Here is a 115,343-nt window from a genome sequence, read left to right on the forward strand (position 1 = left end):
GGCCGAGCTTGAATTTTTGGCAGGATGCTTGGCTGCGATTAAAAGGAAACAAAGGGGCCATTGTTGGATTAATCTTAATCTTGCTTCTGTCCTTTATGGCGATTTTTGGGCCATCTATGAACAAATACACGTATAAGGAACAAAACATTGCCCACGCGAAGCTGCCGCCGAAAATTCCGGCACTTGCAAATATTGAATGGCTGCCGTTTGATGGCAAAGATAAAGACGGCTTTGATATGTATAAAGCGAAAAATGTAAAAGAAGCTTATTGGTTTGGTACAGATGAGCTTGGGCGTGATTTATGGACAAGAGCATGGTACGGTACGCGTATCTCCATTTATATTGGTCTGTTAGCTGCTATTATCGACTTTTTTATTGGGATTGCCTATGGAGGGATCTCCGGTTTTTACGGTGGTCGTGTCGATAACATTATGCAGCGTGTTATTGAGATTTTGATGGGGATTCCTCACTTAATCGTAGTCATTTTGTTTATTCTCGTCTTTGAACCAGGGATTTTCTCTATCACAATGGCGATGGTTATTACGGGATGGGTCAACATGGCGAGAATTGTCCGTGGACAATTTTTGAAATTAAAAGGCCAGGAATTTGTCCTTGCTTCGCGCACTCTTGGAGCTTCAGGGAATAGGTTGATTTGGAAACATCTAATGCCTAACGTGATGGGACCGATTATCGTTACAACCATGTTTACGATTCCGACTGCTATTTTTACAGAGGCCTTCCTTAGCTTTATCGGCCTTGGGATTCGCCCGCCGGAAGCTTCACTCGGTTCTCTCGTAAATGATGGATTTAAATCACTGCAGGTGTATCCTCATATGCTGATTATTCCATCTGTTATTATTAGCTTGCTCATTTTGAGTTTTAACTTATTAGCTGATGGCTTGCGCGATGCGCTTGATCCAAAAATGCGGAAATAATCACTAGGAGGAGAATATTCGATGGAAAGATTGTTAGATGTTCAAAACTTACATGTCTCCTTCGATACGCATGCGGGAGAAGTAAAAGCTGTCCGTGGGGTAGATTTTCATTTAAGAAAAGGAGAAACACTGGCGATCGTAGGAGAATCTGGCTCCGGAAAATCAGTGACAACAAAGGCGCTCATGCGCTTAATCCCAAATCCGCCTGGACGAATTAAAGAAGGAAAGATGTTATTCGAAGGAAAAGATTTAGTGAAAATCTCAGAAAAAGAAATGGAAAAGCTGCGGGGAAAAGAGATTTCGATGATTTTCCAAGATCCTATGACTTCTCTTAACCCAACGATGACAGTGGGAAAGCAAATAATGGAACCGCTTTTAAAACATCAAAAAATGAAGAAAGAGGCAGCGAGAAAGCGGGCGATCGAACTACTAGCGCTTGTTGGTCTTCCAAATCCGGAAGCACGGATGAAACAGTATCCTCATCAATTTTCGGGTGGACAGCGTCAACGTGTCGTCATTGCCATCGCTCTTGCTTGTAATCCTAAGATTTTAATTGCCGATGAACCAACAACAGCTCTTGATGTAACGATTCAAGCGCAAATCTTAGAACTAATGAAAGAATTACAGAAAAAAATTGAAACCTCCATTATTTTTATTACACACGATCTTGGGGTAGTCGCCAATGTCGCTGACAGGGTAGCTGTTATGTATGGAGGACAAATTGTGGAAACAGGCACAGTCGATGAAATCTTTTACGATCCACGTCATCCGTATACGTGGGGCCTACTGTCTTCTATGCCGAGCCTAGATACAGAGGAAGGAATAGCGTTACAGGCTATTCCGGGGACGCCTCCGGATTTGTTAAATCCTCCAAAAGGAGATGCCTTTGCTCTAAGAAGCAGCTATGCACTGAAGATTGATTTTGAACAGGAGCCGCCTGTGTATCAAGTATCGCCTACTCACTTCGTAAAATCATGGCTGCTTCATCCAAACGCACCAGCCGTTGAGCCGCCGGTGAATGTACGGCAAACTCAGCGGACGATGCCACAAAATTTTGAGAAGCCTGTATTGGTTGAGGGAGGTCGCTGATATGGCTGAAAAGCTACTAGAGATCAAAAATTTAAAGCAATATTTTAACGAAGGCAAACCGAACATGGTAAAGGCGGTAGATGACATTTCCTTTGATATCTACCGTGGCGAAACACTCGGTCTAGTAGGGGAGTCAGGGTGCGGAAAGTCAACAACTGGCCGGACGATCATTCGTTTATATGACGCCACTGGGGGACAGGTGTTATTTAACGGAAGAGATGTCCACGGAAAAAAATCGAAAAAAGATTTAAAAGAGTTTAATCGAAAAATGCAAATGATCTTCCAAGATCCGTATGCGTCTCTGAATCCGCGGATGAAGGTAGTGGACATTATTGCAGAAGGAATTGATATTCACGGCTTGGCAAAAACAAAAAAAGAACGGATGGATAAGGTATATAGTTTACTGGAAACGGTCGGCTTAAATCGTGAGCACGCCAACCGCTACCCGCATGAATTCTCTGGCGGCCAGCGTCAACGACTTGGAATTGCCCGTGCTCTTGCGGTTGAGCCCGACTTTATTATTGCCGATGAACCGATCTCAGCACTTGACGTATCGATTCAAGCACAAGTTGTAAACTTGATGCGGAAGCTGCAAAAGGAGAAAGGCTTGACGTACTTATTTATCGCCCATGACCTGTCCATGGTAAAGTACATTAGCGACCGTATCGGCGTCATGTATTTTGGTAAACTGGTGGAACTGGCACCAAGTAATGTGCTGTACGAAAAGCCGCTTCACCCATATACACAGTCACTGCTTTCAGCTATTCCACTTCCAGATCCGGATTACGAAAGAACCCGTACACGGAAAACATACAATCCGGCCGTTCATAATTATGCGGCTGGTGAAGAAGTAAAAATGAGAGAAGTAGCGCCTGGCCATTGGGTCTACTGCTCCGAAAAAGAATTTACCCAGCATCGAGCGAATTATTGAAAAAAGGGAGCTATCTACACGGTCACAACCTGACTGGCTAGTAGGCAGCTCTCTTTTTTTAGAAAAATAATGACTAGTCAGCGAGTATAGGAATACTTCGGAGCGTTAACAAAATCTTGATAAGTCCCTATAAAGGAATATTTTAAGAAGTGCAGAATTTATAGTTTAAAGTGAAATAAGCAGGATAAATGATAAAGGAGGCTGGGGGAAAAAGGGTAAGGAGGAGAGATGCGTATGCGGAGGTGGAGAACATCTGGAGCAGCAATAATAATAGGCATGATGCTGTTGGCAGGAGGAGCTATTGCAGCGGACGAAAAAGGTACTTTTAAAGAGCGGTCGGTACCAGAGCTTAGCAAAGAAATTCCAAAGAATATGACACGCTTTCAACAAGGATCAGAGCTTCATTTTCCCTACCCGGATGCTGTCCGGGGAATTTATGTGACTGGCCACTCAGCAGGCGGCACACACTTCGATAGGCTGATGAAAATGGTGGAAGACACCGAGTTAAATGCAATGGTCATTGACATAAAAGATGATTTGGGAAACCTTACATATAAGCCGGAACCGGATTCTCCGTATATGAGCGTTAGTCAGCCGCTTATTAAAGATCCAAAAAAACTACTAAAGAAGATGGAGGAAAAGCAGATCTATCCGATTGCCCGTGTTGTTGTATTCAAAGACACCAATTTAGCAAAAGCAAAGCCGGAGTGGTCCTTTACGGAAGGAGGAAAGGTTTGGACGAACGGCAATGGCGATGCTTTCGTTAATCCATTCATGAAAGAAGTATGGGATTATAATGTCGGGGTAGCGATTGAAGCGGCGAAAATGGGCTTTCAGGAAGTGCAGTTTGATTATGTACGTTTTCCAGAAGGGTTTGAGAAGCGTGATAAGCAGCTTGCCTATAGTATGGGAAAATATGAGCATTCGAAAGAGGATTTTGTTCAACGCCGCGTGCAAGCGGTGACCGATTTTGTTGCTTACGCCAGGGAAAAACTAAAGCCTTATGGTGTGAAAGTGTCGGTCGATATCTTTGGCTATTCCGCTACGCTTCCAGAAGCTCCGGGAATCGGACAAAACTTCTCGGAGATTTCAGAGAACGTTGACGTCATTTCCTCGATGATCTATCCTAGCCATTGGACTTCTTATTTTGGCATTGAGAAGCCTGACACTGAACCATATAAACTAGTGACAGAATATGTAAAAGTGGAGAATAAAAAGTTAAAAGCATTAAAGACACCGCCTCTTTCTAGACCATGGCTGCAAGACTTTACGGCTTCTTGGCTTGGAACTGGCAACTATCGGCCTTATGGAAAAGAAGAGGTAGAGGCCCAAATCCGGGCATTAAATGAAAATGGCATAAATGAATTTTTATTGTGGAATGCTAGCAACAACTATACAAAAAATGTGGACTACACACCTTTGACAGGAAAGGAAGATTAAATGCATTGGTATGAAAAGTTGAATCAGTATTTTCCGATTGAAGAAATGAAGTCAAGAGAACATATCGAGCTGCTTTTAGAGGAACAAAGTGATATTTATCATAAAGATGAGGGACCGAATCACGTGCTTATTTACGTGGAGCTCGATGATTTTGTGTTTGTTGATTATTTATTTGTTTCTAAAAATGCACGCGGCCAGGGACTTGGACATAAGCTGATCGAGCAGCTGAAAGAAAAAGGAAAAGCGATCATTTTAGAAGTAGAACCGATAAATTACGAAGACACAGATAGTGAAAAACGTCTGCGTTTCTATGCGCGCGAAGGATTCAAGCATGCTTCAACTATTGGATATTCCCGCCGCTCACTCGCTACCAATGAAGTAAATGATATGGAAATCCTCTATTGGGCGCCGAATGATGAAACGGAAGAGCAAATTTACGATAACATGAAAAAAACCTATCGTCTTATTCATAAATATAAAGATGAAGAGTTATATGGTGAACCATTTGATCCGGTTCATAAAGTTTTATCCAGAGATGAAACGAGAGAAGAAGATATATTAAGCGAATTAACATAACAAGCGGCAAAACTAGATTCAATTCCTAAAAAACTTTGACAGGCTGTTGATGAACGCCGGCTGCTCATTGTCAGAAGCAAGACGAACGTTCTCAATCAGCCTGTTAGTGTATAAAGTAATCTTTATCTCCATTCTCATTTTGGGACTATTTTTTATTTGTTTAGTAAAATATTTAAGTTTAAAGTAGGAGGACAGCGGGTACAAATAAAAAGTATGTCTATCTTTTCAAAACAAATCATGAAATGAAAAAAATTTGTAATTATTATTACAATGTAATGAAAACTATATTCATGAGCCGCTCCATCATGTATAATATATAGTGTAGCCGGACATTGAAGCGATTCAAAACGACTGCTTCATGAATGGAGATTCCTCATGAAAAACAGGTATTATATTTTAATCTTTAAGGAGTGTGTTTGAGGAATGGTTACTTTATATACTTCACCAAGTTGTACTTCCTGCCGCAAAGCGAAAGCATGGTTAGAAGAACATGAAATTCCATACGTTGAAAGAAATATTTTTTCTGAGCCTTTGAGCATCGAAGAAATTAAAGAAATATTAAGAATGACAGAAGATGGCACGGATGAAATCATTTCCACGCGCTCAAAAATCTTCCAAAAATTAAACGTAGATCTTGAGACGTTGCCTCTGCAAAATTTATTCGAACTGATCCAATCTAATCCGGGGCTGCTTCGCCGTCCGATTATTCTGGATGAGAAACGATTACAAGTAGGCTACAACGAAGATGAAATTCGCCGCTTCTTACCAAGAAAAGTGCGTACATTCCAATTAAAGGAAGCACAACGGCTCGTCAACTAAAGAAGAGAGACCTTCATACCAGTAGTATGGGGGTTTTTATTTTATTTTTTCAGGTTGTAATTTTTATAAAATTCAGATAGAATAGCGAGACACTCTTTTTATTTTAAAATCATTATATTTTCATTTGCTGTACGTTTAGCATACAATAGAATCAGGTAGATGTATAGCATCAAGCCATTTAGGGCATTGCCTAATAATAAGGGGAGGCGTCCTCAGGTACCCTTAGACGGAAGGGAGAGGTAGTTATGGAAATCGAACGTATTAACGACAACACAGTGAAGTTTTACATTTCATACTTGGATATAGAGGAAAGAGGCTTTGACCGCGAGGAAATTTGGTATAATCGTGAGCGGAGCGAAGAACTCTTTTGGGATATGATGGAAGAAATACACGATGAAGAAGATTTTACAGTCGATGGTCCGCTGTGGATTCAAGTCCAGGCTTTAGATAAAGGATTGGAAATATTGGTCACACAAGCGAACTTAACGAAAGACGGTCAAAGAATCGAACTGCCGCTGCCCGGAGATAAGTACCGGGATTTCCCAGTAGATGACCGCTTAGAAGAGTTGCTGGATGAGCATTTTCAGGCAAGGGAAGATGATGAAGCAAAAGAGCCAATTCTGGAATTTATGCTTACATTTAATGACTTTGAGGACCTTATACAGTTGAGTAAATATACCTCTCTTGATGAGTTATCGACACAGCTGTATGCTTATAACAATAAGTATTATTTATTTGTGGAATTTCCAGAAGAAATATTGGATGAAGAAAAAGTGGAGAATACATTAAGCTTCCTGCTTGAGTATACGGATGAATCTGGTATTACGATCCATCGCCTTCAAGAGTACGGAACATGCGTGATGGAAAGCAATGTATTTGAAACAGTCCGCAAATATTTTAACTAATAAAGCCAGCGCAGATTTCTTTTGAAATCAGCGCTTTTTTTATGCGCCAATAAAGTATGAGGACAGAGCTTTTCTTTGAAAAAAGAGGGTATAATAGCAGGAGAAGAGCAGCAGGGCGAGAAGGGGCAGGAAAAAGGATGAAAAATACAATAAAAGTAGTTGGTTTTGTGTTAGTGGTGGTTGTGCTCTACATATTGTGGGCCGATCATTATATGAGTGGGCTGTTAAAATATACGAGTGTAGCCTTAACATTATCTGTCATCGTCATTAGCTTTTTAATCTTTTTTGAAAACAGACATCCGACGCAGACAGTTACGTGGCTTGTCGTGTTAGGCGCTTTTCCGCTTTTAGGATTTATTTTTTACTTGTTATTTGGAAGAAGTTATCGGAAAGAGCGGATGTTTAAGAAGAAATATATTTTAGATAAAGAAACATATCAAAAATATAGTTTCACCCACACAAAAGAGGATTTAAAGCAGCATTTTCAAAAGTATGGCGAACATAAAATTTATGCATTAGCTGAACGGCTTGGGAATATGGAGATCTCTTTCCACACAGAGACAGAGTTACTGACAAATGGAGCAGAGACATTTGACTCCATTCTAAAAGAGCTAAAAAAAGCGAGGCATCATATCCATTTAGAATATTACATCGTACGGGCAGATGACATTGGCAATGAAATTAAAGAGGTGCTAATTGCTAAAGCGAGAGAGGGAGTGAAGGTTCGCTTTTTATATGACGCGGTCGGTTCTTGGAAGCTGTCAAAGGCCTATATTCAAGAATTGCGGGAAGCTGGCATTGAAATGGTAGCCTTTGGTCCGGTGAAAATGCCGTTCTTAAACAGTAAGTTTAATTTTCGAAACCATCGAAAGATTATCGTCATTGATGGCAAGGTTGGGTTTGTCGGCGGCTTAAATATCGGGGATGAGTATTTAGGGAAAGACCCTCAATTCGGATTTTGGCGTGACACTCATTTATACGTGCGTGGAGAAGCAGTCCGCTCCCTGCAGTTAATCTTTCTGCAGGATTGGTATTACATGACGAATGACAGCTTTATTACACCCGGTTACTTGACACCTGAACCAGAGAAGAAAGTCCGAAGAACGGGCGGGGTTCAAATGATTGCTGGCGGTCCGGATAATGAGTGGAGTGTCATTAAAAATGTTTTCTTTTCTATGATTACATCGGCGCAAGAATTTGTCTGGATTGCGAGCCCGTATTTTATTCCCGATGAAGACATTTTTTCAGCATTAAAAATTGCGGCACTAAGCGGAGTCGATGTCCGCCTGCTAGTGCCAAAGCGACCTGATAAGCGAATTGTTTTTCATGCATCCCGATCTTACTTTCCGGAACTGCTTGAAGCAGGAGCCCGTATTTTTGAATATAGAGAAGGGTTTATGCACAGTAAGTTTATCATTGTAGACGGTGAAATAGCCTCTATCGGAACTTCTAATATGGACATGAGAAGCTTTCATTTAAATTTTGAGGTCAATGCCTTCTTGTACCATACCCATAGCATTGAATCGCTTGTAAGAGAGTATCTTAACGATCTCAACGCCTCGGATGAGATTGATCTTGATGACTTTAATGGACGCCATCTCGGTTACCGTCTCATCGAGTCAACATCAAGGCTGCTATCACCATTATTATAAAAGTAACACTGCGGCAATAATGGGGAGGAATTCCTATCGATTGCGAACAACACGCCAGAACGATGAACAGCGCCTAAAATAATCTTCATGGGCGGCAGGATATAAGAGAGGAAAGGAGAATAGTGATAGGTAAGAAAGGAGTGACAATAGATGCTTGTTGCAAGGGATCAGGCCGGACAGCTGGTTAGTTTGACAAATCGTCCTGACCAGCAAACGATCCAAAAAATTCGCTCTTCCTCTCAATTTTGTCCATCATGCAGGCAGCCAGTCATTTTAAAGGCAGGGGCCGTGAAAATTCCTCATTTTGCACACAAACAATTAGAGGGATGCCAGCCATTTTCTGAGGGAGAGTCTGAACGCCATTTGAAAGGGAAAGCGGACTTACATAGCTGGATTAGCCGTACCCATCAGGTGGAGATAGAAGCTTATTTGCCGGAGATTTCCCAGCGTCCCGATTTGCTTGTCGATGGGAAAGCAGCAATTGAATATCAATGCTCTTTTCTTTCAGCCGCCTTGTTCACAGCAAGAACGCAAGGGTACCAAGAAAATGAATTTTTCCCTTTCTGGATTTACGGCGGGCCGCCCATTAAAAGACAAGGAAACCTCTATCGATTTTCCACGTTTCACCGTCTCTTTTTTCAATATTCTCCTCTGTTCGGCTTCTGGTTTTTAGCATACTGTCCCAATCGCGAGCAATTCACCCTCTACTCGCAGCTTGTCCCGCTCACTTCCTCGCTTTATTCTGCTTCTCTACAAACGATTCCGCTCACTTCTTTATCCTATCCACCGCATTTTGCACAACCGCCAGCTTCTGTTCTTTTTTCCCTGTCTGACTGGTTCAAACAAAAAGAGAGATGGCTCCAACAAAAACTATATTTTCAACAAGGGTTATACGATCCATTTTTCAGCGCAGTATATAAAACAGGTCACCATCCATCGTTGCTGCCGCTTTGTATTGGAGTACCAGTACGCTTCATGGCACTTATTAAAAATCATCCCATTGAATGGCAATTTTACTTATGGAACGACTTGCTGATCCACGAAGAGAAAGTAGAAGAGCGGGAAGCAGCTGCTGCGATAGAAGGCCGGATTAAAAAAGGAGAGCTGCAGCTAAATGTATTTCCAGTGCTCTCCACACCTACAATTACCGATCTGATGAAGGAGTACTTAGCTTTTTGGGAATTAGCCGGAAAAGCCGAAAAGGAAGCGGGTCAGACAACTTTTGGGCAGATGGAAAGAGAGAAATGTTTTATAAAGGAATTTGAAGAGTTGCTGATGCGTCGGCTTATTTTTTGAGTTTTTCAGCATACAATAATATGATTAAGAGGAAGAGAAAATATGGAAACTGGAGGGATTCAAGATGACGAATGAACAAGCAGTAAAGCAGCTTCCAACAAGAGAACAAGTATCAGAAGAGTTGACGTGGCGGCTTGAAGATATTTTTGAAAATGATGAGCAGTGGGAAGAAGAATTTAAGCAAGTGAAGCAGTTGTCGGAGCAAGCACAAACTTATCGTGGAACGCTTGGAGAAAGTGCAGAAAATCTTTTCCGTTTTTTTACTTACCAAGATGAATTGTTAGAGCGCATGGGTAAGCTCTATACATACTCCCATATGCGCTATGATCAAGATACAACCAACTCTCACTACCAGGGAATGGATGACCGGGCAAAAAACTTATATACGCAAATTGGAAGCGCCCTTTCTTATGCAACTCCTGAAATTTTAGAGATTGATGAAGACAAGCTAAAGGAATTTGTGGAGCAGTATGAGGGGCTGAAAGTATATAGACATGCCATTGAAGAAATTAATTTGCAGCGTCCACACGTATTATCTGCGGCAGAGGAAAACCTGCTGGCTCAGGTTTCGGAAGTGACGTCTGCTTCCAGCAACACGTTTAGCATGTTGAACAATGCAGATTTAGAGTTTCCGGTTATCAAGGATGAAGACGGAGACGACGTGCAAATTACGCATGGCCGCTATATTCAGTTCCTAGAGTCCGGCGATCGCCGTGTACGAGAAGAGGCTTTTAAAGCGGTCTACAAAACGTACGGTGATTTTAGAAATACATTTGCCAGCACGCTTAGCAGCCAGGTGAAGAAAGATAATTTTTATGCACGCGTTCGGCACTATAACAATGCAAGGGAAGCAGCGCTTTCAGGCAATAATATTCCAGAAGCGGTATATGATAATCTTGTTGATACGGTAAACAAAAACTTGCCTTTGCTTCACCGTTACGTAGAATTGCGGAAAAAAGTGCTTGGCGTCGATGAGCTTCATATGTATGACTTGTACACTCCGCTCGTAAAAGATATTAAAATGAAAGTGACTTACGACGAAGCGAAGGAGTACATGACAAAGGGCTTGGCTCCAATGGGAGAAGAATACGGCAAGATCCTAAAGAGCGGCCTGGAAAACCGCTGGGTGGATGTCGTTGAGAACAAAGGCAAACGAAGTGGTGCTTATTCTTCTGGTACATACGGAACAAATCCGTATATTTTGATGAACTGGCAGGATAACGTCAATAATTTATTTACGCTTGTTCATGAATTTGGACACAGCATGCACAGTTATTTTACGAGAGAGTCTCAGCCTTACGTATACGGCAATTATTCCATCTTCGTAGCAGAGGTAGCTTCTACTTGTAATGAGGCGTTGCTGAATGACTATCTACTTAAGAACGTAGACGATGAAAAGAAGCGTCTCTATATTTTAAATCATTATTTAGAAGGCTTCCGTGGCACGGTCTTCCGTCAGACGATGTTTGCTGAATTTGAGCATCTCATCCATATGAAAGCGCAGAACGGAGAGGCACTGACGGCAGAGTTCTTAACAAAGGAATACTATGAGCTGAACAAAAAATATTTTGGCAGCGGTATGGTTATCGATGAAGAGATTGGTCTCGAGTGGGCGCGGATTCCACACTTTTATTACAACTATTATGTGTACCAATATGCAACAGGCTTCAGTGCAGCTACAGCACTTAGCAAACAAATTTTAGAAGAAGGGCAGCCAGCAGTTGATCGCTATATTAATGAATTTTTAAAAGCCGGCAGCTCTGATTATCCGATCGAAGTGTTGAAGAAGGCTGGAGTTGATATGACCACGGCTCAACCGATTGAAGAAGCCTGCAAGGTATTTGAACAAAAACTGAATGAAATGGAACAGCTATTGTCGTAAAAAAGAGAGCGTCCGAGTATTCGGGCGCTCTTGCTATTTACAAATGTACAGTGGCAGCTTCTAAGAAGGCTCCATTTTCTACAAAAACCAATGTAGATTTAGTTTTCATTGAGCTCTTTACCTGGATCTCTTTGACCGGTTCAGCACATAAACAGGAAGAAATAAAACGAAAAATAACACCGGAGCTGTTACATATAATGGGTATAAGTTCAGCAGGCCGAGCACGTGGAAAAAGAATGCACCGGCCATAAGAGAAAGATAAAACAAGAAAATAACCCATTTCATAGAGGGACCTCCCGCAACTTGTACCATTATATGTTAGTTTACGCTTTCTATTCCATTGTTATGACAAATGTGTGAAATCAAGTGCCATCCCTTGTTTTTAATAGCATATACATGATAAGATAAAAATCGTGAAGTTGATCACATACAAACATATACCCCTTTGTTTGACCGTGAAAAATTTCTCCCATCCCCTTTGTTCGTGAGAAAAGGCCTTGTAATGATACAAGGCCTTTTCTTTTTTTATTTAAAATAAAAACAGCCTTCAGTGCGGGCTGTTTGAGAGTATAGACAAAGTCTTTTTTATATCACAGGTTGATTGAAAACGCTTGTCTTTCAAGGAGCGAAGTGACCAAACAGGGTCATGAGCACCGCAGACAGGTGAGCAACGAAGAAAGCGAGCGTTTGTCAACAGTCTGAAACAGCCTTCATTGCAGGCCGTTTACCTAAAAGGGTAAAGCGGATGCCTCGTCCCTTCATTATTTATCAATAAATTCCCAAATAGGACCAAACTTCATTGGGATTTTGCGTACTTTGCGCTGGAGAAGAAGTTTTTTCATTTCTCTTTCGACTTCTCGTTCCGTCCAATTATATACCGTGCTGATTTCCTTTGAAGCCGTAAAACGAAATTGCTTCAGAAATTCCTCTAGAGGAGGGGGCTGCTGCGGCTCTGGGATCTCATTAAGCATTTCCTCAATAATCTGTACATAAATATCATAAGAATAGAGTCCTGTTATTTTAATGCCTTCCTCATCAATATTTTCATTAAAAAAGACGAGTGTCGGCGTTTCTTCTACTTCCATTTCTGCAGCGATCTTTAAGTCGCATTGAAAGGCTTTGGCAGCGCTGGAAGAATGAATGTCGTTCAAGAATTCTGCTTTGTCGAGTCCTGCTTCTTCTGCACAATCCGTTAAGATGGTAAGATCAGAAACATTTTGCTTTTCGATAAAGAGAACTTCCTGAAGCTTTCGCAAAAAGCGGCTTCCTGCCCGGCGTCCTTGCAATTCTGCAGCCTTAATCGCCACAGAGGCAAGAAAGGGGGAAGAGGCAGGATGATCCATCCAGAGTGCGCCATCACATGACAGCCCCATTCTGGCGGCAGCTGCTTCCCACTTTCGAATTTTGGATTCCGGGAGATTAAGCGCCGCGAGATTTCCAGTCAGCACTTGCTTTAAACGGAAATACCGGCCATATTCAATATATAATTTTCGGATAAATGGCTCAAGCGCCCAGCATTCTGGACAAAGCGGATCCACAAATAAGTAAATCTCCAGAGGCTTTTGCTGCGAGGCACACATCCGGTTAAGAAGTAGTGACGGTTTCAACGATCTTCACCCGGACCTTCCGGCTGATTTACCATATGATTAGCCGTTAGTTTAAGCCGTTCGTAGAAGAAATCTCGGAATTCACCGTGAAGCCCTACTTCATCCATCGCTTCCCGCATGCAGGAAAGCCATGCGCGGGCACGTGTCGGAGTAATCGGAAAAGGCATATGGCGTGCTCGAAGCATTGGATGACCATGTTCTTCTGTATATAAAGGAGGACCGCCTAAATACTGAGTAAGAAATTGCTTTTGCTTGCGGGCCGTTTCTGTTAAGTCATCAGGGAAAATTGGAAACAAATCCGGATGCTGACTAACCTTTGAATAGAACGTATCAACTAGCTCTGACAGCTTCTCGTTACCGATGTATTCAAATGGTGCTATTGATTTTTCGCCCATACCAATAACTCCTTTTTTCCTTGTAGTGTAAATTTATTTTATCAAGGGGACTGTTATAACACAAACAAAGTGCTTGTGCCTATTTTTGACAAGCTTCGCACAGGGCTATTGAACCAGTATAAAAGAAAACAGACCACTAAAAGGTCTGTTTAGTTTATGAACATTACGCGTAATAATGGGCTGTTATTTTTTGTACATAATTTTGTGTTTCTTTAAAAGGAGGGATGCCGCCATATTTTTTTACGTTACCTGCTCCCGCGTTGTAGGCAGCGAGTGCCAGCCTAATATTCCCATCAAATTGATCAAGCATCTGACGGAGGTATTTCGTGCCGCCGAACACGTTTTGTTCGGGGTCATAGACGTTAGAGACGCCAAGACCACGTGCAGTTGCCGGCATTAACTGCATAAGGCCGCCCGCACCGACATAGCTTCTTGCATTTGGATTAAAATTAGATTCTTGACGAATGACCGCCTGAATTAACTTTTTGGGTACGTTATATTTTTCAGCTGCTCTCGTAATAATATCATCAAAATCGGTTTTAGTTGTTGTGTTTACCGGCTTTAAAAGGTCTGCCCCTGGTTTTGTCGGAAGCACAGCCGACGGTAAAGCGGTTGAAGCGGCAGGACTTAAATCCGGACTTTCTAGGGACTCAGCAAGAGAGCCGCCGCCGACAAGCTCCAGTCCCTGCATGAGAGCCTGTTGCAAAACAGCACCAAATATTTGGGAGGGAACCGGCGTGTTAGAAGCCGCTGTATTGGGAGACATCGACATATTTTGCATAATACCTGTGGCAAACATGGTTTGGAATGGATTGCTGCTCATCATTCGCTCCTTATTGATCACCAGCTGACTGGCGTAACTTTTCATTATAAAATCTTCTGACTTTATTATCGGCTTGCTTTAAAGGAAGTTGATAGCTTTTTAAGAAATCTTTAAAGATTTCTTCTCCACTTTTTCTCTCCACTGCTTCATACTCAATTTCATAATCTTCCCGTCCTAAGTACAAGCTATGATCGAAAACGAGCAATCCGCCTTTATAGTCAACCTCTGCTCTTTTTGTAGATAGTGTGCCAAAAGGTTTTAATTCAGCTAAATCGGTTATTACATATGGAATGGCTTTTTTTACTGGGCCATCTGGAAAAGCATTGCTTGTTAACAAAGCCTTCGCTTCTGCCTGGGAGATTTCCTGGTTCGTTTCAAGCAGTCCATCTGCAGCTGGCTCTTTTAGCGTTAGCTCAAACGTTCTGTTCTTCTCTCGAATGCGAAGCGCACAGCCTGCTTGTTTCAACAGAAAATTCTCCGTATCGAAATAATGATTGTGCTGGATTTGAAAATCCTCCACTTGCAAGTGAAAAGCATCAACAAGCCGCTTGAAATCTGTCTCACTTACCATATTCTTGAATTCAATTTCTAGTTCTTGACTCATGCTTATTCCTCTTTCTCTAATTTAGTTTCACCTATCTATAGTTCTGTATTTGAAATAGCTGGATGTGTTAAAATATGAAATGGGTTTTTATCAATACTGAATAGATTTAGCTGCTTGTCTGACGGTGGACTGATCCATCATCTTTCACCAGCTGCAGCTGATAGGGTGCCTTTGCTTTAAGGTTAGCACCAAGCTGCTCAAGGCTATAAGCTTGTCTTAGCTGACAATGTGCTCGAAGCCATAAGCGAGTCCGGCAAGAAGGTAGAAGAACACCTTCCTGCCAGCCTGTCTTATGCTTGTCGCAGCTGGCAAGGCGCTTTCGCTTTTAAAGTTTAACATAGTAGGCATGGAGAGGGGAAAAGAGAATGAGAAAAACGATTCATTTTACAAAAGCTTTGTGGAACGAGAATGGGGTTGAGCTGCATGCAGAAATGCCGATCAAGCTGGCAGGTATTCAAGCTGCGGAGCAAATGATCGTCGATTCTGATCAAATGGCTTTTGTTTATTTAGCAGAGGAAAAGGATGAATTTATTTATTTATACATACATGAACCAGTATGGGGAGACCTCGAGAAGGCATTGAAAGAAGAGGCGCGTCTCTTTGTTAAAGGAGAAGACACTCTTCTTGAGCTGACTAGCTGGAAGGACGAGCTTGCTTATTTAATTAGTAATATTGAAGGCAACAGTAACTATGGAGAGGAAATGGTAGAAAAGGTAGAGACCGTCTTTTTGCATCATCAATAATGCAGCTATGTCTGAGAGGGAAGAAAAATGATAAACTGGGATGAATTTTTAATACCTTATAAACAAGCGGTGGATGAGCTAAAAGTAAAGCTAAAAGGAATGCGAAAGCAGTTTGAATACGGGGATGAACATTCACCGATTGAATTTGTTACAGGCCGGGTAAAGCCGATTGCGAGCATTCTTGACAAAGCCAGAGACAAAAACATCCCTTTGGATCGGCTGGAAAGCGAAATGCAAGACATTGCCGGTGTTCGCATGATGTGTCAATTTGTTGATGACATTATCAAAGTTGTCAAGAAGCTGCGTATGCGTAAGGATTTTAAAATAGTAGAGGAAAAGGACTACATTTCACATAAGAAACCGAGCGGCTATCGCTCGTATCATATGGTGATCGAGTACCCTGTACAGACTATTCACGGGGAAAAGAAGATACTTGCAGAAATACAAATCCGCACATTAGCTATGAATTTCTGGGCAACGATTGAGCATTCTTTAAATTATAAGTATGATGGCCAGTTTCCGGAAGAAATTCTGATGAGATTAGAGAGAGCGGCCGAGGCTGCTTTTCGGCTTGATGAAGAAATGTCCCTTATTCGTGAAGAAATAAAAGAAGCGCAAGCGTTTTTCACGAAGAAAAAAGAGCAGGTGAAAGACCACAGAACAGAAGAATAGAAAGAAGGTGATTGAAAATGAAGTTTGCAGTAACTTCTAAGGGAGATGCTAAGTCTAATGCTCTGATGCACAAAATCCGCGCCTACTTGCTTGATTTTAAACTAACTTATGATGAAAATAAGCCGGACATTGTCATTTCTGTCGGTGGGGATGGAACACTTCTTTATGCTTTCCATCGCTATATTGAACGTTTGGATAAAACAGCCTTTGTTGGTGTACATACCGGCCACCTCGGCTTTTATGCAGACTGGGTGCCGGATGAGATTGAAAAGCTCGTCATCGCGATTGCCCGCACCCCTTATCAAATTATTGAATATCCGCTTTTAGAAGCAATTATTCGCTATCAGCATGGCGGCAAAGAAACAAGATATCTTGCGTTAAATGAGTCCACTGTTAAAGCGGTAGACGGCACACTCGTCATGGATGTAGAAATTCGCGGTGATCAATTTGAGCGTTTTCGCGGCGACGGTCTTTGTATCTCTACGCCTTCGGGAAGCACGGCTTACAATAAAGCTCTTGGCGGAGCTATTTTGCATCCATCTATCCGAGCGCTCCAGCTTGCTGAGATGGCCTCCATTAATAATCGGGTGTTTCGAACAGTAGGCTCCCCATTAATTTTGCCCGCTCACCATACATGTATGCTAAAACCGGTTAATCGGTCTGATTTTCTCGTTACCATTGATCACTTAACATTGCTTCATAAAGATGTGAAGTCGATTCAATACCGGGTAGCAAATGAAAAAATTCGTTTTGCCCGTTTCCGGCCGTTCCCGTTCTGGAAAAGAGTCCATGATTCATTCGTGAGCAGCTGATCCATGAGATTTCAATTAAAGTGGATAGCGGCAGCAAAAGACAACGGAAAGCTGTTGAGAGAGTTTTTAGCTGAGCGGCAAATATCGCGGCGGGCACTGACAGACATTAAATTTGATGGCGGGCATATCTCGGTAAATGGACGGGAGGAAAATGTCCGCTTTCCATTAAAGACGGGGGATGAAGTGGCTGTTCTCTTTCCTAGGGAAGTGCCGAGTGAAGGGATCGTCAAAGAACGCTTTCCGCTTTCTGTCGTGTTCGAGGATGATTATTTACTCGTTGTGGAAAAACCAGCAGGCATGAGTACAATTCCATCTCGGGAGCATCTGACAGGCAGTCTTGCGAATGGGCTGCTCGGCTATTATGAGGAAAATAAAATTGAAGCTACTGTACATATCGTCACTAGACTCGACCGTGATACATCGGGTTTGGTACTGGTTGCTAAGCATCGGCACATTCATCATTTATGCTCGGAAATGCAGAAGACCAACAGCATCTCCCGGGCATATGAGGCGTTGGCAGAAGGGGTTTTAACCTCCCGAAGCGGCGTGATTGAAGAGCCGATTGGCCGCAAAGAGACAAGTATTATTGAACGAGAAGTAAGAAGCGATGGGCAATATGCCTGTACTCACTATGAAGTAATCGAGACGTTTTCCGATTTTACCCGGGTAGCACTCCAGCTAAAAACCGGCCGTACCCATCAAATTCGAGTGCATATGGCGCATATCGGCCATCCTTTGCTTGGTGACGAACTGTATGGAGGATCTTCTCGTGTCATAAGTCGGCAAGCTCTTCATTGTGGAAAGCTGTCGCTTCTGCACCCAATCACAAAAGAGCCGTTGCATTTTGAACGGTCCTTGCCGGAGGATATGCAGGGTATCATTGATCGAGCCAGATTATCATGAATAACATAAGCGAGTGATGAGGGAAGAATAGAAGTCATAAACGATCCAGCTAAATGATCGGCAAGAGCTCAGCATTTGGCTGTTAATGGTCCGCCTTTCGCTGCTGGCGGACCATCTTGTTTTATTCAATCGGCCGGAATTTCTCGGCAATGAATGGCATGGAGGATGGAACGGACACTGTTTCTTTTTCGGGATAGCGGAATGCTGTTAAAGCGCCGCCAAAAACGGCACCTGTGTCAATATTAGCTGTATGATTGACAATCCGCACTTCTTTTGTTGGCGTGTGGCCGTAGACGATCCACGGTTTCCCATGATAATGCTTAGCCCAGTCACGCCGGATTGGGAAGCCGTCAACATCGGCAGCTCCAGTAATGTCTCCATATAAAACAAACGTTTTTACTTTAGAATTAAACTTGCCGATATAGTCTTCACGGATTCCTGCATGGGCAATGATTAGGTTTCCGTTATCAAGAATTTGATAAAGCGGAGACTGTTCGTATAAGGTGATAAATTGTTTTTTTACCCGCTTGTAATCACGGTTATTTAACTGATTTAGTTCGGCGACGGTTGTTTCCATTCCGTTGTTGATTTTCACTTTATTGCCGATCAGCATACGATACAGCTTGTTGCAATGATTGCCAGGGGAATAATAAGCAAGTTTTTTCTCCCATAAGCCAAAGACGGTTTCGATAACACGAATTGATTCCGGACCCCGGTCGGTTAAATCACCGACAAAGCCGAGCAAGCGGCCTTGAGGATGCAGAGGGAGACCGCTTTCCCAAGAATAGCCCAGCCTTTTTGTTAGTTCTTCAAGTTCTGCAAAACAGCCGTGAATGTCTCCAATAATATCGATATTCATGTAATAGACACCCCTTTTAGTTATCATCTTTATCATACTGCAAGTTATAATAAAAGAACATTTTAGCCTCTTTTGCTATAGTAATGAAAGGTACAAAATTTCCACAAAAAGGAGGGTCTTTTATGGCAGAACATGCTTCATTGCTTTCATTAGTTATTGTTATTGTTGCCGCTTTTTTAACTCCTATTATTCTGCATCGGTTAAAGTTGAATTTTGTGCCGGTTGTCATCGCAGAAATCATTGTCGGATTGATTATTGGAAAAAGTGGTTTAGATATAGTTTCTCAAGATATGTGGCTAGAAACGTTATCGACGCTCGGCTTTCTCTTCTTAATGTTTTTGAGCGGATTGGAAATTGATTTCTCGGCGTTTTCCAACAAGAAAAAAGAAGCACCTAAAATGAAGCCTGGGAAGGAAGAGCCTCATTCCTTTATGACGGCTTTGATTATCTTTACAGGCATTCTCGTCCTCTCATTCGGGCTATCTTATTTATTTGTCCTGCTTCACTTAATTGATGACGCCTTTTTGATGACGCTTATTATCTCAACGATCTCGCTAGGTGTTGTCGTGCCAACTTTAAAAGAAGCCCATTTAATGAAAACCGTCATTGGGCAAATTATCTTGCTTGTGGCTGTTATTGCCGATCTCGTGACGATGATTTTGCTGACAGTTTTCGTATCGCTAAATGGCAGTGGCGGGGGAAATATGTGGCTTCTGCTCGTTTTATTCGCAGCCGGCGTTCTCCTTTATTTCATTGCCAAACGCTTTAAAAATAAACCGCTGTTCGAAGCCTTGTCGACGAGTACTGTGCAGATTGGCACAAGAGCGGTATTTACACTCATGATCGTTCTCGTCGCTCTGTCAGAGTATCTAGGAGCAGAAAATATTCTTGGTGCTTTCCTTGCTGGAGTACTTGTTTCGCTGCTGGCTCCGAATCATGAGCTTGTCCGCCAGCTGGACTCCTTTGGCTATGGATTTTTAATCCCGATTTTCTTTGTCATGGTCGGAGTCGAGCTTGATCTTTGGTCGTTATTAAGTGATAAAAAGATGCTCATGCTGATCCCATTATTAATGATTGCCTTTTTTATCTCTAAAGTATTCCCGCTCCTTTATTTAAAGAAATGGTATGACACGAAAACAGTGATGGCTTCTGCCTTTTTGCTGACATCGACCTTATCACTCGTCATTGCGGCAGCTAAAATCGCTGAACGGATTGGCGTTATTACCTCCCAAATGAGTGGTTTGCTTGTGTTAGTCGCAGTTGTTACTTGTTTAATTACACCAGTTGTCTTTAAAAAGCTGTTTCCGCCTCATATGAAAGCAGAAAAGCGGATTAAGATTGTTTTTGTCGGCGCTAATCAATATACAATGCCGATTTCAAAAGAGTTGAAATCGGCATTATATGATACGGTCGTTTACCGAAAAAAACCGGAAGTAGAGGAAAACAATTTAAACAATTCTGTTTTTGATGTAGAAGAACTAGAAGATCTTACAGTTGATACGCTCGATCAACACGGCGTGTTTGCAGCGGATATCCTTGTATTTGCGACAGGGAATGTAGAGGGAAATGCTGAACTGGCAATAGCGGCTAAAGAAAGAGGCGTAGAGCGGGTGATCGCTCATGTCGAACAGGAAGAAATGGAACAACAGCTCATCGAGGCAGGGATTGAAACTTTTTCTTATTTTCTTTCAGCCAAGGCGCTTCTCCGTGCTTTAATTGAATCGCCGAGCATCATTGACATTTTGACGAATAAAGAAACATCCTTATATGAGGTTGAGCTATTAAATGATAACTATGAAGGCCTCACTCTTCGGAAGTTTCCGTTTACCGGCGATGTGATCTTTGTCCGGATATTCCGCGGAAATGAATCCATTGTTCCGCATGGAGATACCGAGCTCCGCTTGCATGACCGGCTAATTTTAACCGGATCGAAAGAATATGTAGATGAATTAAAGTTAGAGTTAGAATACGGCGGATAAGGAAAGAGCGTCCTAAAAGTGCAGACTTTAGGACGCTTTTTTTAAAACGTGCTTTTCAATCAAAGACTTTCCTGTTAATATTATTACTAGGTACTAATAACTTGTATTAACGGGAGGAACGGAAATGACATTTTCTTTAACAGGGAAAACATTTGTTGTTATGGGAGTTGCCAATAAAAGAAGTATTGCCTGGGGAATTGCCCGCTCACTACACGAGGCCGGCGCCCGTTTAATTTTTACATACGCAGGCGAACGTCTAGAAAAAAATGTTCGCGAGCTGGCTGAAACACTTGAAGGAAATGAATCTTTAATTTTGCCTTGTGACGTAACAGTTGATGAAGATATCGAAAAGTGCTTTGCACAAATTAAAGAACAAGTCGGCACGATTCATGGACTTGCTCACTGTATCGCTTTTGCTAACAAAGAAGACTTAGAGGGAGATTTTGTTGACACATCTCGTGAAGGCTTCCTCCTTGCTCACAATATTAGCGCGTATTCTTTAACAGCTGTAGCGAAGTATGCGAAGCCGCTAATGACAGAAGGCGGCAGCATCATGACTATGACGTATTTAGGCGGCGAGCGCGTCGTGAAAAACTATAACGTTATGGGCGTAGCAAAAGCATCTCTTGATGCAAGTGTTCGCTATTTGGCTGCCGATCTTGGTCAATACGGCATTCGCGTTAACTCGATTTCTGCTGGTCCAATCCGCACATTGGCTGCTAAAGGAATCAGCGATTTCAACTCTATCTTAAAAGATATTGAAGAAAGTGCCCCGTTGCGCCGCACTACAACACAAGAAGAAGTAGGCGATACAGCTGTATTCCTTTTAAGTGATATGGCTCGCGGCATTACGGGTGAAAATATCCACGTTGATTCTGGTTTCCATATTATTGCTAAGTAAGATAAAACCTGCCTATGGCGGGTTTTTTGTTTTTTTCATGAATTGGCGAAAACAAGCATATAAATGAAAAGAAAGCCTGTCAGGAGGTGTAAGTATGAAGAATAATAAGGAAAAGCGCGAGCCGCTTCTGTATATTCATCAGCCTAAATTTGTTTTCCCGGAACCTGTGATGCAAAGCACCTATCACACGAAAGCTAAGCCGGAAAGAATCACAAAAGAACCAGTAGAAGATAAACAGACAGGTGAAGAGCAAACGAACCCGATTCATGAGGCAGTGAAAAAAGAAAAGCCGATGTTGGAGGAAACTCAAAAGAGAAAGAGAGAGAGTAAAAAAGAGCCCGAAAAGCATGAGCCACCTAAAGAGGAAGTGCCAGAAATGAAGGAGCGGCCGATATGGATGGGCATGCGTCCAGTGAAACGTTTTTATGATATGGAAATGGATGAGAAGCTTCAGCATTTATCATCGCAATTCACAAAGCTTCCATGCTTATTTGACTGTGGAACCGTTGCTCATAGAGGGATACTTCAAGAAGTAACGCCTGATGTCATCAAAGTAGAAACTGTTAAAAATGAAGTCGTCACGATTGAACGGAAGGAGCTTAAACAGATAAAATTGCTCGGTCCATTTTAAAGAGTGGCCAGTAAATAAAAGTTTCTGGTCAGTAAATGTAAAAGTTAGGTCAGTAAAACTAGAATAGTGGTTAGTAAATCATAAGAGTAGTCACTAAACTATGTATGAACTTCTACAAATGGAAAAGCAACGGCTTAAACCGCTGCTTTTTCCTCTTCCTAATTATTCACAAATATCTAAATCGACATCTTTAATACATTGAACAGCACAGAAGCAATTCAAGTCGACAGTAATACAGCTAAATGTTCTCTCGAAATCATCTACTTCGCATACTTTACAAAGGTCAACGCAGCATCCATCGGCGAGATTGACTACTTTGTCACCTTTCATCGGTCTTAATACACGAAGACGTGCACAACAGTTATCAAACACCTCTTCTACACGGAAGAAAATAGAAACACAAGCATCACAGTAGCCATAATCTGAGTCTTCCGGCTTGAAGAATGCGAAAAACGGGGAACCGTCTTTTAGAGTCAGAGTAAAAACGCGGGTATCAGCCGTGTCGCGTACGCCAGCTAAATCCCCAAGAGGTTCTGCTAAACAATCTTTACAGCCTCTGCACTCATTCCGTTCTGCGGCATTTTGAAGATCATTAATAGCGCGCAGTACTTCGCAAACGCAACTGGAATGGTTATCATTGCATTTACAGCTCATGATTAAGCTCCTTTCTTTAAATTATTTTCTTACATTACTAACATATGGTGTTTCTCGTAATTGGGTACGGACAATTGCCGTATTTATCAAGAAAATTTGTGCGTTAAAAGAAAGGATGAACGGCGATTATTACGATGATTGATTTGATTGTTCTTTTCCTTTCATCTTTCAGGCTGACAAGACTGCTCGTTTTTGATGATATTATGGAAAAGGTGAGGGCCCCCTTTTTTATGGAGGTGGAAGAAAAAACGGAGACAGGCGAAGTGGAGCTATTCATTGTGCCGAGAGAGCAGGGTTTAAGAGGATGGGTTGGACGCCTGCTCAGCTGTTATTGGTGTACGGGTGTATGGGCTTCCGCATTTTGTTGCCTGTTATATGTATGTTCACCGCGTATCGGCGGATTCTTCTTGCTTCTTCTTGCCGTAGCCGGGGGTGCAGCATTAATTGAGTCGATCGTACAGCGGTTAATTAGGGAAACGGATTAACTCATTAATATGCCTCATCATATAATAATGTGATAGGGATAAAAGGATGTGATAACCGGATGAATGATTCCCTAAACTCAAAAACCAGCAGTCAAAAGCCGAAAAGAAAGTCATGTGGTTGTTCGAAAAAGAAGAAAAAGTCCAAAAAACCGTCTAAATAAAGGCGGTTTTTTCTTTTGGATAAATAAAAACGCAAAAACAGAAAAAACTAAATGGTAAATGGCAGAAGAATGGAGGAAGAACATGAAAGCGGTCATTTGTTTACTGGCGGCTGTGATCCTCGCAGGATGCAATCTTCAGGAAGAAAGAAAAGACAGTCGGCTGGCCTTAATGAAAACGACTAATCCAGAACCCATACAGATCGAAAAAGACGGAGTACCTGTAGAAAAAATCCGTAGAGAAGTGGAAGAAGTAAAAGAAATTTATGATGCTGCCGTTGTAAAAGGAGATCATAACATTCTGGTCGCTTATAAAGTGCGTCACCTAGATCGTTTTCGGATGAAGAAAATCGAGAAAAACCTGCAAGAGCGTCTTGAAAAGGAATACAGTAAGGAAACCTTCATCGTATCGAGCGACTATAAAATTTTTCTTGAGGCTGTCAGGCTGCGTGAAGACATTGATGCCGGCAAAGTAAACGATAAAGAAGCGGATAAACGGCTTCATCGAATCATTACATTAAAACAAGAATTAACATAAGGAGAGAGCAGATGGCGAACAAAAACGAAAAAAAGACACCTACTCAGCAGCAATATGACAAGCTGAATCAAAAGCATGAGTTAAAACGGCCAGTGCTTAAAAATTGCTTGCGCGCTTTTTTTGTTGGCGGCCTAATTTGTACGATCGGACAGGCCATTACGTATTTCTTTATTTATTTCTTTGACTTTACCGAACAAACAGCTGGCAATCCGACAGTCGCCACGATGGTATTTCTTGCTATGTTATTAACCGGATTTGGTGTGTATGATCATCTCGGACAATATGCTGGCGCTGGAAGTGCTGTGCCGGTTTCAGGATTCGGCAACGCAGTAATCTCTGCTGCTATTGAACACCGGACGGAAGGATTTGTATTAGGGGTAGGCGGCAATATGTTTAAGTTGGCAGGGTCTGTTATCTTGTTCGGTGTGTTTGCTGCTTTTGTGGTGGCCTTAATTAAAACCATTTTGATACAGTGGGGCGGTCTCTAACTTTTTAGAGAGGAAAGGAGAGAAAAATATGCCAGCAATGTTTTTTTGGGCCTTTGTAATTGGCGGGCTTATCTGTGTGATTGGTCAATTGATGATGGATGTCGGCAAATTAACGCCAGGCCATACACTTAGTACGATGGTCGTCGTCGGTGCCATCCTCGCTGGTTTTGGTTTATATGAGCCATTAATTGACTTCGCCGGAGCGGGAGCGACTATTCCGATTACAAGCTTCGGGAACTCGCTAGTGGCAGGCGCTATGCAGGAATCAGAAAAGCATGGTCTTGTCGGTGTTTTAACGGGAATGTTTGAAGTGACGAGTTCAGGCATTTCCGCCGCAATCATTTTTGGATTCATTGGGGCGGCTGTGTTTAAACCAAAAGGATAATTGGCATGTTATTTGCCCAAACGTATCCTCATTTTTCTCATATAGTAGCAGTGTAAGGATGAAAAGTGAGGTGATAAGAATGGGCTTTGGTTACGGCTATGGCGGCGGCGGCTGCTGCGGCGGCTATGGATATGGCGGTTATGGATACGGCTGCCGTGGCACATCAACATTTGTGTTGATCGTTGTGCTTTTCATTTTATTAATTATCGTCGGAGCAAGCTTTTACTGCTAATGAGCGCTCAGGCTAACGTAAACGGACTGTGTACCACTCCTTTACGTTAGCCTTTTCTTTTTTCTCAAAAGAATGGCCCGCCTGTAAGAGAGTTGAGGGGCTTTCTGCTATAAGCCCCATGAACTTTTTTTAAAGGGAGGCATAAGATAAAAAGAGAAAAAGGAGGATGAATCAAGGTGGAAAATGGATTTTTCAAAAACATTGAACAAAAAACAGGTGTACGAATGAAAGATATTATGGAGCTGGCAAATTCTCTGCAAAATGCCAATTTTAAAGATGAGAAAACGGTCAGGAATATTATTAAGCGCGTATCGGCACTTGCCAATAAACCAGTACCGCGGCAGCTAGAAGATCAGATTGTGCAATCCATTGTAAAAGATGGCCAAAAGCTGGATATGCAGACGATTACAGACATGTTGAATAAGAAAAAATAAAAAATTCAAAAAAGTGTTTAACTTGTTTCAAAAGAGGGTAGAGAACAGAAAATACTTTTGTGAAGAAGGGGGGAAGGGAGATGGGCTACATCCTGCCGATTACACCATATCAATATAATCAGTACCAAGAGAGAGTAGTGAACCATGTCGGCGACAGCTATTCATCCATTGATCCTGTAGAAAGAGTGTCCTTCAGCAAAATACTTGATAACAGTTCTGATGCATCGATGGCTTCGGATGACCGTACAGAGGCCCGGCTATCAAAGAAGAAAGAATACGAGGCTTTTCAAGTACATTTGGCAAAGATCAGCGGAAAAGGTGTCAATATTAATGAGTTTGCATGATAAAAAATAGTATCTGATGCAACAGAAAGAAAAAGCTGTTTCGTTTAGAAAAACGAAACAGCTTTTTCTTGTTTAGCTAAGTGTTAAAATACTTTTTTCATGGATTTATGAGGAATGCCCGCGTCCATGAACTCATCTGAGATCACTTCATAGCCAAGACGCTCGTAAAATGGAATCGCATGTACTTGTGCATCGAGCTTTAGAGCAGGAACATTTTGCTTTCTAGCCTCTGCTTCAACTGCTTCCATCATAAGGCGGCCGGCTCCTTTGCCGCGGTAGTCAGACAGGATGCAAATTCGCTCCGCTTTGCCGAAGCCATCTTTGATGCGGAAGCGGCCAGCTCCGCAGGGCTTTTCTTCATCGTACAAAACGAAATGTACCGCTGCATCTTCATGTTCATCGATTTCAATTTCAAGAGGAACACGCTGTTCCTCCACAAATACTTTTTTGCGAATATCATAAGCGGCTTCGCGTTCTTGGTTGTTCTTTACAGTTATTACTTTCACTAGTTATTAACCCTTTCCGAGTAAGAATGTTTCATAAACTGTCCACGAACCGTTTTCCAGCTGGTAAAGCAAATGGAAGCGGTCTACTGTTTCTTCGTGGTCTACGTCCGTCATTTGCAGGGAGTTGTACACATCATCATGCTCTAAATTGGATAATTTTTGCCCAATTGTCAAATGAGGAACAAACCCATATTCCGGCTTGCCGCCGATAATAGAATCTTCATGTAAGTCTTCATTTAAAGCAGTCAAGGTTTCATTTGGATCAACTTTTAAGTAAATAACATTATTGAGCGGGTGGAATGTTTTCACCTTGCTCAAATGAAAAGAAAATGGCTGATGCTTTATAGCGATTTCTTCTAGCTGGCTTGTTAAGCTTTTTAGATCGCTTTCCTCAGCATCAAACGGGCTTTTTAATGTAATGTGTGGCGGAACGAGCGCATAGTGAGGATCATAACGCTTTCTGTAGGAATTAGCGAAATCCTGAAGTTTTTTTGATGGGAAAATAACAATACCTAGTTTCATATTCATGCTCACTCCTTATGAATTAAAAAATAATTATGAATCATCTTTCTATTATAACAAATTTTCTTACAATTCCATAGTAAAGACACTTTTCTAGGAAAATGTTTTTACTCAAACATTGTCAGCAGGGCACGTTTTAAGTCGGCCTGCCAAAATTTCCACGTGTGCCCGCCCTCGAATTCATCATAGAAGCAATCAAAGCCCTTCTCATAAAAAAGGTTGTGCAGAGATCGGTTCGGTGTGAGAAAATCATCAATTTCCCCATTCATCCGTGTTACTTTTGTTTCCTCCAGCCCGATGACATGATAAAGGCTCAACTGTTTATAATCCTGCGCTTCACTCACCGCATTCATGACTTTTTCGTCTACATGCGGCGAATGCATGATCACTTTGCCAAAAGTATGGGGGTAGCGAAGAGCCGCCATTAAAGAAACGGTGGCCGCAAGTGAATCACCGGCTAGCGCACGTCCATAGCCAACATGGTAGCCAGGATATTTCTCGTCCAGAAAAGGAACAAGCTCGTGTGCTAAAAAGCGAATGTATGCTTCCTGCTTCTGGCCATCCGGATGATACTTTTGCCAGCGATCTTCTGCATTTCGGTAAGGAACCCCGACAATGATGAGGTTCTCAATCTGTTCTTCCGCCAGAAGTTCATCAGCGATGCGCGGAATACGTCCCATCTGAAAATAGTCTTTCCCATCTTGGGCAATTAACAGCGAATATTTATATAAGGGAGAAAAATTCGCTGGAAGGTATACGAGAAGCTCAATTTCTTCATCAAGCTCTTTAGAATAAATCTTTTCATCTTCAATGGTTCCACGCTGTAACGTCATAGTGACCCTCCAAACCAATTAATAGTTATTCGTCTTGATTTTAGCATAAATGAGGCGGACAGTAAGCGGTGAAGCCCCATTCAAACAGTTCCCGTGTATGGGTTCATTAATATGTATGGCCTTTCCTTTAGAATTTAGACAGGTTTTTGAAAAATGTCCTCAGCTAGGATTTTTTTACTATAATAAAATAAAAAGCCGTCCTGAAAAATCAGGCCGGCTGGCTGTTCCTGCGTAAAATAGAAGCAGGATAAGCAGCAAGTATATTAGAAAGCAAAAAGCGGCGATTTTGTTTGCGATAGAAGCAGTAGGCATACACAGCAGATGACGAAAGTGACTTTACTACAATATTACGTCTTGTGATTGTTCCGTCCTGTGCCTGATACATAATGACAAGAGGTAAATTTTCTGGCTGACTTCGCAGCAATAAAGCATTCATGTAAGATCAGCTCCTTGTTCTTATTATATACGAACAAACGTTCTTTGTGCAAGTGACATCACAGTATTTAGGGGGAAAACATGGGGAAACTAATCGAAGCGACCGAATCCGGATTATCGGTAAATGGGAAAGAGGTTTTACAGGGAATTACGATAGAAATCGAACAGGGCACGATTGTCGCGGTAACGGGGATCAATGGTTCAGGAAAAAGCTCGCTCATCAAGCTGTTGGCCGGAATCAGCGAACCGCAGACTGGAAACATTCAGCGGTATTTTACCTCGTATGCCTACGTGCCAGAACACTTTCCGGAGCATCTTTCCTTCACAGTGAGGAACTATTTGCAGCTGCTCGCCGGGATGAGCGGCGGACAGAAAGAAGAGGAGATAGATTATTACACAAGCCTGTTTGGACTTGAATCTTTTTTAGATACGCCACTGAAAAAATGCTCCAAAGGCACAAAGCAAAAAGCTGGTTTTATCCAGGCTTTAATGAAAAAAGGAGAGGTGCTGTTTCTCGATGAGCCGTTCACCGGCATGGATGAAGGGACAGTTCAGATAGCGGTAGATTTGCTGATGGAGCGGAAAGAGAGAAAGACAACCATCTTCACCCTACATGAAACTGAGCTTGCTTATCAGCTTGCTACACACATCGCTGTTATGGAGGAAGGCCGCCTTGTTTCGTTTTTGCCTGTGAAGCAAACGAGCCGGGTGATGGAAATTACTTATCGAATGAACGAAAACAGATGGAAGGCCGTTCCATTAGCCGAACATACTTACCGGCTGATGGTCGAAGAGACAGATTCAGATAAAATGATTGGCGATATTCTGCGACACAACGGGCACATTATAGAAATAAAAGGGAGGGGAGAGCGGTGAAATCATTTGTTGCGTATCAGCTGCGCTCTCTGCTGTCCTCACTGAAATGGATGCCACCATCGATTTTGTATGTGTCCTGGATCTTCAGCCAATACTATTATGAAAACTTGCCGATCGCTGACAGCCACTCGATCTCCGCGTTCGTTCTTTATCCGATCATCGTCTGGCTCGCTATGATCGTCTGTAACTTAGAAAAAGGCAGTGAAAAACTCATCTTGCTTTCGTATATGCCGAAAAGAGCCTACTTTCTTTACGGGAAAATGATCGTTATTTTTCTTGTCGGTCTTACGTTGGCAGTTGTCTCCTTTGTACTGCCGCTCCTGATGGGGATTTTCGGGGAGCCGCTAACGTTTGAACGGATTAGTCTCTTTCTATACGGTCACATTGTGTTTATTCTGTTGGGTATTTTTACAGGCAGTCTTTTTAGTGCCACGAATATGGGAGGGAAAAAGTACTCCTGGAGCGGCAGCGCCTTTATCGTCTGTGCCGCTGTGGCCAGCTCGAAAATTGTGGACGTATTTCCAGGAGCGTGGAAGTGGATCATCTTTATCCTGCCGCCCGTATCGGCTGTGGCCAATACGATAAAGGAAGGAGTCCAAGCTCATCTGACAGAGAATGTTTGGGTGTTCATCTACATACTTGCTGGATTCATATTATTGAGAATCCTATTTTTGAAGAGAGAAAAAGTAAATTAATAGGCGATAGAAAACTTCTATAGGGAAAAGTAAAATATCCGTTGACAACTGACCAGAATTTTCATAGAATAGAACTTGTCAGTTGAACGATTCCGTAGCTCAGCTGGGAGAGCGCTACCTTGACAGGGTAGAGGTCGCTGGTTCGAACCCAGTCGGAATCATACGCAAGCGTCAGAATGTTAAAAAATTAACATTTCTGGCGCTTTTTTATTTACGGTGAAGGATCTTATTTAAGTATAATGTGCTTCTCTTAACCAGCTTATAAGATGACTGAAAACTAGGTGCAGCTTTGATAATTGAAGAATATCCCTATTCTTCCTTATAAACGAACAAGCCCGTCTGGAAACTAACCAGCGGGCTTGTTCATTAATTGATTTTCATATGTTTAATGGCATATTCAAGTCTATCATGGATACTCATGTATGTTTTAGCTTCTCTAGATCCTTGTTTGCCTACCTCATAATAAGGATCCTCACTTTGACCTTGATAACAGTAATAGTAGTTGTTTGCTTTTTTAATCAGATAGTAAGGTGCATCTTCGAAGAAGTTTTTCCATAATGAAGCAGGAATGATATGAATTGATCCAGCGAACGGTGTGTAACCAAGATAAGTAGCATTGTTATAATAAAAGTTAACCGAAAAAACTTTATTCTCACTTATACTTAATCCATCATCAAACACTACTTGGGATTTCATGTAGTTTGGTAATTCTAATTTAAAGTGATAATTATCATTAGGAAAAGTAAAGGTTTTAAAATTGTCATTTAAAGCTTTTGCTAGAAATACAGAAAATTGAGCACGTGTAAGTGGTGTGCTTGGTTTAAATGTTCCATCTGGATACCCTAGAGTAATATTGTTCTCGGCTAAAGCAGAGATGTATGGATAAGCCCAATGGCTTGAAGGAACATCTTTGAAACTAATTTTTTTTGTCGATTTTAATTTAAATCCGGACGTAAGCATTCTAGCCATTAATTCACGAGTCATAGGTTCATTTGGTTTTAAATATGCACTTTTGGGAAATATTCCTTCATCCACAATAGCTGCAGCATATTTATAGCTGCTATTCATGGTTGATAAGTCTTTAAAGCCTGGATTGGGACGATTAGATAAATCTAGATTTAGAGCCCTAGCCATCAACGTTATAGCTTGTAATCGGGTAACCGGTGCTTGTGGACGAAATGAATTATCGTAAAAACCGTTAATGACTTTTTTGTCCGTTAAGTATGTAATTTCATCTTTTGCCCAATAATCACGGCTAACATCCTTAAATGCAGCCGAAGCAAAGGTAGTGCTTGTAAAAGTTAAACAACAAACTAACAATAGACTAAATAATCTCTTCATTTAATTTGCTCCTTTTCATTTTTATAATTAGTTAATAAGATAAGTGATTACTTTACATATAAAAATCTTAACTCCTTAACTTGAAATCTAATCTAGTTTGTGGGTAATAATAGGTTTATAATACCATGGAAATAGAACTAGTAAACAAGTGGGGTATAAGAAAAGTTGTAGAGTCAAAGTGCTCGTATAATTGCAAAGAGAGTTCTCCTATAAGATAGGCTTTATCTTTCTGCCATATTTTTTATTGAAGCTAATAAGCTGCTAATTGAGACCTCTATGGTGAAATAAAGAAAAATCAGCAATGAGAAAGGGAAATGAAACGTTAGATGTTAGAATAAAAGACCTGTTTGACTGGGATGAACTTGGGGGATCTTTCAACAATCAAGGATAAGGAAAGTTTACTTGAATTATTTGAAGAAACGTATCCTAATGGTAAGCCAAAAGCGATTGAAAACAAAGCTAACCAAGTGTGGAAATTTAGATCTGAAATTTTATGTTTCCGAATATACATTTGTCAGCAATATTTTATTAAATAAAATGAAAGGCCATATGGGCTTATTTTTTCGGAAATTTACCCATAATAAAAACAAATAATTTGGTAATCTGTTAAGGACAGAATACGCATCCTAAAGGAAAAAAGATTCTTAAATGATCGTTTTGGAATCCTTAATAAGCCACGAAACGTCTTCATACCAGCGTTTCGTGGCTTTCATTTTCAGAACTGTTTGTGCAAATTGCTAATCAACTGACGTTTCATTGGCATCATTTTGTAAAAAGTCCCTAAAATTATCACCCCAGTCACAAATGGAAGTGACAACGGATTCTAGACGAAGACCCATTTCACTTAATTGATACTCCACTTTAGGAGGAACAACAGGGTGTACAAATCTAGTAATGATTTGATCTTCTTCTAATTCCCTTAATTGTCTAATTAACATGCGTTGATTGGCATGGGGGAGTTTTTGTTGTATTTCGCTTAATCTTAGTGGAGACTGCTGGAATAAACACCATATAATAGCTATTTTCCAACGTCCGCCTATAACGGATAAGGCCAAATCTTTGCTATTAAAATAAGCTTTTTCTTTATAATGAATCACCATATATATATATTCACTCTTTTCTATATAATATTGTGTCTATAGTGACAAAAATGTCAGTATTGTATGCTGAATTATAATATGTAATTATGAGAATGTAAATATCAGAAAATAAAGAAAGAAGGGGTTCATTTGAAAAGTAAAGCTGCCGTTGCATTCAAACCAGGAGAACCACTTGAAATTGTAGAAATCGATGTAGAAGAACCAAAAGCAAAAGAGGTATTAGTAAAAATTCTTTATACCTCAGTCTGTCATACAGATGCCTTTACCTTATCAGGTGATGATCCCGAAGGCGTATTTCCTGCTGTATTAGGTCATGAAGGTGCTGGTGTTGTCGTCGCTGTAGGGGATGAAGTGACTTCCGTAAAACCAGGGGACCATGTTATTCCACTATATACAGCTGAATGTGGAGAATGTAAATTCTGTCGTTCCGGTAAAACAAACTTATGCAGTGCCGTACGAGAAACGCAAGGCAAAGGTTTAATGCCTGATGGAACCACACGTTTCTCTTATAATGGGGAGCCTATTTATCATTACATGGGAACAAGTACATTTAGTGAATATACAGTCGTTCCTGAAATCTCCTTAGCAAAAATTGATTCAGAAGCGCCGCTAGATAAAGTTTGTCTATTTGGATGTGGGGTTACTACAGGTATTGGCGCTGTACATAACACAGCAAAAGTGGAAGAAGGAGCTGTGACAGCCGTATTTGGTCTTGGAGCGATTGGGTTAGCTGTTATTCAAGGATTGGTTCAAGCAAAAGCAAGCCGAATTATTGCGATAGACTTAAATGAGGATAAATTTGAATTGGCTAAAAAGATGGGGGCAACTGATTTTATAAATCCTTCTAAATTTGATAGACCAATTCAAGAGGTCATCATTGAAATGACGGATGGAGGAGTAGATTACAGCTTCGAGTGTATCGGAAATGTTGAAGTAATGAAATCTGCTCTTGAATGTTGCCACAAAGGCTGGGGTGAAAGCACGATTATCGGTGTAGCAGGCGCGGGCAAAGAGATTCATACTCGTCCATTCCAATTAGTAACAGGCCGGGTATGGCGCGGATCAGCCTTTGGAGGAGTTAAGGGGAGAACCCAATTGCCAGGAATGGTTGAAGATTATATGAATGGTGAAATTGATTTAGATTCATTTATCACACACCACTTAAATTTTAAAGATATCAATGAGGCGTTTGATTTGCTTCATAAGGGTGAGTCGATCCGTACAATTTTAACATATGGAGAGTGAGAAAATGAGTCTTAAGCTTATTGAAAAACATCGCTCTTTTGGCGGAGAACAATGTAAGTACAGCCATTATTCAGAAGCCTTACAATGTGATATGACATTTAGTATCTACTTGCCGTCCAATAAAGAAATGAAAAAGATCCCTCTTATTTGGTGGTTATCCGGTTTAACTTGTACAGATGATAATTTTAGTCAAAAGAGCGGATTTCAAAGATTGGCTGAAAAATATCAAGTGGCCGTCATGATTCCAGATACTTCACCACGTGGAGATGATGTTGCTGATGATGAAGCGTGGGACCTTGGACAAGGGGCAGGTTTTTATTTAAACGCGACACAAGATCCATGGGCCAAGCATTATAACATGTATACGTATATAGTAGATGAATTAACAGCTATTGCGCCAACTTTGGTACCTAATTTTTCAGGGGAAGAAAGCATTATGGGCCACTCAATGGGAGGGCATGGGGCTTTAGTAATTGGCATGAAAAATGCTGCAAGATTCAAAGCGATTTCTGCTTTTGCTCCTATTTTAAGTCCTAGTCACGTCCCATGGGGAATAAAAGCTTTTTCAGCTTATTTAGGCGAAGACAAAGCTTCTTGGAAAGAATGGGATGCCTCAGAACTGATCAAAGAAACTGGCATGCCACCTATTCTCATTACGCAAGGGGCTCAAGATGCGTTTTATCCAGAACAATTAGAAGAAACTATCTTCTTAGAAAACGCTCGGGAAAATAATCAAGAAGTAAGTTACAAAAAAGAGGAAGGTTATGATCATAGCTATTTCTTTATTGCTACTTTCTTAGATGACCATTTCTCTTTCCATATGAAGTACTTAAGATGATACTCTTTTTACGATAAAATATGGAATGGAAAATATCCACATTGTGACTAAATGTGGATATTTTCTATTACTGTATTTTGTCGTGTTTTAAGTTTACTATTTAAAGATAAGTTAATTAGGAGGCACAGATAATATGGATATAAAAAAAATGTTAGTCAATGACCGTGTTAAACCATACTTATTAAAAGCCCGTTATGGGATTGAAAAAGAAGGCCAACGAGTTGACTTATCAGGAAATTTAGCTAAGACAGATCATCCTAAAAGTATTTCGATAAGAGATGAACATCCTTATATTCAGCGGGATTTTTCAGAAACACAGATGGAATTAATTACACCTGTTACTGAAACGCTAGAGGAACTGTTTAATTACTTAGCAGCTATTCATGATGTTGCTTATCGTTCTATGGGTGATAATGAAATGCTCTGGCCATTGAGCATGCCACCGCAGTTACCAGAAAAGGAAGAAGATATTGTGATTGCGAAATTCAAAAGTTTTGAAAATGTTCTATACCGTGAATCGTTATCCAATTCTTATGGCCGCCGTAAACAGATGATCAGTGGTGTTCATTTCAACTTTGAGTTTAGTGATGAGTTAATCCAATCGTTATTTAACTTACAATCGGAGATAAAAGATTATCAGCATTTTAAAACAGAGATTTATTTAAAAGTCACAAGAAACTATTTACGTTATCGCTGGTTAGTCACTTATTTTTATGGAGCTTCTCCTAGTAGTGAAAAGAATTTTTTTGAAGAAGGTTCTTTGAATGAGCCAGTAAGAAGTATTAGAAGCAGTAAATATGGGTATACTAACTCTGATGATGTTCGAGTGTCATATAGTAGTATACGAAACTATATATCAGATCTCTCTTTAATGGTTAAAAGAGGGCTTCTAGTAGAAGAAAAAGAATTTTATTCAGCTATCCGTTTAAGAGGCGGACATCAAGTTTCCGATTTAGAAGAACACGGTGTTAGTTATGTTGAATTGCGTAATATCGATTTAAATCCTTTTGAAACGTATGGTATTAGCTATGAACAAGCAGAGTTTCTCCATCTTTTCTTAATTTATTTACTATGGAAAGATGAAGATAATCATTGTGATGAGTGGGTAGAAATGGGCGATTTTTACAATGATGCAGTGGCTCTTGAGCATCCATTAGAGCCTACACAATTTGCAGTAGAGGCTCACCATATGGTGGATGAGATGGAACAGTTAGTAAAAACTTTAGATTTAACTATCTCGGATTCGTTATTTGTTAATCTGAGGGAAATGCTGAGGGACCCAAGCAAGACTTTGGCTGGAAGGCTTTGCAAAGAAAGTGAAGAGAGCAGTCAAGCTCACGTGGCTACGTGCATTGCTAAAGAAAACTATAAGAAATCATGGGAAAAGCCATATCAATTATCAGGCTTCACCGACATGGAGCTGTCCACTCAGATTTTAATGTTTGACGCTATCCAGCAAGGAATTAAAGTAGAAGTTTTGGATCGGCAAGATCAATTTTTGAAGCTTCAATTAAAAGACCATATTGAATATGTGAAAAATGGCAATATGACAAGTAAAGATACTTATGTATCCACTTTAATTATGGAAAACAAAACAGTAACAAAGAAAATTCTTCAGCAGCATGGATTCCGTGTGCCGGTGGGTGAGGAATTTCAGACAATAGAACAAGCTTTGCGTTCCTATGATCTGTTTTCTGCCAAGCCATTTGTTGTCAAGCCGAAAACAACAAACTATGGATTAGGAATATCGATCTTCAAAGAAGGGGCAAGTTACGAAGATTATCAAAAAGCACTCGCACTCGCATTTAAAGAAGATTCTTCCGTATTAATAGAAGAGTTTCTTAGCGGAACAGAATATCGATTTTTTGTGTTAAATGATAAAGTCTATGCTGTTTTATTGCGAATTCCTGCGAATGTGAAAGGTGACGGGAAACATACCATCGAAGAGTTAGTCATTCAAAAGAACCGTGATTCGTTAAGAGGAAGAGACCATAGGACACCTTTAGAAAGCATACAATTAGGTGAATTAGAGAACCTTATGCTTAAAGGTCAAGGGTATCGAATGGATTCGGTTCCAAAAGCTAATGAAATCATCTATCTGCGTGAAAACTCTAACATTAGCACGGGTGGAGACTCGATTGATGTGACAGATGAAATTCCTGATGACTATAAAAAAATAGCGGTGGATGCGGTAGCGGCACTTGGAGCTAAAATTAGCGGCATCGATTTGATTATCGCAAATAAAGAAGCTCCTGCAGCTAATAAAGATGCTTATGGAATCATTGAAGCGAACTTTAATCCATCCATGTATATGCATATTTTCCCATACAAAGGAAAATCTCGACGTTTGACTATGCATATAATACATTATTTATTCCCGGAACTATTACAAAATTAGAATTGAAGTTAGTCAAATCAGGGTTACGACTAACAGGGCGTAGGTTTGCACCAGCAGAGACAGGAATAACATAATAGTGTTTAAAATAATGTATAGCATTTTTTCTGATACTTCTAAACTGCTCTGCAACAATCGATTTTTTTAGAAAGAACTTTTATCTTTCCGTTTCAGTCTCTTGGTATTTTGACTGAAATTAATTTTTGTGTTTTACACTAGTATTCGGTAAGGTTCGACATTCAAGCGTGTAAGCATAATTTATTTGATTATTTACACATCGTTGTATAATAATGACATTAGAGAAGGGAGATTGAATGATGGTTACCACTTATGAAGAAAATGTAGCTAGTTTTGATAAAATTAATTCTGCAAAAGCACAGGAATTAGTAAAAGGGGAAGGCGAAGCCGTTATCTATATTGGCAAGGCTGTATGTCCTTATTGTCAAACATTCGTTAAAAAACTTAAAAAAGTTGCTGAGGAAACTGATGCTCACATCTATTATGTCAATAGTGTGGAAGAATCTGATATAGAAGGGATTATGGCCTTCCGTAAGGAATACGACATTCCAACGGTTCCAGGTTTTATCTTTACTAATGGTGACACAGTAAACGTAAAATGCGATTCATCTATGCCAGAAGAAGAAATCAAAGCTTTTATGAACAAATAATTTAATTTCAAAGTAACAGGCGTCTGGCACTTGTCACTTGCCGAGGGCCGTTAATAATTTTATGCAAATAAAGAATGCTTTTTCTTATTAAATTCTCTCTAGTTTCTTGTTTTCGCGCTAGTTCTAAGCGCGCCTGATCGAATCCCCAGTAGCAGCGATTGACGAAACGCTGGTTGTATTGGTCAAACTGGGAGACGAGAAACCGTTCCAGTGATTCTTCGTTCGCCGCCAGGCTTCTGAATGTTCACCGCGATACAGTTTCCGCCTACATCAAAAAATTTAACCGAGGCGGTATGGAAGCGCTGCTTCACCGCTAATCCTCTCCGGACAAGACCCTCTCTGTTGTCACCAGATCAGGAAGTCGAAGTGAAACGGGTGATTGAGCACAGCACACCGGCTGAAGAAGGCTATGGCTATGAATCAAGCTGGGATACCTGCATGTTGAAACATGCCCTGGAAGAGAACTGTTCGATTTCGATGACTCAGGCGGGAATTGGCAAAATGCTGAAACGCTCGGGCTTCAGCTGCACTCGCCCAGCGTATATAGTAAAGCGCGCAGACCGTAAGAAACAGGAAGCCCTCCAAAAAGAGCTGGTTATGATTTTGGACAATGGCTGAATTCATCACACTAAGCTGTTGAAGCCTTTTTGGAAAAAGAAGGGCCACCGGGCTTACGCTGCTTTTCCTGCCGCCGTACTCTCCCCAGCTCAATGCAGTGGAGCATATGGAGGGTTGGCTGAAAGGCAGCGTGGTCGTCAATCTTTTCACGCCACATAAGAAGAGATCTGTGCACCCATCCGTTCATTTATGAAGCATCTAGGCAAGTGTCTAGATGCTCCAGCTAATCGGATCGTTAGCTATGTTGAAAGCTTACATTATACTTATATAGTTAATTTCTCTGATTTTTGAATATGATAGAATGGTCATCTACTGGTTTTGATCGCTCTTTACTTTCCGAGTTGAATTTATTTGATTTGACTTTACAAGATTGAAATGGCAAAGGTCACTAGCCTAAACTCAGTCAGAATCATACCTAACAGCCCTTGACCTCAAGGACTGTTTTTTTATTTTAGCCTTCTATCTTATAACTAAAAAAAGAGGCAGCAACTCATCAATCAACATACATCCTTTCATCCGCCTTCACCCAATCCAGTTTTCCAATATTCGCATACTTTGCCCACTGTATCGGCATGTCCTGATCTGAAATCACGACATCAATGGATGATAAGCGATCCATATGAAAAAAGGCGCTCTGATTAAATTTAGAGGAATCGGCGACAACGACTACTTGCTTTGCCTTCTTAATCATAATCGAAGAGGCCGCTGCTTTGTCCACATCGAAATCACAGATTCCGTTCCGGCTTATTCCACCGCAGGAAATGAACGCTTTATCAAAATAGAATTGTTCTAGCAGCTGATTGGTGATGGAACCGCTAATGGAACGCTGCCGCGGGTTCGATGTTCCTCCAATGACAATAACTTTTCCGCTAAACAGATTCGCTTCTAGTCGATTATTTAACGTCACGGCTGCCGCTAAAGAGTTGGTGACAATGGTAACATGTCGGACGTTCTTAATGGAATTGGCGATCTGTAAGGTAGTAGACCCGACGTCAAGCGCAATCGTTTCACCGTCCTTGATAAAAGAGGCCGCCGCTTCTCCGATTAGTTGTTTTTGATGATGGGCGAGACTAACCTTGTGATTGAAATCAGGCTCGTTGCTTACTCCTATATATTTAACAGCACCGCCGTGAATTCTGCGCAATTTCTTTTCTTTTTCAAGTGCGCTTAAATCTTTTCGAATCGTTTCAGGTGTTACATTTAATTTTAAAGCTAGGTCGATGACGTTAACTCTCGTTTTCATATCCAATTCTCGTAAAATGACTTTATATCTTTCTGACATTACCGACTTATTCATATTCCTCTCCCGCATTTCTACCATTTTCTTGTTGTTCCTTCATTATAAAAATGGATTATAAAGAAAGGGTTTCAATAACGTTAATTTTTCAAAAATATTTAGTAAAACAAAAGAGATATTCACTGATTCGTCTGTCTTTTTGACTATGAAAACGATGATTCCTCCTTCTTAGGGAGGCTGCGGTTCTGAATTTAGGGAAACTTTGTTTTCTTCGATCTTTTTGTTTTCTTTACTTATCTTTTGACTCGAATTCATATTCTGCTAATATTGGCAGTTTATGATCAAAAGCGGGAAGATGGAGAACACATCTTTATTGGATGGCTAGGAAAAATGGGTGGAGGTATTCTAAATGAGTAATCAAGATATGAGTAAAGGGTTAGACAGAAGACGTTTTATCAAAATTGGAGGAATGAGTACACTTGCTTTAACGCTTGCGTCTAGTGGACTGCCTGGAGATTTATTTGGCAGCACGACAGTCCTTGCTAACGATCATCAAACGGCTAAATTAAAATTTAATTCTGACGGAAAATTTAAAATCGTGCAGTTTAATGACCCGCAGGACGATGAACGGATTGACCGCAGGACCCTTCAGTTAATGGAGAAAGTCTTAGACGCTGAAAAACCTGACTTTGTAGTGATCAATGGAGATATGTTGGCAAGCGGGCCTGATACGCCTTTGGAAGTAAAACAAGCAATTAACAATCTTGCTCAGCCGATGGAACAGAGAAAGATTCATTGGGCGGTGACATTTGGAAATCATGATGAAGATTCCACTCCAAAAAACGGGCTTGATGAGGCCGCGATGCTTAAGATTTATATGTCATACCCTCACAATATGAACGAGCCTAGTGAAAAAGGGTTAACAGGAACAGGAAATTCCCATTTATTGATTAATAATTCTAAGGGAACGACACCTGCTTTTAACTTATGGTTACTAGATAGCGGAAGATATGCTCCAGATGAAATTGCCGGACAAAATTTCGAGGGCTATCCGGATTGGGATTGGCTGCGCTTTGATCAAGTGAATTGGTATTATGAAACGTCTAAGAAATTAGAAAAACGATTTAATCGCAAAGTGCCGTCCTTGATGTTCATGCATATTCCTTTATGGGAGCATCGGTATATGTGGTTTGCCAGTAAAGAGGAGATGTCTGAAGCGAAGCATGCGCTTGCGGTGAAAAAGCATAGCATCACCGGGGAAAGAAATGAAGATGAATGTCCAGGACCAATCAATAGCGGCATGTTTTCCGCCATTTTGCACCGTGGTGATGTGAAGGGCGTCTTTTGTGGACACGACCATATCAACACATATGCGGGAAATTATTATGGGGTAATGCTTGGCTATGGAGGCAATTGCGGGTTCGGTGCTTACGGACTTTCGGGAGCAGAAAGAAATAGACTGCGTGGCGCTAGAGTGTTCACTTTAGACGAAAAGAAAGAAGATGTGCTTGTCGATACATACATGGTTTTTGCAAAAGATTACGGCATTGATTTAACAGCAAATGATCAAAGTGTTGATCCATTGCCATTAAAGGATAAGCCAAAAGCTGTCACAAGCAAATGAATAGGGAGCAGTACAAGGGGAAGTGATGATTCACTTCCTCTTTTTCGTTGCTCAATGGTCATTAAAAGTTTTAAGAAAATTATACGAATTTTTCATTTTTTTGGTAGTATTGTACTACAAGGAACTATTAGGGGTGAAAAAATGAAACGAGAATGGGTAAAGCATGAAGATCCAAACAATAAATACGGCGCTACCTTTACATTAGGGAATAAAGACATAGAGGTGCCAAAGGGGGCCATTATATCTGTTACGAGGGGCGAAAACTTTAATATTCCGCGGTTAATGATCAATGGGATATTGAATCAGTTTATTATGAAGGCTCTAGTTAAAAATGAAAATCTCCTCTACGCGGAACTAACAGGACAGATGCAAGGCGGCGTAGGTCAAACGATGACTGTATGGAAAGATCCTAAGTTAATGAACCGCTTTCGAACAAAGGGCTTCCATAATTTTTCGAGACGGTTTTTTAGCTGGGTTTTTTATAGTGGAAATGTAAAGTCATACTTTCATACGTGGAAAGCGGTGGGTAAAATCCCTTCTTCGGCTGAAGCTAAAGAGTATGTAGTAGAAAACGGCAGGTTCTATGATGGCGGCAAATTGGTCAGAAGGGCCAAGCAGCAAAAAGCTTAATCTTTGACCTTACTTATTCATCAATAAAAATACAAGACAGACGTTTATTAGAGCCTTTTTTCGGCAGATGATTGAAAGAATGATAAGAATTGAACAGGAGGCCAACCATAAGATGTTGGCCTCCTCATATAGCAAGAAAATTAACTTATTTCTGATGTGAATGCACTTTCTCCCCCTGAACCCAAACTTCCTGGATATTTTCCGGACGGACCAAATACATTATTTTTTGAAAGACGTCATGCAAGTCTTCATTTGCCTCAAAGATCGGCAGTTTGGCAGCTGCCGTTTTCGTATCAATGATTTGTACGTCCCATGCGAAATTTTCCTGCAGGCGGCCAATTGGCAAGCTTAAGCTTTCGCCGCCGCCAGCTGTTGCCAAATAGAAGGCTTCATTGATAGTGATGCGTGATTGCGGGACACCGCGATCTTCGGCAGGAAGAGCGGGATTGACCCCATCTTCTAACATTCTAGATGAGATCACAGCTTGTCTGGCATTATCGAAGAGACTAGGTGAAAAACCACCGGAAATATCGGACCCTAACCCAATTTCAACGTCTTTAGAATGAAAGTGAGCGATAGGTATCACGCTATTGGCAAAGTAAGCATTGGATATTGGACAGTGAGCAACCGCCGTTCCGGTTTCAGCAAATAGCTCGGCATCGTTGTCATCTAAAAAGTTGCAGTGGGCCATGACCGATTTATCATGCAATAAGCCAAAGTCATGCAATGCAAAAGCATCGTGTTTGCCGAATCGTTCTTTTACATAATTGTGTGCCCAGTCGCTTTCACTGCAGTGTGATTGCACATGGGTATCATACTTGGCCGCCAATTCCCCTAAGCCCTTTAACGTGTCATCGGTACAGCTTGGAATAAAGCGCGGTGTTACGACTGGGTAGACCCCTTGTTTCGTTGATTTCGCTAATTCTTTCACTGCTACAATAAATTCCTCTGTATCGGCCAGCGCCGTTTGCGTATCGGCGTCACGGTAATAGGAAGGAGTTTGTTCCGGGTTATCCATTACAACCTTTCCAACTAATCCGCGCTGTCCTTTCTTGGCACATATTTCAGCCAGCAGCAAACTTGCCTCTTTGTGCACAGTCGCAAAGTAAAGTGCTGTCGTCGTTCCGTGAGCAAGCAAGGTGCTGACTACATCGTTGTAAACCGTTCTGGCAAAGTCAAGATCTGAAAATTTAGCTTCAATGGGGAAGGTATACGTGTTTAACCAATCATAGAGCGGAATGTCTAAGGCTGTTCCCGATTGAGCCCATTGCGGCGCATGAACGTGTAAGTCAACAAAGCCGGGTAAGAGATACTGGCCTTCCGCTAAACGATGAAAGTTCTCCTCTCCTTCGTAAGCTGCTAACAACAGCGAATAGTCCGCGCTTGTTGGTGCTGCGACTTTTTCGATGATCCCTTCATCGTTAATACAGAAAAGATGGTCTTTTAAAATTTGAACTTCTTTAGGAGACTTACTGGAAAAAGCAGTGCCTTGGAAAACTTCCATATATTTTTTCATGATTTTCACCTTAATGTTCGTTTTTTTAGAAATATACTAGTGATTATAAGGGATAAAAAAGCAGGAGTCTAGATAAAAAGCGAAGGAGGTGTTTATTCCTATAGGGATATTATTAAATAACAGTTTATATTTACAATGGAAAGAACAAGCTCGGACAAGGAACGATAGATAAAAAAGGAAACTACAACGTAAAAATTAAGGCACAAAAGAAGGGATCAACGTTGACAATTTACGTTCAAGATCAAGCTGGCAATAAGAGTAAAAGTAAGTTGAGACCTATATAACAGTAAAAAGAGCGTCTATACCAAATAAAAGGTATAGATGCTCTTTTTATATAAAAAATAATAATGCTGTTGAAACAATGAAACTAAAACATGGTTATTAAAATAAAGATGTTCCGAATTTATACATATAATTACATACAAACACAAGTATATTTCTTAGTGAGCTAACGGAGCAGGTTAGTCGAAGAACGCTGTTAAGAAGATATAGTGTATTCATTTATCCTGAATAGGAGTTATTTGATTTGTTGGTGTTTGAAATGAGTGTATACAAAAATGAAAAAACGCCAAATAAATGGCGTTTAATCTTCATTCATTATTGTTTGTTTTGATTGTTTTTTGTGTTGCCTGTTAAATTGTTTGCGGCATTTTTAGTTGCATCAACAGCATTCATTGCAACATTTTCAGTTGTTTCTAAAGCATTATGCATTGTTTCAAATGCAGAGCCTGCTGTGTTCTTAATGCTCTCTGCGACACTTTTGTCATTTTGCTGGCTTTGATTATTTCTTTGATTAGTCATTAAGTTTCACCTCCTAAGCAGGAATAGGATATGTATTATAGGATTAATTATTCAAACTATCTATATGAATAAATTTTCTTCAATTTGAAATCATGTCACACACCCCCTGTTTGCCTGTTCTGCTTAATTTATAAACAACCGCCATAGAGCCTATTTGCTTATGCTGCAGCTAGTATAAATAACCATAAAACTAAACTGGCAGTCTATTAGTATATGTACATTTAACCATTTTTCACCAAAACATTATTTATACATTTACACCATATATTAACAGATATATAATCAAAGTGTTTCGAGTATCAAAATAATAGGTTAATAGGGGGTTAACATGGGGAAGAAGCGGAATTCAAGGTTTATTTCAGGTTTGGCCGCCAGTACGATTGCAGTGTCAGCTATCTTTACAAGTAGTTTTGTAAGCGTTAACATTCATCCTGTGACTGCGAAGGCAGCGGCAATGGAGTCTCCCGCTATTGATTTAACGATCATTAACGAAGAGAGAATCGCCAAGAGCTTGCAAGACCGGGGGCTGTTATCGAAACATGCCTCTTCAGCAGAAATTCAAGAAGCAGTAAAGAACTATATTAAGAAAAAGAAAGGTGAAAAACAGCCTGGGGTTCATCCAAAATATACCGATGAGCAACAGGGAGAGTTTGATAAAAAAACGAAGGACTTTTTAACAAAGCAAAAAGATAAATTGGCGAAGCAGTTGAATAAAGGTCATGAAAATTTTAAAAAAGGGAAACCAAACGGTGCGGTAAAAGTTGATTTTGCTAAACAGGCAAACTATAGCGGGAATGTTCGTCAGGATAAAGTATTGGTTCTGTTAACGGAGTTCAGTGATTTCAAACATAATAATGTCATTCAGGAAGAGGACTATATGTATGCGAACGATTTCAACAAGGAGCATTATGAGAAATTAATGTTTGGCGATCAGGAATTTACTTTATTTAATGGAGATAAGGTAAAGACGTTTAAACAATTTTACGAAGAACAGTCTGGTGGCAGCTATACGGTAGATGGCACGGTGTCTGATTGGTTAACGCTCCCTGGTACAGCAAAGGAATATGGAGACGACAATCCAAACGGCGGTCACGATAATATGAATCCAAAGGGGCCTCGGGACCTCGTGAAAGAGGCCTTAAATGCAGCAGTGGCTTCAGGGATTGACTTATCCGAATACGATCAATTTGATCAATATGATCTCGATGGGGACGGCAACCAAAATGAACCGGATGGACTTGTTGATCATTTAATGATTATTCACGCCGGAACTGGCCAGGAAGCTGGCGGCGGCAAGCTTGGGGATGATGCGATTTGGTCCCATCGCTGGACGTTGGATGGCGTTTATCGTGTTCAGGGCTCACAAGCAAAAGTGGATTATTGGGGCGGCAACATGGCAGCGTTTGACTACACAATCCAGCCTGAAGATGGAGCGGTTGGCGTATTCGCACATGAATTTGGCCATGATTTAGGATTGCCAGATGAATATGATACACAATATACAGGTCATGGCGAACCAATTGCTTCGTGGTCGATTATGAGCGGCGGCAGCTGGAATGGCAAGATTGCTGGCACAGAGCCAACGAGTTTCTCTCCTCAAAACAAAGAGTTTTTCCAAAAAGTAATGGGTGGAAACTGGACCAATATGGTTGAAGTGGATTACAAGGATTTAGACAAGAACGGGATGGCCTTTGTGTTGGATCAAAGCGTAACAAAGTCGAAAAATCCAGGTACGGTAAAAGTGAATGTACCGCAAAAAACGGTTAAGGGCATTGCTCCGCAATTCGGTGAAAAATATTACTATAGCACGAAAGGGGACGACCTCTATACAACTTTACTATCACCAGAATTTGATTTAACAGCTGCCAAAACGGCGATGTTTGATTATAAAGCTTATTATGACATTGAATATGATTATGACTTTTTATATGTGAAGGCCGTTACGAGTGACGGGCAAGAAGTAACCATTGATACAATCGGTGATGAAGATACCGACGGCGATACGCGTGCGGAGTCTTCCAAAGGGCAATGGGTGGACAAGTCTTATGATCTAAGCGCCTTCACCGGCAAAAAAGTAAAGCTTGTGTTTGAGTACGTGACTGATGGCGGGCTGTCTCTTGACGGATTTGCTCTTGATAATGCCAAGCTGACGGTGGATGGAAAGGTGATTTTTGAAGATGATGCTGAAGGTGCGCCTAAATTCACAACGGATGGCTTTGAAGTGTCGAACGGAACATTTAAAAAGGACAACTATTATTATTTAGAGTGGAGAAACTACGCCGGATCTGATAAAGCGCTGATGCATTCCCGGGGAGTAACTTATAATACAGGGCTAGTTGTGTGGTATGGCGATGAAAGCCATATGGATAACTGGACGGGCATTCATCCAGGGGAAGGCTTCTTAGGAATAGTAGATTCTCATCCTGAAGCCATCGTGGGTACGTTAAATGGAAAACCTAGCATTAATCAAAGTACGCGCTACCAAGTGGCAGATGCTGCCTTCAGCTTAGATACAGCGCCGAGCTGGTCCATTGATTCTCCAACACGCGGACTATATGAATACGAAGGATTAAGCGGGGTTACCGCATTTGACGATTCTAAAACGTATATGAATTTGTTGATTCCTGATGCGGGCCGCAGTGTACCAAACCATGGCTTGAAATTCGAGGTCATTGGTGAAGCGAACGACAACTCGGCTGGCGCTATCTGGATTCACAAATAAACTATAGCGGGCTGCAAAGATAGCAGCCCGTTTTTTATCGATGAACTGTTATCTTTCCTCCAGCCCATCAATGGAGACAACCCGGCTTTCGTCATGGGTTCCTCTCGCTTGGATAGTGGCCAAGCATGAATTTTTGTCAATGCCCTCAATCCAGATAGGGACACCTTTGTAATGAACAGGGATGTCCTTTTCTGATTGCAGGATTTCAAGCACACGTTCCATCTTCATTTCTTCACCTCATATCGGTTAATCCAGGTTTTTCTTTGCCATGTTAATTAGTTCCCGGACCATAGAGCCTCCTAGGCGGCCGCCAATCTTGCCAGCTTCCTCTGATGTTAAATTGCCATTGTATCCTTTTTTCAGTGGAATGCCGATTTCCTTTGCGGCTTCAAATTTGGCTGCAGACGGATCGTTAGTGTGGGCCACTTCCGCCTTCAGCTTGTCCAGTTCTTGGCGTGCTTCCGGGACTAAAATTTTATTTCTTCTCGTCATATTTTCTTCTCCTTTGCGTGTGTTTCACGATTAATATGCCCAAGAAACTCATTTTGTATGGGCTAGTGTGGGGCTTCAGGGTCATACTAATGAAAAACGAAAAGGAGGTGCGAGCATGGGAGCCATTGAACGCAACAGCTATCGGTTTGTGCCGGAATACAGTGTAATTAAACAGAACGGAGCTATCCACGTTTATCGGGAAGGTGAATTTATAGAGGAGATCAAGTTTGAGTTTTCGGGAGAATTTGCTGAGCATGATCAGGTTGAGGAATTGGTGAATCATTATTGTAAACAACATCATATTTAGAAATAGCAGGATGCCCCTATCCTGCTATTTTTTACTCACAGATTTTACGTTTCTTCATTTCCTCTCTAATTTATGGCTTTTTAATTTTTTAAAGAAGAGTCTCTAGAAAAAATTATATTGACCGTAAGATTTTGGTAGTAGGATAATAATACTTATCTACAGCAGAATGGAAGGAAGGTGGATAATTGATTAAAAGAAGCTGGAGTTGGCTGGATACCTTTCTATTTTGTGTACGAACGTTATGGGTTATTTTTAACTGCAACGCGTTTTTAGAGTTATTTACGGATGATTCAAAACAACTATTTATTTTTATTTGGTTTATTGGGGTTTATATCATACCTTATATTTTTTACAGGCCCGGATACATAAATTCTTACTACTATTTATTAGCAGAAACACTATTAACCGGCGGCTTGTATTTATTTATGATGAGCCAATTTCATTTACCTGCTATCAATGGATTCATGTGCTTTCCGTTGATTACCATAGCATATATGTGCCAGGCCAGGCCATTGCTGTGGATTGGCCCGCTTATCACAGCGAGTATTTTTACTGTCGGAATCCTATTTACTGGTAAAGGTTTTGCAGAGGGCTCTTTAACGTTTGTTTTAACTTTAGCGATTTTTTATGGACTGGGTTTTTCTTTAGGAAGGGTCACCTTTATCAATCATACGAGGAAGGAATTAATGGAAGCCATTCAGGAGAAAAGTGCCTCCTTGGAGCAATATTCAAAACGAATTGAAGAACTGACAATTATTGCAGAAAGAAACCGCGTCTCAGAGAATCTGCACAACACGGTTAACCGTATTTTTACTTCGATGGTAACAGATCTGGAATCTCTCCCTTTCTTGCTTGATGCTCATAAAGATTCAGAGGCAGAGGAGAAGATGAAAGAAATTTCTACTTTAACTCGGCAAGGATTACATGATGTGAGGAAAACCATCCATCAGCTATCGCCAAAAGAAGAAATTAAAACTTTATCTGCTGCCTTCGAAGAAATAATAGAGGAATTTAAAAAGCATACCGATACGGATGTTCATCTTGAGATAAAAGGCATAGAGAGAGAAGTGGGGGAGCGAATCAAGCTGACACTTATCCGGTGTTTGCAAGAATCCTTAACTCATGCAAAAAGGAATAGCCATGCAGTTCGGGTGAATATTGACCTCTCTTTTACTCCAACGCATTTGACTATGCAGATAAAAGATAATGGGATAGGACGAAGCATGATAGCACCAGACTTCGGCCCTCATACGATGAAAGAGAGAGTCGATCTATTACGAGGTACGTTACACATTGAATCAAATGAGGGAGAGGGGACTAGTGTCGTTTGTCTAATCCCTATTGGAAGGGAGGAAGAGATTAGCCTATGATCAGCGCGGTTATTGTAGAAGATCAGGAGCTTATTCGAAAGAGCTTACGAATTGTATTAGAAAGCATTTCAGATATCAAAGTGACAGGTCTCGCGGAAAATGGGGCGAAAGCGATTCGGCTTTGTGAAGAAAATCCCCCGGATATTGTCTTAATGGATATTCAAATGCCGGTCATGGACGGTGTACAGGCAACAAAGGAAATGAAAGAGCGCTGGCCAGAAGTGAAAGTAATTATCCTGACTACTTTTGAAGATATCACTCACGTTAGAAATGCTTTAAATGCCGGAGCAGAAGGATATATTCTAAAAGCGGTGGATCCGGAATTTCTAGTGAAAGGCATTGAATTAGTGTTTCACGGTGGTTCATTAGTGCCACAGCATCTTGCAAAAGAAATGTTCCAGAATATTGGCACTCCAACAGCCGAGTCTAACGAACAGCAAGCTAACCCATATGATTTAAATAACCAAGAATTAAAAGTGTTGAAGTACTTGTCCCAAGGGCTGTCAAACAAAGCGATCTCTGAGTTAATGTTTTTATCCTTAGGAACGGTTAAGAATTATATTTCTACTATCTATTCAAAGCTAAACGTTAAAAATCGCCCCTCTGCCATTATGAAAGCTATGGAGGAAAGTTTAATACGTGAAAAGTAACAGACAAAAAGCCGGCTCCACCTCACACATAGGATCATGGACCGGCCTTTTCAGCTTGTTAAAAGCTATATGTTTTTTTCTTTCGTAAATGAATGGCTGTAAACAAACAAATGAGGAAGATCAATAATAAATTGACGATACTGCCTTCCAACCCAAAGCTGCCGCCATTTAGCAGCTCTTTGCCAGGAACAAGCTGCATGGAAAGCAATGCGTGTTTAGCGGCAAACCCCGATACGGAAAAACCGCTTAATTCCTGACACAAATTCCACGTCCAATGAAAGCCGATCGGCAGCCAAAGTGAACTGGTCTTTTCACGGAGCATTCCAAGAATCAGGCCTCCGAAGAAGAGATTAAGCGGTGGCAGAAAAGAGTTAAACATTCCTGGATTGCCGCTGTGAAGGATAAAAAATATGGTGGAAGAGCATAAAATTCCGATCCAGGGGCCATATGCCTGTTTAAATAACCCTTGAATCGCTCCGCGAAAAAGTGTCTCTTCTCCCATTGAGACTGATAAAGAAGCGGCTAGCAGTAACATAAAACCAGTTAGAGTAAAATCCGATGTTAAGCCCCTAAACTCTACTCCGCCTAATAAGAGGACCAGACTAACTGAACTAACCATAAAGGCCATACCCAACAGAGAGCCTGCTCCCAGTTGCATAAGTTTATGAGAGTGATGAAAACCTAATTCCCAGCCATCTTTTTTGAAGAATCTTATATATAGCCCTATAGGGATAAGCGCCATACAGGCGTCAAATAAAAATTTTACCATTATTTGTACTTCTTTGATCGCTTTAAAAGGGAGAAAAAGCATAGAGAGAAGTTCTCCAGCCGCAATAGCTGCCAAAAGTACGAATAAGGCTTTTGAGAAAACAAGTAATCCTTTTTTCATTGGTCATTCTCCTAGTCTCTTTTTTGATAAAGCCTATTTATCGAATAGGCTAATTTTGAAATCGTCCGAAAGAGTGTTTTGAATAATTCGTACATCCTCTTGTGTGGCTGTTCCTTTTTTGGCTTTTTGTTTAATGATCAAAAGAACTTGCTCTCTTTTTTGAAGTTCTTCGATCGTTAACTTTTGAATTTTACGAAGGAAAAAAGGAGCCTTCGTTTTCTCGAAGTCTGTAATGGCTTCTTGGAAGTGATTTAATTCGGCAAAAATGATCTTCTGATCATTTTCAGTTAGGGATTCCTTTTCTTCAAGCTGTTCCATTTGGTCTATTAACTGCTCTAAAGCTGCATCCAACTGATCGGCAGCTGGAGAAAGATTTGTTTCGGCTGAGCAACCTGACAGCAGCACACTCAAAGCAATACTAATGATCACAAAACTTTTTTTCATCCACATTTCTCTCAACTCCTCTATCGTGTTGCTATCAATATATCGAGAAGAAGTCATATAGATAAGTGACTTTCAGCTAAAAATCCTTGTGACAGGCAGTGGCGGTATACATTAGATATAGATCACCGGATTTTTCTAAGAGGATAATAAATGAGGATGTGATGAAGGAAGAGGGGGGATATGATGATCGTCCTAAAGAAAAGAACATGGCATTGGTTGGATACATTCTTATTTATCATTCGAGCTGTTTGGATGGCTTTTATCGGATATAACGTCATGTTGCTCTATTCAGATATGCTCCACAAAGCTGTGCTGATGCTAGCGTTTGTATGTATGTTTACAGTGCCTTATTTCTTTTACCGGCCTGGTTACATGAAGTTTGAAAAATATATTGCTTTAGAGTTTTTATTATCGGGAAGTATGTTTTTCTTTATGGTGCTGGAATTTAAAGAAGTAGGACTAGACGTTTTTGAGATTATGATTTTCCCGCTAGTAACGATCGCATTTGTTAGTCAGTCAGCTCCTTTTATCTGGCTTTCTCCTTTCATCGCTTTCGCCATTTTGCTAACAGGAACGGTAATGGGGCAATTCTATCAGAATCTAGATGTGATCATTGAATTGGCGGATACGTTTATATTTTATGTATTTGGCTTCGTGTTAGGGAGAATCGCCATCACTAGTTTACATAGAAAAGAATTGATTGAATCAATGGAAGAAAAAAATATGATAATAAAGCAATACGCAAAGAAAATAGAAGAACTAACGATCATAGAGGAGCGCCACCGTGTATCTCAAGATTTGCACGATACAGTTGGGCACATTTTCACCTCAGTAATTACTAGCCTTGATGCCTTGCCTTTTCTCATTAAAGCCAATCGACAGGAAGCAAAAATGTACATTGAGGACATCACTGCTCTCGCAAGGTCGGGACTTGAGGACGTGAGAAATTCTATTTATGAGTTATCACTCGCGGAAGAAAATGCACCTTTGAACACACGATGCCGCCAACTCATTGAAGAATTTATAAAACATACAGGGACAAAAGTGAATTTTGGGATAGAGGGGATAGAAAGAGACGCAGGAGAGTTAGCGAAATCAACGTTTATCCGCTGTCTTCAAGAATCGTTAACGAACGCAAAGAGACACGGCCAGGCAACGGACGTCACGGTTCGGCTGGAGCATGCGAACGAACAGACGATCTTGGAGGTAAAGGACAATGGAATAGGATTCGATGAGCTTGCTCCCGGATTTGGGCTGCGTTCTATGAAAGACAGAATGATCACGGTCGGGGGAACCTTACAGATAGAATCGAAAAAAGGGCAAGGCACTAGAATTACATGTGTCATTCCGCTGCAGAAGGAAAAAGCGGCAGCGAACCTTTTTACTAAATGAACGGGTACTGTAATACGGTGCCCGTTTTTCATTTGTCTAAATTCGTTAAATGAAAGCAGCCGTAACCGGGATTTAAAGAGAGAAACATGACTTTTCTAACGCTAATTTTAGCCTTTATTCACTTATTTATATGACTTTTGTTTTGAATAATGGAGTTATGAAAAGCATGGGAGGAATCAAAATGAAAAAGCTATTAAAAAGCATGGGAATAGGTATTTTGACTATTGGATTGTTATCTGTTCCGGCGGCTTATGCATTTGGAAGCACGTCTCATTCCAAATTAACAGGGAGCAACGAGGAAAGGGTCCATCAATATATGAATGATTTTGCGAAAGAGGAAGGGTTTAATGGCTCTGTTCTAGTTCTTTATAAGGGAAAAGTGTTAATAGATAAATCATATGGATTGGCAGATCGAGAAAATAAAACGCCATTTTCAAACGATACGTTATTTCCGATCGGCTCTATTACAAAGCCCATCACTGCAACGGCCATTATGCAGCTTGAGGAACAGGAAAAGCTCTCTGCAACGGACACATTATCTAGTTATTTTCCTGATTTCCCTAATGGTGAAAACATTACAATTCACCAGTTACTGAATCATAGTTCGGGATTGGCTGATATTTATGAAAGTAAGGAAATAAGAAAAAATTACACAAAAGCGCATTCGGATGAACAGGTTATAGCTAGTTTTAAAGATGAGGAGCTGCTGTCTAAGCCGGGAGAAAAATATGCCTACATCAGCTCAGACTACTATTTGCTCGGGAAAATCATTGAAAAAGTATCTGGAGAAACGTATCAATCCTACGTACAAAAGAATATCTTTAATAAGGCTAACATGAAAAACACGTTTGTCATGAATGAAGAAAATCAAACTACATTAAAAGTGAAAGGATATGAAGGTGGAAAGTATGTGGAGAATCTTCATCCCTCGCTAGGCTTTGCAAACGGGAATATTGCATCAACAAAAGAAGACATCGCCAAATTTGTTCAGGCACTCGACCGCAATCAATTGCTTGGAGAAAAACAAAAACATAAAATGACTTCACAGACGATTAAGGTTAGTTTGATGGGAGTCTATTATGGCTGTGGCTGGTACAGCACAAATAACTTTTATTCTTTCAATGAAAGACAAATTGCACACGGCGGCTCAATGCCAGGCTTGCGGAGCGGGTTAATCCATTATCCAGATAAAGAGTTAACGATCCTTTTCTTTAGCAATGACGGGGAAGCATGGAATTATGCTAAGCCCAGCAATGAAATAGCCTCCATTATTTTTAATAAGAGGTTTTGGTTTATTCATTCCTTAAATTAAAACGTAGAAAGCAGAAAATCGTTCTACTGATTTTCTGCCTTTTTATTAAGTCGTTTATCAAGAATAGACAAGGATTTTTTGGTTAAACCATTTTTCCACATATATCCTATTATGTTTGTCCATTACAATGGCTGGCGCAAGACATATACTACCATATAGCGCACTAGAATATGGGGGTGAGAAAATGTCAATACAACGTTACCATGGACTTTGTCAACGTTATAGAGGCAAAGCTGTTGAGATTAGAACGCGCGACGGAAGAGTGCATAGAGGGATTATTCAATATGCGAATAATCAAAAAGTATTTATCCGGCCTATTCGTGGTACGCGCAACTTAGGGGGCTATGGTTATGGAGGTTATGGTTATGGTTATGGTTATGGAGGCTATGGATTTGGAGCGGGGTTCGGCTACGGAATCGCATTAGGCGCCATTACTGGTCTTGTTTTACTTCCCTTTTTCCTCTGGTAATCCGATTTTAGTTGTAAAAAGATATAAATGTATTTACTGTTGCACCCACCGAGTAGGGAGACTTTTTCTCCATTAAGAGAGTAAATAAAGGATATTTCTCTGGATGTATATGGTGTATGAGAAGAAAGCAGAAAGGTGTCGGGGAAGATGGGCTTTACAGACCTCTTTCTGCTTATTTTGTTTGCTCGTTTCTGCTATAAGGAGGGAGGAATATTAGCGATCACTTCAGAGGGCTGATCGATCAATTCATCCGTTGTCAGTCCATTGCCATCAAGACAGTTTCCAACGAGATAATATCCGGTGCAATACCCGCCCATTTTCGGATAGACATGTAAGCCATACAGCAGAGCATTATGCTTATGGTGGGACTTAGGCATGTTGATATTAGGAAAGATAATGCGGCGCCATATTCTTTCTAATTCCTTATTTGAATAATAGGCGGTCCAAGAGGATACCATCTTTTCCCCAAATCTTTCCCGAACTGCATGTTCCGCTAACCCCTCCATAATAATGGTGTCTAACAAGGTAAAATCTTTTTCATCCTTTTTATATTTTTCTAACCGGCAAATATGATGGTATTCATGGGTTAGCAAGGCTTTGATTTCTTCTTCAGTGTTATGTTCTGAAATAAATAAAAATAATTTATCTTTGAAAGACAATCCTGATTTTCCATTAGATTCAACTTGTATTCTCTTCTCATGGCCGTTTGACGGCAAAATAAAGATAGGGACTTCAGGTCCTTTCCATTTCGCTCGAAGCTGCTTTTCTTCCTGTTCAACGATCTTCCATGCGTTGTTTCGCTGCAAGTTTTTTACGAACGCTGAATCGTTTTGAACCGGCTGGCGATACATCCCGTGAAGCGAAAAATAATCAAAAATTTCAAATGCTGAAATCCCATCAAAGTAATCCTTTATTTTTTCACATATTTCCAGAGGTCTATTATAGGAATTTAGCAGCCACTCGTCGGTTCGAATAACGCTCACATCTACACTCCTTCAATCGTGAATTCATCTAATAGAGTATGCTTTTTTTTTGCTAAAGGTTCCTATCCGGCAATCTGCAATTTTTGAAACCTCGGGGTACACACCCTTTCAGAAACGGACTAGATGAATACGATGGAATAAGGAATAAAAAGGAGGTGCTATGCTAATGTTTTTAGGACCGAGACGACCTATGGCTCCTTATTCACCTGGTCCAAGACGCCGGCCGGGACGGGGGCCGCAACAACCGCCAAAAGCAGGTTTGTTATCGCTGCTTCAAGACCAGGAAGGGAAGATGGATTTGGCAAAAGTGACCGCAACAGCCAAGCAGTTAAGCAGTATATATGGTCATGTCAGCCCGCTGATTTCTATGTTTACGAAGAGGTAATAACAGATAGTTAGCTGGTTGCTTGTAAGTGATGATAAAGAAAGAATAGATTTCTGGGAGTTCCTTATTTGTAAAAGCGGACAGATTAACCGGTTGTTTAGTGACTGATAGCAAGCCAGTAAATAGAATACAGAAAAGCAGCTGCAAGAACTGGATGGACATTATTTTTCTGTGTTTGTCCTTTTTTAAAATTGCGCGTACATGAAACAGGCTATTATACGGCCATAACTATCATACCCTTGTGTGAGTAACTAGTTAAGGATTAGCCTGTTCAAGAAAGTCCCCCCTTTATAAGGGCCTGTTCATTATGCAACTTTTGTTGCGGGACATATCTTATAGTAGGAGGGATATAAAGTGATTAACTGGAAATTAAGATTTAAGAATCCTGCTTGGGTCGTCAGTTTTTTTTCTCAAATTTTAATTCTTGCTCAATTAATTACAGGAGGATTAAATCAAATAGGTTTCATTCATTTCTCGTGGACGGATCAATTCAATATTTGGCTTCTAGCAGTAGTCAATGCTGTGCTCGTTATTCTTTCAATGTTAGGAATAGTGCAAGATCCTACAACTAAAGGCTATGCAGATAGTGAACGAGCTAAAAATTATACTAAGCCTATGTAATAAATGAATGGAGCTTTAAATGAATCAGCCTGGTAACATGCAAAATAGTCTTTGTATACATTTTAAGACGTGATCTAGTCCAATAGTGGACAGATCACGCCTTTTCATTTCAATTGGAATCAAATGATTCTATCTTCCAAAAAATTGATTAAACCATTCACTTGTTCTGCCGAGTGGATATTTTCTTCTGTAAGCCGCTTCCAGAGCGCTTGTATTGTCAATGACTCCGCTGCCGTAGTAGACGGCAGGGCGCGATCGTTCTGTTTGTTGTGTCGTTCGTGTCATAATGTTCATGACTTCTGTATTTCTTAGATTAGGATCAATCGAGCGGATGAGTCCAGCCAAGGCACTTACATGAGGGGCTGCCATTGAAGTGCCTGACAAGCTGGCATATTGTCCTTGAAAGAAGGTGCTTGCAATGTGCACACCAGGTGCTGCTATATCGATATAATCGCCATAATTCGAAAACGGTGCTCTCTGGCCTTCCCAATCTACAGCGGCGACACCGAGTACGCCGGGGTAGGCAGCTGGAAAGCTCGGCTGGCTGGAATTATCATTGCCAGCAGCAGAAACAACGACTACATCTTTTTTCATTGCATAGCGAATCGCTTCTTCCATCACAGCAGACGGTTGATAATTTCCAAGGCTTAAGTTAATCACATCTGCCCCATGATCGGCTGCCCAATGGATTCCTTTTGCTACATCAAAGGAACCGCCCGTTCCTTCGGAATTAAGCACTTTGACGGGAATGATCGGGTTGTACCAAGTAATACCGGCCACCCCTACACCATTATTCGGTACGGAAGCAATGATGCCAGCTACATGTGTACCGTGTCCGTTATCGTCTTGTGGCGGTTCTTTAGGAGAGAGCGCATTGTAGCCCCTCGTCAACCGGCGAGAAAGGTCAGGATGATTAAGGTCGACCCCGGTGTCTACCACAGCAATTTTTATTTTTTTTGAGCCGCGGGTCACGTTCCAGCCTACCTCAGTACGGATGGCGGGTAAATTCCATTGATAGTTCTGATAGTAAGTATCGTTTACTTCATTTTGCAAGTAAATGTAATGAGGCTCCGCGAATGTAATACGGTGGTTTTGCTTGAAATACTGAATTAACTCAGTTGTTGTTTTACTATAAGATTTGAAAATATAGGAAGAGTTGTGCTTTTCCTTAAGAACTCCGTCAATGTCCTTAGCTATTTTATCTAGACTAGTTCTGCTTGGGATTGTACTAAAGTCTACAACGACCTCGTTAGCATAATAGTGGCTCTTGTCTTGAGCGTTGTGATGAATCATCTGAATAGACGGATCATTGTTTAATCTCTTCTTTAAAACCTCATTTGCCTGAATCGTGTCCACCTTTTGAATGTGTGGACTCTTATGCTGCAGGTTTTGTACTTGTACTCTTCTTTCATCCATTCCCGTGCGAGAATAAATTTCCGGCTCTCTTGATGGTCTATCTAAATTTGCCATCATGACTGCGCCGATTCCCAAAAGGAAGATGGAAACGCCAATGATTGCTCTTCTTCGCATGTTTGCACCTCAAGTGATAGTTTTCATATCCGTTAGTATCTCCCTATTGAGTTTGTTTTATTTGTTTGTAGGATGAAAATCCAGTTTCGTGGTCTTTATAAAGAAGGGACGGAAACTTCTTGTTATAATGGAATAAGTGAATGGTCAGATAAGTAAAAAAGAAAGCCGTCTCGCTTTGCCAATAATAAATATAAATTTTTTCGGCTTTGTTTGTTTGGGAAAAAGAGAGGATTTTACTATTTACATAACAGTAAAGAAAAGAGATGTTGCACAAAGTGATTTTTCACACTTGCCATACATAAAACGAGTAGGAGATGGTCTAATGAATTTACAGCTGCAAGAAAAAAATGTTCTGATTACGGGAGGGTCTAAAGGGATTGGCAAGGCCATTGCTGAGGTTTTCCTTTCAGAAGGAGCAGATGTTTCAATCGCTGCCCGCGGCTTAGAGTCGTTAGAGAAAACAAAAGAGGAGCTCGGCGGCCGTGTCACTATTTTTCAGGCGGATGTATTGCAGGGCGATGAACGTGAAAAGCTTATTCGATCTTTTATTGAACAAAAAGGAAGAATAGATATTCTTATCAATAACGCTGGCGGCAGCCATGGCGGCAAGGCTATGGAAACAGAGATGAATTTATTTTATGAGGCGCTGGAGCTGAACTACTTTTCGGCTGTTCATTTAAGTAAGCTTGCTGCCGGTCATATGAGAGAAGAAAAAAGCGGTGCCATTATTAATATTACGTCCGTATACGGTAGAGAGAGCGGCGGCAAAGTCACTTATAATAATGCTAAATCGGCTTTGATTAGTTTTACAAAGGCTTTTGCTGATGAAGTGATCGCTGATGGGATTCGTGTAAATAGTGTGGCACCCGGGAGCATTTTACATGAAACAGGAAACTGGAAGCGGCGGCTTGAAGAGGATCCTGAGCGCATTCAAGAATTTGTGAAAAATGATATCCCGGCAGGGCGCTTTGGCACTCCAGAAGAAGTCGCAAATGTTGTGGCGTTTCTTGCTTCCGACAAAGCCTCCTGGATCGTAGGCGCCAGTATCAATGTAGACGGCGGACAATCCAAAATGAACTTTTAGAATTAGAGGGGCGGTCCCCCCAGTGCTTTAAAGCACTAGGGGACTAACCCTTCTTTTGCTTGCAATCAGAATAAGGAAGGAGTATATTGCTTAATGTATTTATATCTTGCAAATATAAATAGATAGGTGGCAAAAATAAGATGACTATTGTTAAACCATATAGAGTATTGCTGTATTACATGTATGTTCCTATTGAGAATCCCGAGGAGTTTGCTAAGCAGCATTTGAAATTTTGCCAGCAGCTCGGTCTTAAAGGACGAATTCTGGTGGCAGCCGAAGGAATTAATGGGACGGTTTCCGGTACAGTTGAGCAAACAGACCAGTATATGAAGGTAATGAAGGAAGACCCTCGTTTTGCCGAGATGGTGTTTAAAATCGATGAAGCAGAAGGCCATGCTTTTAAAAAAATGCATGTCCGTCCAAGAAAAGAAGTAGTGACGCTTCAGCTTGATGAGGACATTAATCCACGGGAAGTGACGGGTAATTATTTAAGCCCGAAAGAGTTTTTTGAAGCGATGCAAGAAGAAGATACAGTGGTTATTGATGCAAGAAATGATTATGAATATGATTTAGGACACTTTCGTGGAGCGCTGCGACCGGACATCGAGGCATTTCGTGAGCTTCCTGACTGGATTCGTGAACATAAAGAAGAGCTGGAAGGCAAAAAGATTTTAACTTACTGTACCGGAGGCATCCGCTGTGAAAAATTTTCCGGCTGGTTGAAGAGAGAAGGATTTGAAGATGTCAATCAGCTTCACGGCGGCATTGTGACCTATGGAAAAGATCCAGAAGTCCAAGGCAGACTCTGGGATGGCCAGTGTTACGTGTTTGATGACCGGATTGGTGTTCCGATTAACCGCGTAGAGCATGTGGTTGTAGGACGAGATTACTTTACTGATGAACCTTGTGAACGTTACGTAAACTGTGCAAATCCTGAATGTGATAAGCGGATTTTCTGTTCGGAAGAAAATGAACACAAGTATTTGCGTGGCTGTACACATGAATGCAGAATACATCCAGACAATCTCTATGTAAAAGAACATGGGCTCACGGAAGAAGACGTAAAGAATCGATTAAAACAAATTAATGAAGAGCTGTAGCCGAATAAAATGAATTCTATTTCAACCAGTTTGAAAGGGAGCACTTAATCAAGTGCTCCCTTGTTTGGTTTAAGGAAAGGCATTTAGTGAATAAGGAGGGCGATTTTGGGCAGGATAATGAACAGATTAGGCATAGGAGGGCTCTTATGAGTACACGATATCGCTGTCCAAATTGCAAGACAAACCGATCCCGATTTAATATTGTTGAACAGGTGGCTCATGCAGTGAAACTAGATCCACAAACAGGAGAAGTCCTTGAACGGTTCGAAGGCTCAAGTGATCCTGGTCCTTTCCATGCAGCTTACAATGGTCCAGAGCGGAGAGTGCAATGCGCGGCTTGCAACTTAATTGAAGATGAAATGATGTTTATTAAATTCGGTGAAAAATAGCAAATGTGTCTTTTATACGGTCACGCGACATGATAGAAAGCTAGTTCATTAAAGCAGCTTAAATGAACTAGCTTTTTTACGTTGGCGATCTTTTGCAAACAATAGGACAGATGCTGCAATGTTTTCCTTTAGAACCAGCCAAATAAGAGAGGCAGCAAGTTTTACGTTTTTGAATGAGCTTTCCATCTTTTTCAATTAGCTCTTTTTGATCCTCGTATCTAAAAAATGGGTTTTGATGATAGGAGCCAAACAAAGAGCTTGTTCCTTCTTTAACAATATAGTGAAAATCCTCCGTAATCAGATCATGATGAGTGCTTCGTTCAGGGTCATCCAATAAATTTTGATACATCCAGCGAATGTACGTATAGAGATTCTCCCACATGATTAATTTCGAAAGTTTGCTATGCTTTTTTAAGTGGGTAAACAATACGTCGACATGACCGCTAAACACTTGTTGAACGATTTCTTCTCTCCATTTAGAACGGTTTAGACTACTCGCTTTTTCAACAGATAAATCATTAAATCGAAAGGAAGGCAGCCACAATGTATCCGCTTCATTCAATGTTTCAATACATACATTTTTAAAGGAAAAGTCGAGCTTCTTATTGAGTGAACTCATGGAATAAAGAGCGATGAGTACGGCAAAACTGTAGCGCTTAATAAAAAGAGAGGCAGCTACTGTCGTGTTAGCTGCTTCAATTTTTTCTTTTACCTGGATTAAATAAGCATATAGCCGTTGATCTTCAAGCAAATCGGCTGTTTGGATCGATAAAGAGGAAGAAGCGGCCTGCTTCGTGAATCGATATCTTTCTTCTAAAGCAGCCATTTCTTCATTCGTAAATGAATTCATGTTCTTTTTTCACCTCATTTGTAACGTATCTCCCTTTTCCGTGAGGAATGCACATGGGGGTTCCAAAAAGCGGATCAACTGTTACGTCACAATTCATGTTGAAGACGGCTTTGACTAACTCAGGACTCATCACGTGTTCAGGCTTTCCATGGGCATAGACTTTCTTGTCCTTTACAGCAATAAGATGATGAGCGTAACGGCAAGCCAAATTTAAGTCATGGAGGACCATCACAATCGTTCGGCCTTCTTGTTCATTGAGCTCAAATAAAAGATCTAAAATTTCAATTTGATGCGTCATATCTAAATAAGTAGTCGGTTCATCCAGTAAAATAATATCGGTATCCTGTGCTAATGTCATCGCAATCCAAGCCCGTTGTCTCTGGCCGCCCGATAATGAATCTACTAACCGATCGACTAAGTCTTCCATGCCAGTCGCCCGGAGTGCATGATGGATGACTCTCTTATCTTCTTCGGACCATTGCCGGTACCACTTTTGATAAGGATAGCGTCCTTGTTTAACGAGCTGTAAAACCGTCAAGCCTTCAGGTGCAATAGGACCTTGAGGCAGGATGGCCAGCCGCTTGGCCACTTCTTTCGTAGGGAGACTTGAAACCGTTTCGCCATCAATTAAAATAGAGCCGGATTTTGGTTTTAACAAGCGAGCTAATGAACGAAGGAGCGTAGACTTTCCGCAACCGTTGCTGCCAATAAAAACTGTAATTTCTCCTTTAGGAATGTGTAAATCCAATTCATCGATAATAATCGTGTCTCCATAGGATAGTGTTAGCGACTTAGTTTCTAATGCTGGCATTTACTCTCCACTCCTTTGTTAAGCATTCCGCTGTCTGTATAAAAGATAAATAAAATAGGGGGCTCCAAGGGCGGCTGTAAAAACGCCTGCCGGAACTTCAACCGGAAGGAAAAAGGTTCGCCCGATGGAATCGGCTGTTACCACTAAAATGGCGCCAATAATAGCAGATAGCGGAAGCAGCGCCCCAAATGAGGAGCCGACAAGCCGTCTGGCAATATGCGGGGCCATTAATCCAACAAATCCAATACCGCCTCCAAATGCGACCGCGCTCCCTGTTAAAGCTGAACTGATCAGCAATAAAAGAAAACGCTGCTTCTGCACAGGGGATCCGACTCCTGTGGCAATTCCTTCTCCAAGCTCTTGAATATTAATATGTCGGATCATCACAAGCACAACGATGAGAAGGGTAACTGTAATAGGTGCTAGAGTCCAAACGTTTTTCCAGCTCGATCCATAAACAGAACCAGTAATCCAAACATTTGCCTGACTGGCTTGATGAATAGGACCTAAAATCATGAATAATGTTGTCAACGATTTCATCAGCGCCCACATGCCGACTCCTATTAATACAAGCCGGATAGGGGATAATCCATCTTTCCAAGCCAGTAAATAGAGCAGTAGGGTGACAATAGAGGCTCCGATAAAAGCACTTAACGGCAGCCAATGAATACTGACGGTGAGGGCATTGCTCCGATCAGTGAAAACGACTAAAAACAACACAACCGCTACAGACGCGCCGCCAGTGACTCCAATAATATCGGGGGAGGCTAAGGGATTGCGCACGACCGCTTGTAAAATGGTTCCTGCTGCAGCAAGGCTCATGCCTACCAGAAGGGCGATGAGAATCCTTGGCATGCGAAACGAGTTGACAATCAGTTGTTCAAATGCGTCTCCCTGCCCTAACAGGATCGTTAAAACGCGCCACGGGTAGAGAAACTGCTCTCCCATTCCCGTCCCTATAAGAAATACAGACAGAAGCAAGAAAATAAAAGCAGCATTGATCCAAATAGCTTTTCGGTCAAGTAAAAACGAGACCGTTCCTTTGCCGAGACGCAGTGATAGATATTTCTTCATGAGGCATAGCCTCCTTTACGTGCAATGTAAATAAAAAAGGGAGTGCCAATAAAAGCAGTCATGACCCCGACTGGCACTTCCTCCGGCATGATGATATAGCGGGCGCCAATGTCGGCCAATAGTAGTAAAATGCCCCCTAGTACACTGCAGTAAGGCAATACCCAGCGATAGTCATTCCCCACTAAAGATCGAACGATATGAGGAACGATAATACCGATGAATCCGATTGGACCAGCGACAGCGACAGAGCCGCCGGCAAGCAGGACAAAGGAGACGGCAATCATTAATTTAACGACGCCTGTCTGCTGACCAAGCCCTTTTGCGATATCTTCACCCATTGTTAAGATGTTGATTTTTTGTGCTAATAAGAAAGCGATAATAGTGGCTATTACAAGATAAGGAAGAACAGAAAGAAGAATCTCCAGCTTCCTTCCTTGAACGGATCCGGCAAGCCAAAATAAAGCTTGCTCAAGCGCCGATTCATCCATGACTAATAACCCTTGGGTTAAAGATGAAAAGAGAGCAGCAATGGCTGCACCGGCAAGTGTTAACCGTAGCGGAGTGAGGCCTCCGCCGCCTGTTCCGCTAAAAAAATAAACGATAAAAGCAGCTGTTGCAGCTCCTGCAAAGGCGATCCACGTGAAAGCGTGCAAGGAGTTAACAGAAAACACCATCATCGCGACGACAATAAAAAAGCCTGCGCCTGCATTAATGCCGATAATATCAGGAGAAGCAAGCGGGTTTTTCATCAAGGCTTGCATGAGTGCACCTGCTATAGCTAAGCTGCTTCCGGTTGCCGCAGCAATTAAGGCGCGGGGAAGACGCACGTCTTGAATAATAATATGTTCGTTAGAACCGTCGAAATGCTGAAAGGCTTGAATAGCCATTTTTATAGTTGTATCGGTATAACCAAGAGTAATACTCAGCACGGTACAAATGAGTAAAATAACTCCGCTAATCATTAGTCCGAAGGCTTTTCCTTTCGTATGTTTAAGCAACATCTATGTCTCTCTCCCAATATTCCTATTTTCTTCTAAGTGTAAAAGATGAAAAAAGCACTGTCAATGATTATGATAATCATTTTCATTTGCGTATTGACAAGTGTCTTTTTATCCAATAATATCTAACTGTAAATGAAAATCATTTTCAAGTAGAGGAGAAGAATACATATGGGGACATACTTTAAGCGAAAGAGCTTTTCAACGCTATTGGCAGCTTTCCTGTTAGTTATTGTCTTTGCACTAGCTGGATGCGGCCAGGAAGAAAAGCAAACGTCTCAGAAAAATAAGGCTTCTAATGAGACGGATACAACCGAAAGCAAGCCTTACATGGTAGAACATGCAATGGGGAAAACGGAAATTAAAGGAGACCCGGAGCGCGTCGTTATTCTAACAAATGAAGGAACAGAAGCCCTTCTAGCATTAGGTGTGACACCGGTAGGCGCTGTACAGTCTTGGACGGGAGATCCTTGGTATAACCATATTAAAGATAAAATGAAGGGCGTTAAAAGCGTCGGAAATGAAGGCGAGCCAAGTGTAGAAACGATTGCTTCCTTAAAGCCGGACTTAATTATCGGAAATAAAATGCGACACGAAAAAATCTATGAACAGTTAAGTGCTATCGCTCCAACTGTATTTGCGGAAACATTGCGCGGTGATTGGAAAGAAAACTTTGAGCTTTATGCCAAAGCTGTAAACAAAGAAAAAGAAGGGAACAAAGTAATCGCTGATTTTGATAAGCGCGTGGAAGAGTTAAAAGGCAAGCTAGGCGATAAATTAAATGAAAAAGTATCCATCGTTCGTTTCATGCCTGGAGAGGTACGGATTTATCATAAGGACACGTTCTCTGGCGTGATCCTCGATCAATTAGGCTTTGCACGTCCAGAGGGACAAGATCAACCAGACTTTGCTGAGAAAAATGTAACAAAAGAGCGTATTCCAGCGATGGATGGTGATGTTCTTTTCTACTTCACTTACGATCCAGCAGAAACTAAAGGAGAAGGACCGAAGTTAGAGGACGAGTGGATTAATGATCCGCTATTTAAGAATCTGAATGTCGTGAAAAACAACAATATTCATAAAGTAGATGATGCCATTTGGAACACGGCTGGCGGCGTATTAGCAGCTAACCTATTCTTAAATGATATTGAGAAATACTTTTTAACAGAAAAATAAAAAAGTAGAAGAGACCCCAAGGTTGAGACTTTGGGGTTTTTATATTGTCAATTTTTTAATCACTTCTAATTTATTAGCGCTTATCATTAGAAGAAAAATATATAGACCAAGCAGAAAAGGGAAATATTCCATATAACAAAGGATAAAAACGACATTGACAACGTAATTGACAATGATTATCATTAATAATCATTAGTAGAATATAAAATTAAGAGGTTAGGGGTTTCAACAATGAATCAAGTGATCCGAAACGTAGGGTTTTTGTTATTATCAAGCAGTCTTTTAGTTGGATGCGGAAATACTGCATCAAAGGATACAGAAAGCAAAGAAACGGCGCAAAGCTCAGAGACAGAGCAGGCAAACAAATTAGATAAAGAGGTTAAAGCGTACAAAGATTTCGCTTCAGAACAGCTCGATCAGTTTGTCATTAAGACAGAAGCATTTGTAGGGGCAGTGAAAGCAGGAGATGTCGAAAAAGCAAAAGAGCTTTATGCACCTGCCCGGATGTACTTCGAACGTTCTGAACCAATTGCAGAGAGCTTTGGAGACCTTGATCCGCGTATTGACGCTCGTTTAGCAGACGTCAAAGAAGAAGGACAAGGAGAGGAAGAGTGGTCTGGCTATCATAAACTTGAAAAAGGCCTATGGGTTGATGGTACGACAAAAGGTTATGAGGCAGTTGCTGACCAACTCTTGAAAGATGTAAAGGAGTTGCGGGCCAAAGTTGAAACGGTCGAAGTAACACCAGATTTAATGATTACAGGGGCAGTTGATTTATTAAACGAAGTCTCTACATCAAAGATTACAGGGGAAGAGGAAATTTATTCCCACACAGACTTGTACGACTTTAAAGCGAACGTTGAAGGCGCAGAGAAAATTTTCGAGATTTTCAAGCCGGCATTACAAGAGAAAGATGCTGAGCTTGCTAAAACATTAGAAGAAAACTTTGGAACATTAAATGGATTGCTAGCTAAGTACGAAGATGGAAAAGGCGGTTATGTGTCTTACGAAACATTAACGAAAGAAGATACGAAAGCATTATCAGAAGCTGTTGATCATTTAGGGGAACCTTTAAGCCAAATGGCAATCGTTGTGGAGTGAGAATAAATGAGCAATCAAGAGGAAAAATCCATCTTACAAAAAGAAGTTTCTCGGCGTGATGTATTAAAGTTCGCAGGAATCGGAGGAGCCGGGGTCATTCTAGGTGCTTCCGGCTTAACCGGTGCGTTAACAGCTTTCGGAGCGAACCCGTTTATCGATGATGATCAAACAGCAGTGAATAAAGTTAAGTTTTACGGTAAGCATCAATCAGGGATTTTAACGAAGAACCCCGAGCACGTGTATTTTGTTGCGTTAAATTGTATAGCGAAATCTAAAAAAGAGTTAAAAGAACTGTTTCAACTGTGGACAAATTACAGTGCTCAATTAATGAATGGTCAATTAGTCGAGCCTTACACAGCAAATAAGCTGCTTCCTACAGCGGATACAGGCGAGGCTGAAGGGCTAGATGCTTCCCATTTGACACTAACATTTGGAGTGGGACCAAGTTTATTTGAGAAAAAAGAGCTTGGATTACAGCATATGAAGCCGAAAGAGCTGACTGATCTTCCTCATTTTCCAAAAGATCAATTAGATCCTAATTATGTCGGTGGCGATATTTGTATTCAAGCCTGTGCGGATGATCCACAAGTTGCTTTCCATGCAGTGCGTAATTTAGTGCGTGCAGCAAGAGGAAAGGTAACGATGAGCTGGTCGCAGACGGGTTTTAATTCTTATGAGGTAAAAAATAAGAAAAAGCTAACACCGCGCAACTTATTTGCTTTTAAAGATGGCACAGGAAATCCAAATGTAGATAACGAGAAAGAAATGAATGAGGTTGTTTGGGTACAACCTGGCGAATCTAAAAGCTGGTTAACAGACGGTACGTATTTGGTAGCAAGACGAATTCAAATGCATTTGGAAACATGGGACCGTACAGCGTTATCGGCACAAGAGGCAACGTTTGGCCGGCACCGTGACACTGGTGCCCCTCTTGGAAAAACGGGCGAATTCGACGACGTTGGGCTCGACCGAAAAGAAAATGACCAACCAGTGATACCTGTTAATTCCCATCTCCATTTAGCAAGACAAGTGAAGGATCGTATATTGCGGCGTTCATTTTCTTACTCAGACGGCATTAATCCGACTACTGGAGCGTTCGACGCAGGATTGCTATTTATCTCGTTCCAAAAGCACCCGAAACAATTCATTAATATTCAAAATAGCTTCGGGAGAGTGGATAAATTAAACGAATATATCACGCATCGTGGCAGTGCGTTATTCGCCTGCTTTCCAGGTGTGAAAAAAGGCAGCTACCTTGGAGCGGAGTTGTTTGGGTAAGGAGAGGATTAGATGAAAAAGCTTATCATTCTCTTTGGCTTACTGTTGTATGTGTTATCTCCTATGCAACCCGTACAGGCTGAGGAAGACTATGGTAATTTATTCATTTCAGTTGGCGACGCGATGATGAAGACAAAAGCGGACGACTGGAAAGCGGTAGAAACACTAGTTGCTCAACTAAATGAAGATTGGAAGCAAGTGGATCAAGCGAAGAGTAAAGAAGCAAAGAAAGTAGATAAAACACTTTTAGAAGTAAATAAAGCATTAGACAAGCAGGAGAAAGAGCCGATGCTTACGGCTCTCTCTAATCTGTCACATGCACTTGTTAGTTTTGAGAAAGAGCAGAATCCAGTTGATGAAGAAGAGCAGCGACTTCAAGTCAAGTCGGCCTTTACACCCGTTTTAGCTGATTTAAAAACAGCCATTGAAAACAAAGACGCGAAATCAGCTTATACTCAATATCAAAAATTTTTAACGACGTGGAACCGGAATGAAAGCATCGTGCGGGAACAAAGCATTGGGTACTATGGGAAAATCGAGACGCAAATGGGCTTTCTTCGCATTGCACTATTACAAGAAGAGAAAGATTTTGATCAAATCCAGGGCATCTATAACGAGCTAGCTGGCGCTGTGAACGGTTTTGTTTCCGGTAAGGAAATAAAAGCAAGCAACGACCATTACTCTTTGCAAACATTAATTGATTTGTTAGGAAAAGCGAACGAATCGATTGATAACAATGAGCCTAAAAAAGCAGTTCCTTTCTTGCAAGAATTTTTAACTGTTTGGCCGTCTGTTGAGGGAGACGTACGGACACGAAATGGCGGTTTGTATACGAAACTAGAGAGTGGCATTCCTGTTATTGCAGGAAAACTTTCTTCAGGCACTGACGTAAAAGAGCAGCAAAAGAAGATAAATGAATATAGGCAATCCCTTGAGTTGCTGCAAGCAAAAAAGAGTTATACGATGTGGGATGCAGCCCTAATTATGCTTCGTGAAGGCTTAGAAGCGCTGTTGATCGTAGCGGCCTTAATTGCCTTCTTGCGAAAAGCAAACGCCTCCCAGCATCAAAAATGGATTTGGTTCGGTGCTCTAGCAGGAATTCTGATGAGTATCGTGGCAGCGATCTTTATTAACATGGCCTTTTCAGCTGCAACGGCAGGAGCGAACCGTGAAGCGATTGAGGGTGTAACGGGAATCATAGCTGTTGTTATGATGATTGGCGTAGGTGTCTGGCTGCATCAGAAATCGAACATGAAATCATGGAACCGTTACATTCAAAAACAAATGGGAACGGCTCTTTCAACCGGCAGTATCGTCTCTATGGCGTTTGTCAGCTTTTTATCGATTTTTAGAGAAGGAGCAGAAACGATCATTTTCTATATGGGAATGGCTCCGTCGATTAGTACAGGTAAATTGATTGCTGGTATTATCCTGGCCCTCGTTATTTTAACGGTGTTTGCATTTTTATTTATCCGATATAGTGCAAAAATCTCGGTTGGGCCTTTCTTTAAAATTGCGACTATGTTAATTTATTTCTTAGCGTTTAAAATACTCGGTGTAAGTATTCATGCACTGCAATTGACTGACCACATTAGTACGACACAAATTCACAGCTTGCCAATTATTAGCTGGATCGGCTTTTATCCGACTTGGGAAACAATGATTCCCCAAGCCCTGCTCTTAGCCATTATTTTATTAACTGCTATGTGGATTAGAAACAGAGAGAATAAGCAGTAATGAAAACCGCAAATCCCTTTTATCGGGCTTTGCGGTTTTTATTGTTTTACCCGTATATCCATCAATTCTTTGTAAAAAAGCTAGATGATTTTGACTAGACATAAGCTAGTTCTTATTGTCTAATATAGAGTATAAAGAGGTTAAAGTAATGGAAAAACATTCCATTGTTTAAATGAGTCAAATAAAGGGTAGAAGTAGGGGATGGGCAGAAAACAATGCTGCTAGGGGTTAAAGGGATAACAGGGAAAGTGGGAGATCATGGATGACGAGGAACTATAAAATAAAACGTTGGACATCGTATTGTCCGTGCGTCGGGCGGTTTGTTAATCAAGAATTATCGTACACTGGTCAGGTCTCAGAGAAAAAGGATGTTGTCGCAACATGCACAGGCATTGAAGACCAATGCTCTTCTTGTTTGCTTCTGGTAGGTTCTCAAATTTATAAATAAAATGTTTTAAGATAGAACGAAACGACCGATCGCCCAAGTTAGATGGAGCGATTTTTTTGTGTATAAGTACAAGATAAACGAATAGATCTCTTTTGTAGGAATAAGTCTGTTTGCTCGTTATAATAAAAGAAAGCTCCTATATGGATGAGAAAGGGAGGAATTCGATTGGAATTTATGTTTGATCATGTCGTTCATTTTGTGGAAGACCCGGAAAAAGCCATAGCTTTTTTAAAAGAAAAAGGGATTGCTGCGGTTGAAGGTGGTGTCCATGAAAATCGGGGAACCTATAATGCAGTCAGTTATTTTGATTTAAGTTACATTGAACTATTAAGTACATATGACAAAGAGTTAGTAAAGCAGACACAGCATCCTAGACATAGCTTTCTAGAAACCGTCGCCGAAGAGCAATTTACTGAAGGGTTTTCACGTGTCGCGATTAGAACGACTGATATAGAAGGAGCGGCGCGTCACTTTCGTGAGAAGGGGTTAATGGTCAACGGTCCTGAATCTTTTAGCCGCAAGCGACCGGACGGCAGTTTGGTTGAGTGGCAGCTTCTTTATATAGGGCAGCTGAATGGCGAGCTGGAACTCCCTTTTATTATTCAATGGAAAGAGAAGGATGAGGAGAGAAGGCAGGAATTAACCGGGAGCAAGGTTATTCAGCCTCATCCTTCGAAAGCTGTCTTTTCCCATGTCACATTTGCGGTGCGTGATTTAGAGAAAACTGTTCGCCAATGGTCTGAGTGGTTTGATCTGGAGGCTGGAGAGAAGTTTTTCGATGAAACGCTTCAGGCACAATGCCAAGCTCTAGAGCTGAAAGGCGGCCGGTTTGTTTTTAGCAGCCCGGTGGGGGATGGAATCGTTGCAAGCGTTCTTCGGCAAAGAGGAGAAAGGCCATTTCAAGTGAGTCTTTCTAGTCCGGTAAACAGCAGCTCATTTGAACTATTTGGCGGGATGTATGAGATCAAAAAAGCTCATTAAGAAGGCTTTATATGCTTACAAAGGGTACTGAGAGTTAAACTCTCAGTGCTTTTTTGATTCTAAGGGAGAACCGTTTTAGTAGAAGGCTATCAGGGTAACATAAGGCTTAAGCAGTTTTTCAGCAGGATTGTTGTCGTGAATCAAGATTTTTTTGTCAAAAGATACATACATCATTTTCGAGGAGCTGATCTTTGTGGCATCTGGCCGTTCAATCCCTAAGGAGAAAGGGCTCGACCATACACTTGCCTTATTAAAAGAAGGATATAACTTTATACCGGAAAGACGCAGCGAGTTGCAGTCAGATATTTTTCAAACACGCATTCTCGGACAGAAGGCTATTTGTATAGCTGGTGAAGAAGCAGCGTCTGTTTTTTATGATGAGAACCTATTTACCCGTAAAGGAGCAGCGCCGAAGAGGGTGCAAAAAACATTGTTTGGAGAAAACGCCATCCAAACGTTAGATGGAGAAGAGCATAAGCAGCGTAAGCGGATGTTTCTATCCATGATGACGCCAGGCCGTCTAGATGAACTTGCGAAAATTACCCGGGAGCAGTGGCGGGCGAAGATCCCTGAGTGGGAACAGAGAGACGAAATAGTCTTATTTCATGAAGCAGAGGAAATCATGTGCCGGATTGCTTGCCAATGGGCGGGCGTACCGATTACAGAAGTGGAAGTAAAACAACGAGCAATTGATTTTGGAACGATGATCGATACATTCGCTTCTGTTGGAGAAAGATACCGTGAAGGAAAGAAGGCGCGGTCCCGATCGGAAGAATGGATTGAAAAAATCATTAAGCAGATCCGTGCGAAAAAGCTGCACCCTTTGGAAAATACAGCTGCTTATATTATTGCCCGGCATCGAGATTTAAAGGGGAAGCTGCTCGATGATCGAATGGCGGCGATTGAATTGATTAATATATTAAGACCCATTGTCGCGATCGGTCGTTTTGTCACTTTCGGGGCGCTCGCTTTGCATGATTATCCGGAAGAACGGGAGAAAGTAAAAGATGATCAAGGTGGCTACAGCCAGCTGTTTGTTCAGGAAGTTCGTCGTTTTTATCCGTTCGGACCTTTTACAGGAGCGAGAGTGAGAGAGGACTTTACATGGAGAGATTACGAATTTAAAAAAGGAACCTTAGTGCTGCTTGATATTTATGGCACAAATCACCATCCTGACCTTTGGGAACATCCTGAAGAGTTTAGACCGGAACGATTTAAAGATTGGAAAGAGAGCCCATTTTCCTTTATTCCCCAAGGTGGGGGAGACCATTATATGGGACATCGCTGTGCAGGCGAGTGGGTGACGGTTTTAGTTATGAAGGAGAGTCTAAAGTTTTTGTCGAAGGAGATTACTTATGATGTGCCCACTCAGGATTTAACGTATGAGATGGGGAGAATTCCAGCTCTCCCCAACAGTCGATTTGTCATTAAAAATATTCATCAGTCCTAACTAAAAAGGATCCCTTTCTTGAAAAGGGATCCTCTTTATGATTAATAAACTTTGTCACCATTAAAGATAGAATTTTTCACGACTACATAATCGACGTTACGGATGGCATCTAATTTCGTTCCTCCTGCGTAGGAGATAGAAGATTGAAGGTCTTGCTCCATCTCAGTCAACGTATCTTGTAAAGGCCCTTTATATTCTACGAACATTTTTTTGCCTTCTACATTTTTCTTTTCACCTTTTTGGAATTCTGACGCTGAACCAAAGTACTCTTTATAAATCTTGCCGTCTTTCTCAAAAAGCTCTCCCGGAGATTCCTCGTGGCCGGCAAACAATGAACCAATCATCACCATAGATGCACCAAATCGAATTGATTTAGCGATATCGCCGTGGGTGCGAATTCCGCCATCAGCAATAATCGGCTTGCTTGCAGCCTTTGCACACCAGCGCAATGCTGCCAATTGCCAACCACCTGTTCCAAATCCAGTTTTAATTTTTGTGATACATACTTTTCCTGGCCCAATACCTACTTTTGTTGCATCTGCTCCAGCATTCTCCAGCTCTCTTACAGCTTCCGGAGTGCCAACATTTCCTGCAATGACAAAACTATTAGGCAAGTGCTTTTTAATGTGCTGGATCATGTTTATCACAGCATTTGAATGGCCGTGAGCAATATCAATTGTAATATATTCTGGAGAAAGCTGCTCTTCTGCCAATTGTTGAACAAAGCTGTACTCTTCTTCTTTAACACCCACACTAATGGAGGCGAATAAGCCGCGTGCATGCATGTCTTTAATAAAATCTGTACGCTCTTCAGGCTTGAAGCGATGCATAATATAAAAGTAACCGTTTTCGGCTAAGTAAATAGCAATCTTTTCATCTATAATTGTCTGCATATTAGCCGGCACAACAGGCAGTCTAAATGTACGTCCTCCTAGAGTGACAGTTGTATCGCATTCTGAACGGCTGTTTACTACACATTTTGCGGGAATCAATTGTATATCTTCGTAATCAAATACATTTTCCATAGTTAACACTCCTAAAAACGAATATTAGTGTTTTTGGACATAAAAAATGTTCGTCCAATGGGTAATTTACATTATTTTTGATCAGATGTCAAAGCTTTTTACGTTGAAGATATATAAATACGGTGGAATGAAAGGAAATGGAACGTTTAAAGAGAGGAGCGAAGGGAAGAGAAAATGGGGGAAAGGCAGGGGAAACATATGCCGAAAGTAAAGAAGCAAAAAAACTTTGTGGAATTGAAGATTGGAAAATACGGACTGTTTTTTAATAAGCATTATCATTTTATTTCCATAATGAATGAGATCATGCTCGGTATTTGGTTCCTAGCAGGCAGTATTCTCTTTCTTTGGGAAACAACGAAATTAGCAGGTACCATCTTATTTATCATCGGCAGTGCACAATTACTCATTCGGCCGATTCTCAAGATAATCCATGGGGTCACATTAAAGAAGGATCAACCATTATCCAGGGAAAAGGCATAAAAATTATGATCTATAGGTCATTTAAAAAAGCAAGGCAGCTTGTCTGATGAGATGCAAGCTGCCTGAAAAAGCTTTGCTTATTTTTTCTCTGCTTCCTTAATAGCTGTTTGTGCCAGTTTAGAGATCGTCATATCGTCCATCGGCGGGTTATGAAGCCCAGCTCTGACATCACGATAATAACGTTGAAGAGGATTAGCCATTTGTAAACTTTTAGCTCCGACTAGCCTCATAGCCAAATCAACGATTTTAATAGCTGAATTGGTGACAATATGTTTTGCGGCCGCTAATTCATTTGTGATGTATGGCCGGCGTTCAACATTATCATAAGCTTCGGCTACACTGTAAAGGAAATGACGGGCTTTCATTAATTCCAAGTCAATACGGCCAATTAAACTTTGTACGTTTGGCAGTTGGCTAATAGAGCCGCTAATGCTATTGGGGGAATGTTCCACAGCAAACTTTACGGCATAGTCACGAGCTGATTGGGCAATACCTAAATAGCAGGATGGAATATGTAAAATCCACCCATTCACTTTATCACCTCTTGGCCCGTGGTTTAATTCTACAAAATCTTCTTCGGCTACTTCCACATGATCAAGTACGAGATCATGACTTTCTGTTCCTCTCATAGCGATTACGTCCCAAGTCTCCTCGATGGATAACCCTTTAGAATTTCTATCAATTAAGAAAAAGCCAATCCCTTGTTTTTCTTCCACCCATGCAGAAACGAGAAAGTGAGTTAAGACAGGTGACATCGTCGTAAAGTTCTTTTGTCCAGAAATCACCCATTTATCTCCTTTTTTCACAGCGCAGGTTCCAGGACGGCCGCCGCGGGTTGGACTGCCCGTTTGAGCTTCACTGACAGCTCTGTTCACTAAAGCGCCATTTAGGACTTCTTTTGCAAAAGACTGCAGCTTCTCTTCCTTCCAGAGCTTTTTCTCATACAGCTCACCGACGACCCCCTGATGCCAGCCGATTGCTAATCCTGTTACACTGTCCATGCTAGCGATCGTTTCTTGGAAAAGAACCATGTCGGATACCGTAATGCCGCTACCGCCATATTCGGTCGGTAAAGTCAGCCTCGTGTAACCCATCTCAATCAGCTTCTTAATATTCTCTTTTGGAAAAGATGAGTCTTTGTCATTTTTCTCTGAGTCTTTCTTGAAATCTTCTTCATGTTTGGCTAGCTTTTCTAGCCATTCTTTTTGCATACTTGTTTTAATAAATAAATCTTTGGACACCTTCTACACTTCCTTAATAAAATCAGTTAGCTTCAGTTACTTTCCATTCAATCCATAGTTGTTCTATTAGTCAAGTACTTAAATACCAAATGCTTCTATATTTTCTATTATAGAGTTAAAAAACCCACTTTACAACTAGGAATTATTATGTTAATGTTTGGGTATATTTATTGGCCGATAGAGAGGGAGCTAGATTGATTGAATTAACGAACATTACAAAGAGTTTTAAAAAGAATGAGGTTTTAAAAGGGATTGATCTGCAAGTGAAAAAAGGGGAAGTACTCGTGATCGTTGGTCCCAGCGGATCAGGAAAAACGACACTGCTCCGCTGTATTAATTATTTGGAAAGACCCGATGAAGGAACGATTTCTGTTGAAGGGTTTTCAATTGAAGGAAAAAATGCTTCACGAAAAGACATTTTGGCGCTAAGACGCAAGACGGCCATGGTTTTTCAGCACTATAATTTATTCAAAAATAAAACTGTTCTGGAAAATGTAATGGAGGGCCTAATTGTTGCTCAAAAAATGAAAGCAGCAGAAGCTCGTGCTCTTAGTGTAGACCTGCTTCAAAAAGTAGGCTTGAGCGAGAAAATTAACGATTATCCTGCCCAGCTTTCTGGAGGTCAACAGCAGCGTGTTGGCATTGCCCGGGCGCTTGCCCTAAATCCTTCCGTTATCTTGTTTGATGAACCAACATCTGCCCTTGACCCGGAGATGGTCGGTGAAGTGCTGGCTATTATGAAAAAGATTGCCAGAGAGGGAATGACGATGGTGGTTGTCACTCATGAAATTGATTTTGCCAGAGAAGTAGCTGATCGTGTTGTCTTTATGGCTGACGGGGTCATTGTAGAACAAGGCACACCTGATGAGGTATTAGCTCATCCAAAGCATGAGCGGACAAAACAATTTTTAAAAAGGCTTGTTAGAGAGCCTGAATATGAAATTTAATAGGGGGATACATAGCAATGAAACGCATTTGGCTTACTGTTTTTCTAACAATGGTTTCTATTTTCTTGATTGCGGGCTGCTCTAACAGCGAAGACGCAAAAACAAAAGATGGAAAACAAATTATTAAAGTAGCATTAAGTGATGAAGTGAATCCGCCGTTTTTATATACGGATGATCAAAATAATCCAATCGGCTATGATATGGACTATTTAGCAGAGGTTGAGAAAAAGCTTCCGGAATATAAATTTGAATACACATTCGGCGAGGAAGAATCTAATTTAGTCGGTGTTGACACAGGAAAATTTGATTTCGCCATTAACTGGTTTTTCAAAAACCCAGAAAGAGAGCAGAAATTTTTGTATCCACAGAATGAGTATGGCTACTCTCTTACAACACTCATTACAAAGAAAGATAGAAATGACATTAAGACATTAGATGACATGGTTGGCAAAAAACTGGCTCCGATGTCTCCAAGCGGGGGCTTGCGTTCCATCTTAAATGGTTACAATAAAAGCCATCCAGATCGCCAAATTACAATCGAAAGTATCGACCATCCTTCAAACGCGGATAACTTAAAGCGTGTGGCAGCTGGAAAAGCTGATGCTGTGTTTTTGAACAAAACAACGTTCGATGCTGTGCAGAAAGATCTTAATTTAGACTTAAAAGTCGCAGGCGTCATCTCAAAAGAGCCAATTTATGTCGTGTTTGATTCAGAACATAAAGAGCTGGCTGAGAAAATGGATAAAGTGACAACAGAATTGATCGAAGAGGGTACCCTTCCGAAGCTGGCTGAAAAATGGTTTGGTATCGATATTTTCCAAGATCTTGAGTACATTAACGAAAAAGGATTCGATTATAAGAAATAATGATGGCTGGGTTGGGTGATCTGCACTTAACCTAGCAAATTTTGACTTTAGGTTTTATTTTAATTGATCTGTTTAGGTGGAGAGAAGGATGAGTACAAGCTTGCAAGAGTGGATCGATTTGTTTACTAAAGTATTGGATAAGCTTCCTTTAACTTTATTTATGATGGGGGCTTCCTTGTTTTTTGCTTTAATTTTAGGTGTTTTAATCGCTATTATTCGGGTACAAAAGCAGCCGATTCTCTATCAAGCGGCTACTTTTTATTTGTCATTTACCCGGTGTACACCGCTTTTAGTTCAGTTATTTCTTGTTTATTTTGGGCTTCCGCAATTATTATTAGTCTTTAACATTGATATCAATAGCTGGGATCGCCTCATCTTCGTAATTATCGCCTTTTCCCTTCACACTGCCGCCTATTTATCAGAAGTCATTCGCTCTGCTTATCTAGCTGTTGGCGAGGCGCAATTAGAGGCAGCCTACAGTGTTGGCATGAGTTATCCACAGGCATTAAGAAGAATCATCTTGCCTCAAGCATTTGTCATCGCCTTGCCAAATCTAGGCAACAACATTATTGAATTGTTAAAAGATACATCCCTCGCTTTTACGATTGGCGTTATCGATATTATGGGGCAGGTACGGATCATTTTGGGGAATAATCACGGAATGGGCATGTTTGAGGTGTATATTGTAATTTCCCTCGTTTATTGGGGAGCTTGTATGGTGATTGAAGCGGTGGTCAGCTACGCCGAAAAAGTGTTTAAAAAAGGACACGTTGGTTTATCCAAGTGATAATTTTGCTAAGGAAAGTGATGATTTGTGGCTATTATCGACTTAAAATTTGCGTTAGAACAAGTGCCCGCAGTCTTAAAAGGGGTGCCATGGACATTAACAATAGCCATTATTGCCATGATAGTTGGTCTGCTGTTCGGTTTGCTGATTGCTTTGGTCAGGATCTATAAAGTCCCTTTGCTGAATCAGCTGTCGATCCTCTACATCTCCTTTATCCGGGGAACCCCGTTAATTGTCCAGTTGTATGTTTTTTTCTATGGTGTTCCAGTATTGTTTGATTACTTAAATCCCCGCTTTGGCTGGGAGTTAAATGCAGATAATATTTCCCCGCTTATTTATGCGTTGATTGCTTACTCAATCAATACGGCAGCTTATCAAGCAGAAATTTTCCGGGGAGCGATTAACGCGACAAGCGCCGGACAAATGGAAGCGGCTTATTCAGTAGGAATGACGACAGCACAAGGATTATACAGAATCATTCTGCCGCAGGCTTTTCTCATTGCTTTGCCGAATTTAGGAAATTTATTTATCAATTTAATTAAGGCGACGTCTTTGGCTTTTGCAGTGAAAGTAATGGAGATTCTAGCCATTTCGAGAATTATTGCGAACGACGGCTATCGTTTCTTAGAAATGTATCTTGTGGCTTCTATTATCTATTGGGCTATTTGTTTAGCATGTGAAATTATCTTTGCCAAACTAGAGGGAAAAATGAGCAGATTTGAAGGCAGAGCAGATTTAAAAGCTTCCGCTTCATAGACTCATCTAAATGAGACAGCAACTGACAGGCTTTTTCAAGAAGCCCATCGGTTGCTGTTCTTTTGTTTATGCCTGACAAAAAGGGGTAGTTTTAAAAAAGCATAGGCAAAAGACAGAATATTCGTTCGGACATTTGTTTTCTCATAATAGACCTGTTCTTTAGCCATGTCAGTAAAAAAGAGGGGGGTTTTTGCTGTGTCAAAGCAGGTAAATATTACGCTTAATGGCCAGAACATGAGCATACCAGGAGAAATCACTGTTATGCAGGCGCTCAAGGAACAATCGATTGATATACCGGCTGTTTGTTATCATCCTTCACTGGGGCCGATTGAAACGTGTGATACGTGCATCGTACAAGTAAATGGAGAATTTGTGCGGTCGTGCTCGACTTTTATCCATAACGGGGATGTCATTAATACCGCTTCCGAAGATGTAAAAAAGGCACAAGACATTGCGATGGACCGTATCTTATATAACCATGAATTATATTGCACAGTATGTGATTATAATAATGGCCGCTGCGAAGTACATAACACCGTAAAGCAAATGAAAATTGAGCATCAGAGCGAGCCATTTACACCAAAGCCGTATGAAGAAGATAATTCACATCCTTTTTACCGGTATGATCCAGATCAGTGTATCTTATGTGGGCGATGTGTAGAAGCATGCCAAGATGTCCAGGTAACAGAAACATTATCTATTGACTGGAGTCTCAAACGTCCACGTGTCATTTGGGATCACGGTGTCAGCATCAATGAGTCATCCTGTGTATCATGTGGACACTGTTCCACTGTGTGTCCTTGTAACGCCATGATGGAAAAAGGAATGGTGGGAGAGGCGGGCTATTTAACAGGTCTCTCAAAGGATACGCTGCGGCCAATGATTGAGCTGACAAAAAATGTAGAAACAAGCTATAGCTGGATTATGCCTGTCTCGGACATGGAATCTGCCATGAGAGAAGCGCGTGTAAAGAAAACAAAAACCGTTTGTACGTATTGCGGAGTCGGCTGCAGTTTTGATGTCTGGACGAAAGGCCGTAAAATATTAAAAGTAGAACCACAAGTAGAAGCGCCGGCTAATGGCATTTCCACATGTGTAAAAGGCAAATTCGGCTGGGATTTTGTGAACAGTAAAGAACGCCTTACGAAGCCGCTTATTCGGGAAGGGGATACGTTCCGTGAAGCCGATTGGGAGGAAGCGCTTAATTTAATTAAGAAAAAGTTTACTGAAGCGAAAGAAACATACGGACCGGATTCTCTTGCTTTTATCACCTCATCAAAATGTACAAATGAAGAGTCTTATTTAATGCAGAAGCTCGGGCGCGGGGTTATTGGCACAAATAACATTGATAACTGCTCACGTTACTGCCAAACGCCAGCAACGATGGGACTTTTCCGCACAGTTGGCTACGGCGGGGACTCAGGGTCCATTAAGGATATCGAGAGAGCCGGTCTTGTTCTCATCGTTGGATCAAACACGTCTGAATCGCATCCAGTGCTCGCAACGAGAGTCAAACGGTCTCATAAGTTAAAAGGCCAAAAATTAATCGTAGCCGACTTGCGTGAGCACGAAATGGCTGAGCGTTCGGATTTATTCATTCAGCCAAAAGCCGGGACGGACCTCGTTTGGCTTTCAGCTGTTACGAAATATATCATTGATAAGGGCTGGACAGACAAAGAGTTTATTAGAAAACGTGTTAATGGCTTTAAAGAGTATGTGGAAAGTCTCAAACCGTACACGATGGAATATGCCGAAAAGATCACCGGTGTGCCGAAAAGACAGATTATTGAAATTGCGAAAGCCGTTCATGAAGCTTCTTCTACCTGTATCTTGTGGGCAATGGGGGTCACTCAGCATCTTGGCGGAAGTGATACGAGTACAGCCATCTCAAATTTATTGCTTATAACGGGCAACTACGGAAAGCCAGGAGCAGGGAGCTATCCTTTGCGCGGCCATAATAACGTGCAAGGAGCGAGTGACTTCGGCAGCATGCCGGATAGATTCCCAGGCTATGAAAAGGTAGAGGACGATGACGTTCGTGCCAAATATGAAAAAGGCTGGGGCGTAAAGCTGTCGGCAAAGCCAGGCTTGAACAATCATGAAATGGTAGAAGGAATTCATAACGGAAACGTAAAGGTCATGTATATAAAAGGTGAGGAAATGGCGATGGTGGATTCTAATATTAACCACGTTCATGAAGCGTTTGAGAAGTTAGATTTCTTCGTTGTTCAAGATATTTTCCTCTCTAAGACAGCGCAATTTGCAGATGTAGTACTCCCAGCGGCCCCTTCTTTTGAAAAAGAAGGCACCTTTACGAATACAGAACGCCGCATTCAGCGGTTGTACCAAATCTTCGAGCCGCTTGGTGAATCAAAGCCAGATTGGCAGATTATTATGGAAATCGCGAATCACCTCGGCGCCGGTTGGGAGTACGAGCACCCAAGCGAAATTATGGCAGAAGCCGCAAGCTTGATGCCGCTTTATGCGGGAGTAACATATGAACGGTTGGAAGGATACAATACACTGCAATGGCCAGTAGCTCCTGATGGAACAGATACGCCGCTTCTTTTTGAAGAAGAGTTCCCATTCCCGGATGGAAAGGCGAGATTGTTCCCTGTGCAATGGACGAAGCCAATGGAATATGAAGAAGAATATGATATTCAAGTGAATAATGGCCGTCTCCTTGAGCATTTCCATGAAGGAAACCTAACGTATAAATCAAAAGGGATTACGTCCAAAACACCAAGCGTCTTTTTGGAAGTATCACCAGAGCTGGCTAAAGAACGAGGACTTGAGGATGGAACAGTCGTCCGCCTCACATCACCATATGGAAGCGTGAAGGTCCCTTGTCATATCACCGACCGGGTGAAAGGAAAAGAGGTATACCTTCCAATGAATGACTCAGGAGAAGGAGCCATTAACTACTTAACGAGCAGCCGTGCCGATAAGAATACAGACACGCCAGCATATAAAGAAGTGAAAGCGAAAATGGAGATCATACAACAAACAGGTGAAGATCCACTTCCGCGTATTAATCACAGACGAGGCAATCCGAACCCGCAGATTGGTGTACAAGTAGAGAAGAAGTGGGCACGTCCCGATTATATATTCCCTGGTGATCTTGTAAAGAAAGGGGCGTTAAAGCGTGGCTAAGGCAATTACTCAAGTTCGGCGAATGGAACTAAGTGAAGAAGAGCGGCGGCAGCGGGATTTACAAGAAATCGAAGCGATGTTGATCGAACATAAAGAATCCCTTCAAGCCCTTATGAATGTGTTGGACAAAGTGTATAAAAGCGGCGGCTTGGATTTAGCGGTTGGCCTATTCGATCAAGGCGATCGAGTGCTCGATGTGCTTGTCAAAGCAGTAGACAACCCTGGAGCCGCGAAAACATTGAAAAATGGCCTGCTTTTAGTAGGGACACTCGGCCAGTTGGACGTTGAAAAACTTGGACCTGTCATCGAAAGAATGAATAGCGGCCTTGATCAGGTAGCGCAATGGAGTGAGGGGGAACGCTCTCTCGCTCAGATTCTTGGAAAGACAAATTGGAAAGAAACGCTGCTATTCTTGCTCTCTTTTTTAAAAGGAGTTGCGGGAACAGAGAAAAAGCAGCAAAAAAAAGGCAAAACAGGCTGGATTGCGACTGCTGGTCTGTCTATAGCGGGATTTATGTTTATGAAGAAAAAAGGATGGCTGGATTAAAGGAAGGCAAACCGGTGCTTCGCTTGTCGAAGCTGCCGGTTTGCTTTTTTAATCTAGTGAACGCTTAACGAATCGCAATCTTTGATTCAACATAAATGATAACCTATACTTTATCTGTAGTGAGTAGACTGGAATTTTGTGGAGAATAAATCAAAAAAGCGGATGAGGTGAGTATATTGGGACGTCTTGAAAACAAAGTAGCGATCGTAACTGGCAGTGCAGCCGGTATCGGAAAGGAAATTGCTTTTGCTTATGCGAAAGAGGGAGCGAAAGTGGTGATTGCTGATTTTAACGAGGAAGCACTGCAGCAAACGGTAAAAGAATTAAAGGAATTAGGAAAAGAAGCGATCGGTGTAAAGGTGAACGTAGCGAATGAAGAAGATATTTCTACAATGGTAGAGGACACTGTAAAGGCATTCGGTAAGATCGATATTTTAGTGAATAATGCTGGTGTCGGTGACAATATGCAGGCAGCAGCTAACGTAAAAGACGAAACATGGGAGCGCGTCATGAACATTAACGTAACCGGTGTAATGCGTGCCCTTCGAAAAGTGATTCCGGTGTTTATCGAAAACGGAGGCGGAACGATCGTCAATATGGCCTCTATCGCCGGCTTAACTGGCGGCCGCGGTGGATTAGCTTATACAGCTGCTAAGCATGCAGTAGTAGGGATGACCAAAAATATTGCTTCTCAATATGGCCCGCAAAATATCCGCTGTAATGCCATTGCCCCGGCGCATGTTCAAACGAACTTTGCCGCAAGCATGACGAATGTTGATGAGTTTGGCATGAAAATCGCCACACGTGGTGTGAATTTAATGCCGAAAGCCGGAACAACACAAGATATTGCTAATATTGCTTTATTCTTGGCTTCTGATGAATCAGCCTATATTAATGGAGTAGCCATTGCAGCAGATGCTGGCTGGAGTGCTTATTAAAAGGATGCTTTGTTAAAGGTGAAGGGTGTTTTTTCAATAATTGATTAAAGCGAAAGGCGGAGACTCCAGCGAGAAAAGCGAGTCCTGGGAAGATTCCGCAGAAGCGTATGCGACGAGGAGGATTACGGACCGCCCGCAGAAAGAGTCCGCTTGCAGCGAAAATCAATAACCAAGTATAACAGATCATTAAAAGAAACACTGGCATCTAACTATCGAAAGAAAGTACAATAAATTAGTGGGGAGGTGATGGTATGGCGATTGAGAGCAGATTGCCAAAGTTTGCAGCGTCTCATGCAAAGCCTGGGGTTAGAAAGGCGATACTTTGCATGGGGTGATTCGTTAAAATCATCGCCTAAGTGAGTTGCCCTATCCTTTGGCTTTGCACCTTATTTGATATTCAAAAAAATAAGGAGCTGGCAAAAGTGAAATATGTAAAAGCAACCGCTGTTTTACCAGAAACATTAATTATTGAGATTCAAAAATATGTGCAAGGAGAGACGATTTACATTCCGAAACCGAAAGAGACGCATCAAAAGTGGGGTTCATGTTCTGGAGGAAGAAAAAGTATCGATGATCGCAACGCTGCGATTCGAGAAGCTTTTCGAAACGGTGAGCCGATTCAACAGTTGGCCGATATGTATTATCTCTCAACCGAAACGGTTAAAAAAATCGTCTATTCCAAATAGCCTATTAACTGACAGCGCTGATGACCTTTTCAAGAGGATCAGCGCTTTTTTATGGCGTATTTGTTTCCTAATCATTCTTTGCCTTTCAAGAAACAGCTTAATCGGGTAACGTAAGAGGAAGAACGAACAGGAGTGAGAAACATGGAAGCTTTTATAAGGAATGACCAATACAATTTAATTAAAAGACAGGCTAAAAACCTGGTTAATGGGCATGCGGCGGCTCAACACGAAGGGGTATTGAGGGCATTAAAGGCAATGGCAGAAGAAAATGTAACTGAAGTATTTATTGAATTAAATGAAGAACAGCGGCAATTACTCAGCCCGATCACGACAGTTGAGAACAAAGAACAGGCAGAAAAATTCTTATCCAGCCTAAAGCCCTATGTGATTCCTTTTAAGAAAATAACAGAACAGAGCCTTAAAAAATTGTTCCCAAAAGCCAAAAAACTAAAAGTACCTGACTTAGAAAGCATCGATTTAAAGGAGACTTCCTACCTTGGATGGCACGATAAAGGCTCCAATAAAAAATATTTAGTAACGTATTTCGATGAGAACCTTATAGGAGTACAAGGAACCTTTACTAGTGCCAACCAAAAAGGGATTTGCGCCCTATGCAATGGCTATGAGGAAATCGGGATGTTCATTGCAGAAGTAAAAGGAAAAAGAACAGAGAAAGGAACTTTCACAAAGAGAGGGAACTACATTTGCCAGGACAGTGAAAAATGCAATCAAAATTTAACGTCACTGGATAAGCTGCAGGACTTTGTCGAGCGGCTGAATAAATGAAGACATGCTAAATGCTAGCATGTCTTTTTATGTTTTTGAACGGGCGAACTCTTTCGGGACATTATCTTGTAAACTGCACAATGCGAGTAAAAGAAAATTATGTTATCGCGCATTTTTTATGCAATTTTTCATAAGAAATTTCATTCTTGAATAACCGATCCTTATTTATTAAATTCACAGGGCCGTTTATAGCAAGTAAAAGACCCTGCAAATCCTATATAAAACAATAATTAACAAATTAGTGTCTTTTTTGTGAAAATGGCACAAAAATTGCAAATATTTTAAAATCGGTGTCAATATTTCTATTTTATATATGTAGAAATATGAGTTTATATGTAACCAACTTAGAGTGAAAGGGAGGATGTCTATGGAGCATTTAGGCACTTATGTTATTTATGTTATTATGGCTTTTGTTATGATAGGCGCCATTGCTGCTGTCCGTAATGAGGAAGAAGGTATGGGGAAGGAGTTTATCCAAGGGATTCATACGATTGGTCCGATCTTTATTCCGATTGCCGCCACATTAGCGTCAATTCCGTACTTATCTAAATTCATTGAATTTGCCTTTGGCCCGCTTTTTTCAGCGATTGGGGCTGATCCGGCGATGGCAGCCACGACGCTTATTTCAAGTGACATGGGGAGCTATCAGCTTGCTGATGTGTTAGCCGGTGATCGTGAAAATTGGATTATCGCTACAGTGAATGGCATTATTATGGGGCCTCATATTATCTTTACTATTCCGGTAGCGCTGGCTATGCTGCAAAAACGCGATCATAAATATTTGGCGCTTGGTATGATGTCGGGTGTTCTCACTGTGCCGATTAGTGTGTTCATCACGACAAGTATTCTAGCATTGACAGAGACAAAAATACGGGACACGATTAGTACGACAGCTGAGCCAACTTATCAGTTGTCTATGTCGATTGGCACTATTTTAATTAACTTGATTCCTTTAACAGCAGTTGGGGTTTTTATTGCTGTCGGCTTACGAATGTTTCCTAATCTCATGATCAAAGGGTTCATGGCAATCGGCTGGTTTATGAGCACAGCGATGAAGCTCGTTCTAGCTTGCACAATCGTCGAGTATTTCACGGGTGTATTTACGGCCATATTCGGTCATTGGGGATTCGATCCGATTATCGCCGATGCGAAGGACCAATTTAGAGGGCTTGAAATTGCTGGATATATTGGAATTATGCTAGCAGGTGCTTTCCCAATGGTCTATGCGATTCAAAAGTATTTGGCGAAGCCGTTACAATTTTTTGGTAAGCTGCTCGGTTTAAGCAGTATCGGCAGCGCTGGAGTCATTGCAGCAACAGCTAACCCGCTGGCCCTTTTTAAAATCATTAAAGACATGCCTGCGAAGGACAAAGTATTAACCATTGCCTATGCTATTTCTGGCGGATGGATGATCGGTGACCAATTGGCTTTCCCGGCAAACTTCCAGCCGACGATCATTATCCCCGTAATGGCTGGTAAATTCCTTGGTGCTGTTCTAGCCATCCTTCTTTGCTATTGGATTTCGATCCCAAAAGCATTGGAGCTTGAGCGGATTGAGAATTTAGAGAATAGAGCAAAGAGAAATGAGAAGGCAACCGATCCTAATGAAAATCCTCTCGGTGCCACCAGCTAATATTTTAATGGAGATGCAGCTTTAGCATGCATCTCCATTATTTTTTGAACGTATAGACTTTCCTAAAAATAGAAAGAACCTATCATAACTTTACTGCCCAACGGGAATAGGAAATATATGAGCTAGGTTGTCATCGGGAGAGCTAGCTGAATATAATAAGTGTAAACAATGTTTTCGTTTGTGCTGCTCATCATGTCGCGGGAATTAGACGGGAAAACAAACTCGCGGAAGGCGGGATATGGGGGCATTCACTTGTATAAAGCAGGCGTTTGGGTAGAAATTAAAAATAGAAATGCAGTCGGGTTTGTATTGGAAGCAAGCTACCATGGCGCTGTTGTTTTTGTTATTCGAAACGGCAAGCCGGTTGGAGAACACAGATACAGTTATCATCAGTTAGTGCTGATGAATGATGATTTAACAGCAGAGGAGCTTTTTGATCTAGCGAGATTAACAGTTGATTTAAATCAAAAAGACTGGTTTATGGAAGTAACAGAACGAATGAAAGAGAAATCTGGAGGATAGTATGAAATCATTTATTATTTTTCTATTTAACAAAATAGAAGAGGGAATTGCTAAAAAAAAGGTTCAGCCACGTTGTCATAGGCTGAATCTTTTCTTTTTGAAGCTTATTTAAAAGGTTTTAATTCTTTAAAAATTAATAGAACACCGGTGCTGTATACAATAGAGATGGCGAGAGGGACTAGAATAAAAGCCTGGTTTATCCAAAAGGCCCCTAAAATGAGCGAGGAAAGACAAGTGCCCAACGTGACAACTAAGTAAGCTTTACTTTTGTAAATCCACATATAAGGTAAAAAGTGAGAGCCTCCTAATAAACCGATCGTAAAAGGAAGATACTCGGGGATATGCATATAGACGATAATGAAGACAGGAATGTAAAAAGCCTGGGGGGCTGCTATAATGCCGCCTAGTATGCCTAAAGGATGATCACGTGTTAATAAATTGACTTTTACTAGCTTGCCTATAAGAATTCCGAGTGGAAAGATCACACTCAGCCCCCACACCCATACTAAGTAAATGGTATCCATAGGAAGAAAAAACGGCAGAAAAGCAAACAGCAAAAAGACGATAGCCCCTGCCAGTAAAATCGGAAAACCCTTCTTAGTTGTTAGAATGATATCTCTTTGCAGTTGCTCTAATGTATGATCCATAGTCAATATAGATTTATTTACTCTGTTTTCCATTAATACCCCTCCTGACTAAAGTATATATAGCCTAAATTATAACATTCCTCCTAAAAAAGCAGAATATATAAAATAGTTACAATTGCTTAAATTGGCAAAAATATGTATGATGGAAGTAAGTCTATTTATCTAAAAATCAATATTGGCAAACCCGGTGAAAGCCGGGGACGCAAAGCCACGGGTCTAAAGCATGAACAGTGCTATGACGGCTGGGCTGCCGAACTTTTTTTAGAAGAGCTCTTTTGGCCGTCCGCGTAAAACGATTTGTCTTTACGTTGATGGGAAGGGCTCTTTTACTTTTTTCTGCAGAAGGTTAAGGGGAGGGAGAAATCTTGCTGTCAAAGCTGCTTAGAAACTTAAACATCGGTAAAAAATATGCCCTGGCGTTAGGAGTGGTGATGCTTCTTTTCTGCTTGTCTGCCACAATTGTTTACGTAAAGCTGGCGGATGTGAAAGAGGATATTGCCAATCTAGAACGAAAAGGAGATCTGGCGATTAAAACGACGGAAATGGCCTCCTTATTTAGAGGGAAAGACATTCGGATTGCGGATTACATGAATAGTGAGGATGACCGGTTTATTAAAGAATTTGAGGAAAGAAAGGAAAGTTTCAATATTCTTAAGGAAGAACTAGAAGCTGCCATTAAAACGGAAGAAGCAGCAGAGCTTTTTGCACGTATTAGTGCGAATGATGAAGAGGTAAACAAACTTTTTCATGAAAAAATCATTCCCGCTGTTCAAAGTAAAGATAGCTTAGGAGCATTGCTTGCTAGACAGAGGACTCAGGCTTTAAGAAGCGAGGCAGTCGAAAAATTGGCTGAGCTCGAGGGTTCGATTAATAAGCAGCGGCAGTCAGCGGCTAAAGAGGCGGAACGCAGTTTAAATGAATCCGTTACGGTGTTAATTTTCTCTATCGTCTTATCTGCCCTCATTGGTTCTGCTATTGTGTTTATGATTAATCGCATTGTACGGCATCATTTAAATAAAGTAATCGCAATGGCAGGAGATATTTCATCGGGAAATCTGAATGTGGAAAAAAGCAATTATAAAGGGGAAGATGAGATTGCTTTGCTCAGTACGGCAATGAACAAAATGCTGGACAGTTTAAGGGGAATGATTGAGCAAATTACCGCTACATCTGAAACCGTAACGAGTCAAAGTGAAGAGCTGACACAGTCAGCTAGTGAAGTGAGAGAAGGGAGTCAGCAGGCAGCAGCTACTATGCAGCAGCTATCCGCTGGGGCGGAATCCCAAGCGCACGATACGAACGAGCTTTCAGAAGCGATGGCCAATTATATTGGGAAGATTCAAGAGGCTAATAGTAATGGAGAACATATTCATACAGCATCAAATGCTATTTTAAGCTTAACAAACGAAGGAAGCCAGTTAATGGGCTCTTCTATTAATCAAATGAATACAATTGATCAGATTGTACAAACAGCAGTTGAAAGAGTAAGAGGTCTTGACCACCAATCCAAAGCTATTTCCACGTTAGTAGCCGTGATTCATGAGATTGCCGAAAAGACTAACTTATTAGCATTAAATGCAGCGATTGAAGCAGCAAGGGCAGGAGAGCATGGAAAAGGATTTGGGGTTGTGGCGAATGAAGTACGCAAATTGGCCGAGCAAGTGTCTATTTCTGTAAAAGACATAACGGAGATTGTTACACGCATTCAAGAAGAATCAGCTGAAGTCGTTATTTCTTTAGAAACAGGATACACGGAAGTAGATAAAGGCATGGGACAAATAAGGACAACTGGAGACATGTTTGACAGGATTAATGGTTCTGTGTCTGAAATGGCTGAGAGAATTCAAATGGTTTCGGAGAATTTAAATGAAATAGTCATCGGAAGCGAACAAATGAATCGGTCTATTGAAAATATTGCTTCGGTTTCGGAAGAATCAGCTGCGGGAATTGAAGAAACGTCTGCTTCCATTCAGCAAACGAGCAGTTCGATGGAGGAGATTGCAGAAAATGCCCTTCAGCTTTCTACATTGGCCGAGGATCTTAGCGGCTTAGTCCGCAAATTTACTCTTTAAAATTATAATAGGCTCTCTATAAAGAAAAATTCTTTCCTAGAGGGCCTATAAATGAACGAACGAATTAAGTCGTTAGATTTTGCCGTGTTCGAACAAATTGACGGGCAGCAAATAAAACAACCAGTGTGAAGACAAATGCAGCAAAGATAAATTCAATCCGATTTCCTAGACTATAAAATATAGCGCCGATCATGGGGCCAGCTGCCATACCGAGGTAGCGGAAGAAGTTATATGTTCCGATTGCGGTTGCCCGATTGTGCAGAAAAGCCAGACTAAGCAGTGTCGTTTGGACAGGAAGCGAAAGCCCGAGGCAAAGACCGAATAATGAAATGCTGACAATGAGCATCGTTAATGAAACGGGTGACATGATAACAAACAAAAGGGTAGCGATCACATTTAAGGAAGAGCTAAAAATAAGAAACCTTTTTGAATTGAAATGTTCTTGCAGCCGGCTGCCCGCAAAACTCCCTATTACAACTCCAAATGACATAGGGAGAAAAATAATTCCTTTCTCGCTAGCTGATAAGTGATAGAATTCAGATAGCAGGTGAGGCATGAAGACTAAAAAGTTATAAAAGGTAAAGTATTGAACAAACCCTAGCAAAATGACGGATGAACCAACTGGATGTTTAAGAATCAAATAAAAATCGCCAATGGAAATCCGGGAACTTCCGCTGTCTGCTGTTTTTGTTTCGGGCAAAAACTTATAAGTTAATAGCCACATGATCACTCCTGTTGCTGCAAGCACCCAAAAGACACCATGAAATCCTGAAATTTCTCCAACAATTCCCCCAATTACAGGGCCAACAACTGGTCCGAGAGAAACCATCATTTGAAAGGTTCCCATCGATCTGCCGAGCTGTTTTCCGGTAAATAAATCACCAATAACAGTAGTGGCTACAACTGAACCAACAGCAATTCCGGCCGCTTGAAGAGCGCGAAAGAAAATAAGAACCGGGATAGAAGGGGAAAGAGCTGCTCCAATGGAAGCTCCTATGTAAATTAAAATTCCAGGAAGCATAATTTTTCGTCTGCCTAATCGATCTGCAAGGGGGCCGTAGACAATTTGCATAAGGGCAAGCACGAGCGTAAAGATGGAAATGGTCAAGTTGATAACGAACTCAGAAGTTTGAAACTGCCGCTGTACCTCCGGGATGAGCGGTGCATAAATAGTCTGAGTAAAGGGACCGAAAAAAGCAGCAAAGGCAACGACGTATACAATCCATTTTTTGTTCAACATGTATGCCGCCTTTCTAAAGAGTTTTTATTTTTTCGATAATTACTCAGGTAATTATAAAGATGTCTATTTGGCTTGTCCATATTATTGGCTTTGCGCAGCTTATGTAACTTAATGAAGCCTCCTCATTAATAAAATCAATATAGACGGTTCCTTCCCGGGAAATATTGAGGGACAGATCCAAACAAAAAAGGTGAAATTTCGATAAAGTGATGCATCGAAATTTCACCATAATCATTAAGATTGAAGGGAGAGCACAGTTTCGAGCAGTACATTAACTCCTTTTTCACAATCTTCCCATGTAGTTAATTCGTCTTCGGAGTGGCTTTTTCCCTTAATGCTTGGCACGAAAATCATGGCGGTAGGGATATAACTAGCAATGAATTGTGCATCATGACCAGCGCCGCTTACCATTCGTTTAAATGGATAACCCAGTGACTGTACAGATTGCTCAAGTGCATTACAAATGTTTTCATTAAACCAAACGGTATCCCGTCCCCACAGTTTTTCGGATTTAATCGTGCAGCCCTGTTCCGATGGGAGCTTCACCAGCGATTGAATGATTTCTTCTACTTGTTTTATAACAGCAGGATCTTTATGTCTTGCTTCTAATGAAAAGACCACTTTATTAGGGATCACTGTATGGATGTTAGGGAATACATTCATCCTTCCCATCGTGAAGACAAGATCAGAATGAAGCGCGCCCAGCTGTTGGCGTACTTTCGTTATGAGATCATTGGCAGCAAAGAGAGCATCTCTTCTCATATCCATAGGAGTCGTTCCTGCATGATCTGATTCTCCTGTTACTTCAATTTCATAGCATACCATCCCAACTACGCATTCCACTACTCCAATGGTTAAAGCTTCTTTTTCAAGAATAGGTCCTTGTTCAATATGCAACTCCAAAAAAGCTGTCGCTTCTTTTAAACGGGAGGCAGCATCGCCTGCATACCCAATTGAATGTAAGGCGTCTTCAAACGTAACTCCGTTCACATCTGTTTTTTTCAGCATGGCCGCCTTCTCAAATTTTCCGGACAGAACACCGGAGGACATCATAGACGGTTCAAAGCGGGCTCCTTCTTCGTTCGTGAAGTTAACGATCGTAAGCGGAATGTGTGGTTTGATTTGGTTGTCTACTAATGTTCGAACCACCTCCAGGCCAGCCGCAACGCCTAAAATTCCATCGAACCGTCCGCCTTTTTTTACTGTGTCCATGTGAGAACCGACTACGATTGGCGGTTTGTTCTCAATACCAGCCAAAGTGGCATACATATTCCCCATATCATCAATTTGAACGGTCATCCCCAATTCTTCGCAGCAGGAACGAAAGTAATCTCTTGCTAAGCGGTCTTCTTCAGATAAAGCTAGCCGAGTAACACCGTTATGGTCTGTGCGGCCAAAATCAGCAAAACGTTCAAGTGTGTCTTTTAATCTCTCTCCGTTAATTGCCAGCTTTTGTTTATACAAATTGTCTATACCTCCTTATGTAGTTAAAGTAAAAATGTTATCAATAACTAGATAATGCGTTGATTGATTGAATAATTCTATAAAATATTAATTTCTCCTCTTTTATAAAATAATTTTTTTGCTGGAAAGTGAATATATAACTTTGTAGACATTTAGATGAGCTTCGAAATGAGGGGATAGGGTGAGAAAGAAGAGGCTGCAGCTGATAGCAGGCTAAAGCATAGCGTGCTATCAGCTGTAGCCAATATGGAGAAGGATAAAATGAAATAGGTTCTTTACTGATTTTCTTTATTATATTGATCGAGCCCTTTTTTGAACAAGTCGAGGATGATGTCATGCTGTGTTTTGCTCATTACGTGGTTTTTAATTTCATTTAATTCAGCAACTAACTCAGCATCAAGATGAAGATTAATCGTCTTTCCTCTGTTCTTCGGTCTAATTTCATAGCTATTTTCAAGTTCTTTTGCCTGTCCTTCTACGATTATATGATCGGAAAACCAGGACTTGTCAGGAATCAATATCCAATCTCCCTCAAAATAGATGGTAGTTAAATCTTTTTCAAATGAAATATCGAGAGTGTTGTTCGCTTTTTGATTAGCCTGTTTAATTTTTCGAGCTATTTCTTGATTAGCAACAGTATTGGGCAGCTTCATTTTTACTTTCATTCATTGATCAGCTCCTCTGAGGCTTCTTTTAAAATATCCTCTTTGACGTTTTTAATCGTTTCGAAAGAGCCTTCAATTTGAATAGTGTATAAGAATTGCCCTTTCGTTAAACATGAGTCAATGACGATGCCAACAATGGGCTCACTAGATTGATTCGTTACGAGCACGCGGTCCAATACTTCAAACTCAGGAAGCAAATAGCCCTTTTCATATAAAAAGTCATAAGTGTTGGTTTTAGGATACAAAAAACGTTTCTTCCCTTGTTTGGATTGCAGCGCCCAAAATTTTTCTTTTTCATCAATGACTTCTCCTAAATATCCTTCATCTGCCCAGCGCTTAATGGTAGACATATTAATGGTTTTACCGATTTTATTGAAAATCAGCTCGACGATTTCTTTTGAAGAAATATATTTTTCTCGTTCTTTTTCTTGCTTATTTAACGCCTCTAGGCGCTCAGATAGGTCTTTGAGAAGCAGCTGCTGTTCTTTTATTTTTTCTTCTGTTTTCTTTAGCATCGCTTCTAACTCTTCTCTTTTCAAAAATGTTCCCGCCTTCCTATCCCATGCTGTCAGATAAATCAAAAGATATTTTTATTTTACACTATTTTAATACTATAAATAAATTAAGTTGCATGAAAAATTAAACGAAATAAATGAGTTTTAAAGGTTATATATTTAAAAGTGAATGCATTATATTAAAAGCAAAAATGCAATCAATGTGTTGACAAATATTTTTTGGTATCATACTATTTACTTTAACAATATTTAGAATAGTCAAATAGTTTATTTGACTGGAGTATGTAATGGATAAACCGAATGTTGAAAGGGTGCTTAAGGTGAACAAGAAAGCAATGCTTCTGATCATTTTAGCTGTAGAGAATGAAGTGAATACCGTTTAAGTGAAATGAAAAACAGTATTCATGAAGCCGCTTGGAAATAAGTGAGGGGGGATTAAGCATGAATTTAAACAGAGTAAAGAACAAAACTATTTCATTGGACAACTTAAGGATGAACTTTCAGGAAATTGAACCAGATTTGACGCCAAAAGAAGCGCTCGAAGAATCTAATCGCTGTCTTTACTGCTATGACGCTCCTTGCATTAAAGCTTGTCCGACAAGCATCAACATTCCATCATTTATTAAAAAAATTGCCTCTGGAAATTTAAAAGGCTCTGCTCGCGTTATCATGGAGTCTAATCCAGTAGGGGCGAGTTGTGCCCGTGTTTGTCCAACAGAAGAATTGTGTGAAGGAGCCTGTGTGTTGAATAACGCTTCTTTGCCTATCATGATCGGAAATTTACAGCGTCATGCCACAAACTGGGCGATCAAAAATAACGAGCAGCTTTTCCAAGCTGGTGAAGCAACTGGGAAAAGCGTAGCGGTCATCGGAGGAGGACCTGCCGGATTATCAGCCGCTCGTGAACTGGCTCGTCTCGGATATGAAGTCACCATTTTTGAAGCAAAAGATAAAGCAGGAGGTCTTGATACGTATGGAATCGTTTCATTCCGACTTCCTCAGGAAATTTCGTTATGGGAAGTAGAGCAGGTAGAAAAACTGGGAGTGAAGATTCAAACGAACACAAAGGTAGGAAAGGATATTAGAGCAGAAGAGATCATCAATAATTATGACGCTGTTGTTTTAGCCATAGGAATGTCAAAGGTGCCGATGCTTGGCATTGAAGGTGAAGAGGCAGAAGGGGTATTAGATGCGATTGAGTTCGTGGAAGGAACAAAAACACCGCCTCTTGATCAGGAATTTATCGGGAAAAAAGTAGTCGTGATCGGAGCAGGGAATACAGCTATTGACGCGGCTACATGCTCGGTTCGTTTAGGGGCAGGAGATGTAAAAATGATCTATCGCCGAACAGAAAAAGAAATGACAGCTTATGAATTTGAATACGAATTTGCTAAGCAAGATGGGGTGGAATTTAGGTGGCTGACACAGCCAAAGAGAATCATTCAAGATGAAGCTGGTAAAGTAAAAGCCTTGGAATGCATTCGAATGGAATTAGGAGAGCCCGATGAGTCTGGACGCCGCCGCCCAACCCCAATCCCTGGATCGGAATTTACAATGGAAGTGGATGCCGTCATTAAAGCTATTGGACAGACTCGCTATGTTCGTTTAATTGAAGAATTTGGGTTGGAACACAATAAAGGAATTGTCAAAATTGATGCTGCTACCCATCAAACATCCAATCCAAAAGTATATGCAGCCGGGGACGTTATTTTTGGAGACGGCCAAGGAGAGGCGATGGTTGTTACGGCTGCCCAGCAAGGAAAATTGACTGCCCATGCTATTCATAAGCAATTCATTACGAATGAAGCCACATTGGAAAGTGTGTAAGGAAAGAGACTGTAGACAAAGGCTGCTTTATATACCATCAGGCTGATTGAACACGATTGTCTTTCGAGGAGCAAACTGGCGAGGGGTGGAGTGGCCATCAGGGTCATGAGTACCGCAGGCTGGAGAGTAACGAAGAAAGCGAGCGTTTGCCAATGGCCTGAGAAATTCATAATGGAGACTGGGGGAATACAAATGGCAGACTTACGTGTTAACTTTGCGGGCATTGAATCGCCTAATCCTTTTTGGCTGGCTTCAGCTCCGCCGACAAACTCGGGCTATCAAGTGCAAAGGGCATTTGAAGCAGGATGGGGCGGTGCGGTATGGAAAACGTTGGGGGAACCAATTTTGAATGTCTCCTCCCGTTTTGCAGGTACTCATTTTAACGGTCAGCGTGTGGCAGGCTTTAATAACATTGAATTGATTACTGACAGGCCGCTTGAAGAGAATTTAAAAGAAATCTATGAAACAAAAAAGAGATTTCCTAACCATGCTGTTATCGCCTCCCTAATGGTAGAGCCAAAACAAGAGAAATGGCACGAGATTGTGAAACGAGTCCAGGACGTTGGGGTGGATGGTTTTGAATTGAACTTTGGCTGTCCGCACGGCATGGCAGAACGGGGAATGGGATCCGCCTCTGGACAGGTGCCAGAACTAGTCGAAAAGCAAACATATTGGGCAAAAGAAGCAGCAAAAGTGCCGGTTATTGTGAAACTGACACCAAATATTACGGATATCACTGCGACTGCTTACGCAGCTGTACAAGGGGGAGCAGACGCGATCAGCATGATTAATACGATCAATAGTTTGGCTGGCGTTGACCTTGATTCATGGAACACGATTCCGCACGTTGCAGGAAAAGGGGCCCATGGCGGTTACTGCGGACCAGCTGTGAAACCGATTGCCTTGAATATGGTGGCTGAGTGTGCACGACACCCTGAAATTAACGTTCCGATTTCAGGAATAGGAGGCATCTCCACTTGGAAAGATGCCGTCGAGTTTATGTTAATGGGAGCAGGAAGCGTCCAGGTTTGTACGGCAGCTATGCATCATGGTTTTAGTATCGTCGAAGACATGATAGATGGATTAAATAACTACCTCGACAGCAAAGGCATCACTGCACTTGATGGTCTTATTGGTCAATCAGTAGAAAAGTATTCTGATTGGGGGAATTTGGATCTTAACTACAAGATTGTTGCCCGCATTAATAACGATGTTTGTATTAATTGTAACAAGTGCCATATCGCCTGCGAGGACACGTCTCATCAATGTATTGATATGCTCACATCGGAAAATGGGAATGCCTATCTTGAAGTTCGTGAGGAAGATTGCGTAGGCTGTAACCTGTGTTCCATTGTCTGCCCAGTAGAGGGAGCGATCGATATGGTTGAAATTCCGAACGGAGAGCCGATGACGTGGAATGAGCGCCAAGCAGCTATTAAGCTTCCAATCTGCAATTCTTAGATTAAGAGGGGGAATGAATGGATGAAAAAATTAATAAAGAATGGAACAATCGTCACCGCAACCGATCTTTATGAAGCAGATATTTTAATTGAAGGGGAAAAAATAGCTGCCATCGGCAGGAACTTAAATGAAAGCGCTGCTCAAGTGATTGATGCTAAGGGGGCCTACGTATTCCCAGGGGGAGTTGATCCTCATACTCACTTGGATATGCCTTTCGGCGGGACCGTTACGAGCGATGATTTTGAAACAGGAACGATTGCAGCAGCTTACGGGGGAACAACAACGGTGATAGACTTTTGCTTGACGAGCAAAGGGGAACCGTTAAAAAATTCGATCCAAACATGGCACGAAAAGTCGAAAGAGAAAGCTGTAATCGACTATGGTTTTCACCTTATGATCAGCGAGGTTAACGACAGTGTATTAGCAGAAATCCCTAAAATCATTGAGGAAGAAGGGATCACGTCATTTAAAGTATTTATGGCGTATAAAAACGTATTCCAAGCAGATGATGAAACGCTATTTCGTACCTTGCTAACAGCAAAAGAACATGGGGCGCTCGTGATGGTGCATGCGGAGAATGGGGATGTGATTGACTTTTTAGTTAACAAGGCGCTAAAAGAAGGCAACACGGATCCTATTTATCACGCTTTAACGAGGCCGCCAGAGGTAGAGGGAGAAGCGACTGGAAGAGCTGCTCAATTAACCGGCCTTGCAGATTCTCAGCTATATGTCGTTCACGTATCGTGTGCAGAGGCAGTAGAAAAAATTGAAGAAGCCAGAAAGAAAGGCTATCAAGTATGGGGAGAAACTTGCCCCCAATATCTTGTACTAGACCAGTCTTATTTAGAAAAGCCAAATTTTGAAGGCGCCAAGTACGTGTGGTCTCCTCCTCTTCGTGAAAAGTGGAATCAAGATGTATTATGGAACGCCTTGAAAAACGGACAATTACAGACGCTTGGCTCTGATCAGTGTTCCTTTAATTTTAAAGGCCAAAAAGAATTAGGATTAGGGGATTTCACTAAAATTCCGAACGGCGGGCCCATCATCGAAGATCGGTTCAGCATTCTATTCTCAGAAGGAGTAAAAAAAGGGCGGATCTCCCTTAATCAATTTGTTGACATTGTATCAACGAGAATTGCTAAGCTATTTGGATTGTTCCCAAGAAAAGGAACGATTGCCGTAGGAAGCGACGCTGATATTGTCATCTTTGATCCAAACAAAGAAAGAACGATATCAGCTGAGACGCATCATATGAATGTCGACTATAGTGCTTTTGAAGGCATGAAGGTAACCGGAGAGCCGATTTCCGTTTTATCTCGCGGCGAATTCGTTATCCGGGAAAAAGAGTTCGTCGGGAAACCTGGAAAGGGGCAATATTTGAAACGAGAACGTTTTGGGAGTGCAAAGAAGCCGGCTGAGCAAGTACTGTAATGAGTAAATAAAACGATCAAACGCATGCTATCCGTGGAACGCTGCTTTGTTCATGAAAGGGAGGGAGTCCTTCCTTTCATTTGTCATCCCTGCTATTCGTGAAACTAAGAGAATGAATAGAGGAGATATGTGATGAAAAAGAATAGTGACTATTTGAAGTCGCCGGACCTTCTTCCAATTGCTCATCGTGACAGAAAAATCGGTACGCTTGGATTTTCGGTAATGTGGATAGGGATGGCAGTTGTTCTGGCGGCATTTGCTATTGGCGGAGCGGGAGTACAGTCTATGCCATTGACATGGGTTCTATTGGCTTCTTTCGTCGGGTGTATCGTGATTGGGTTTCTTATTACCCTTATCGCAGACATTGGCATAGAACATGGAATTTCATTTCCGATTTATTTAAGAGCTCCTTTTGGTACATTAGGGACTCATTTTCCCTCTCTTCTCCGTGGAATTGCGGCTTCTATTTGGTTTGGGATCAATTCTTATTTCGGCGCCGCTGCTATTAATGGAATTCTAAACATCCTGACGGGGTTTGATAACTGGTTTGTTTGCTTGCTCGTATTTGTAACGGCACAGGTGATCAATACATCGATTGGAATTAAAGCGATAGAGAAGTTTGCCAATCTAGCAGCTCCAACTATTATTTTGATTTCTATCTGGATGTATTACACGTTGGCCGATCGGGCAAGCGCCGCCGATAAGAACGTATGGACATGGATTGAACAGCCTGTCTCAGGTGCTGCTTTGTCTGCTGCCTTTTTAACGGTTGTATTAGGCAATATGGGGTATTGGTCGACATTATGTGCAGATATTTCTTCGATTTCCCGGTATATTAAAGCACCAAAATACGAGAAAAACTGGTTCAAGAGAAATAAAGGAGCTTTAGTGGGAAGCGTCATAGCGATGCCGTTGACGCAAACTTTTGTTGTAGCTATTGGAGGCGTTGCCTACATTGCCGTGGGGAATTACGATCCCATTGTCGCTTTGCAGGAAGCGGCGGGCGGAATTGTCTTGGGAATATTGCTTCTTATGATTGTATTTGCCCAATGGTCAACAAACACGGCAGCCAATTTAGTTCCGGCAGCTACCGTTTTTTCCAATATCGGCGGACCGAAAGTGCCTTTTTATGTGGGGGTCATAGCCGCTGGAATTATTGGGATGGTCACGCAGCCATGGAATCTCTTTGATGCGTTAATGCCGTTTCTGCTTATTAGCGGCGGCCTATTGTCAGCGATCGTCGGAATCTTGTTCGCCGACTATTATGTTATACGCAAACGCAGGGTCAATGTGCCAGAGCTGTATGAGCAAGCTGGCCAATACAGTTATCATATGGGAGTAAACTGGGCTGGAATGATCGCTTGGTCAATTGGAGGAGGAGCTTCCGTGATCTTTTCAGAGTACTCCTTCATCGTCGGGTTTCTCCTTTCTGCTGCCAGCTACTATGTGTTAGCCAAGTATTGGTGGTTTGCGAAATATAAACAGGCGGAATTGCAAGATCTCCATGACGAGAGCTATTTGGGGATTACCGCGGGACGTGATTGGGTCATTGATAGTGTGGAGAAAGAGAAAAGTCTAACGGATACAGAACAAGCCACTATATAAAAGAGCCTATTGGCTAGCAGGGGGGAGAAAAGATGTCATCTTATAAAGAGTTTTTAAAAGAGAAAGAAAAAATTGATGAGCTATATAGAAATGGCTACACGATCACTCATGTTCGAGAAAATTTAAGCGGAGCTTTTTTAACTTTCGAGCGTTCAAAATTAGACTTAAAGAATAAAGAACAAAGGAAAGAGCTTCAAATCTTAACAGCGGATGCCCGGAAGTACTTTTCCAATTTGCTGATAGCTAATCAGAAAAAACTTGTATAACTTTTAAACTAAATTGAACGGTTACCCCGCTAGAATAATGATGAAAGCATTGAAAAGGGATTTTGTCTGCTATCTTATGCGTTGCTTTGGCGGGGTACCTATTTGTTCACCTGTCACGTGCAGAGCTAATTAGAGCTGCCTGACTAAAGATGGAGTTCGTTTATTCTTTTTCCTAGATGCGAGTCTTCAATCTTAAAGACCAACTCGACTTCAATGTCTTTAATTTGTTTTTCCTGGTCGTATAAAACATAATAAATAATTTCATCATCTATGTGGTAAATGATGCCATCATTAGAGCGAGATAAAAGAAATTCTTTAATCGTATTTCCTATTTGTTTAAAAAGTTCTAGTGGGCTCTGGTCATCTGTAGGATCTGGAAAGTGCTTACCGGTATATTTCCAACGAAGGGCTTCCTTCCTTAAGCGGGCTTCGCTAAATTGATAATTGAGAATAAAAGGGTTTTGAAAACAGATCTTTTGACTTAACACAACCGCTGATTCATCGCCTTCAACTTCGGCATGGCAAAATGCGTACTGTGCTGCCAGTGCTGGATCATTAATGAGATAAATACCTTGTCCGAATAGAGAGCGGGCAGCTACCCTGTTATTAAACTCCCTTAATTCATTACGTTCATATTTTTGATTCAGAACGACCCTTTGCGCCTCTCCATAACTGACACCGCGGTAAGCTGTTCTTTCCAAGAAAAACCCTCCTTTTATAAATGTTCTTTTCGACAAACAAACCAATTGATTGCGATCTAGGAATTTTTATTTGGAACAAAGATCAAATAGAAGCTATGCGACCAGTAATAAACGGGATAAGAAATATATTTTTGTTAAGCGCTTACATGGACACTATCTGCTCCGGATCTAGTAGGAAATGATCCAGAGAAGAAGAGGCAGCTATCATGAATTAGCTACGCAGAAAAAATTTAGTTTCTTGATTTGACACGAATCCAGGGACGATCATCTTCCCAGTTTAATGAAATCGGCAAGTGAAAAGTTTGGCTAAGTACGTCTTCCGTTAAAACGGCTTTTTTTGGGCCAGCCGCCACCATACGCCCATTATCTATTAAGAGAGCATGGGTAATAGATGGAACGAGCTCTTCGATATGGTGGGTGACGTACAATAAAGTTGGCCCTTCTGGTAAATAACTCATCTTTTCAATGGTAGAAAGCAGCTCTTCTTTTGAATACAGGTCCAGCCCATTGCAAGGCTCGTCTAAGATGAGCAGCTTCGGGGATGGCATGAGTGCTCTAGCAATCATCGTTTTTCTTTTTTCTCCTTGTGAAAGCGAAAAATAAGTCTGGTCAGCTAAATGGTCAATTCCAAACTGTGTAAGCAGTTCCTCCGCTTTTTTAACATCCTCTTGGTTGATTTCATCATATAGACCAATCGAGGCATTTTTTCCGCTTAACACCACTTCAAGAACAGAGTCACTTGGACGAGTGTGAAACTTTTCTTCAAGCGAAGAGCCTACCCAGCCAATGCTCTTACGAAGTTCAGGAATATTCGTCTTGCCAAAAAGCTGGCCTAATACTGACACCTTTCCTTTAGTGGGCCATTGGTAGCCCGTAATGATTTTTAGAAGAGAGGTTTTTCCTGAACCATTTAAACCAAGAACCGCCCAGTGTTCTCCTTTCGCTACACTCCATGAGATATGATTTAGAATCTCTCTTTCTTCTCTCTTCCAAGTAATTTTTTCCAACTCAATCACTTTATTCTCCCTCAACATGTATAAATCCTCCTATAACGAGCTGCTTTTAAAACGGTTTCTCATCTTAATAGGCGAGTGCCTTTATTATACTCTGATTTATATATTTATAGTTTGCAGGAGAATTCCCTCTTTTAATTATCTCTATTCTTAAGAAAGGACAAAATGCCTGCTTCACAATAAAAAAGGGCGTTCCAAATCCTTACCTTTGGAACACCCATAATGATAAATCTGCTCAATCCTTTTAAAGCTTTCTATTCTTCCTTTAACTCTTTTCCCATTCCTTTTAGAAAGTGAACCCCAAAGCGGACAGCACGATTGATGTCAGGATCTTTTAATACTTTTAAGAGATCTATCATTCCAAGCGGTTTGCTGCTGTGAAGGTGTTCATTTGCTTCTTCTAGCCCGGCTGTAATGCTTCCTGTCAGTTTTTTCATCATGCCGGGGTCCATATCAGCTAGTGCATCTGTTGCACTTAAAAAGTGATTGATTAGGTTAGTCATCGGTTCACGGGATGCCTGGTGAATAGCAATACTAGCTACCTTTTCCTTCGCCTGCAGCATAGAATTGGCGGCTTCAAGTGCTCCCATGTCGTTCAATTCACCGACAATCGTTAAAATGCTGTTTAAGGCTTCTTCATGGTCTGCTAATCGCTTTTGCAGATCGGTCAGCTTTTGCTGTGCCTGTTCTTCTCCGGTATATTCATGTTTTCGAATAGAAGTAATTGGTGCAGCCATTCCATCCATCTCCTTTCCATTTATTTGGTGGTTAAATGCACATATCCTGAACGTTTCCACTTGCGCTGTACTTCTACACCGTTTTGCGGATGTCTCTTTTTATTGCGCGGGTTCGCTTTTGGCAGCGGTCTTTCCCCTTGAGTCGTGAGTATTTCCATCCGTACTTTTGTCTGCTTATAAGCAGGCGTATTAGTCCGCTGGTCAACAGCAGGACCCGTTAAAAAGTTGATGGCTGATTCTTTATCGACAGAGTTCATGGGCAAAAATAATTCATTCGCTTTAACACGGCTAGTCACTAAGGCAGGGAGCTTTAAGGCGCCATATGGAGAAACTAGGCGTACGAGTGCTCCATCTTGAATCCCTCTTTCTTCCGCTAGTTCAGGAGATACTTCAACGAAGATGTCCGGAACTTTTGCCTGGATGCCTCTCGATTTATTCGTCATATTGCCTTCATGGAAATGCTCGAGCATCCGGCCATTATTAATATGCAGATCAAATTCTTCCGGAAACTCAACAGGCGGAACCCAGTCAGACAAGGCAAAGCGCGCTTTTTTGTCTGGGAAGTTAAACCCGTCTGTATAAAGAAGAGGAGTACTTGCTCCATCATGGCTTCCCCAAAGGAAACTATTCCAGTCTTCTAATTTTTCATAGCTTGCCTGACTAAAGAGAGGGGCAAGGCTTGCCATTTCGTCAAAAATATCACTCGGACCGCTGTAATTCCATCCAGCGCCTAAGCGGTTAGCGATTTCCTGTACGATCCACCAGTCGGGCTTGGAATCGCCGAGTGAAGGAAGAACTGGATACAATCGTTGTACGCGGCGTTCAGTATTCGTAAAGGTTCCTTCTTTTTCAAGAGACGGCGAGGCAGGCAAAATAACATCTGCATACTGGGCCGTTCTTGAAAAGAACATATCCTGAACAACAAAGAAATCAAGCGATGATAACACTTCATGAACATGATTGGCATTAGAGTCAACGAGAGCCATATCTTCACCTACGACATACATGGCTTTCATGTTGCCCGCTTCAATCGATTTTAACATTTGAATATTATCCAAACCTGGCACAGCAGAAATATTTACGCCATAAGCTTTTTCAAACTTTTGGCGGGCAGCATCGTCGGTCACGTGCTGATAGCCTGGAAGCCAGCCTGGCAGGGTTCCCATATCACAGGCGCCTTGAACGTTATTGTGACCTCGGAGTGGATAAGCACCAGCACCTGGGCGACGGTAATTGCCTGTGGCAAGCAGTAAATTTGAAATTGCAGCAGAGGTATCAGAGCCGCCGGTGTTTTGTGTGACACCCATTCCCCAAAGAACACAAGTACCATCTGCATCGCGAACCATTTCCGCCACTCGGATCAATGTATCTTGAGCAATGCCGGTGACGGTTTCAGCGTATTCTAGTGTGTATTTTTCCAGTACATTTTTAAATTCTTCAAAGAAGTGAACGTTCTCCTCAATGAATGCTTGATCATGCCATCCTTGATCGATCATATATTTCGTAACAGCCATTAACCATACTTGGTCTGTTCCTTGTTTTGGGCTGATAAAAATATCAGAACGCTCGGCCATTTCATGCTTGCGTACGTCGGCTACGATCAGCTTTTGTCCATGCAGCTTGTGTGCACGTTTGACACGGGTAGCCAAAACAGGATGCCCCTCGGCAGGGTTGGCGCCAACGATGATGACGAGCCCCGCCTTCGCAATGTCTCGAATAGTTCCAGCGTCACCGCCCATGCCAACTGTTCGGAATAACCCATCTGTCGCCGGAGATTGACAGTAACGGGAGCAGTTATCGACATCATTCGTTTCAAATACTTGCCGTGCCAGTTTCTGAATTAAATAGTTTTCTTCATTTGTAATTTTTGAAGAAGAAATAAAGCCGACAGAGCCCGGACCGTGTTCTTGCTGAATAGAGCCAAGCTTACTCGTCACAAGGCTTAGTGCTTCTTCCCAGGTTGCTTGGACAAACTCCCCATTTTTTCGGATTAAAGGAGTAGTGAGACGTTCTTCTGAATTGACGAAATCCCAGCCGAATTTTCCTTTTACACATGTAGAAATAGCATTCACGGGTGCTTCTGAGGTTGGTTGAACTTTCAGGATTTTGCGGCCTTTTGTCCAAACCTCAAAGGAGCAGCCGACTCCGCAGAAAGTACAAACCGTTTTTGTTTTCTTTGTCCGGGTTTCTCGCATAGCAGCTTCCACTTCAGATACGGCAAAAATACCGCTATATCCTGGTTCAACAGCTTTCACCAAGTCAATCATTGGTGTAAGAATTTCCTCTTTCATTCCTGTCATAAAACCAGCTTCGCCAAGCATAGACTTCTCCATTAACGCGTTGCATGGACAAATGGTGACACATTGTCCGCAGCTGACACAGGAAGAATCATTAATCGGACTTCCTTTATCCCAGAGAACACGAGGGCGTTCCGCTTCCCAGTCAATTGATAACGTTTCATTCACCTGTAAATTTTGGCACACTTCTACGCATTGTCCGCAAGCAATACATTGATTAGGATCATAGCGGTAGAATGGATGAGACATATCGACTTCACAGGCAGCTGCTTTTGGCTTGTACGGATATTTTTGATGCTCAATTTCCATTTGCTGAACCGTGTTATGAAGCTTACAGTTGCCATTATTGTTGTCACATACGGTACAATAAAGTAAATGGTTTTCGAGAAGGCGATCCATCGCTTCCGTTTGTGCCTTCTTTGCGAGAGAAGAGGAGAGTTGAACGTTCATACCGTCTTGTACAATAGTGGAGCAAGAGCGGACGAGTTCTCCATTTACCTCCACAATACACGTATCGCACGTTTGAATAGGATCTACTTCAGGGACATAACAAATTTGTGGATGGGGGATCTTTTGCTCATTTACAACCTCTAGAATGGTTGAGCCGGGCGTAGTTATGTATTCTTTTTCATTAATTGTAATGGTCACCATTATCGTTGCCTCCCTTTCTAAAATTAAATGAATATTGTTTTTGCGATAATTAATCCCAGCGGAGGAAAATGTCCGCCTGCAGCGAAAATCAACAACCAATATAACAGCGCCAAAAAATAAAAAACTCCACCATGAAACTATGCCTCGGTACTAGACATAATATGCTCATGGTGGAGTAGTTATTTAGCAATTCCTACTAAACAGCCAATCCAATTAAATGTTAAAATAGGAAAGAGCCAAAACAATGACTATTATTTTGAGTCCTTCTTCCTTATTATAAGGTTTGTATAAAAAATAGACAAGGTACACAATGTTTAATTAGGAATATTAGGATAATTGAAAAAACGCTGGTTATTATTCCTTTAAAAAAGTGAACAGCAGGGAGAGTAAACGTATGTCCAAAAAAGTTCATGCATTTAATGATATTATCCGCAAGCTTCGCAAGGATTTGCTCGGGAAAGGTCCGGAGCGAATTCATAGCGTATTCGTAGAAAATATGGCTATTTCCACTTTGTACGGCAATTTAACTCCAACCGAAAAGTTTATCGCTAAAACCCCGGAAGGAAAAGAAATGGTGCATGCGGCTAGAACAAGGCTCATTCAAGAGGTGTATGCTTCTAGTCCTCCAGAAGGATTGGAAGAGCTTGTTGGCGCGAAACTGGTTCATTTATTTTCAGATATTAAGGTAGAAGAAGATATCGCTGTTTCTGTATTTGTCTTCGATAAAAATATTGTTTAGAAGGTGAACATAGTGAATAAGACAGAGGTAAAGCGAAGTATTCTTCGTGTCACAAACGGGAGGGTTCAATATACGGAAGACCTCGTCGTAACAGAATACCCCGTGACGATTAAAATAAATGGCGAAGAGTTTGTCACGATGGTCTGTACGCCGGAATATATCGAAGACATGGTCATTGGTTACCTAGCTTCGGAAGGAATCGTCCGCCGCTATGAAGATATTAAAGATATTCGTTTACAAGAAAAAGAAGGCTATGTCTATGTGGAAACGAGTAAGCTGAACCCTTACTCCCAGCGCTTTCAAAGTAAACGATACATCACCTCTTGCTGCGGGATGAGCAGGCAGGGGTTTGTTTTTGTGAATGATGCCTTAACAGCTAAAAAAATGGATGGAATTCATGTTAAGCTTTCCCCGGAAGATTGTTTTCGACTAATGAATGACATGCAGCAGTCTGCTGCTCTTTTTCATGAGACGGGCGGCGTTCACAACGCTGCTTTATGTGATAAAAATGGAATGATGCTGAGTCGGATGGATATTGGCCGTCATAATGCCCTTGATAAAATTTACGGATACTGTATTAGGAACAACATTTCTATTAGCAATAAAGTACTCGTATTCAGCGGACGCCTGTCTTCAGAAATTTTATCGAAGGTTGCCAAAATTGGCTGTGAAATTGTGCTAACGAAGTCGGCTCCTACAGAGCTGGCTCTACAGTTAGCGGAGGAATTAAACATTACAACGGTTGGCTTCATCCGTGATCAGTCTCTCAATGTTTATACATGTCCAGAACGGATCGATCTACACGGAGAGAATAGTTAATAAAACAAATAAACTCCTAGTTTAGTAATATAACTTCATCGTCCATTTTTTTACATGCTTGTTTTGACAAACTAGTCTGATTATAATGAAAGAGAGAGAAAAGGAGTGCGTGCGAAAACGTTCTCCTTTTTTGTCTTATTTAGTAGATCTGTGAAAGTTTTTATATAAACTTCTCTTACTAGCCGTTTAATCAAATCATACATATTGGGGGATGAGAAACTTGATGAGTCGGGTTTCAAGTTTGACGAAAGAAATTAGTCAATCGTTAGTCGAATGGCGCCGGGACTTTCATAGACACCCAGAGTCTGGATGGGTAGAATTTCGGACTGCTTCTATCATAGCGTCCAAGCTATCTGGCTGGGGGTATGAGGTCGAAGCAGGTCAGGATGTCGTAGATGAGAAATCACGAATGGGGGTACCTGATGCAGAAACGTTAGAACGGCAAAAGAGAAGAGCGTCTATCCAAGGGGCGGACTTAAATTGGGTTGAACAGTTTTCCGGAGGTTTTACAGGAATTGTTGGAGTTTTGGATACTGGACACCCTGGACCGACAATCGGGCTGCGCTTTGATATTGATGCTTTGGATATACAAGAATCCTACGATGGAAGCCATCGGCCTGCAAGAGAAGGGTTTGCTTCAGTGAATGAGAACATGATGCATGCATGCGGGCATGATGCTCATATGGCGATTGGTTTGGGAATCGCTTACGTGCTAGCTAATATGAAAGACCAATTAAAAGGCCGTTTCAAGCTGATCTTCCAGCCTTCAGAAGAAGGAGTGCGTGGAGCAAAGTCAATGGTTCATGCCGGAGTTGTAGACGATGTGGATATTTTTATCGCCCTGCATATCGGCCTTGGCGCTGAGTTAGGGGAGTTTGTTTGCAGTGATTTAGGCTTTTTGGCTACTACAAAGTTCGATGTAACTTTCTCGGGAAAAGCAGCTCATGCCGGTGCCAATCCCGAGCAGGGAAACAATGCACTTTTGGCTGCGGCAACGGCTTCGTTAAATATGCATGCGATCTCTCCTCATAGCGGTGGTCATTCACGGATCAATGTGGGGGTATTGCAGGCTGGCAGTGGAAGAAATATTATTCCGAACAAAGCATTTCTTAAAGTAGAAACCCGCGGCGAGACAACAGAGATTAATGAATTTATGTATGAAAAAGCAATAAAGATTGTTCAATCAGCAGGAGATATGTACGGAGTCACCTCAAATGTGGAAATCGTCGGAGAAGCAAAAACAAGCCAATCAAGTGACGAACTGCTCGGTTTTCTTCGTGATGAGGCAAATAATATTGAAGAAATACACACCGTAAGGGATACATTTAAATCAGGTGGTTCTGAGGATGCAACTTACATGATGGCGCGTGTTCAAGAACTGGGTGGGCAGGCAGCTTACGTTGTATTCGGCACGAGGCTTACTGCAGGCCATCATAACGAAAAATTTGATTTTGATGAAGCAGTTATGCCGATTGCAGTAAAAACATTAGCCAGCTGCATTGTGAATATGGAAATCAGCTCCGTTCTCCATGTTAGTTGAATTGATAAAAAGGAGGAGTGAGAATGAAAACAAGAGTCGGAGTGGTGGGACCAAGAGATTCTATCCAATTAATGAAAGAAGTAGCAAAAGAGTATGAAAACCAATTAGATCTTGTTCCATTTGTGTACAGTCGTGCAGAAGAAACAACCAGCATTGTGGAAGAAAATCAGCATTTAGTCGATATCTGGCTTTTTTCAGGTCTTACCCCGTATACTTTGGCCAAAAAAAGCACATCCAATCAACCTTTCTTTTACCTGAAGCTAAATGGTTCAAGCTTTATGAAGGCCCTTCTAGAAGCAGGCTATAAAGACCAAAAGTGTTTAAATAACATTAGTATAGATATGTTAGATGAAAAAGATATTTATGAAACGTACGGAGACTTGCAAATTACACATGAAAATATTTATTGGTATGAATATAAAGGGTACACGCCTATTCAGGAGATTAGTGACTTTCACATTAACTTATTTAATGAAGGAAAAGTCTCTGTGTGTGTGACATGTTTAAGTGATGTTTTTGAGAACCTTCGCGTAAAAGGAATTCCTGTGTATCGTAGTACCCCCACACGCGCCAATATAAGATCCACGATCAGCTTAGCCCTTCAGTACTGGCAGACTGTTCATTTTAAGCAATCCCAAATTACCGTTATGCTCATCAAAATGGAGAACATGGAAAAGATTGAAAGTCCTCATGTTTTATCCTATGAGCTCCATCGATTGAATCTCGAATTGCAATCAGCCATTTTAGATTTTAGTGAAACGATAGCCGGATCCTTCGTAGCGATTGGCATTGGAACGTATATTATTTTTTCCACGAGGGGCTCTCTGCAAGAAGCGGGAGAACAAAGTGTTCAATTGCTAGAAAAAATCTCTCTTATTACTGATTTGCCTTCAAATATCGGCATTGGATATGGGGATACCGCTTTAGCGGCTGAAGAAAACGCCCGTCTCGCTTTGCATCATGCCCAAAACTATGGGAAGTTCTCGGTATTCGTGGTGGAAAACAACGGGGTAGTGAAAGGTCCTCTTGAAGACAAGCAAAGTATCTCTTTTGGATTTAGAAATGAAAATAAAGAAATAGGAGATAAATTGAAACAGAGCGGAGTCTCGATCACAACCTTCAATAAAATTATGGCTGTCCAAAAAAGTCTCGGAAGAAAGGCTATTACGGCGTCTGAAATTGCAGAGTGGCTAAAAATGACTCAGCGAAACGCCCGGCGTATATTAACGGATTTAACAAAAGTAGGGATTGCCGAAGAGATAGGCGAAGAAGCCCCGACCTCAAGAGGACGCCCAAGAAAAATATATCGGGTAGGACTAGATGTAGCAGAAAATCACTCATAATAATATAAAAAATGGCAAAGAGTGTTTTTAACCTCTTTCTATACATAGCCTTCTTATCTAAATGACAGTGTTCTGTTATTTAAATAAGAGGGCTATTTTTGATTATGCAGCTTTTTATTTAGGTGCTTAAAAGGATAGGGGATATTAAAAGAATTTTTAGAAAATTTTGTTGACTTTCAGAAAAGAAGTTTGTATAGTTTATTTAAGGAATAATTAAAGAAAAAATCCTTAAATAGAAACGAAGAAGGAGGAGAGTTAAATGAGTACGATTTCATCTAAAGAAAATAACTCTTCAAAATTAGTGAGTTCGGAAGAATTCAGGAACGTGATAAGTCACTTTGCAAGCGGCGTGTCCATTATTACTGTGAGAGAAGATGACGTTGACTACGGTATTACAGCCAGCGCCGTAAGCTCTGTTTCTCTAGAACCGGCTATGCTTCTTGTCTGCGCTAACAAGAGTACAGGCACATGCCACGCTATTTCAAAAGCAGGTTCCTTTACGGTCAATATTCTTGCTGAACATCAAGACGGGCTAGCCATGCAATTTGCCAGAGCCAACACGGAAAAGTTTAAAGATGTCAATATGTCTTATGGAGAGCTTGGAAACCCTGTGTTACATGATACGCTTGCGCAGATTGAATGCCGGGTGGTCGAAGAGGTAACAGGCGGTACTCATTCCGTTTTTCTTGCAGAAGTACAAAAAGCTGAAGCAGCAAGCGGAGATCCTCTCGTGTACTTCAAAGGAAAGTTTGGACAGTTTAAGCAATCTTAATGGGAGTGTAAAAACCGATTAATCATATGTAAGCTCTTTCAAAAAAATAAAACAGGCGATGAAAAGGAGGAAGTAATATGGCTTTAATGACAGGCAAGCAATACCGTGAATCATTGAATGATAGCCGGGAAGTTTACATTGATGGCGAGAGAGTAACAAATTTGGCAGAGCATCCGTCTTTTAAACCGATTATAGATGTAAAAGCCAGAATGTACGATATGGCTTTTGAAGCCCAGTATAAGGATATCTTAACGACAACACTAGAAGATGGAGAAAGAGTTTCCCGTGCGTATAAGGCACCGACAACAAAAGAAGACTTAACGGCTATTCGCACGCACGTAGAAACTGTTCTTGATGATTTAGGCGGAGTGGTGTACCGCGTTGGGGATGAAACGATTGGTGAAATGTGGTCCCTATACGATGCTAAAGATCGATTAAAGGAAATCGATCCTACTTATGCCAAAAATATTGACTATCATATCGATCGTGTCGCACGAGAAGATTTATTCCACGTATCGGCTAACACGGATCCTAAAGGTGACCGCAGCAAATTGTTCAGCGGGAAAGACGGCGGAACATTGCTTCATGTTGTCGAAGAAAATGATAAGGGAATTGTGGTTACGGGGGCAAAATTTGAAACAGCTGCTGCCTACGCCCACCAAGCATTTGTAAAGCCGACAATTTTAGATTGGAACGCCGGCTCAGAAAAAATGGCTCCGTTCGCTTGTGGTTTTATCTGCGATATGGGCTCACCTGGATTAAAGCATATTTGCCGTACTTCTCTCGGAACGAATAAAAGTGAAACCGATTATCCAATTGCTACTAAATTTGAAGAAATTGATACCCTTCTTATCTTTGATAACGTTTTGATTCCATGGGAAAATGTTTTATTTCACCGCTCATTAGAATCTGCTGCTTATATTCGTTCTACTCTTCATCGTTATTCTGGCTTCAACTATACACTTAGAATGCTGCGTCGAGCGGATTATTTAATTGGAGTGGCATTATTAAACGTTGAACAAACAGGCCTCACACAGCTGCAAGCAGTAAAAGAAAAAATATCTGAGCTTATCAATTACCGTGAAGGCATCAATGCTCATTTGACCGCAGCTGTTGCGAATGCGGAAGTAAGTCCGGGCGGCTTGATGATGCCAAATCAATCGTTGCTTTACACGGGACGGGTCTTTGCTTTATCCAATTTTCCAGCTATGGCTCATTTAACGAGAGAACTTGTTGGAGGGCAATTAGCGGTAACGCCAGATTCCGCTACGATGGCTGATCCAGCTATTCAAGAATACATGGATAAATATTATTCTGTTAGCGAGTGGAGCGCCGAAGAAAGGGGAAAGCTGCTTTATTTCGCAAGAGATCTTTTGAATTCCTCTTATGCAGGCCATCGTACAACATTTGAATTGTTCGCTCAAAGTCCACCATTCGCTCAGCAAATGGCTGTTTTTAACAATTTTAATGCAGAAGCCCAACGAGAATTAGTTCGAAAAGCAGCAGATTTAAAACCAACTGTAGCGGTTACCAATCTTTAATTTTAAAAATAGAAAGGGGAAGGTTTCATTGGATATTCATACACCAGGTGCTTTACAGCTTTCTGCATCTGTTCTGACGATTGGTGCGCTTGACGGCATTCACAAAGGGCATCAGGCATTACTATTAAAAGCAAAAGAGCGGGCTAATCAGCTTAAAGTTCCTTTTGTTGTCTATACCTTTGATCCTCCTCCCAAGGTCTTTTTCAAAGGGTGTCAGCAGTTAATGTCGGTAGAAGAGAAGCTGCAGGCACTTGAAAGAATCGGAGCTGATCATGTGATTGTAGGGTCTTTTGATGAAGCCTTTACGAAAAAGGAAGTTCCGGACTTTATTGCAGAGCTTCAAAAAATGAATCCGGTAGAAATTTGGGAAGGTCCTGACTTTTTATTTGGTAAAAACAGAAAAGGGACAATCGAAGTGCTGCGCCGTTATTTCTACGTGGGTATTGTAAATCCTTTAACGTGTAAGAAAGGCGAAAAGATTTCTTCTACTCGCATTCGAAAGTTGTTACAGCAGGGTCACTACTCCCGAGCGAAAGAGCTGCTGGGAGAGGAATGCCTAGATTCTGTTAACGTACTTCAATCTTATACAGCAAATGTATCGATGAGCGGTTAAAGGAATGAGCTATGATTCGTTGAGCAAACGGAGCTGCAATGAAGAAATTGCTTCTATTTGCGGTTCCTTATTTTCAAGGAGGAGTTTTATATGAAAATAACAAATACATTTTCGGTAGCAGGGCGATGTTCAGCAACGGGTGCTTTGGGAGCTGTTGTGACTTCCAGCAGCCCGTCCGTTGGCGCACGCTGTCCTTGGGTTAGATCGAACGTAGGGGTAATTCTAACGCAGAACGTGACAGATCCAAGGCTTGCAGATATAGGGTTGTCTACTCTAGAAAGAGGGTATGACGCGCAATCCGCTATTCGGACAATGATGGCTGCTTCTGATTTTCCTGAATTTAGACAGCTGGCCGTCGTAGATGCAAAGGGAAAATCCGGTGTGTTTACTGGTGAAAGAGCACTTGGTGTACACGGAGAATTTTATGCAGAGAATGTAGCCAGTATCGGTAATCTATTAAGTGATCCAGCTATTCCAGAAGCGATGGGACAGCGTTTCTTAGAAAGAACAGACCTTTCTCTGCCGGAGCGGTTAATTTCAGCGATCGAGCTCGGGTTTCATATGGGAGGAGAGCTTGATCAAGAGCATTCTATCGCCCTGCTAGTCTATCATCCAGATGCTCCATTTGCTTATGTAGATTTACGTGTGGATTATAGCGATGATCCACTTGCTGATTTGAAAAAAGTATGGGGAATTTACGGTCCGCAAGCGAAAGATTATAAAATTCGGGCCATTGAACCTGAACTTGCCCCTTCTTATGGGGTAAAAGGAGACGAATAATAAGCAAGGTACTGGAACTTTATTAGTTCGGAATAATTTTTTATCGTTTATTGCTGCTATCAAGAGGAGGCCGATGGTTTTTAAGCAAACGGACTCCTTCTTTTATTTGACGATAAAGCATCTTCTATGTGGCTAATAGAGAAATGAGAGTTTCCGATCATATGGTTGATTCGCAGAAAAGATCCCAAAGGTTAAAAATTTCTAAATATTTAGAAATCTAATTGACATCTTAAAAAATAGGTTGTATTCTTTCAATAAAGAGTTAATTAAGGAATATTTAAAGATAAATTCCTTTAATTTCTTTATGTAATAGAAAGTGTAAGTAAAAAAGCTGGAGATGAGTATTTACACAACATTAATGTAAGCGCATTCGTTAATTCTTAGAACAAAAAAGGGAATCGACTTATAGGCGCTCGAACGTCTTTTAAGTAAGCAAAAGCCAAAAGATAAATAACTAAATGATAAAGAGGTGGAGCCCTGTCAAATAATCACTTATAGAGAGGAGGAATTTATAGAATCGACAGAGAACTGTGTTGATGTGTCAAAGGGATGAGATGGTATTACAATTTAAAGTTAACCTAAGGGGGAATCTAAATGAAGACAGGTTATATTTATGACGAAAGCTATTTTTGGCATGATACTGGGAGTGGTACACTTTATCTTCCTTCTGGAGGATATTTGGAGAAAGATGTCTTTTCTGAGGATCCTGCAACGAAAAGAAGGGTCAACAATTTATTAGAAAGATGCGGATTAATGAAAAAACTAAAAAAAATAGACCCTAGGCCGGCAACGAGAGAGGAAATTGAGTTATTCCATACGCCAAAGTATATCGATAAGGTAAAACAGTTAAGTGATACAACAGGTGGAGATGCCGGCGATCACGCCATCGTTGGAAGAGGATCTTACGAGATCGCTTTGCTTTCTACGGGAGGGGCCATATCGGCTGTTGATGCCGTTATGGCAGGAGAAGCTGAAAACGTATATGCCCTTACCCGTCCGCCTGGACATCATGCGGAGGCAGACATGGGGATCGGTTTTTGTATCTTTAATAATGTCGCAATCGCCGCTAAATATGCCAAGGAAAAGTACGGACTAGAAAGAATTATGATTGTAGATTGGGATGTACACCATGGGAATGGAACGGAAAAAGCATTTTACAATGATCCTAATGTTTTATTTATCTCTATTCATGAAGACTTAAATTTCCCTAATAATACGGGCTTTGCTAGTGACATAGGGGAGGGAGAAGGGCGCGGTTATAATGTCAATATCCCATTGCCGCCAGGCACGGGAAATGCTGGCTACTTGCATGTTTTTGAGTCTATCATTCGCCCTCTGGCAGATGAATTTAAGCCGGAATTAGTTATTGTATCGGCCGGTCAGGATCCAGGGATATTTGATCCGTTAGGAAGAATGCGGGTCACGTCAGAAGGATTTGGAGAAATGACTAACATAATGAAAGAAATTGCCGAGAAACATTGCGGTAAGAAGTTGGTTATGTGTCACGAAGGTGGTTACAGCAATGCCTACGTTCCATTTTGTACACTCCGGATTATCGAGACATTAAGTGAAATTCAAACGGATGTAGAGGATCCGTTCGCTTTAGGATCAAATGGATATCCTGATAAAGTGTATGATCATCAAAAAGAAGTCATTGATGAGGTGATCAACATTCAATCTGAGTTTTGGAGCACCTTACGAGTTCAAGTTTAATTTACTAGGAAGTGATAGATAGTTCCGTCTTTTCATCCACCCCTAAGAAGGAGAGTTTGCTGGGACGTTAAATTAGTTAAGTTCAATATTAACTAATGAACAACATCAGTCTCTCCTCAAGCCCCTTGCTTCTAGACATTTATCTGACGAGTTTGTTTGGAGACTTTTATATTTTGGTTGAATAAAAAATTACTTTAATGTCAGCTGGGATTGAATGTATTTACGAAAGCGGCATGTATGTTCAGCTATTCAAAAATAGAGAGGGGCAAGATTAAATGAGTGACAATCATCATTCCAGTTCCATTGAGCAAAAAAGTTATGAGTACATCTCCTTGGAAGAAAGAAGAGGGAACCCAAAAGAGCTGTTTTTTGTTTGGTTTGCTGCGAATACAGTTTCTACTACTCTTATAACTGGAGCACTAGCAGTTA

118 protein-coding genes, 1 tRNA gene, 2 pseudogenes and 1 riboswitch (2 of these 122 cut by a window edge) are annotated in these 115,343 nt (G+C 41.2%); of the genes and pseudogenes, 84 read left to right on the top strand and 37 right to left on the bottom strand.

Annotated features, from left to right (window positions below; translation table 11 throughout):
- The 10 genes from opp3C to pepF form a co-directional block, all read left to right on the top strand.
- A protein-coding gene (opp3C, locus tag AC623_RS03795; protein WP_049660709.1) for an oligopeptide ABC transporter permease crosses the window boundary here: on the top strand, positions 1–935 show its 3' portion. It extends 94 nt beyond the left edge of the window; 935 of the gene's 1,029 nt are visible here — the last part of the coding sequence; its start codon lies off the left edge, out of view; the stop codon is at positions 933–935.
- Positions 936–956: 21 nt separating this feature from the next.
- Positions 957–2,024, top strand: coding sequence for an ABC transporter ATP-binding protein (locus AC623_RS03800; RefSeq protein ID WP_049660710.1), 1,068 nt, complete (start codon positions 957–959; stop codon positions 2,022–2,024).
- A 1-nt stretch (position 2,025) separates the two neighbouring features.
- Positions 2,026–2,955 (top strand): ABC transporter ATP-binding protein, encoded by a 930-nt coding sequence (locus AC623_RS03805; RefSeq protein WP_049660712.1) that lies wholly within the window; start codon positions 2,026–2,028, stop codon positions 2,953–2,955.
- A 234-nt stretch (positions 2,956–3,189) separates the two neighbouring features.
- On the top strand, positions 3,190–4,395 hold the full coding sequence (locus tag AC623_RS03810; RefSeq protein ID WP_231603355.1) for a putative glycoside hydrolase: 1,206 nt from the start codon (positions 3,190–3,192) through the stop codon (positions 4,393–4,395).
- Entirely contained in the window at positions 4,396–4,971 is a 576-nt protein-coding gene (locus AC623_RS03815; protein WP_049660715.1) for a GNAT family N-acetyltransferase, read from the top strand.
- Between the two features lie 423 nt (positions 4,972–5,394).
- Positions 5,395–5,790, top strand: coding sequence for a transcriptional regulator SpxA (gene spxA, locus AC623_RS03820; RefSeq protein ID WP_049660716.1), 396 nt, complete (start codon positions 5,395–5,397; stop codon positions 5,788–5,790).
- A gap of 245 nt (positions 5,791–6,035) precedes the next feature.
- The gene (gene mecA / locus AC623_RS03825; protein ID WP_049660717.1) at positions 6,036–6,695 is read left to right on the top strand and encodes an adaptor protein MecA; all 660 of its coding nucleotides are present in this window, start codon (positions 6,036–6,038) and stop codon (positions 6,693–6,695) included.
- 137 nt (positions 6,696–6,832) lie between these two features.
- A complete protein-coding gene (gene cls, locus AC623_RS03830; RefSeq protein ID WP_049660719.1) occupies positions 6,833–8,347 on the top strand; it encodes a cardiolipin synthase in 1,515 nt (504 codons plus the stop codon).
- A 150-nt stretch (positions 8,348–8,497) separates the two neighbouring features.
- Complete coding sequence (locus AC623_RS03835; RefSeq protein WP_049660720.1) at positions 8,498–9,643, top strand: competence protein CoiA; 1,146 nt, start codon at positions 8,498–8,500, stop codon at positions 9,641–9,643.
- A 64-nt stretch (positions 9,644–9,707) separates the two neighbouring features.
- Positions 9,708–11,525: an oligoendopeptidase F gene (pepF, locus tag AC623_RS03840; RefSeq protein WP_049660722.1), complete on the top strand. Its 1,818-nt coding sequence runs from the start codon at positions 9,708–9,710 to the stop codon at positions 11,523–11,525.
- Between the two features lie 117 nt (positions 11,526–11,642).
- Here the strand turns inward: pepF and AC623_RS21700 are convergent, their stop codons facing one another.
- From AC623_RS21700 to AC623_RS03860, 5 genes are all read right to left on the bottom strand, one after another.
- Positions 11,643–11,810: a hypothetical protein gene (locus AC623_RS21700; protein ID WP_176713687.1), complete on the bottom strand. Its 168-nt coding sequence runs from the start codon at positions 11,808–11,810 to the stop codon at positions 11,643–11,645.
- Between the two features lie 476 nt (positions 11,811–12,286).
- Positions 12,287–13,105, bottom strand: coding sequence for a ClpXP adapter SpxH family protein (locus AC623_RS03845; RefSeq protein WP_049666213.1), 819 nt, complete (start codon positions 13,103–13,105; stop codon positions 12,287–12,289).
- Between the two features lie 23 nt (positions 13,106–13,128).
- Positions 13,129–13,527: a globin domain-containing protein gene (locus AC623_RS03850; RefSeq protein WP_049660724.1), complete on the bottom strand. Its 399-nt coding sequence runs from the start codon at positions 13,525–13,527 to the stop codon at positions 13,129–13,131.
- Between the two features lie 163 nt (positions 13,528–13,690).
- The gene (locus tag AC623_RS03855) at positions 13,691–14,395 is read right to left on the bottom strand and encodes a lytic transglycosylase domain-containing protein (RefSeq protein WP_269429901.1); all 705 of its coding nucleotides are present in this window, start codon (positions 14,393–14,395) and stop codon (positions 13,691–13,693) included.
- Complete coding sequence (locus tag AC623_RS03860; protein ID WP_049660725.1) at positions 14,361–14,954, bottom strand: CYTH domain-containing protein; 594 nt, start codon at positions 14,952–14,954, stop codon at positions 14,361–14,363. The genes AC623_RS03855 and AC623_RS03860 overlap by 35 nt, the downstream gene beginning before the upstream one ends.
- Before the next feature lie 365 nt (positions 14,955–15,319).
- Between AC623_RS03860 and AC623_RS03865 the strand changes: the two genes are divergently transcribed.
- The 4 genes from AC623_RS03865 to AC623_RS03880 are packed head-to-tail and all read left to right on the top strand — an operon-like array spanning position 15,320 to position 18,084.
- The gene (locus AC623_RS03865) at positions 15,320–15,697 is read left to right on the top strand and encodes a hypothetical protein (protein ID WP_049660727.1); all 378 of its coding nucleotides are present in this window, start codon (positions 15,320–15,322) and stop codon (positions 15,695–15,697) included.
- A 27-nt stretch (positions 15,698–15,724) separates the two neighbouring features.
- Positions 15,725–16,369: a GTP pyrophosphokinase gene (locus tag AC623_RS03870; protein ID WP_049660728.1), complete on the top strand. Its 645-nt coding sequence runs from the start codon at positions 15,725–15,727 to the stop codon at positions 16,367–16,369.
- A 17-nt stretch (positions 16,370–16,386) separates the two neighbouring features.
- Complete coding sequence (locus AC623_RS03875) at positions 16,387–17,181, top strand: NAD kinase (protein WP_041099260.1); 795 nt, start codon at positions 16,387–16,389, stop codon at positions 17,179–17,181.
- Between the two features lie 3 nt (positions 17,182–17,184).
- Positions 17,185–18,084: an RluA family pseudouridine synthase gene (locus tag AC623_RS03880; RefSeq protein WP_049660730.1), complete on the top strand. Its 900-nt coding sequence runs from the start codon at positions 17,185–17,187 to the stop codon at positions 18,082–18,084.
- 121 nt (positions 18,085–18,205) lie between these two features.
- Here the strand turns inward: AC623_RS03880 and prpE are convergent, their stop codons facing one another.
- Positions 18,206–18,943 carry a bis(5'-nucleosyl)-tetraphosphatase PrpE gene (gene prpE, locus AC623_RS03885; protein WP_049660731.1) on the bottom strand — a complete coding sequence of 246 codons (738 nt, stop codon included), beginning with the start codon at positions 18,941–18,943 and terminating at the stop codon, positions 18,206–18,208.
- A 122-nt stretch (positions 18,944–19,065) separates the two neighbouring features.
- On the opposite strand from prpE, the gene AC623_RS03890 reads away from it, so the two are divergent.
- The 3 genes from AC623_RS03890 to AC623_RS03900 all read left to right on the top strand — a co-directional run bounded on the left by AC623_RS03890 (position 19,066) and on the right by AC623_RS03900 (position 22,454).
- Positions 19,066–20,922 (top strand): monovalent cation:proton antiporter family protein, encoded by a 1,857-nt coding sequence (locus AC623_RS03890; RefSeq protein ID WP_049660733.1) that lies wholly within the window; start codon positions 19,066–19,068, stop codon positions 20,920–20,922.
- A 124-nt stretch (positions 20,923–21,046) separates the two neighbouring features.
- Positions 21,047–21,823, top strand: a complete 777-nt coding sequence (gene fabI / locus AC623_RS03895; protein WP_049660735.1) for an enoyl-ACP reductase FabI — start codon at positions 21,047–21,049, stop codon at positions 21,821–21,823.
- A gap of 94 nt (positions 21,824–21,917) precedes the next feature.
- Complete coding sequence (locus AC623_RS03900) at positions 21,918–22,454, top strand: CotO family spore coat protein (RefSeq protein WP_049660737.1); 537 nt, start codon at positions 21,918–21,920, stop codon at positions 22,452–22,454.
- 162 nt (positions 22,455–22,616) lie between these two features.
- Here the strand turns inward: AC623_RS03900 and AC623_RS03905 are convergent, their stop codons facing one another.
- Positions 22,617–23,108: a CotY/CotZ family spore coat protein gene (locus AC623_RS03905; protein WP_049660738.1), complete on the bottom strand. Its 492-nt coding sequence runs from the start codon at positions 23,106–23,108 to the stop codon at positions 22,617–22,619.
- 134 nt (positions 23,109–23,242) lie between these two features.
- Between AC623_RS03905 and AC623_RS03910 the strand changes: the two genes are divergently transcribed.
- The 7 genes from AC623_RS03910 (at position 23,243) to AC623_RS03935 (ending at position 26,172) form a co-directional block, all read left to right on the top strand.
- A complete protein-coding gene (locus AC623_RS03910) occupies positions 23,243–23,593 on the top strand; it encodes a DUF1360 domain-containing protein (protein ID WP_049660740.1) in 351 nt (116 codons plus the stop codon).
- Between the two features lie 243 nt (positions 23,594–23,836).
- Positions 23,837–24,289 (top strand): YhcN/YlaJ family sporulation lipoprotein, encoded by a 453-nt coding sequence (locus AC623_RS03915; protein WP_049660742.1) that lies wholly within the window; start codon positions 23,837–23,839, stop codon positions 24,287–24,289.
- 11 nt (positions 24,290–24,300) lie between these two features.
- Positions 24,301–24,777, top strand: a complete 477-nt coding sequence (gene spoVAC / locus AC623_RS03920) for a stage V sporulation protein AC (protein WP_049660743.1) — start codon at positions 24,301–24,303, stop codon at positions 24,775–24,777.
- 28 nt (positions 24,778–24,805) lie between these two features.
- A complete protein-coding gene (gene spoVAE, locus AC623_RS03925; protein ID WP_049660744.1) occupies positions 24,806–25,162 on the top strand; it encodes a stage V sporulation protein AE in 357 nt (118 codons plus the stop codon).
- A gap of 79 nt (positions 25,163–25,241) precedes the next feature.
- Positions 25,242–25,394, top strand: coding sequence for a YjcZ family sporulation protein (locus tag AC623_RS20880; RefSeq protein WP_082174315.1), 153 nt, complete (start codon positions 25,242–25,244; stop codon positions 25,392–25,394).
- A gap of 176 nt (positions 25,395–25,570) precedes the next feature.
- Positions 25,571–25,828 carry a stage VI sporulation protein F gene (locus AC623_RS03930; protein ID WP_049660746.1) on the top strand — a complete coding sequence of 86 codons (258 nt, stop codon included), beginning with the start codon at positions 25,571–25,573 and terminating at the stop codon, positions 25,826–25,828.
- An 80-nt stretch (positions 25,829–25,908) separates the two neighbouring features.
- Positions 25,909–26,172, top strand: coding sequence for a hypothetical protein (locus AC623_RS03935; RefSeq protein WP_049660748.1), 264 nt, complete (start codon positions 25,909–25,911; stop codon positions 26,170–26,172).
- An 83-nt stretch (positions 26,173–26,255) separates the two neighbouring features.
- On the opposite strand, the gene AC623_RS03940 is transcribed toward AC623_RS03935, so the two are convergent.
- The 4 genes from AC623_RS03940 to AC623_RS03955 form a co-directional block, all read right to left on the bottom strand.
- Positions 26,256–26,678 carry a GNAT family N-acetyltransferase gene (locus AC623_RS03940; protein WP_049660750.1) on the bottom strand — a complete coding sequence of 141 codons (423 nt, stop codon included), beginning with the start codon at positions 26,676–26,678 and terminating at the stop codon, positions 26,256–26,258.
- Between the two features lie 6 nt (positions 26,679–26,684).
- Positions 26,685–27,200: a YjcG family protein gene (locus AC623_RS03945; RefSeq protein ID WP_082174316.1), complete on the bottom strand. Its 516-nt coding sequence runs from the start codon at positions 27,198–27,200 to the stop codon at positions 26,685–26,687.
- Positions 27,201–27,307: 107 nt separating this feature from the next.
- Complete coding sequence (locus tag AC623_RS03950; RefSeq protein WP_049660757.1) at positions 27,308–28,033, bottom strand: alpha/beta hydrolase; 726 nt, start codon at positions 28,031–28,033, stop codon at positions 27,308–27,310.
- A 208-nt stretch (positions 28,034–28,241) separates the two neighbouring features.
- Positions 28,242–28,469, bottom strand: coding sequence for a hypothetical protein (locus tag AC623_RS03955; protein ID WP_049660760.1), 228 nt, complete (start codon positions 28,467–28,469; stop codon positions 28,242–28,244).
- A gap of 80 nt (positions 28,470–28,549) precedes the next feature.
- Between AC623_RS03955 and AC623_RS03960 the strand changes: the two genes are divergently transcribed.
- The 3 genes from AC623_RS03960 (at position 28,550) to AC623_RS03970 (ending at position 30,200) form a co-directional block, all read left to right on the top strand.
- On the top strand, positions 28,550–29,344 hold the full coding sequence (locus AC623_RS03960; RefSeq protein ID WP_049660763.1) for an ATP-binding cassette domain-containing protein: 795 nt from the start codon (positions 28,550–28,552) through the stop codon (positions 29,342–29,344).
- Positions 29,341–30,039, top strand: a complete 699-nt coding sequence (locus tag AC623_RS03965) for a hypothetical protein (protein WP_049660765.1) — start codon at positions 29,341–29,343, stop codon at positions 30,037–30,039. The genes AC623_RS03960 and AC623_RS03965 overlap by 4 nt, the downstream gene beginning before the upstream one ends.
- An 88-nt stretch (positions 30,040–30,127) precedes the next feature.
- A tRNA-Val gene (locus AC623_RS03970) sits at positions 30,128–30,200 on the top strand.
- Positions 30,201–30,405: 205 nt separating this feature from the next.
- Here AC623_RS03970 and AC623_RS03975 read toward each other — a convergent pair.
- Positions 30,406–31,380, bottom strand: a complete 975-nt coding sequence (locus AC623_RS03975) for an S-layer homology domain-containing protein (protein ID WP_049660769.1) — start codon at positions 31,378–31,380, stop codon at positions 30,406–30,408.
- Between the two features lie 737 nt (positions 31,381–32,117).
- Positions 32,118–32,480 carry a winged helix-turn-helix transcriptional regulator gene (locus AC623_RS03985; protein WP_049660776.1) on the bottom strand — a complete coding sequence of 121 codons (363 nt, stop codon included), beginning with the start codon at positions 32,478–32,480 and terminating at the stop codon, positions 32,118–32,120.
- Positions 32,481–32,609: 129 nt separating this feature from the next.
- On the opposite strand from AC623_RS03985, the gene AC623_RS03990 reads away from it, so the two are divergent.
- The 7 genes and pseudogenes from AC623_RS03990 to AC623_RS22220 form a co-directional block, all read left to right on the top strand.
- Complete coding sequence (locus AC623_RS03990) at positions 32,610–33,725, top strand: S-(hydroxymethyl)glutathione dehydrogenase/class III alcohol dehydrogenase (RefSeq protein WP_049660780.1); 1,116 nt, start codon at positions 32,610–32,612, stop codon at positions 33,723–33,725.
- A gap of 4 nt (positions 33,726–33,729) precedes the next feature.
- On the top strand, positions 33,730–34,563 hold the full coding sequence (fghA, locus tag AC623_RS03995) for an S-formylglutathione hydrolase (protein ID WP_049660782.1): 834 nt from the start codon (positions 33,730–33,732) through the stop codon (positions 34,561–34,563).
- A 133-nt stretch (positions 34,564–34,696) separates the two neighbouring features.
- Positions 34,697–36,961: a bifunctional glutamate--cysteine ligase GshA/glutathione synthetase GshB gene (gshAB, locus tag AC623_RS04000; RefSeq protein WP_049660785.1), complete on the top strand. Its 2,265-nt coding sequence runs from the start codon at positions 34,697–34,699 to the stop codon at positions 36,959–36,961.
- Positions 36,962–37,272: 311 nt separating this feature from the next.
- Positions 37,273–37,626 carry a thiol reductase thioredoxin gene (locus tag AC623_RS04005; RefSeq protein ID WP_231603357.1) on the top strand — a complete coding sequence of 118 codons (354 nt, stop codon included), beginning with the start codon at positions 37,273–37,275 and terminating at the stop codon, positions 37,624–37,626.
- A 173-nt stretch (positions 37,627–37,799) separates the two neighbouring features.
- A complete protein-coding gene (locus AC623_RS22215; protein WP_442853555.1) occupies positions 37,800–37,943 on the top strand; it encodes a helix-turn-helix domain-containing protein in 144 nt (47 codons plus the stop codon).
- 25 nt (positions 37,944–37,968) lie between these two features.
- Positions 37,969–38,244 (top strand): winged helix-turn-helix domain-containing protein, encoded by a 276-nt coding sequence (locus AC623_RS20740; RefSeq protein WP_197090939.1) that lies wholly within the window; start codon positions 37,969–37,971, stop codon positions 38,242–38,244.
- 52 nt (positions 38,245–38,296) lie between these two features.
- Positions 38,297–38,437 (top strand): annotated as a pseudogene (locus AC623_RS22220) (hypothetical protein); the annotation flags it as partial.
- Positions 38,438–38,737: 300 nt separating this feature from the next.
- Here the strand turns inward: AC623_RS22220 and AC623_RS04015 are convergent.
- Positions 38,738–39,541 carry a DeoR/GlpR family DNA-binding transcription regulator gene (locus AC623_RS04015; protein WP_053104066.1) on the bottom strand — a complete coding sequence of 268 codons (804 nt, stop codon included), beginning with the start codon at positions 39,539–39,541 and terminating at the stop codon, positions 38,738–38,740.
- 349 nt (positions 39,542–39,890) lie between these two features.
- Here AC623_RS04015 and AC623_RS04020 point away from each other — a divergent pair, with 349 nt between their 5' ends.
- A complete protein-coding gene (locus tag AC623_RS04020) occupies positions 39,891–41,105 on the top strand; it encodes a metallophosphoesterase family protein (protein ID WP_049660789.1) in 1,215 nt (404 codons plus the stop codon).
- Positions 41,106–41,246: 141 nt separating this feature from the next.
- Positions 41,247–41,735, top strand: coding sequence for a hypothetical protein (locus tag AC623_RS04025; protein ID WP_049666221.1), 489 nt, complete (start codon positions 41,247–41,249; stop codon positions 41,733–41,735).
- A 145-nt stretch (positions 41,736–41,880) separates the two neighbouring features.
- On the opposite strand, the gene guaD is transcribed toward AC623_RS04025, so the two are convergent.
- Complete coding sequence (gene guaD, locus AC623_RS04030) at positions 41,881–43,251, bottom strand: guanine deaminase (RefSeq protein ID WP_049660790.1); 1,371 nt, start codon at positions 43,249–43,251, stop codon at positions 41,881–41,883.
- Between the two features lie 128 nt (positions 43,252–43,379).
- Between guaD and AC623_RS21705 the strand changes: the two genes are divergently transcribed.
- Positions 43,380–43,535 (top strand): Ig-like domain-containing protein, encoded by a 156-nt coding sequence (locus AC623_RS21705; RefSeq protein WP_269429934.1) that lies wholly within the window; start codon positions 43,380–43,382, stop codon positions 43,533–43,535.
- Between the two features lie 313 nt (positions 43,536–43,848).
- On the opposite strand, the gene AC623_RS04035 is transcribed toward AC623_RS21705, so the two are convergent.
- Positions 43,849–44,052 carry a hypothetical protein gene (locus AC623_RS04035; RefSeq protein ID WP_049660791.1) on the bottom strand — a complete coding sequence of 68 codons (204 nt, stop codon included), beginning with the start codon at positions 44,050–44,052 and terminating at the stop codon, positions 43,849–43,851.
- 328 nt (positions 44,053–44,380) lie between these two features.
- On the opposite strand from AC623_RS04035, the gene AC623_RS04040 reads away from it, so the two are divergent.
- The gene (locus tag AC623_RS04040; protein ID WP_049660793.1) at positions 44,381–46,774 is read left to right on the top strand and encodes an immune inhibitor A domain-containing protein; all 2,394 of its coding nucleotides are present in this window, start codon (positions 44,381–44,383) and stop codon (positions 46,772–46,774) included.
- A gap of 48 nt (positions 46,775–46,822) precedes the next feature.
- Here the strand turns inward: AC623_RS04040 and AC623_RS04045 are convergent, their stop codons facing one another.
- Both AC623_RS04045 and AC623_RS04050 read right to left on the bottom strand, forming a co-directional pair.
- On the bottom strand, positions 46,823–47,002 hold the full coding sequence (locus AC623_RS04045) for an H-type small acid-soluble spore protein (protein ID WP_049660795.1): 180 nt from the start codon (positions 47,000–47,002) through the stop codon (positions 46,823–46,825).
- Between the two features lie 18 nt (positions 47,003–47,020).
- Positions 47,021–47,266 (bottom strand): alpha/beta-type small acid-soluble spore protein, encoded by a 246-nt coding sequence (locus AC623_RS04050; protein ID WP_049660796.1) that lies wholly within the window; start codon positions 47,264–47,266, stop codon positions 47,021–47,023.
- A 115-nt stretch (positions 47,267–47,381) separates the two neighbouring features.
- Between AC623_RS04050 and AC623_RS04055 the strand changes: the two genes are divergently transcribed.
- The 3 genes from AC623_RS04055 (at position 47,382) to AC623_RS04065 (ending at position 49,593) form a co-directional block, all read left to right on the top strand.
- On the top strand, positions 47,382–47,573 hold the full coding sequence (locus AC623_RS04055) for a YbxH family protein (protein WP_049660798.1): 192 nt from the start codon (positions 47,382–47,384) through the stop codon (positions 47,571–47,573).
- Between the two features lie 185 nt (positions 47,574–47,758).
- Positions 47,759–48,943: a sensor histidine kinase gene (locus tag AC623_RS04060; RefSeq protein ID WP_049660799.1), complete on the top strand. Its 1,185-nt coding sequence runs from the start codon at positions 47,759–47,761 to the stop codon at positions 48,941–48,943.
- Positions 48,940–49,593: a response regulator transcription factor gene (locus tag AC623_RS04065; protein WP_049660801.1), complete on the top strand. Its 654-nt coding sequence runs from the start codon at positions 48,940–48,942 to the stop codon at positions 49,591–49,593. The genes AC623_RS04060 and AC623_RS04065 overlap by 4 nt, the downstream gene beginning before the upstream one ends.
- A 58-nt stretch (positions 49,594–49,651) precedes the next feature.
- On the opposite strand, the gene AC623_RS04070 is transcribed toward AC623_RS04065, so the two are convergent.
- Both AC623_RS04070 and AC623_RS04075 read right to left on the bottom strand, forming a co-directional pair.
- Positions 49,652–50,482 (bottom strand): CPBP family intramembrane glutamic endopeptidase, encoded by an 831-nt coding sequence (locus AC623_RS04070; RefSeq protein ID WP_049660803.1) that lies wholly within the window; start codon positions 50,480–50,482, stop codon positions 49,652–49,654.
- 33 nt (positions 50,483–50,515) lie between these two features.
- A complete protein-coding gene (locus tag AC623_RS04075; protein WP_049660805.1) occupies positions 50,516–50,932 on the bottom strand; it encodes a hypothetical protein in 417 nt (138 codons plus the stop codon).
- A 174-nt stretch (positions 50,933–51,106) separates the two neighbouring features.
- Here AC623_RS04075 and AC623_RS04080 point away from each other — a divergent pair, with 174 nt between their 5' ends.
- The 3 genes from AC623_RS04080 to AC623_RS04090 all read left to right on the top strand — a co-directional run bounded on the left by AC623_RS04080 (position 51,107) and on the right by AC623_RS04090 (position 54,099).
- Positions 51,107–52,318, top strand: a complete 1,212-nt coding sequence (locus AC623_RS04080) for a sensor histidine kinase (protein ID WP_082174319.1) — start codon at positions 51,107–51,109, stop codon at positions 52,316–52,318.
- A 181-nt stretch (positions 52,319–52,499) separates the two neighbouring features.
- On the top strand, positions 52,500–53,630 hold the full coding sequence (locus tag AC623_RS04085) for a serine hydrolase domain-containing protein (protein ID WP_049660810.1): 1,131 nt from the start codon (positions 52,500–52,502) through the stop codon (positions 53,628–53,630).
- Positions 53,631–53,814: 184 nt separating this feature from the next.
- Positions 53,815–54,099: a hypothetical protein gene (locus tag AC623_RS04090; RefSeq protein WP_049660811.1), complete on the top strand. Its 285-nt coding sequence runs from the start codon at positions 53,815–53,817 to the stop codon at positions 54,097–54,099.
- A 194-nt stretch (positions 54,100–54,293) separates the two neighbouring features.
- On the opposite strand, the gene AC623_RS04095 is transcribed toward AC623_RS04090, so the two are convergent.
- Positions 54,294–55,082 (bottom strand): DUF2268 domain-containing protein, encoded by a 789-nt coding sequence (locus AC623_RS04095; RefSeq protein WP_049660813.1) that lies wholly within the window; start codon positions 55,080–55,082, stop codon positions 54,294–54,296.
- A gap of 160 nt (positions 55,083–55,242) precedes the next feature.
- Here AC623_RS04095 and AC623_RS04100 point away from each other — a divergent pair, with 160 nt between their 5' ends.
- The gene (locus AC623_RS04100; RefSeq protein ID WP_231603359.1) at positions 55,243–55,467 is read left to right on the top strand and encodes a YppG family protein; all 225 of its coding nucleotides are present in this window, start codon (positions 55,243–55,245) and stop codon (positions 55,465–55,467) included.
- A 354-nt stretch (positions 55,468–55,821) separates the two neighbouring features.
- Positions 55,822–56,088, top strand: a complete 267-nt coding sequence (locus AC623_RS04105) for a phage holin (RefSeq protein ID WP_049660816.1) — start codon at positions 55,822–55,824, stop codon at positions 56,086–56,088.
- Positions 56,089–56,217: 129 nt separating this feature from the next.
- Here AC623_RS04105 and AC623_RS04110 read toward each other — a convergent pair whose 3' ends face one another.
- Positions 56,218–57,618, bottom strand: a complete 1,401-nt coding sequence (locus AC623_RS04110; RefSeq protein WP_049660817.1) for a S8 family peptidase — start codon at positions 57,616–57,618, stop codon at positions 56,218–56,220.
- Positions 57,619–57,940: 322 nt separating this feature from the next.
- On the opposite strand from AC623_RS04110, the gene AC623_RS04115 reads away from it, so the two are divergent.
- From AC623_RS04115 to AC623_RS04125, 3 genes are all read left to right on the top strand, one after another.
- Positions 57,941–58,702: an SDR family NAD(P)-dependent oxidoreductase gene (locus tag AC623_RS04115; protein ID WP_049660819.1), complete on the top strand. Its 762-nt coding sequence runs from the start codon at positions 57,941–57,943 to the stop codon at positions 58,700–58,702.
- A 140-nt stretch (positions 58,703–58,842) separates the two neighbouring features.
- Complete coding sequence (gene trhO / locus AC623_RS04120) at positions 58,843–59,802, top strand: oxygen-dependent tRNA uridine(34) hydroxylase TrhO (RefSeq protein WP_049660821.1); 960 nt, start codon at positions 58,843–58,845, stop codon at positions 59,800–59,802.
- 146 nt (positions 59,803–59,948) lie between these two features.
- Positions 59,949–60,191, top strand: coding sequence for a hypothetical protein (locus tag AC623_RS04125; protein WP_049660822.1), 243 nt, complete (start codon positions 59,949–59,951; stop codon positions 60,189–60,191).
- Between the two features lie 76 nt (positions 60,192–60,267).
- On the opposite strand, the gene AC623_RS04130 is transcribed toward AC623_RS04125, so the two are convergent.
- The 4 genes from AC623_RS04130 to AC623_RS04145 are packed head-to-tail and all read right to left on the bottom strand — an operon-like array spanning position 60,268 to position 63,927.
- On the bottom strand, positions 60,268–61,041 hold the full coding sequence (locus tag AC623_RS04130; protein WP_049660824.1) for an IucA/IucC family C-terminal-domain containing protein: 774 nt from the start codon (positions 61,039–61,041) through the stop codon (positions 60,268–60,270).
- Positions 61,022–61,852, bottom strand: a complete 831-nt coding sequence (locus tag AC623_RS04135) for an ABC transporter ATP-binding protein (RefSeq protein WP_049660826.1) — start codon at positions 61,850–61,852, stop codon at positions 61,022–61,024. The genes AC623_RS04130 and AC623_RS04135 overlap by 20 nt, the downstream gene beginning before the upstream one ends.
- A gap of 18 nt (positions 61,853–61,870) precedes the next feature.
- Positions 61,871–62,926 (bottom strand): FecCD family ABC transporter permease, encoded by a 1,056-nt coding sequence (locus tag AC623_RS04140; protein WP_049660827.1) that lies wholly within the window; start codon positions 62,924–62,926, stop codon positions 61,871–61,873.
- The gene (locus AC623_RS04145; protein ID WP_049660829.1) at positions 62,923–63,927 is read right to left on the bottom strand and encodes a FecCD family ABC transporter permease; all 1,005 of its coding nucleotides are present in this window, start codon (positions 63,925–63,927) and stop codon (positions 62,923–62,925) included. The genes AC623_RS04140 and AC623_RS04145 overlap by 4 nt, the downstream gene beginning before the upstream one ends.
- A gap of 168 nt (positions 63,928–64,095) precedes the next feature.
- On the opposite strand from AC623_RS04145, the gene AC623_RS04150 reads away from it, so the two are divergent.
- The 6 genes from AC623_RS04150 to AC623_RS04175 all read left to right on the top strand — a co-directional run bounded on the left by AC623_RS04150 (position 64,096) and on the right by AC623_RS04175 (position 72,095).
- Positions 64,096–65,100 carry an ABC transporter substrate-binding protein gene (locus AC623_RS04150; RefSeq protein WP_049660831.1) on the top strand — a complete coding sequence of 335 codons (1,005 nt, stop codon included), beginning with the start codon at positions 64,096–64,098 and terminating at the stop codon, positions 65,098–65,100.
- Positions 65,101–65,331: 231 nt separating this feature from the next.
- A complete protein-coding gene (efeO, locus tag AC623_RS04155) occupies positions 65,332–66,201 on the top strand; it encodes an iron uptake system protein EfeO (RefSeq protein WP_049660833.1) in 870 nt (289 codons plus the stop codon).
- Between the two features lie 6 nt (positions 66,202–66,207).
- On the top strand, positions 66,208–67,479 hold the full coding sequence (gene efeB / locus AC623_RS04160) for an iron uptake transporter deferrochelatase/peroxidase subunit (protein ID WP_049660834.1): 1,272 nt from the start codon (positions 66,208–66,210) through the stop codon (positions 67,477–67,479).
- 12 nt (positions 67,480–67,491) lie between these two features.
- Positions 67,492–69,216 (top strand): FTR1 family iron permease, encoded by a 1,725-nt coding sequence (locus AC623_RS04165; RefSeq protein ID WP_049660835.1) that lies wholly within the window; start codon positions 67,492–67,494, stop codon positions 69,214–69,216.
- Between the two features lie 622 nt (positions 69,217–69,838).
- Positions 69,839–70,645: a VOC family protein gene (locus AC623_RS04170; protein WP_231603587.1), complete on the top strand. Its 807-nt coding sequence runs from the start codon at positions 69,839–69,841 to the stop codon at positions 70,643–70,645.
- A 193-nt stretch (positions 70,646–70,838) separates the two neighbouring features.
- A complete protein-coding gene (locus AC623_RS04175) occupies positions 70,839–72,095 on the top strand; it encodes a cytochrome P450 (RefSeq protein WP_049660838.1) in 1,257 nt (418 codons plus the stop codon).
- 41 nt (positions 72,096–72,136) lie between these two features.
- Here the strand turns inward: AC623_RS04175 and guaC are convergent, their stop codons facing one another.
- Complete coding sequence (gene guaC / locus AC623_RS04180) at positions 72,137–73,120, bottom strand: GMP reductase (protein ID WP_049660840.1); 984 nt, start codon at positions 73,118–73,120, stop codon at positions 72,137–72,139.
- 198 nt (positions 73,121–73,318) lie between these two features.
- Here guaC and AC623_RS04185 point away from each other — a divergent pair, with 198 nt between their 5' ends.
- Positions 73,319–73,600, top strand: a complete 282-nt coding sequence (locus AC623_RS04185; protein WP_197090940.1) for a YrhK family protein — start codon at positions 73,319–73,321, stop codon at positions 73,598–73,600.
- Between the two features lie 77 nt (positions 73,601–73,677).
- Here AC623_RS04185 and AC623_RS04190 read toward each other — a convergent pair whose 3' ends face one another.
- Entirely contained in the window at positions 73,678–74,841 is a 1,164-nt protein-coding gene (locus AC623_RS04190; RefSeq protein WP_049660843.1) for an acyl-CoA dehydrogenase family protein, read from the bottom strand.
- A gap of 194 nt (positions 74,842–75,035) precedes the next feature.
- On the opposite strand from AC623_RS04190, the gene AC623_RS04195 reads away from it, so the two are divergent.
- The 11 genes from AC623_RS04195 (at position 75,036) to AC623_RS04245 (ending at position 86,462) form a co-directional block, all read left to right on the top strand.
- Entirely contained in the window at positions 75,036–75,788 is a 753-nt protein-coding gene (locus tag AC623_RS04195) for an amino acid ABC transporter ATP-binding protein (protein WP_049660845.1), read from the top strand.
- A gap of 17 nt (positions 75,789–75,805) precedes the next feature.
- Positions 75,806–76,654 carry a transporter substrate-binding domain-containing protein gene (locus AC623_RS04200; RefSeq protein ID WP_049660847.1) on the top strand — a complete coding sequence of 283 codons (849 nt, stop codon included), beginning with the start codon at positions 75,806–75,808 and terminating at the stop codon, positions 76,652–76,654.
- Between the two features lie 88 nt (positions 76,655–76,742).
- Positions 76,743–77,441, top strand: a complete 699-nt coding sequence (locus tag AC623_RS04205) for an amino acid ABC transporter permease (RefSeq protein WP_049660849.1) — start codon at positions 76,743–76,745, stop codon at positions 77,439–77,441.
- A 27-nt stretch (positions 77,442–77,468) separates the two neighbouring features.
- Positions 77,469–78,197: an amino acid ABC transporter permease gene (locus tag AC623_RS04210; protein WP_049660850.1), complete on the top strand. Its 729-nt coding sequence runs from the start codon at positions 77,469–77,471 to the stop codon at positions 78,195–78,197.
- Positions 78,198–78,362: 165 nt separating this feature from the next.
- Positions 78,363–81,350 (top strand): formate dehydrogenase subunit alpha, encoded by a 2,988-nt coding sequence (gene fdhF / locus AC623_RS04215; protein ID WP_442853524.1) that lies wholly within the window; start codon positions 78,363–78,365, stop codon positions 81,348–81,350.
- Positions 81,343–81,897: a DUF1641 domain-containing protein gene (locus AC623_RS04220; RefSeq protein ID WP_049660853.1), complete on the top strand. Its 555-nt coding sequence runs from the start codon at positions 81,343–81,345 to the stop codon at positions 81,895–81,897. The genes fdhF (AC623_RS04215) and AC623_RS04220 overlap by 8 nt, the downstream gene beginning before the upstream one ends.
- A 176-nt stretch (positions 81,898–82,073) precedes the next feature.
- The gene (locus AC623_RS04225) at positions 82,074–82,835 is read left to right on the top strand and encodes a glucose 1-dehydrogenase (RefSeq protein WP_049660855.1); all 762 of its coding nucleotides are present in this window, start codon (positions 82,074–82,076) and stop codon (positions 82,833–82,835) included.
- A 422-nt stretch (positions 82,836–83,257) separates the two neighbouring features.
- Entirely contained in the window at positions 83,258–83,521 is a 264-nt protein-coding gene (locus tag AC623_RS04230; protein ID WP_049660857.1) for a CD3324 family protein, read from the top strand.
- Between the two features lie 141 nt (positions 83,522–83,662).
- Positions 83,663–84,307 (top strand): FusB/FusC family EF-G-binding protein, encoded by a 645-nt coding sequence (locus AC623_RS04235; protein WP_049660858.1) that lies wholly within the window; start codon positions 83,663–83,665, stop codon positions 84,305–84,307.
- A gap of 367 nt (positions 84,308–84,674) precedes the next feature.
- A complete protein-coding gene (gene eutH / locus AC623_RS04240; protein WP_049660860.1) occupies positions 84,675–85,940 on the top strand; it encodes an ethanolamine utilization protein EutH in 1,266 nt (421 codons plus the stop codon).
- Positions 85,941–86,108: 168 nt separating this feature from the next.
- Complete coding sequence (locus tag AC623_RS04245; RefSeq protein WP_049660862.1) at positions 86,109–86,462, top strand: hypothetical protein; 354 nt, start codon at positions 86,109–86,111, stop codon at positions 86,460–86,462.
- A 104-nt stretch (positions 86,463–86,566) separates the two neighbouring features.
- Here AC623_RS04245 and AC623_RS04250 read toward each other — a convergent pair whose 3' ends face one another.
- Entirely contained in the window at positions 86,567–87,142 is a 576-nt protein-coding gene (locus AC623_RS04250; RefSeq protein WP_231603361.1) for a DUF7010 family protein, read from the bottom strand.
- Between the two features lie 134 nt (positions 87,143–87,276).
- Positions 87,277–87,364, top strand: a riboswitch (cyclic di-GMP riboswitch).
- Between the two features lie 728 nt (positions 87,365–88,092).
- Here AC623_RS04250 and AC623_RS22225 point away from each other — a divergent pair.
- Together AC623_RS22225 and AC623_RS22230 are read left to right on the top strand one after the other, a co-directional pair.
- Positions 88,093–88,239, top strand: a pseudogene (locus tag AC623_RS22225) (HAMP domain-containing protein); the annotation flags it as partial.
- 123 nt (positions 88,240–88,362) lie between these two features.
- Positions 88,363–89,181, top strand: a complete 819-nt coding sequence (locus tag AC623_RS22230; protein WP_442853556.1) for a methyl-accepting chemotaxis protein — start codon at positions 88,363–88,365, stop codon at positions 89,179–89,181.
- Between the two features lie 64 nt (positions 89,182–89,245).
- On the opposite strand, the gene AC623_RS04260 is transcribed toward AC623_RS22230, so the two are convergent.
- The 4 genes from AC623_RS04260 to AC623_RS04275 form a co-directional block, all read right to left on the bottom strand.
- On the bottom strand, positions 89,246–90,421 hold the full coding sequence (locus AC623_RS04260) for an MFS transporter (RefSeq protein WP_231603363.1): 1,176 nt from the start codon (positions 90,419–90,421) through the stop codon (positions 89,246–89,248).
- A 234-nt stretch (positions 90,422–90,655) separates the two neighbouring features.
- Positions 90,656–91,885: a Zn-dependent hydrolase gene (locus AC623_RS04265; RefSeq protein ID WP_049660866.1), complete on the bottom strand. Its 1,230-nt coding sequence runs from the start codon at positions 91,883–91,885 to the stop codon at positions 90,656–90,658.
- A 275-nt stretch (positions 91,886–92,160) separates the two neighbouring features.
- Entirely contained in the window at positions 92,161–92,550 is a 390-nt protein-coding gene (locus AC623_RS04270; protein WP_049660868.1) for a hypothetical protein, read from the bottom strand.
- Entirely contained in the window at positions 92,547–93,089 is a 543-nt protein-coding gene (locus AC623_RS04275; RefSeq protein ID WP_049660870.1) for a hypothetical protein, read from the bottom strand. Before AC623_RS04275 ends, AC623_RS04270 begins: the two co-directional genes overlap by 4 nt.
- Positions 93,090–93,506: 417 nt before the next feature.
- On the opposite strand from AC623_RS04275, the gene AC623_RS04280 reads away from it, so the two are divergent.
- From AC623_RS04280 to AC623_RS04300, 5 genes are all read left to right on the top strand, one after another.
- A complete protein-coding gene (locus tag AC623_RS04280; protein WP_049660872.1) occupies positions 93,507–94,892 on the top strand; it encodes an NAD(P)-dependent oxidoreductase in 1,386 nt (461 codons plus the stop codon).
- Positions 94,893–95,084: 192 nt separating this feature from the next.
- Complete coding sequence (gene preA / locus AC623_RS04285) at positions 95,085–96,353, top strand: NAD-dependent dihydropyrimidine dehydrogenase subunit PreA (RefSeq protein ID WP_049660874.1); 1,269 nt, start codon at positions 95,085–95,087, stop codon at positions 96,351–96,353.
- A 21-nt stretch (positions 96,354–96,374) separates the two neighbouring features.
- Complete coding sequence (gene hydA / locus AC623_RS04290) at positions 96,375–97,784, top strand: dihydropyrimidinase (protein WP_049660876.1); 1,410 nt, start codon at positions 96,375–96,377, stop codon at positions 97,782–97,784.
- A gap of 132 nt (positions 97,785–97,916) precedes the next feature.
- Entirely contained in the window at positions 97,917–99,389 is a 1,473-nt protein-coding gene (locus AC623_RS04295) for an NCS1 family transporter (protein ID WP_049660878.1), read from the top strand.
- A gap of 32 nt (positions 99,390–99,421) precedes the next feature.
- On the top strand, positions 99,422–99,655 hold the full coding sequence (locus tag AC623_RS04300) for a hypothetical protein (RefSeq protein WP_049660880.1): 234 nt from the start codon (positions 99,422–99,424) through the stop codon (positions 99,653–99,655).
- A 143-nt stretch (positions 99,656–99,798) separates the two neighbouring features.
- Here the strand turns inward: AC623_RS04300 and AC623_RS04305 are convergent, their stop codons facing one another.
- The 4 genes from AC623_RS04305 to fdhF (AC623_RS04320) form a co-directional block, all read right to left on the bottom strand.
- Positions 99,799–100,356, bottom strand: coding sequence for a hypothetical protein (locus AC623_RS04305; protein ID WP_049660882.1), 558 nt, complete (start codon positions 100,354–100,356; stop codon positions 99,799–99,801).
- A gap of 230 nt (positions 100,357–100,586) precedes the next feature.
- A complete protein-coding gene (locus tag AC623_RS04310) occupies positions 100,587–101,390 on the bottom strand; it encodes an ABC transporter ATP-binding protein (protein WP_049660884.1) in 804 nt (267 codons plus the stop codon).
- Between the two features lie 233 nt (positions 101,391–101,623).
- Complete coding sequence (locus AC623_RS04315; RefSeq protein WP_049660887.1) at positions 101,624–102,106, bottom strand: DUF1641 domain-containing protein; 483 nt, start codon at positions 102,104–102,106, stop codon at positions 101,624–101,626.
- A gap of 20 nt (positions 102,107–102,126) precedes the next feature.
- On the bottom strand, positions 102,127–105,054 hold the full coding sequence (gene fdhF, locus AC623_RS04320; RefSeq protein ID WP_049660890.1) for a formate dehydrogenase subunit alpha: 2,928 nt from the start codon (positions 105,052–105,054) through the stop codon (positions 102,127–102,129).
- A 394-nt stretch (positions 105,055–105,448) separates the two neighbouring features.
- Between fdhF (AC623_RS04320) and AC623_RS04325 the strand changes: the two genes are divergently transcribed.
- The 10 genes from AC623_RS04325 to AC623_RS04370 all read left to right on the top strand — a co-directional run.
- Positions 105,449–105,793 carry a DUF2294 domain-containing protein gene (locus AC623_RS04325; protein WP_049660893.1) on the top strand — a complete coding sequence of 115 codons (345 nt, stop codon included), beginning with the start codon at positions 105,449–105,451 and terminating at the stop codon, positions 105,791–105,793.
- A gap of 12 nt (positions 105,794–105,805) precedes the next feature.
- A complete protein-coding gene (gene fdhD / locus AC623_RS04330) occupies positions 105,806–106,612 on the top strand; it encodes a formate dehydrogenase accessory sulfurtransferase FdhD (RefSeq protein ID WP_049660895.1) in 807 nt (268 codons plus the stop codon).
- A 223-nt stretch (positions 106,613–106,835) separates the two neighbouring features.
- Entirely contained in the window at positions 106,836–108,152 is a 1,317-nt protein-coding gene (locus AC623_RS04335; RefSeq protein ID WP_049666226.1) for an amidohydrolase, read from the top strand.
- Between the two features lie 23 nt (positions 108,153–108,175).
- Positions 108,176–109,495 carry a hypothetical protein gene (locus AC623_RS04340; protein ID WP_049660898.1) on the top strand — a complete coding sequence of 440 codons (1,320 nt, stop codon included), beginning with the start codon at positions 108,176–108,178 and terminating at the stop codon, positions 109,493–109,495.
- Positions 109,496–109,754: 259 nt separating this feature from the next.
- Entirely contained in the window at positions 109,755–110,267 is a 513-nt protein-coding gene (locus AC623_RS04345; protein WP_049660899.1) for a flavin reductase family protein, read from the top strand.
- 77 nt (positions 110,268–110,344) lie between these two features.
- Complete coding sequence (locus tag AC623_RS04350) at positions 110,345–111,808, top strand: 4-hydroxyphenylacetate 3-hydroxylase family protein (protein ID WP_049660900.1); 1,464 nt, start codon at positions 110,345–110,347, stop codon at positions 111,806–111,808.
- A gap of 28 nt (positions 111,809–111,836) precedes the next feature.
- Entirely contained in the window at positions 111,837–112,421 is a 585-nt protein-coding gene (locus AC623_RS04355; RefSeq protein WP_082174321.1) for an FAD synthetase family protein, read from the top strand.
- Positions 112,422–112,511: 90 nt separating this feature from the next.
- The gene (locus AC623_RS04360) at positions 112,512–113,201 is read left to right on the top strand and encodes a DUF1028 domain-containing protein (RefSeq protein ID WP_049660905.1); all 690 of its coding nucleotides are present in this window, start codon (positions 112,512–112,514) and stop codon (positions 113,199–113,201) included.
- 594 nt (positions 113,202–113,795) lie between these two features.
- Positions 113,796–114,914, top strand: coding sequence for a class II histone deacetylase (locus AC623_RS04365; RefSeq protein ID WP_049660906.1), 1,119 nt, complete (start codon positions 113,796–113,798; stop codon positions 114,912–114,914).
- Between the two features lie 275 nt (positions 114,915–115,189).
- Positions 115,190–115,343, top strand: the 5' end (the start) of a protein-coding gene (locus AC623_RS04370) for a purine-cytosine permease family protein (RefSeq protein WP_049660909.1). 1,223 nt of this gene lie beyond the right edge of the window; 154 of the gene's 1,377 nt are visible here — the first part of the coding sequence; the start codon lies at positions 115,190–115,192; its stop codon lies off the right edge, out of view.

Origin of the sequence: Bacillus sp. FJAT-27231 (assembly GCF_001183975.1) — a bacterium.
In the GTDB taxonomy this organism is placed as follows: domain Bacteria; phylum Bacillota; class Bacilli; order Bacillales; family Domibacillaceae; genus Pseudobacillus; species Pseudobacillus wudalianchiensis.

What these genes read in the sequence shown, in the direction of transcription:
- AC623_RS03800 (WP_049660710.1), top strand. Translation starts at nt 957, where the DNA reads ATGGAAAGATTGTTAGATGTTCAAAACTTACATGTCTCCTTCGATACG.
- AC623_RS03805 (WP_049660712.1), top strand. Translation starts at nt 2,026, where the DNA reads ATGGCTGAAAAGCTACTAGAGATCAAAAATTTAAAGCAATATTTTAAC.
- AC623_RS03810 (WP_231603355.1), top strand. Translation starts at nt 3,190, where the DNA reads ATGCGGAGGTGGAGAACATCTGGAGCAGCAATAATAATAGGCATGATG.
- AC623_RS03815 (WP_049660715.1), top strand. Translation starts at nt 4,396, where the DNA reads ATGCATTGGTATGAAAAGTTGAATCAGTATTTTCCGATTGAAGAAATG.
- spxA (WP_049660716.1), top strand. Translation starts at nt 5,395, where the DNA reads ATGGTTACTTTATATACTTCACCAAGTTGTACTTCCTGCCGCAAAGCG.
- mecA (WP_049660717.1), top strand. Translation starts at nt 6,036, where the DNA reads ATGGAAATCGAACGTATTAACGACAACACAGTGAAGTTTTACATTTCA.
- cls (WP_049660719.1), top strand. Translation starts at nt 6,833, where the DNA reads ATGAAAAATACAATAAAAGTAGTTGGTTTTGTGTTAGTGGTGGTTGTG.
- AC623_RS03835 (WP_049660720.1), top strand. Translation starts at nt 8,498, where the DNA reads ATGCTTGTTGCAAGGGATCAGGCCGGACAGCTGGTTAGTTTGACAAAT.
- pepF (WP_049660722.1), top strand. Translation starts at nt 9,708, where the DNA reads ATGACGAATGAACAAGCAGTAAAGCAGCTTCCAACAAGAGAACAAGTA.
- AC623_RS21700 (WP_176713687.1), bottom strand. Translation starts at nt 11,810, where the DNA reads ATGAAATGGGTTATTTTCTTGTTTTATCTTTCTCTTATGGCCGGTGCA.
- AC623_RS03845 (WP_049666213.1), bottom strand. Translation starts at nt 13,105, where the DNA reads ATGTGTGCCTCGCAGCAAAAGCCTCTGGAGATTTACTTATTTGTGGAT.
- AC623_RS03850 (WP_049660724.1), bottom strand. Translation starts at nt 13,527, where the DNA reads ATGGGCGAAAAATCAATAGCACCATTTGAATACATCGGTAACGAGAAG.
- AC623_RS03855 (WP_269429901.1), bottom strand. Translation starts at nt 14,395, where the DNA reads ATGAAAAGTTACGCCAGTCAGCTGGTGATCAATAAGGAGCGAATGATG.
- AC623_RS03860 (WP_049660725.1), bottom strand. Translation starts at nt 14,954, where the DNA reads ATGAGTCAAGAACTAGAAATTGAATTCAAGAATATGGTAAGTGAGACA.
- AC623_RS03865 (WP_049660727.1), top strand. Translation starts at nt 15,320, where the DNA reads ATGAGAAAAACGATTCATTTTACAAAAGCTTTGTGGAACGAGAATGGG.
- AC623_RS03870 (WP_049660728.1), top strand. Translation starts at nt 15,725, where the DNA reads ATGATAAACTGGGATGAATTTTTAATACCTTATAAACAAGCGGTGGAT.
- AC623_RS03875 (WP_041099260.1), top strand. Translation starts at nt 16,387, where the DNA reads ATGAAGTTTGCAGTAACTTCTAAGGGAGATGCTAAGTCTAATGCTCTG.
- AC623_RS03880 (WP_049660730.1), top strand. Translation starts at nt 17,185, where the DNA reads ATGAGATTTCAATTAAAGTGGATAGCGGCAGCAAAAGACAACGGAAAG.
- prpE (WP_049660731.1), bottom strand. Translation starts at nt 18,943, where the DNA reads ATGAATATCGATATTATTGGAGACATTCACGGCTGTTTTGCAGAACTT.
- AC623_RS03890 (WP_049660733.1), top strand. Translation starts at nt 19,066, where the DNA reads ATGGCAGAACATGCTTCATTGCTTTCATTAGTTATTGTTATTGTTGCC.
- fabI (WP_049660735.1), top strand. Translation starts at nt 21,047, where the DNA reads ATGACATTTTCTTTAACAGGGAAAACATTTGTTGTTATGGGAGTTGCC.
- AC623_RS03900 (WP_049660737.1), top strand. Translation starts at nt 21,918, where the DNA reads ATGAAGAATAATAAGGAAAAGCGCGAGCCGCTTCTGTATATTCATCAG.
- AC623_RS03905 (WP_049660738.1), bottom strand. Translation starts at nt 23,108, where the DNA reads ATGAGCTGTAAATGCAATGATAACCATTCCAGTTGCGTTTGCGAAGTA.
- AC623_RS03910 (WP_049660740.1), top strand. Translation starts at nt 23,243, where the DNA reads ATGATTGATTTGATTGTTCTTTTCCTTTCATCTTTCAGGCTGACAAGA.
- AC623_RS03915 (WP_049660742.1), top strand. Translation starts at nt 23,837, where the DNA reads ATGAAAGCGGTCATTTGTTTACTGGCGGCTGTGATCCTCGCAGGATGC.
- spoVAC (WP_049660743.1), top strand. Translation starts at nt 24,301, where the DNA reads ATGGCGAACAAAAACGAAAAAAAGACACCTACTCAGCAGCAATATGAC.
- spoVAE (WP_049660744.1), top strand. Translation starts at nt 24,806, where the DNA reads ATGCCAGCAATGTTTTTTTGGGCCTTTGTAATTGGCGGGCTTATCTGT.
- AC623_RS20880 (WP_082174315.1), top strand. Translation starts at nt 25,242, where the DNA reads ATGGGCTTTGGTTACGGCTATGGCGGCGGCGGCTGCTGCGGCGGCTAT.
- AC623_RS03935 (WP_049660748.1), top strand. Translation starts at nt 25,909, where the DNA reads ATGGGCTACATCCTGCCGATTACACCATATCAATATAATCAGTACCAA.
- AC623_RS03945 (WP_082174316.1), bottom strand. Translation starts at nt 27,200, where the DNA reads ATGAAACTAGGTATTGTTATTTTCCCATCAAAAAAACTTCAGGATTTC.
- AC623_RS03950 (WP_049660757.1), bottom strand. Translation starts at nt 28,033, where the DNA reads ATGACGTTACAGCGTGGAACCATTGAAGATGAAAAGATTTATTCTAAA.
- AC623_RS03955 (WP_049660760.1), bottom strand. Translation starts at nt 28,469, where the DNA reads ATGAATGCTTTATTGCTGCGAAGTCAGCCAGAAAATTTACCTCTTGTC.
- AC623_RS03960 (WP_049660763.1), top strand. Translation starts at nt 28,550, where the DNA reads ATGGGGAAACTAATCGAAGCGACCGAATCCGGATTATCGGTAAATGGG.
- AC623_RS03975 (WP_049660769.1), bottom strand. Translation starts at nt 31,380, where the DNA reads ATGAAGAGATTATTTAGTCTATTGTTAGTTTGTTGTTTAACTTTTACA.
- AC623_RS03985 (WP_049660776.1), bottom strand. Translation starts at nt 32,480, where the DNA reads ATGGTGATTCATTATAAAGAAAAAGCTTATTTTAATAGCAAAGATTTG.
- fghA (WP_049660782.1), top strand. Translation starts at nt 33,730, where the DNA reads ATGAGTCTTAAGCTTATTGAAAAACATCGCTCTTTTGGCGGAGAACAA.
- gshAB (WP_049660785.1), top strand. Translation starts at nt 34,697, where the DNA reads ATGGATATAAAAAAAATGTTAGTCAATGACCGTGTTAAACCATACTTA.
- AC623_RS04005 (WP_231603357.1), top strand. Translation starts at nt 37,273, where the DNA reads ATGATGGTTACCACTTATGAAGAAAATGTAGCTAGTTTTGATAAAATT.
- AC623_RS04015 (WP_053104066.1), bottom strand. Translation starts at nt 39,541, where the DNA reads ATGAATAAGTCGGTAATGTCAGAAAGATATAAAGTCATTTTACGAGAA.
- AC623_RS04020 (WP_049660789.1), top strand. Translation starts at nt 39,891, where the DNA reads ATGAGTAATCAAGATATGAGTAAAGGGTTAGACAGAAGACGTTTTATC.
- AC623_RS04025 (WP_049666221.1), top strand. Translation starts at nt 41,247, where the DNA reads ATGAAACGAGAATGGGTAAAGCATGAAGATCCAAACAATAAATACGGC.
- guaD (WP_049660790.1), bottom strand. Translation starts at nt 43,251, where the DNA reads ATGAAAAAATATATGGAAGTTTTCCAAGGCACTGCTTTTTCCAGTAAG.
- AC623_RS04035 (WP_049660791.1), bottom strand. Translation starts at nt 44,052, where the DNA reads ATGACTAATCAAAGAAATAATCAAAGCCAGCAAAATGACAAAAGTGTC.
- AC623_RS04040 (WP_049660793.1), top strand. Translation starts at nt 44,381, where the DNA reads ATGGGGAAGAAGCGGAATTCAAGGTTTATTTCAGGTTTGGCCGCCAGT.
- AC623_RS04045 (WP_049660795.1), bottom strand. Translation starts at nt 47,002, where the DNA reads ATGAAGATGGAACGTGTGCTTGAAATCCTGCAATCAGAAAAGGACATC.
- AC623_RS04050 (WP_049660796.1), bottom strand. Translation starts at nt 47,266, where the DNA reads ATGACGAGAAGAAATAAAATTTTAGTCCCGGAAGCACGCCAAGAACTG.
- AC623_RS04055 (WP_049660798.1), top strand. Translation starts at nt 47,382, where the DNA reads ATGGGAGCCATTGAACGCAACAGCTATCGGTTTGTGCCGGAATACAGT.
- AC623_RS04065 (WP_049660801.1), top strand. Translation starts at nt 48,940, where the DNA reads ATGATCAGCGCGGTTATTGTAGAAGATCAGGAGCTTATTCGAAAGAGC.
- AC623_RS04070 (WP_049660803.1), bottom strand. Translation starts at nt 50,482, where the DNA reads ATGAAAAAAGGATTACTTGTTTTCTCAAAAGCCTTATTCGTACTTTTG.
- AC623_RS04075 (WP_049660805.1), bottom strand. Translation starts at nt 50,932, where the DNA reads ATGTGGATGAAAAAAAGTTTTGTGATCATTAGTATTGCTTTGAGTGTG.
- AC623_RS04080 (WP_082174319.1), top strand. Translation starts at nt 51,107, where the DNA reads ATGATGATCGTCCTAAAGAAAAGAACATGGCATTGGTTGGATACATTC.
- AC623_RS04085 (WP_049660810.1), top strand. Translation starts at nt 52,500, where the DNA reads ATGAAAAAGCTATTAAAAAGCATGGGAATAGGTATTTTGACTATTGGA.
- AC623_RS04090 (WP_049660811.1), top strand. Translation starts at nt 53,815, where the DNA reads ATGTCAATACAACGTTACCATGGACTTTGTCAACGTTATAGAGGCAAA.
- AC623_RS04100 (WP_231603359.1), top strand. Translation starts at nt 55,243, where the DNA reads ATGCTAATGTTTTTAGGACCGAGACGACCTATGGCTCCTTATTCACCT.
- AC623_RS04110 (WP_049660817.1), bottom strand. Translation starts at nt 57,618, where the DNA reads ATGCGAAGAAGAGCAATCATTGGCGTTTCCATCTTCCTTTTGGGAATC.
- AC623_RS04115 (WP_049660819.1), top strand. Translation starts at nt 57,941, where the DNA reads ATGAATTTACAGCTGCAAGAAAAAAATGTTCTGATTACGGGAGGGTCT.
- trhO (WP_049660821.1), top strand. Translation starts at nt 58,843, where the DNA reads ATGACTATTGTTAAACCATATAGAGTATTGCTGTATTACATGTATGTT.
- AC623_RS04125 (WP_049660822.1), top strand. Translation starts at nt 59,949, where the DNA reads ATGAGTACACGATATCGCTGTCCAAATTGCAAGACAAACCGATCCCGA.
- AC623_RS04130 (WP_049660824.1), bottom strand. Translation starts at nt 61,041, where the DNA reads ATGAATTCATTTACGAATGAAGAAATGGCTGCTTTAGAAGAAAGATAT.
- AC623_RS04135 (WP_049660826.1), bottom strand. Translation starts at nt 61,852, where the DNA reads ATGCCAGCATTAGAAACTAAGTCGCTAACACTATCCTATGGAGACACG.
- AC623_RS04140 (WP_049660827.1), bottom strand. Translation starts at nt 62,926, where the DNA reads ATGAAGAAATATCTATCACTGCGTCTCGGCAAAGGAACGGTCTCGTTT.
- AC623_RS04145 (WP_049660829.1), bottom strand. Translation starts at nt 63,927, where the DNA reads ATGTTGCTTAAACATACGAAAGGAAAAGCCTTCGGACTAATGATTAGC.
- AC623_RS04150 (WP_049660831.1), top strand. Translation starts at nt 64,096, where the DNA reads ATGGGGACATACTTTAAGCGAAAGAGCTTTTCAACGCTATTGGCAGCT.
- efeO (WP_049660833.1), top strand. Translation starts at nt 65,332, where the DNA reads ATGAATCAAGTGATCCGAAACGTAGGGTTTTTGTTATTATCAAGCAGT.
- efeB (WP_049660834.1), top strand. Translation starts at nt 66,208, where the DNA reads ATGAGCAATCAAGAGGAAAAATCCATCTTACAAAAAGAAGTTTCTCGG.
- AC623_RS04165 (WP_049660835.1), top strand. Translation starts at nt 67,492, where the DNA reads ATGAAAAAGCTTATCATTCTCTTTGGCTTACTGTTGTATGTGTTATCT.
- AC623_RS04170 (WP_231603587.1), top strand. Translation starts at nt 69,839, where the DNA reads ATGTTTGATCATGTCGTTCATTTTGTGGAAGACCCGGAAAAAGCCATA.
- guaC (WP_049660840.1), bottom strand. Translation starts at nt 73,120, where the DNA reads ATGGAAAATGTATTTGATTACGAAGATATACAATTGATTCCCGCAAAA.
- AC623_RS04185 (WP_197090940.1), top strand. Translation starts at nt 73,319, where the DNA reads ATGCCGAAAGTAAAGAAGCAAAAAAACTTTGTGGAATTGAAGATTGGA.
- AC623_RS04200 (WP_049660847.1), top strand. Translation starts at nt 75,806, where the DNA reads ATGAAACGCATTTGGCTTACTGTTTTTCTAACAATGGTTTCTATTTTC.
- AC623_RS04205 (WP_049660849.1), top strand. Translation starts at nt 76,743, where the DNA reads ATGAGTACAAGCTTGCAAGAGTGGATCGATTTGTTTACTAAAGTATTG.
- fdhF (WP_442853524.1), top strand. Translation starts at nt 78,363, where the DNA reads ATGTCAGTAAAAAAGAGGGGGGTTTTTGCTGTGTCAAAGCAGGTAAAT.
- AC623_RS04235 (WP_049660858.1), top strand. Translation starts at nt 83,663, where the DNA reads ATGGAAGCTTTTATAAGGAATGACCAATACAATTTAATTAAAAGACAG.
- eutH (WP_049660860.1), top strand. Translation starts at nt 84,675, where the DNA reads ATGGAGCATTTAGGCACTTATGTTATTTATGTTATTATGGCTTTTGTT.
- AC623_RS04245 (WP_049660862.1), top strand. Translation starts at nt 86,109, where the DNA reads ATGTTTTCGTTTGTGCTGCTCATCATGTCGCGGGAATTAGACGGGAAA.
- AC623_RS04250 (WP_231603361.1), bottom strand. Translation starts at nt 87,142, where the DNA reads ATGGAAAACAGAGTAAATAAATCTATATTGACTATGGATCATACATTA.
- AC623_RS22230 (WP_442853556.1), top strand. Translation starts at nt 88,363, where the DNA reads ATGCAGCAGCTATCCGCTGGGGCGGAATCCCAAGCGCACGATACGAAC.
- AC623_RS04260 (WP_231603363.1), bottom strand. Translation starts at nt 90,421, where the DNA reads ATGTTGAACAAAAAATGGATTGTATACGTCGTTGCCTTTGCTGCTTTT.
- AC623_RS04270 (WP_049660868.1), bottom strand. Translation starts at nt 92,550, where the DNA reads ATGAAAGTAAAAATGAAGCTGCCCAATACTGTTGCTAATCAAGAAATA.
- AC623_RS04280 (WP_049660872.1), top strand. Translation starts at nt 93,507, where the DNA reads ATGAATTTAAACAGAGTAAAGAACAAAACTATTTCATTGGACAACTTA.
- preA (WP_049660874.1), top strand. Translation starts at nt 95,085, where the DNA reads ATGGCAGACTTACGTGTTAACTTTGCGGGCATTGAATCGCCTAATCCT.
- hydA (WP_049660876.1), top strand. Translation starts at nt 96,375, where the DNA reads ATGAAAAAATTAATAAAGAATGGAACAATCGTCACCGCAACCGATCTT.
- AC623_RS04295 (WP_049660878.1), top strand. Translation starts at nt 97,917, where the DNA reads ATGAAAAAGAATAGTGACTATTTGAAGTCGCCGGACCTTCTTCCAATT.
- AC623_RS04300 (WP_049660880.1), top strand. Translation starts at nt 99,422, where the DNA reads ATGTCATCTTATAAAGAGTTTTTAAAAGAGAAAGAAAAAATTGATGAG.
- AC623_RS04310 (WP_049660884.1), bottom strand. Translation starts at nt 101,390, where the DNA reads ATGTTGAGGGAGAATAAAGTGATTGAGTTGGAAAAAATTACTTGGAAG.
- AC623_RS04315 (WP_049660887.1), bottom strand. Translation starts at nt 102,106, where the DNA reads ATGGCTGCACCAATTACTTCTATTCGAAAACATGAATATACCGGAGAA.
- fdhF (WP_049660890.1), bottom strand. Translation starts at nt 105,054, where the DNA reads ATGGTGACCATTACAATTAATGAAAAAGAATACATAACTACGCCCGGC.
- AC623_RS04325 (WP_049660893.1), top strand. Translation starts at nt 105,449, where the DNA reads ATGTCCAAAAAAGTTCATGCATTTAATGATATTATCCGCAAGCTTCGC.
- AC623_RS04335 (WP_049666226.1), top strand. Translation starts at nt 106,836, where the DNA reads ATGAGTCGGGTTTCAAGTTTGACGAAAGAAATTAGTCAATCGTTAGTC.
- AC623_RS04340 (WP_049660898.1), top strand. Translation starts at nt 108,176, where the DNA reads ATGAAAACAAGAGTCGGAGTGGTGGGACCAAGAGATTCTATCCAATTA.
- AC623_RS04345 (WP_049660899.1), top strand. Translation starts at nt 109,755, where the DNA reads ATGAGTACGATTTCATCTAAAGAAAATAACTCTTCAAAATTAGTGAGT.
- AC623_RS04350 (WP_049660900.1), top strand. Translation starts at nt 110,345, where the DNA reads ATGGCTTTAATGACAGGCAAGCAATACCGTGAATCATTGAATGATAGC.
- AC623_RS04360 (WP_049660905.1), top strand. Translation starts at nt 112,512, where the DNA reads ATGAAAATAACAAATACATTTTCGGTAGCAGGGCGATGTTCAGCAACG.
- AC623_RS04365 (WP_049660906.1), top strand. Translation starts at nt 113,796, where the DNA reads ATGAAGACAGGTTATATTTATGACGAAAGCTATTTTTGGCATGATACT.